Origin of the sequence: Photorhabdus heterorhabditis (assembly GCF_001280945.1) — a bacterium.
In the GTDB taxonomy this organism is placed as follows: Bacteria; Pseudomonadota; Gammaproteobacteria; order Enterobacterales; family Enterobacteriaceae; genus Photorhabdus; species Photorhabdus heterorhabditis.
On record NZ_LJCS01000001.1, the window covers coordinates 115,343 to 230,685 of the forward strand.

Below are 115,343 nucleotides of genomic sequence, written 5' to 3' on the forward strand. Positions count from 1 at the left end.
TAATGCCAGCCATGAGGTAGGACGCCAGTCAAAATTAAAGGCAATATTATTTTCCTGACGCCGCCCCTTTCTTGGTAGTGAACGGAAACTAGAGAAACTCTTTGCTTCATAATCATCATGTGAACCCAAACGCTCCCGTTGCAAGCTGGCTGACAATGTTAAATCCAGATCCGCCGTCAATGCAAAGGCATTAGAAAGGTCAACCCCCCAGCGGTTATTATGCGCATTAGTGGAAGCAGTATCGACTAAACGACCATCTTTATTCGGATCTTTTCTCTGCTGATTCTTATTCCAGACCTCATCCCGATCTCGCGGTTCACGTGGATATCCCCCGGCAGTATTAGTATCGCTAATAGTACGGGTAATCCAGAATTTCATATCAAAATCAACCCATTTGTTCCCCTCAGGCTGCCATTTATAATCCACATTAAACGCTTGCTGATGGACATTAGCCAGAGGCCATTGCGGTACAACATTATTCTCAGCCCGAACCCAACCAAGCCGCGAAGGCATAATTTCACCGTAAGTTGTTCTGGTATCGCGAATACCAAACTCAATAGTCTGTTGATTAGCCAAGTGCCAGGTATTTTTCAGTAACCAAGATTCCATTTCACTGGAGGTATTCGATACTTCATTGCCAGGACGATATATACGTGCCGCAAAAGGCAAATAAGGATCATATGCTCGGGTACCACCATCAAGAATAACTTTATCCTCATCACTGATCGGAGCATCATAACGATGAGCACCTCCCTTACCAGCAAAATAGTTGCCTTTACTGCGATAACTATAAGCCGCCATTAAATCAAAATATTCCTGCCGGGTACCTATCGCCAGACGTATCGCATTATCTTTCAGGCCCAATAATTTATTATCTTTTGAAGTTTTCGGCGTAATTTCTAATGCGGGATCAGCATAATTAAACCCCTGCATAAAATCAGGAATATCACGATAATCTTGTCCCAATTGCAGATTCGGTACACGTTCCTTGACCGAATTACTGCTGGTTTCCAATTTCAAATTAATACCGAAACGCTCATCTATAGGTACCACATCATCAATACCCAAAGTTTTTATCATTACGGCGCCACCTATCGACCCCTTTACCCCACGAGTCAGTGATGGCCCTTTTTCTATTTCAATACTGCTGATCAAATTAGGATCAATATAATTACGGTTATTGGCGCCGTTATAACCACGCCAGGTCGTAATCGCCTGTTCAGTACCATCAATAGTCACAGGTACCCGCCCCTGTCCCTGGATGCCGCGGATATTAGGATCTAATGCGCCACTGTTTCTGGAATCTCCACTGAATACGCCAACTGCACTTTTTAAAACATCCGCCGGGGAAGCGCCTTTATAGCGTTCTACCAAATCCTTACCTAAGTAAATATTGGTAATATCTTTATCGTAGACCGCATCATAACCTGCCTGATCTTTTTCGCTGGTCGCGGAAACATTGATCTTACCTAAGTCAGCCTTATTTTCAGCGGACTGTTTGACTGGCTGAGAAGAAGCCGTTGGTGTTTCTGCATCAACGCGATCAGGTATCATGCCGTAGGTTAACGCCAGCATGAATGTTATTTTGCTATATTTATTATTTAATTTATACATAGTGATTATCTGCCATATTACGGATTTAAATAATCGATTACTTCAATTAACATCAGAAATACTTTTCGAACTTAATTAACACTTCATTCTTGTTATATGAATATAACCAATCGACATTGCTATTATTTTTTCTGTATCGATAAGTGATTACTGGTGTTAAGCCGAAAACCTCAAATTTAGGCATACTGAGAATTGCCGAATAGAGTTGTTCATTGTCTTTACGACGTGCGCCTAACGGCACACTGTAATCACCAAATTGCCGCTGACGTAACGCGGTAAAAGCCACTGCATTAATTCCCGGATACAGTTGAGTGGAAATACCTGCCCGTATTCCTTGCTGTTGATAATCATCCGCTTTTTCAACACTGGTCTTATAAATCCAGTCACCGCCCGCAAAAGTAATTGTTTGATCTGTTAAATAATAAGATAACGTAGCATAAACAGATGCCATATTACCGTCATTATTATTATAAAGTTTATGATAACGGAACTGTTTATATTCACCTTCCAGATTCAGTGCCAGATTTTTGGATAAAATATTCATCCATTCAGTTTTCGCTCCCGTGGTGCGATAACGGAAACGATTACCGACATGATTAAACTCAATAATTGGCCCCATCAGGAAATCATTTTTCAGCGCTTTGTAGTTATACCCCAAATAAGCGGAAGTGGTATTTTCATTTTCATCACTATGATGACGGTAACTTTCTCCATAAGTCATCGAACGCAGAAAGATACCGTGATGGCCACTTAACGGATATACCTTACGCAACGTGGCATCATAACTCATTCCATTCGCCTTCTTCGCCAAAGGCAATTTACGTTCAGTCCTGCAACTACCATTTGCATAATATTCGGTGCAAACAGGAGGCTGATTCGGAGACATATTAGTGTTATCGTTAAAAATATAGCCTACAGAAAAAGATCCACGCCATGAATTACGCAAACTAATGGCATCCTGATAACTGGTTATATTCTTAATGACTGCCGGTGGTAATTTATTTTCGTTATTATGATTATCAGCAGAAATTTCATTAAACAGTAAGCGGGCCTCTTTATTTTTTTGGTTTTCATAATAGACCCTAGCCAGCTCCAATTTAGCACGAGTAAAATCAGGTTGTTTGTGCAAGATAGTTTGATAATGCTGTTCCGCCGTGACTAAATCACCCTGTGAACGTGCAATATTTGCCTGAGCAAAATAGACCAATTGGGTATCATGACCAGGTAGCTTCTGATACATTGACAAAAAGCGCTCGACATCCTTTACTTGTTGATGATTAATGGCTAAATACAATGCCTGACCAATATCATTGACATTATTTTCGACGCTAAAAGTCAGACCATTAAGTACTATCGATAAATTATCGCTATTCTGATTAACTATTTCATCAGTGATGATCTCTTTTTCTTGCTCCTGCAAATTTCTCTGTACGTTATGCCACAATCTTCTACCGGTATCTTCATCTGCCAAAACCCAAGAGGAATAAACAAATAAACAACTAATCAATATAGTAAAACGGATAATGAGGCTATTTAACATTGGGATATCACTGCGTTATAGTCGGACCAATACATAAGCAAAATAAGACAAAGTCCCTATGAACTTTGCCTTATTCAGCTAACACAAATTCATATTATGGGTTTTTAGTTCCACCAAAGGCGGTATCTTTACTGTGATCCGAATTAAATTTAGCCACTCCAGCTAAACTAGCTGCATTATCACCAAAGAAGTGGCCGTTGTTTGTACCGACAACATCTCCGGCTGTTGCCCTGCCCACAAATGAACCATCTGCTCTAATTCTGGAATCAATACCAACGGTCAGCGCACTATTTGCTATTGAACCAGTGAGTCTCTTCTGACCGAAATCAGCAGTAAATGTACCTTGCAGAGCATTGCTGCCACTATATTGGTTGATCCCTTTAACTGTATAAGTTGCTATACCACCGGTAGGCAAATTGGTCGTCACATCTTTACCAGAATAATAGGCAGTATGGGTAGTATCACTGACTTTACCGGTCTGTGACCATTCACCAAAATAGACATCAGCATTAGCCACCTTACTGAAGTTAAATACTCCCATACCTTCATGGCTACTTGATCCAGGCATAGAGATTTTATGAATTCCGTTATTATCCGCTTCGACATAACGAGCAAGACTTGAGAAGCTGGTAATTTGACCTTTAGCAACAGATTGCACCCCAATTCCGGGTTCTCCACCTGGGGTCGGATGACCACTACCACCACCACCACGCGGTTCAGTCACACCGACTCTAATACTTTGACTGTAAGGATCAAAATTTTGGGTTTGCCCAAAACCCGGCGCAGCTATTGCTTGTGTAACTAATCCACATGTACCTAATACTGCAATTAACACTTTAACTTTGTTCATAACATATCCCTTATGTGACTAATTAAATGTTAGATATTGCTTAATTACATAGTTTTAGTACCGTCCGAAGACTGCTGCGCATATTAACGCACTTTTAATAAAAAATGAAATGATAATCATTATCAAAAATTCATTGCATATACTTGTATAAAATGACAATAAATACAGCTAACTATCTAATTATTAAATCAATATTTACCATAACCATAATATACTAATGGAGTTAATCTTAAGTGGAAAAAACTAATAATAAGTGTAAAAAAATCAATACACGCAAATAAATACAATGCATATTATTTCAATAAGAAACTAAAACTATAGTTATTATGCGCAATAAACACTAATATAATTCTTATTATTGGTCTAAAATTAATAAAAATTTATTTAACAATGAAAAACAAAAAACCTAGAAAGATAACTTATTTTATTGATTTAAAAATAAAAAATTATTCTACAAAATTTAAATACAATTATTCAAAAAAATATCACTAATATATAATTAGCCAAAATCACTAAAATAAACATATTACCATAACGCTTTAAATTCAAAAAAACACAACCTAAAAATCATTCGGAATTTAATAACCATAATCTTAAAAAGTAAATTATTATTCACGACGGAATTTTTCTTAAAATAAATTTCCAAATGACAATATCGATATCATTTTCTCTATATGAAAGAATTGAATAAGTTATTTAAATATACCCTTCATCCTTCAAGTTGCTGCTTTGTTGGCTGCGTTCACTTACCCCAGTCACATCGTTATCTATGCTCCTGGGGATGCGTTCTCTTGCCGCCGCGCTGCAATTTGAAATCTATTGGGTATAAATCCAGAAAAATTCCTTGCCTTTCGACAAGGAATTATGTAAAAACTTCAGACATGATCACTTTCAATTCAATATCAGCATCATTCAGGTTCTTTGTATCCTTGCTGTATCAACATAATTTCCCAATGTTCTAATATAGATTTAGATTCTTTATCCCCCATATCAGCCATTTTCCGGAAATATATTTTCGCTTTCTCTAAATCTTGTGGGACATTACTATCGCCATGTAAATAAGTAACAGCGATATTATTATATGCTCTTATAAACCCCAGATTACCTGCTCTTTCGTAAAGTTCTATTGCCTTTTTTACATCTTGTTTATCTCTACCTTCATATTTATAAATTCCACCTAGCCAATATAAAGATAATATATGATTTTTATCTAAACCTAATGCTTTATTGTAATAATACTTAGCCATTTGATAGTCTCTTTCAGATCTTGATAATGCACTATCGCTATATAAACGCCCCAACAAAAAATTAGCATCCGCACTCCCTTTTTCCGCCAATTTTTCTAAGTTACGGAACTCCCCAACGGTTCTGGGTATTTTCAAAGTAATTTCCTTATCCTCATAATTCATTCCTGTAAAAACCGTTTTCGGAACATATTTTTCTACATTTTCCGCATACACATTAGAAGCCAATAAAACCATCATCAAAATAATATACTTCATGATATTGTCCTAAATTATTTACCAAGATATTCTGCGGCTGAATGAGATCATTCTGAAGGTTTTCAATGGCTACATCACTATTTTGTTCTATAAAATCCCCCAAAGGGTTGACTAATTTATCAACTTTATTATCTTGGTAAAAATAATTACTTTCCCCTTGCTTAAACCAGACATCAACAATATCTGTATTTCTACCATCCATCCAATTAACAGATGATGCTAAACCATGATAATTACCTTCAGAGTCAAAATACTCCATTTCTTTATAGTTCAAATTAATAGATTCAATTCCAACTTCTTCCATACTTTTCAATTCACCTTGATCTGTATAAGCATCCCGGTTCTTATCTTGCCATATCTTTAGAGAAGACCACAACAAATCATTAGCATCCAATATCCCATCTTTATTAGAGTCTAAGTCCAATAAAGCTTCAAAGCCATTTTTCGCTTTTTTACCAGAAGAAAGTATGGTTTCCTCTCCAAATAACTCACTTCCATTGTTAATTATGCCATCATTATTCCTATCAAGAACTAAAAAGCCATCATTTTCATTTATCCAACCAGTTTTAGTCTTATCTCCGTTACCCTCAAAATCAAATTTTATACCTGAATCAATAGCAATCGTCTTAACACCATCTCCATTAAGATCTATTACTATAGGTGTTCTATATTTATTAGCAATATGCTCTATGTATTCAGCAACATTATTAGGAGTAGATCCTAGACTCAAATTTATTCCAGCATTTTCAGTCAACTCTTTAATAAAATGAATACAATTAAAAGCTCCAAGATGATAATCTGGAGGGGCTATCTTTCCTTCTTTATAATCTTTAACTGTTTGGTAAAGTCTAATCACATTCTGATGATGTGGATAATTTCCTGAGATAATAGTCAGACTAGATGCCTCTGGATAATTAATACGGTCATTAAAAGAAAGATTATCCTTTGGCGTCCAAATACTATCTCCAATACTTAATCCTATAGTAATTGACCCCAATCTATCAGTATCCTTATCATAACTTGTAACTGTCATAAAAACGTGACCAAATTTCGACGGAGCATCATTAAGTATAGCAGATCCTCTTGGAGCTGCATGGATAGTGACTGAATTAGGATAATATATAGCTTGATTCAGAGAATCTGAGTCTATCTGTGTGGTTATAGACATGTCTTCTATTTTCTTAACAACATAATGTTTAGGGGTATAATTTTTCATTTTTAATATGTCTCTTTAGTCCTTAAGTTATTATTTAATAGAATAATTTCGCAATGAAATTACTATCACCTATTTATAAAATAGCGATTTCTCTCTTCATTATTTGTAACTAAAACTAGATTTTTATGCCAAATTGCCTATGAGCATAAATAATCTCATTAATATTATAAATATAACCCATATATGTCTTATATTTATTTTGAATAACGACTTTACTGCCAACTAATTATTTTCAATGAGATTGAAATTATTTCACAATAAAAAAATAAGAATCCCAAACAATAAACTAGTTAATTTAGCGTAAAAAACCCCTCACTTAAATAAATGTGTATCTGTATGGCTTTTATAACTATTTTACTATATCGTATAATATTATAGTGTAAATCAGGACATTAATTGAGAAACGACCATTCTTTCTCTAAATCTTAATATGATTAATAGTAAAACAGAGTTAACAAAAAGACCTAAAACCAACCCATACCAAAATCCCACAATTCCCATGCTATCGGTTATCCAGTCTGTCAAAGCCAAAATAAACCCTAATGGTAAACCCACTAACCAATAGCCAAATAACGGCGCATAAAATACCGACCGGGTATCATGAAAACCTCGTAGAATACCAGATAAAGCCGCCTGACAAGAGTCAAAGAATTGGAACAAACATAATAGCAAAATTATATTAATCGCGATTAATATGACTCCATGATCGTTAGTATAGAGTGAAACAAATGAACTTGCGAAATAGTAGATTAAAACACCGATAACCGCGGAAATAGATAATATTAAAGCAATTGAGATCTTTATAGTCCCTGTTAATGATGTTTTATCTCTCTTTCCAATATAGGAACCTACCCTTACTGTCACCGCGGCTGCAACTCCCCCAGTTATTGTATAGATAATAGAGGTAATATTAAGCATAATATTATGCGCGGCAATGACTTGAGCACCTAAAGGAGCGGCAGTGATAGCAATCACATCCAGAAAAACCATTTCAACAAAAAGCGCCAACCCACTTGGCATGCTAATATAAAAAGTACTGATTAAATCCTTATATTTTGGCAAACTGAAATCTGGCCTATATCGACGATATTCATTCTTTAGCAAGAAATAGATAACCAAACATATAGCACTCAGGTTATTAATAACCGCAGTTGTAATGCCCGCTCCAATTCCCCCCATTGCTGGAAAACCCAATTTTCCATAAATAAATATATAATTTAATGGTATATTCAACAATAAAGCACCAGTAGACAAATACATGGCGGTTTTCGTGTCTTCCAATCCTTGTAGAAATGAACGAAAAACATTAAATATCATAACACTAGGAACACCACACGCCATTGCAAGAACATAGCCTTGGGTAATTTTTAAAATATTCTCATCTATGCCTATGAACGAAAGTAGCCAGCTAACTAATATTAATAAAAGAATTATTGGTATCGAAAGTATCACCGCCAGAAACAAATAATTTCTAAGACTTGCTTTAATTCCTTCGTCATCATGTTGCGCTTTCTGCTTTGCTACATCTGCTGCCAACATGATAATCATCCCATACCCTAATACAAATATAGGAAACCAAATACTACTTCCTAATGTTACAGCGGCTAAATCAGCCGTAGCATAGTGGCCAGACATCACAATATCGACAAAACTCATTGCCGTACGTGCTATCTGACTAACGATGATAGGTAAAGAGAAAAATAAGAGCTTTTTTAACTCTAGCCGGTTTGAAAACTTAGTCATAAAAATTCCATTAATTTATTGGTTAGTACCAATATTGGTCATACTAACAATAAATTACGACCAAAATCATTTAGAAAAATTTAGCATGATGAGTATACCTCCTATTTTCTCTCAGGCAACAACGAAACAATAAATTAAAGCAATCTAACGAAAACTAACTATTTCACAGAAATTTTTGTGATCTTTCTAAAAGATTGAATATTTATTTGCGTATTTTGTTCTCATTTTTTATTTTAATCGTTAATGTTATTTTGCTGAAATCGTTGAAGTCTTTTTTGATAATATCCACATTATTAAAAAATAAAGACACCAGCATAGCTAAAACAGATAATTAGTCACTTTTTCAAATTATTTCTTTAATTAATAAATGATGAGTGAAAATATAATGTTTACATAGATATATAAATTAAGCTCCTTATACCCAATCGTAAATGGGGCTATGGTTCTAATAAAAACCACTATACCCAATAGATTTCAAGATGTATCGCGACGGCCAGGGAGCGAATCCCCGGGAGCATAGATTACTATGTCATAGAGAACGATGTGACCGGGGTGAGTGAGTGCAGCCAACAAAGAGGCAACTTGAAAGATAACAGGTATACAACTATTCACCCAAAATACATGTCATCTTACCGATATAAAGAAGAGATCAAAAATGAAACCAGAAACTCTTGCTATCCATGGCGGATATTCCCCTGATCCAACAACTAAAGCCGTTGCCGTTCCTATCTATCAAACAACGTCTTATGCATTTGACGATACTCAACACGGCGCCGATCTGTTTGATTTAAAGATCGAGGGAAACATCTATTCCCGTATTATGAACCCAACCAATGATGTACTGGAAAAACGGGTTGCTCTACTTGAAGGAGGGATAGCCGCTTTAGCCGTTGCATCTGGTATGGCTGCCGTCACCTGTGCGATTCAATCCATTGCTAGCATCGGAGATAACATTGTATCTGTCGCTAAGTTATATGGCGGCACGCATAACTTGCTGGCTCACACATTGCCTCGGTTCGGTATTGAGACCCGATTTGCTGAACACGACGATATTGCCACATTAGAGTCACTGATTGATGATCGCACCAAAGCGGTATTTTGTGAATCTATCGGTAACCCAGCAGGTAACATTGTTGATCTGAAAAAATTTGCAGAAGTCGCTCATCGTCATGGCGTTCCCTTAATTGTTGACAATACTGTCGCTACCCCCGCTTTGTGTCGCCCCTTCGAACATGGCGCTGATATTGTTATTCACTCTTTAACTAAGTATATGGGAGGACATGGTACTACTATTGGTGGCATTATTGTTGACTCCGGCAATTTCCCCTGGAAAAAACATCAGCAACGATTTGCTATATTGACTACCCCAGACCCGTCCTACCATAACGTCACCTATACTGAACAATTCGGTAAAGCTGCATTTATCGGACATTGTCGTGTTGTACCGTTACGTAACATGGGAGCAGCATTGTCTCCTTTTAATGCTTTCCTTATTTTGCAAGGATTGGAAACACTGGCATTAAGAATGGAGCGTCATACTGAAAATGCGCTAAAAGCCGCTCACTATCTGCAAGATCACCCTCAAGTTAGCTGGGTGAAATATGCAGGACTGCCAGACCACCCAGAACATGCTCTGGCTCAACATTATATGCACGGGAAACCATCAGCCATTCTCTCTTTTGGTATTAAAGGCGGCCAGCAATCTGCCGCAAAATTTATTGACGCGTTAAAGCTGATTGTGCGCTTAGTTAACATTGGTGATGCTAAATCACTCGCCTGCCACCCAGCGTCAACAACTCACAGACAATTAAATGATGAAGAGTTAATTGAAGCCGGCGTATCACATGATATGATCCGCCTATCAATCGGCATTGAACATATTGATGATATTATTGCCGATCTTGCCCAAGCTTTAGATGCATCGAAGTAATTCAGAATAACTATATACCACCCCGTTTATCAAAACGGGGTGGTATATCATCTGCCACAACTGCGTATTTACTATCTCTATTTCAATTATTTTGCCCCACCAATATTACCAGCTTTCATTATTTATCAATCACATTAACTACACAATTCATGGAATGAGCCTCCAGAACTGACCATTATTACCTGAATAACTAGAACGAAAGTCATAGGGTTAACAGATTAAATCGGTAACCCAAGCACTAATATTCGATAAAGTTATCTATTCCTACCTCAACACAAAAAATGAAATCAGTATCACTTATTTTTTGGGTTCATATAAATACAGGTTAGGAACAAGCGGCTCGAACGTAAATAGGTAAAAATATCTGAGCGGCGACTACTCACATCAAACATACAAGGAAAAATATATGAAGGTTCAGTTAGCCTCTATGTTGTTATTAAGCTCATTACTCAGTGGGTATGCTTCGGCCCAACTTCCCGAGGGATTCAGCAGCACTCCATCATTCGAGGATAATTTCAATGGTACAACGCTCGATACCCAGAAGTGGGATTATCGTGGCCTGGGTGTCAGAAAAAATTGTATTAATACTCAATCAGCCGTTACCGTACAAAACGGTTACTTAACAATAAAAACCTATTCCAATAGTTCTTCTGGCAAGTTACAGAATTATTGCGGAATGATTTCGACCCAAAAAAGTTTCTTGCAATCATATGGCTATTGGGAAGCAGCTGTCAGATTTAATCGTGCAGAAGGTAATCAGGTCGCATTCTGGATACAGTCACCAACAATAGGTAATGATCTCACAAATCCAGAAAAATCAGGCGTCGAAATTGATGTATTTGAACACTTAGCCGAAGCAACGCAGGAGCAATATAATCATGCTATTCACTGGAATGGTTATGGCAGCGCTTATAAGGGATGGTCAAAGAAACTGTCTATGACTCAGCTTGCTGATGGGAAATTCCATAAATTTGCTGTGGCATGGACACCGAATGGTTATACATTTTATGTTGATGATATTCCCCAAAATCTATCGGGTCTGGATCAAATCCCAATCTCAATCGCCAACCAATATATTATTTTAAGTTCTGAAGTACCACGCAGTTTTCCAACTCAGGGTTATGGCCCCATTAATGAAACCACTGCAACATTCGATGTTGATTATGTAAGAGTTTATCCGTATATCAGTAATAAGAAGTAACCCTCTTTTTTGCCGGATTTTATTCCGGCAATACACAAAGAAAAAACAAACAAGTAGTGGCGTCCAATCACTGGACGCCACTTTCTCATTAAAATGTTACATTCATTTTAGCCCACACCGTCCTACCCGGTTCATTCACTGAAGTATTCGCTGAATAACCAAAGGTGCTATTACCCGCAAGGTTAAGATGTTCGCTATATTCTTTATCCAAAATATTGTCAATGCCAGCACTCATTTTGACATTTTTGTTAACCTTGTAAGCAACGTTCGCAGAAAGTACGCCAAAACCTGGACTGCTTTCAAAATCTTTACTAACAACGTTTCCTTGATTCACAGCAATCCGATGCTGGCTGCTCACCAAACGCCATAAACCGGTACTACTCCAATCGCCACGTTCATAAGTCAAGCCGAAACGGGCTTCCAGAGGTGGAATCTGAGGCATCGGCTTATTATCGGTGGTATTTTCACCCCAGGAATAAGCAAGGCTGGCATCCGTTTTCCAATGTTCTGTCAGTTGATAACCAAAGCCCATCTCTCCCCCCATAATATTGGCATTGACATTATCAGCCTGACTGATGCGAGCATTGTGAGGGCTATATCTAAATAAGATGAAATCATTTACCCGCCCTACATAAGCGGATACCCAGCTATTAAAACGTTCACCGGTATATTGAGCACCGATATCAAGCTGAGTGGTTTTCTCGCTTTTCACCCCATCAAAAGCACTAGCACTACCAGCCGGACCATATTTAGGAGAAAAGAGTTCCCAATAATCAGGAAAACGCTCGGTATAGCCAACACCGGCATAAAACATCAGTGGCACATCAGCAAGAGTATGCTCTAAACGCATAAAACCACTTGGCAAGGTATCATTGCGTTCCTTCTCACTATTTCCAGCAAATCTTTTTACCAAAGTGCGATCAAGACGAGCACCCGTTATCAATTCACTCTGTTCTGTGGCATACCAGGTCAATTCGCCAAACAAACCATAATTATGGAATTGAGCATCTTTTTGCCATGCGCCGCCAGCTTTATTACGATGGGTATTGGTTTGCGTATCTGCACCGCTTTCCAGTTTGAAATCTTGCCATATCCAGGTCCCCATAGCTCTTCCGCCCACGACACGGCGATCCAATTGCATCGACATACCGCTGTTCATATTCATGTGCATGCCACACATATGCTTACAGGTCGAAGAAGGCATACTCATGTTCGGAGAACGCAGGGTGATATTGTCCATAATATGGTTGGTGTAGTTGTAATAAACCTGAGCTTCAACTTTATCAAAAACCTCACCAATGTTAGATTTCTCAAAACGCAGACCGAGACTTTCACGTTTGAATTGTGATCCATCCATGCTGCGCCCAGCATAGCGGGCCTCTCCATCCCCCTTCCCTGCAGTTAATTCAAATAATGTATCTTTATCTGGCGTCCACCCTAATGCCAGATCACTATTCCATTTATCCCAGCGAGACGGGACACGATATCCACCACCATCTTTGTAATCATCTGAACGGGACTTATTTCCCATTAAACGTAAATATCCCAATTCACTGCCAATACTGGCATCAACATTGCCATCCCAACGACTATTTGAACCAGCCAATCCACTGGCATTGACCTTTACCCCCGGCGCCTCAAATCGAGGATATTCACGTTCAAACCTTATGGTACCTGCTGAAGCACCCGGCCCCCACAACACGGATTGAGGCCCTTTAATCACCGTCAACAAATCATAGCTTTCCGGTGAAATATAAGATGAAGGTGCATCCATTCTGCCCGGACAAGCACCCAGCATTTCTGCACCATCAGTTAAAATCTTAAGCCTTGAGCCAAACATTCCCCGAAATACCGGGTCACCATTAGTCCCACCATTACGGATTTGTGAAAATCCGGGTATGGTTTTTAAATAGTCAGAACCGTCACTGGCCGGAACGGGCTGACGGGGCGTTTTTGGCGAAGTGACAATCGCCAAAGGCGAATGCAAGGGCGCGGTTACGGTGATGACATCCCCATCATTGATTTTTGGGTTATTCTTATATTCATGTGAATCTGATGTCGTTTCCGCCGCATATCCATTGAAAGCAGCTAGCAGAAAAAGCGGCATTGCCGAACTAATACAACGAGATAGCTTATTTTTTTTATGAGAAGAATTTCTTTCAAACATTTATTTTTCCTTAATACGAACCCACCCCTCGAAAGATCTCTCTCAAAAGTGGAATACGTCACAGAATCCAACCAAATAGTTTTTGGCATAAACAGACTTTTCCTGACTCAACAATTAGCAGGAAAAAGCTTTTCGTTATGTTTAAATCAGTGGGATCAGATCTGTTCAGGCGGAGCGCGAGGTAACGAATCAGAAAAGATGAAATGCGGCAGAAAGGAAGCTACGGTTTGAATCGGTGGTGGCCGTGAAGTCAGCGAAGTTGACCAAAATAACGGTGTATTCGCCAAATCCAGCATAGGTACATGGATCAGAAAAACGCAGTATCCACAGGCAATATCCTCCAACATCGACATACCACCACCGGCATGCATACCCATCTGCATGCCATCATGATGGTTAGTACTGGAAGAAACGTCAGAATGAGACATATTCCGGGGAATATCATCGTTAGATGACATCACCATATGGCAATCGACCACTTTCGATGAATGAGCCTCACCAATGCGCGCATGTTCCAGTGACCGGGAAATCACTGGCGCAATGAACAACATCAGTATCGCGAATATACCGAGCCAAGCTGGCAGGCGGCACCGCGATGGGTAAAATTGGATCAGTGACAAACTAAGCCTATTCTTGTAGAGAACACATTCAGGGACGGGATTGTACGTATTTAACGGCCAAATGTTAAAACACTTTATGCAGGAATGTCGTTTTGACAGCAAAATTTGATGTTTTTCTCAGGTTAGCGAGATGTATTATGTTCATTAACTCGACCAAAAATATCGAAAATCCAGCCTGCCGCAATAGCTGCATTCTTAGCAAGATAAATGTAACGATAAAAGCCAACGGTACCTAACGTGAAACTCATTGCTCGTTCTTCACTATTTAGGAAACCATTGTGAGAAGTTAGCTGCATAATTCCTAAATAAATGACAACAATACCCACAGTCTAAGTGAATTCCAAATGAACACCGAACAAAATCACAGAGATTAACGTCACGAGCAAAGGCATTGCCCCATGCGTAATAAAGGTAGATTTGATTCAGTATGTCTCCACAATTCTGTTTCCATATTGCCCCTTATATATAATCCATAGACCTTCATATTACAGCCGCATTTTTTTATCCTCAACAAAAAATACTCATTATAAAAGCCTTAAGTTATGCAACTTTTTACGGTTGTGAACATCAGAAAAAACGCAGATTGGCGTTTTCTATGGCTGAAATACAACACACGATAAAACGGAATAAGAGAACCGGTCCCCAACCGATATTTTTTGCTCGATTAATTAGGAATAGTCTTAAAAATAAACTCATTGATATTATTTTGTGATTTAGGTAACATTTTTTGACATGAACAGATATTCACCACAAGACGAACAATATCTGATTAATTTTTTATACTTAATTATTTAATTCTGATGGTTTTGTACTGGAAGGGAAAAAATACAAAAAATTTACCTTTATAACCACCAATGAAAACAGAATATTACACTGCATTATTGCTGAAAGACAGTGCAGGTTAAATTATCAGTCTCCGAATGGAGTTAACACGACGAATACGAGTTATCCGTCATGACATCTTTTTTTAGGGGCATATTTGAGGGAAGTTTTGCTAAGAATTTTACTCGCCCCATTACTTAAACTTAAAACACTGGAGAAAATTGTGACTTTACGTACCAAAACAGTTCCCAAAATTTGGGGAATCATTACTAAACAATTAAACATGAGCAACCATACATTCAAAATGTCGGCCTGGAAAAATTATTGCGAATCTGCGTTAAATGATGCTTTAGTTTATGCTCTGCATTCTTGCAGATTCTTACTCCTCTATTTGAGTGTGATTTCCCGAAATATTTTATTGTTCCCAATTCTTCTCTGCGAGTTATTATTGGCAGCTCCATCATTCGCACAAACAGAAATACCGTTAACAACATCAGATATTCGCACTTCTATCGGTCCAGTGGTAAAGGGTGGAGTATACAACTATGCACCTTCCGTGATGTTAGACGGGGTATATCGGATGTGGTGGTGTGGTTCCGATCCCACTCATCCCGGTGACCATATTTTCTATGCCGAATCTCCATCTCTTGATGGCCCTTTCCGTGCTCGTGGGGGTAAAAATGCTTACCAGATTGTTTTTTCTCCCGACAAGGCAGTGAACGCATTCGATAAAGTCCATACTTGCGATCCCTCTGTCATACGAGTTAATGGTACATATTATATGTATTACGGTGGATGGGACAGTATTCGCACTGAAATCGGAGGCATAACAAAAATTGGCCTCGCAACAAGTACTGACGGAATTAACTGGACACGTGCAAACAATGGTAATCCGATAATCTTACCCGCTAACAAGAAGCTAGATGGAAATCCTTACGGAGCAGGCCAACCCTCCGTGTCCTATCTCAATGGTATGTTTTACCTTATGTACACGGATACAACCGGAGCAAATTCCCTGGATAAAATTTACGGCGGCGGTGGACAATATATTTTAAGATCTCCCGATCCAACCTTTCAAAGTGAAGTGGAAGAACTTACTCCGAATGGATTCGTCACAAAAACGGAAGAGAATCACACCGAATACCGTCAAAACTATTGGGTAAGCGTCGATATGCAGTTTTCTGATGCACTCAATGCATGGATCGTAGCTCACAATGATGGCTCCAGACTATCTTTGAGCTTTTATCCGCCAGACTTCTCTACGAAAATTTACAACGATGTCCAATTAAGCACTTCCACTGTAGAAGGTCCCGGTATTGTATCAAGACCAGATAAGCACTCAGTTGTCTCAAGTACCGGACAGTGCAGTACACTGCCAATTGATGTTATCAATGCGACTGCGCGTAATTTCCCTCGTAAGTCGCCTACAAACTTGGCACATATTGGTATCGACATCAGTGCTGGAATGAGCTGTAAAAGTATGCTTCCCAGTCAGGTTGCGAATATCTACGAAGGCTATGGAATTAAAGCAGTCGGTCTACCTTTAACATTTGTTGTATCAGGAACGCGTTTTCAAGCTGATTCCATTCGACCAATTCAGTTCTTAACTAAGAACTTCGTCGAAGTCACACCTGAGATTTTCCATGCCATTCCATATGGAGCTTCATTAAAAATCGGTGCTCCTGCTATTGGCACAGCTGGACAACCAGCCGCATTTCTTCTTAATTCTGCTAAATGGCCGGTGAATGGATTAAAGATAATCAGAGATAATAAATCATCGATTAAGATGGTACCGTCAGCTAAATACGATTCCTATCCAACAAAACATCCACTCTACCTAGTGCAATAACCATTTCACTAACCGAATCAAGCATAACAACATCTTGATATGCTGATTTTTATACTACACCATGGTCGTAGACGCGATATCTGAACGTTCACGACCATGTACTGGCAGGATGAATTTCGGGATGAAATTTTCAAACTATCCGCAAACCAATAACGAAAAATTTAGTCTTAAATCGTTTGGCCCCATAAGCATAGGCAATCCATTTCCACAATCAAACTTATTAAACTTTTCTCTTGGATTAGAGCTACAATCTGTTAGCAAAAAACAACTTCTCGAATAACTTCCAGTGAATCTGGGTTTTCAACCAGAGAAAGATCGCCCGGTTCACGCCCTTCACATATTGCTTGCAAGGTTCGACGCAGCATTTTTCCTGAACGGGTCTTAGGCAACTGAGACACGAAATATACTCGTTCCGGGCGACCCACATTGCCAATTTGTTTATTTACCAAACCCATCAAAACCTTTTCCAAAGAGGCAAAATGCTCAGCATTCTGGATTTCCCTTCCATCCTTAAGAACCGCAAAAGCAACGGCAACTTGCCCCTTGACAGCATCCTTAATGCCAATAACAGCCACTTCAGCAACATCTTCATGGCTGGCAAGACACTCTTCTATCTCCCGCGTTCCCAAGCGGTGTCCCGCAACGTTAATCACATCATCCGAACGCCCCAAAATAAAATAATAGCCGTCACTATCACGGATACCCCAATCGAATGTGGAATAAACCGGATGATCGAAGTGGCACCAATAAGTATTGATAAAACGCGTATCATCACCATAAATAGTTTGAATACAACCCGGCGGCAAAGGCCCCTCAACAACCAGCATACCCTTTTCGTTATCACCGCATTCTTTGCCGGTTAATTCATTAATAAGCTTGACATGAAAACCATACATCGGGAAACCCGTACTACCAAATCGGCTAGGTCTGTCATCCAAGCTGCGTGCAATCGCCATAATCGGCCAGCCTGTCTCAGTCTGCCAGTAATTATCAATAACAGGGACGTTGATAGCCTCAGCTATCCAACGGGCAGTATGTTCATCAAGCGGTTCTCCCGCCAAATACAATGACTTAAGTGATGAAATATCATATTGTTCAATATATTCAACTGGATATTTTTTCAATACACGAATAGCCGTAGGTGCTGAAAACATCCAGGTTACCTGATACTTTTCCACTATTTTCCACCAAATGCCCGCATCCGGCTGTATCGGCAGCCCTTCATACATGATCGTCGCCATTCCCGCGATCAAAGGAGCATAGGCAATATAAGAATGCCCTACAACCCAGCCAATATCTGACGTACAGAAAAACACTTCACCGGCTTTACCACCAAAAATAACATCCATGGATGTCGCTAATGCGACAGCATAACCTCCAACATCACGCTGCACTCCCTTTGGAGTACCCGTCGTGCCAGAGGTATAGAGCACACAGGAAATCTCATTGGATTCAAGCCAAGTCACAGGCACATCAGCATTAAGGTATTGCTGCCGCAATGTCATAAAATCGATATCTCTTTCAGGTACCCAAGACATTTCAGCCAGTCCACGATTAACCATCAGTATATGGCGCGGTTTGTAGTTCGCCAGTTCGATAGCTTCATCTAACAACGGCTTGTAAGGAATGATCTTTCCACCACGAGATCCCCCATCAGCAGACACCACCAGCACAGGTTCGGCATTATCCAACCGTGTGGCAAGACTATGGGAAGCAAAACCACCGAAGACAACAGAGTGAATAGCACCGATACGAGCACAAGCAAGCAAAACAAACAGCGCTTCAGCAATCATCGGCATATAAACCAAAACTCTGTCGCCTTTTTTAACGCCCAAAGAGAGCATCATAGCGGCAGTGCTGCTCACTTCCTGATGTAATTCCCTGAAGGTGAATACTTTCTCACTATTCGTTTCGGTCGAGATCGTGATGAGCGCTTTAGCATCAGGCTGGCTTTCCAACCAGCGATCCAGCGCGTTGTAACACAGGTTGGTCTTCCCTCCACAAAACCAACGGGCAAATGGAGGGGTATTATGATCTAAAACCTGCTCAAAAGGATGTTGCCAGAAAATACGTTGAGCCTGTTCAGCCCAGAAAAAATTTGGTTCATCAATGGATTGCTGATAAAAAGCTTTGAATGACATAATCTCTCCTGATGCTGCATAGATGATAGAGGCAGCGCTCCGGGAGAGCAGCCGCTGATAGCATTTTAGATCATATAACGTACAAATCGAGGTATTCGTTTACAGGCATATTTTCCAGCAATGAACGGTCAAGGGAGACAGATAAAATCCTTCTCTGCTGGGTTTCAGGGAACTGGCGTGCCAGATTGGTTTTGAATTTTTGCAGCAATAATGGCATGCCTTCTTTGCGACGACGAGCATGGCCGATAGGGAATTCAACCGTGACTTCATCAAGCTGGCTACCATCTGCTAACGTCACTGTTAATGCATTGGCAATAGAGCGTTTTTCTGGATCGTGATAATCACAGGTAAAATCAGGGTCTTCAACACACACTATTTTTTCCCGCAGTGCATCAATACGGGGATCTGCCGCAACGCTATCTTCATAATCCGCAGCCGTGAGGCGGCCAAAAATCAAAGGCACTGCAACCATATATTGAATACAGTGGTCTCTGTCAGCAGGATTACTTAATGGGCCTTGTTTATCGATAATCCGAATACAAGCCTCATGGGTTCGAATAGTGATTTTTGCAATGTCATCAATGGCTTTACCGATGTCTTTCAATTGCTGATGCAGACTCATTGCCGCTTCTACAGCAGTTTGTGCATGAAATTCTGCCGGGAAAGCGATCTTGAACAACACATTTTCCATCACATAAGCACCATATGGACGCTGGAATTCAAAAGGCTGACCATTGAACAGGACATCATAAAATCCCCAGGTCTTTGCAGTTAGTACCGAGGGATAGCCCATTTCACCTTTTTGCACCATCAGGGCTAAACGGACCGCACGAGATGTCGCATCACCCGCTGCCCAAGATTTACGTGAACCCGTATTGGGAGCATGACGGTAAGTTCTCAGCGCCTGCCCATCAACCCAAGCAAGCGACACGACACTCAGAAGTTCTTCCCGATTCAACCCCAGCATTTCAGCAACAACGGCGGTTGAAGCCACTTTTACCAGAATAACGTGATCCAGCCCAACTTTATTAAACGCATTCTCCAGTGCAAGGCATCCCTGGATCTCATGTGCTTTGATCATTCCGATCAAAACGTCTTTGATCGTGAGAGGCTTTTCCCCTCCCGCGACGGCATTCCTTGATAACCAGTCAGCCACGGCCAATATACCACCGAGATTGTCGGATGGATGTCCCCATTCCGCCGCAAGCCATGTGTCATTAAAATCTAACCACCGGATCATCGTACCAATGTTAAATGCCGCCTGTACGGGATCAAGCTGAAACTGGGTTCCCGGTACACGTACACCATTAGGCACAACCGTACCCGGCACAATCGGCCCCAGTAGTTTCTTACAGGCCGGATATTCTAGTGCCTCTAGCCCACAGCCTAACGTATCAAGAAAACAGTAATAGGCCGTTTCATGTGCGACGGATGATGTGATGGGGTATTCCATAACATAATCCACAATATCCACAATAACTTGATCATATTCAGGACGGTTATTTGTAACAGAGGTAGACATAATAATTCCTTGTTAAAAAAACAGTAATGCAGGAAATCCCACACCAGAAATAACGTTATCCACGTTCATCAATTGGCATAAATACCCGATTTTCGGGTCCGGTATAGTTGGCCGAAGGCCGAATAATTTTATTATCAATACGCTGCTCAATGATGTGAGCAGCCCATCCCGCTGTACGAGCCATCACAAATAGCGGTGTAAACATCGCAGTTGGCACCCCCATCATGTGATAGGAAACCGCAGAGAACCAATCAAGATTTGGGAACATTTTTTTATTAGCCCACATCACCGATTCCAGTCGGTCCGCAATATCAAACATTTTGGTTGTTCCAGCCTGTTTGGAGAGTTTCAAAGCCAAATCTTTAATCACTTCGTGACGGGGATCTGAGACGGTGTAAACCGGATGACCAAAACCAATAATGACCTCTTTTCTTTCCAAACGCGCCAAGATATCTATCTCTGCTTCGTCAGGATTTTCATAACGCTGTTGAATTTCAAAAGAGACTTCATTTGCTCCACCGTGTTTTGGTCCTCGTAATGCGCCAATCGCCCCGATGATAGCGGAGTAAATATCCGTACCAGTTCCTGCGATAACCCGACTAGTAAATGTTGAGGCATTAAACTCATGTTCTGCATAAAGGATCAGGGAGGTATGCATGGTTTTTTCCCATGCTTCGCTGGGTTTTTTACCATGCAGAAGGTGAAGAAAATGCCCCCCTATCGACTGATCATCGGTTTCTACCTCAATGCGGCGTCCGTTATGGCTATAGTGATACCAGTAGAGCAACATGGAACCAAGAGAGGCCAGCAGTCTGTCAGCAATATCACGCGCACCCGCGAGATTACGGTTGTCTTTCTCAGGTAATGTGCAACCAAGAACGGAAGCTCCAGTACGCATGACATCCATAGGATGAGCAGCAGCAGGCAATGTCTCCAGTGCAGCTTTAACGTTACTCGGCAAGCCTCGCAATGCTTTTAATTTCGTTTTATAAGCGGCCAGTTCAACGCGAGAAGGTAGTTTTTCATGGATCAACAGGTAGGCAACTTCCTCAAATTCACATCGGGTTGCTAGATCAAGAATATCGTAACCGCGGTAGTGCAAATCATTACCCGTCTTTCCAACTGTACAAAGTGCTGTGTTACCCGCACTGATTCCTGAAAGGGCAACAGATTTTTTAGGCTTGAATGTGGTTGACTCAGTCATCGTCTTCTGTTCGCTCATGGGATCACCTCTACTGTTTTATGCCACATAAAGTGATGAAATTGGGTGGAACTGTTTCGTCATTGAGATTTTTTCTGGGAGAAAAGCGCATCCAGTTTTTGTTCAAAATCGTAGTAATTGATGCTTTCGTATAATTCGTTGCGAGTTTGCATCATGCTGATCACATTCTTCTGTGTCCCTTCGCGGCGAAGTGTGGTGTAAACCTGCTCAGCCGCTTTATTCATTGCCCGAAAAGCAGAAAGCGGGTAAAGCGCCATGGAAACATCCACACTTTTCAACTCTTCGGTAGTGAAAAGTGGAGTCGCCCCAAATTCGGTAATGTTAGCCAGCACTGGAACCCTAGTTGTTGACGCAAATGCTTTATACATATGCAATTCAGTAATCGCCTCAGGAAATAGCATATCCGCCCCGGCTTCAATATAGGCTTTAGCCCTGTCAAGCGCTGCTTCTAAGCCTTCAACAGCTAAAGCATCAGTACGAGCCATAATGACGAAATTCTTATCAGTACGAGCATCGACGGCGGCCTTAATGCGATCAACCATTTCCTCTTTAGACACAATCTCTTTATTCGGACGATGGCCGCAGCGCTTCGCGCCGACCTGATCCTCAATATGTAATCCCGCAGCGCCGGCTTTAATCATTGAACGCACTGTGCGGACCACATTAAAGGCAGAAGAGCCAAAACCGATATCGGCATCCACCAGCAATGGCAAATCACACACGTCTGTAATACGACGAATATCTGTCAGCACATCATCCAGCGTTGAAATTCCCAGATCAGGCATACCCAATGATCCCGCCGATACACCGCCACCAGAGAGATAAATAGCTTTATAACCCGTTCGTTTTGCCAACAATGCATGGTTAGCATTGATAGTACCAACAACCTGTAATGGAGATTCAGCTTCTATAGCCTGACGAAATGCCAAACCAGCAGAGTAAAGCGCCATACGCAACCTTTATTGTTATTAAAATGAAATTCATTTGTTACTAAGCAATGTATGTGCCAATTAGAGTATAAAGATGATTAGCAAACTCAAAAACAAAGATGATTTAAGAGTTAATGAATTGTTTTTAAATTAAAAAATAGCATTTAAGACATTTGCTATGCTGTAGGAAAGCATCATTGATACAAAATCGCATTTGTTTCATAATGAATCATTAATGTTTCACAAAACATTAATGAAACAATTCAGAAACATTAAATTATTGTCGTGGGAAAAACGAAAACAGCGCACACTTAGGGGAACAGAATGGCAGAAGCACAATCAGTATCAGTAGGTCGTGATAGCAGTGAAAAACCGGTCATTTGGACAGTCTCTGTTTCCCGTCTTTTCGATCTATTCCGCGATATCACGCCAGAGTTCGACCATCAGGCCGATATCACGCCCATCCAACTTGGTTTTGAAAATGCGGTCCAGCATATTCGTAAGCGTTTAACAACCGAACGTTGTGATGCAGTACTCTGTGCCGGCTCTAATGGCGCCTATTTGAAACGTCGTTTGTCTGTACCTGTTATCATTGCTAAGGCCAGCGGGTTCGATTTTATTCAGGCATTAGCCCGCGCACGACAAATCAGCTCCCGTATTGGCGTTATCACCTATCAAAATACATTGCCAGCACTGGAAGAATTTCAGCAACGCTTCAACTTGCGTATTGAGCAGCGCAGCTACGTAACGGAAGAAGATGCACGGGCACAGATCAATGCATTAAAAGCTATCGGCATTAAGGTAATTGTCGGTGCCGGACTCATTACCGATCTCGCTTATGAGGCTGAACTTGTGGGGGTCTTTGTCTATTCTGCCGATTCTATTCGCCAAGCATTTCATGACGCCTTGGATATCGCCAGAATGACCAAGCTCAACCAAGCTGCCATTTCTGCCTATCCAACAGAGAATACCTTACATATCCGCCACACTCTCAGTGATATCCAGGGAGATTCAACCGTGATGGAGCATGTGCGCAATACCATCATGTTATATGCCCGTTCGCCTGCCACAGTGCTGATACAAGGGGAAAGCGGTACAGGGAAAGAGTTGGTGGCTCAAGCCATTCACCATGAATATACCCTGCGGTATGGTCAAGTTACGGGTAAACATCGGCGTCCGTTTGTTGCCGTTAACTGCGGAGCCATTGCTGAATCCCTGCTGGAAGCTGAATTGTTTGGTTATGAAGAAGGAGCTTTCACTGGCTCCCGACGTGGAGGGCGCGCCGGTCTTTTTGAAGTTGCCCATAGAGGCACGCTATTTCTGGATGAAATTGGTGAAATGCCACTGCCTCTTCAAACACGGCTATTGAGAGTATTGGAAGAAAAATCTGTTGTCAGGGTAGGAGGACACCGTCCAATTACCATTGATGTTCGGATCATTTGTGCCACACATTGCGATTTGGATACCTGGGTGCAAGAAGGGCGTTTTCGAACCGACCTGTTCTATCGTCTGAGTGTATTACGGATCAACATTCCAGCCCTCAGGGAAAGGGGTAATGATATTAGCCTATTAGCACTAGAATATCTGCGGCGAGCATTTGCTGCATTAAATTTGCCAGTCTCACAATCAAGAGTACAAGAACTTTCTGCCTGTCAGGAAGCATTACAAGCCTATCATTGGCCTGGTAATGTCCGAGAACTGCGTAATCTCATGGAGCGGATCGCGTTATACCTCAGTGCCCATCCTGAACATACATTGACACCAAAATTGATATTGGCACTTTCACCGGAGCGCCAACCTACACGCTGGCTGACAGAAAAAAGGGCGAAATCCTTACCTTCTCTGACTGAACCACCTTCATTTGTTACACCGCTTTCCGTTCATGAAACCTTGAAACGATTTTCTGGCAATCACCGGGCAACCGCAGAATATCTGGGAATTAGCCGTACTACGTTGTGGAGACGGCTGAAAAAAGAAATGGCAGGGAATACGGGAATAAAGCAACAAATATTGACGAAAAAGTGATTTAAAACGTCGTCTTGAAATGCTTGCGATAATCCTGCGGCGTACTCCCGAACGCCCGGCAGAAACTACGGCGTAAAGTGTCTTCACAACCGAAACCACAACGGGAAGCTATACACTTGAGCGATAGCGTGGATTCAACCAAAAGATGACGTGCTGCTTCCAGACGGAATCGCTCCACCGCTTTGGCTGGCGTAATTCCTACATGTTGGCCGTAGTGGCGCACGAAGCTACGCTCACTCATATTGGCACGAGCGGCCAAGGCTATCACAGAAAGATCACCTGCCAAATTGTTGGTCATCCAGGCGTGCAGATCTGCAAATTTACTTGTGCTACTTTGTAACGCCAGCGGAGCACTAAACTGTTCCTGCCCACCAGGACGTTTAAGAAACATAACAAGGTTCCGTGCAACATCCAGTGCCATTTTATGACCGAGATCTTCTTCCAGCAGCGCCAGAGCCAGATCGATACCTGCGGTAACACCGGCAGAAGTCCACACCGGACCATCCTGAATAAAGATGGGATCACATTCTACCTGTAATTTACTGTAACGCCGGGCCAGTTCGGCGCAGCTGCTCCAATGAGTGACGACTCGGCGGCCATCAAGCAACCCGCAGGCAGCCAGAACGAATGCCCCACTGCATATAGACACAATACGCCTAGCCAAAGGTGCATGTCCCTTTAACCAATTACGCAATGGCGGATGGCTCGCCGCTGACTCAACGCCGATTCCCCCTACAACGATCAAAGTATCAGCGGGAGAATCCAGCTCAGGCAAGGGTTCTGCCTGTACACTTATTCCGGCCTCTGTCATTACTTGCCCGGGATCACAAGCCACGACTTTTATGGTGTAGGGTTGTCTGTGACCGGACTTCTCTGCCAGATCATTAGCTGTTGTAAAGACCTGCAATGGCCCTGAAAGATCCAGCAGATTTATATTGGGGAAGATCAGCAAATAGAGAGTTTTAATGTTCATAAGGAAATTATGGCACTTGGCGTAAATTGTCGCAATATTGGCATATACGCCAATTAACTAACGGTTACAGTTATCCCATCAATTCACTACCGGGAATATAAACATTCCGCGATCGATAAAGGTAACGGCACACGTATTTCGGTTCGCTTTCAATCTCGATAAGGAAAATTTCGCCATGAAAAATATATCTATTGATAGAAGAAACTTTATTATTAAATCTGCACTGACAATTTCATCAATAGGCATTTTTGCCAATCAGAATGCTTTTGCCAAAGAACGCTCTGTAGCATTACCTTCGGCAATGAAAGCATCATCTGGAGGAAAGCCCACCCTTGCTTTTGTCATTTTTCCGGGCATTACACCCCTTGATATGATTGGTCCCGCGACGATTCTTACAATAGGAGAATGGTTAAATATTGAATATGTTTGGCGCGATTTACTTCCGGTACGTACTGAGCTGGAACATATATCATTCTCACCGAGTATAACATTTGAGCAGTTAGACAAAGTGGATATCTTATGTGTTCCCGGCACCGGAAATCCTTATGCTTTACTTAACGAATTAGACATGCTTGATTGGATACATAAAGTGGGCAGTAAAGCATCCTGGGTAACAAGCGTGTGTACCGGATCTATTCTGCTAGGAGCCGCTGGCTTGCTAAAAGGGTATAAAGCGGCGACTCATTGGTCGATGATGGACAATCTCAGCAAGTTCGGTGCAATACCGGTCAATAAAAGAGTCGTTATCGATAGAAACCGGATCACAGGGGGCGGCGTTACTGCGGGGATTGATTTTGGTTTAACATTGCTCGCGGAAATTAAAGATGAAGAACACGCACAAATAGCTCAATTGGCGCTGCAATATAACCCAAAACCTCCGTTCAATAGCGGCACTCCAGAATTCGCAGGAAAAGAGATAACCAATGCCACACGTCAGGCCATATTTTCCAATGTAGAAAAACAGACGCCTGGTTATAAAGAAATATTGATTAAAAGTGCCAAGAGAATATCAGATATCTACTGAGTTTATTTCCGTATTATGGCTTAATTAATCTGTTTCAGCCTTGCCAACAGCTTAAGCAGATTTATTTCAGCAATTGATCATTTACCAATAACGGAAATACCTTTTATTCTAAGAACAACTCATTCAGAGGTACATATACTCTTCATCTTTCAAGTTGCTGCTTTGTTGGCTACGTTCACTTACTCCAGTCACATAGTTATCTATGCTCTTGGGGATGCGTTCTCTTGCCGCCGCACTGCAAATTTGGGTATAGATTCAAACTTGGTATTCTTAAATTGGAAGGTGAAGGTATAGGGCAACCAATCTGGTTGCCTCTTACAAGAGAAAATTTATCGGATTCCGATGTTTCGAATGTTTTATTTGAGGAGTGTTTTTTAACTATTCAAATACTATTTCAATTAAAAAGCTCAATACCAGACAGAACAAATATGATTTCAAACTTATCCAAATAACATACCGCTTCCATGTAAAGTTTCGTGCACTTATTTACACGAATTTTCATACCAATTAAGGCATCGGTATAAGTCAATCGTCTATTTGTTCAAGCTTACTCTGGATCATCACAATCATTTTAATTATCGTTTCACGGTCGATACCCGTATTTATCATTGCACACACGATTTTCAAAACCGCCAGTTTTCTACCCATCTGTAATCCTTCTTGGTATGCTTTCTGCGTTAGTTTCTGCGCTATTGTCATCAGTACCTCCTCATACTTCGGGGACTGTTCTGCTTCTGCCAGTCGCCGGACAAGCCCCCCTCTTTAACACGAACCCTTAAATACCGATTAAAGCTCTCAGCACGAATCAATGACGTATTTGTTCAAGTTCGCTCTGGCTCAATCCAGTGGTTTTCATTACCGTTTCACGATCGATACCAATGTCCATTAATGCACTGGCAATTCTCAGACTCGCTTTTTTTTCACCTTTTTCTTCACCCCTTTTTTCACCTTTCTGTAATCCTTCTTGCCGTGCTTTGTGTTCCAATTTCTGCGCTATTGTCATCAGTACCTCCTCATACTTCGGGGACTGTTCTGCCAGTCGCCGGATAAAACCTTCTGGATCGGCGGTATCTCCCACCTGTAGTAAGTAGTTTAGCATGCTTTCTAACTGCTCACCTGTATAGTAATAATCATACGCAAACAATATGGCCAGCTCTTGCAGTAGCTCCGCCATATCACGTTGCCGGATATGTTTTTGCACTATTTCCAGTAGCGCGACCCGTTTGTGCGTCAGGATTTCATCGTCGGGGATTACCGTCACATCTACCAGCGGAAACGCGCTGGAATAGAGCGCTTCCGCCAGATCCGAAGCCTCGAAGCAATCGAACCAGTTGGTACTCCACGGATACGGCCGCTTTTTCCCGTGATAGAACAACATCGGAATGACCAGCGGCAATTTTTCATGTCCTTGCTCCAGATGCCATTGCATGGCTGAAATACTATAACGCATCAACCGGAATGCCATCATCTTATCAGGAGAACTCTGGTGTTCAATTACGCAATACACATAACTCTCTCCCTGCGTAGTTTTTAGTGAATACAAAATGTCGGAATAATGTGCCCGCAGATTGTCCTCAATAAACGATCCTGATTCCAACCGCAGTGTATCAAGATCACAAACTGTCCGTAATGAGGCAGGTAAGTGTATCTCTAGAAAATCTCTGGCGGTATCAATATGACTTAAAAACTTTTTAAAAATAGCGTCATGTGGCGTTGGTGTATTTTTTCTTTTCATAATAGAAATAGTAGCATACTTTCTTTTATATTGAAGGAATATTAAACAAAGAATAACAATTTCTTGTCTTATTTTTTTCACCCTATTGTACGATGTTTTCTATTTAGTGAGTCAAAGTCAGATTAATTTCGGAGAAATACCGTTTGCGACTTGAGTGCCGAAACGGTATTTAAGCTAATAATTAATAGATTTCAGTTAAATAATTCAGCAATTAAATATTGTGAAAAATTATACTTATTGAATCCAGTCTAATTAACTATTCCTCTACATATGATTTTACAGCGGATATTAACGCGTTAATATCTGAAGAACAGAGATAGGGTTTTAATGCATTAAATTTCTCTTCTGACCAATCATATATTTTTAACGCTAACAGTTCATTTATGATGTACGGTACAAATCGATATTTAACTAATTTCGCAGGCGAGCCAGCCACAAGACTATATGGCTCAACATCTTTAGTTACGACGCTATTAGCCGCAACTATAGCACCTTCTCCGATAGTGACACCTGGCATAATCATTGAACGAATACCAAGCCACACGCCATCATGAATATGCGTATCACCTTTGCCTATGTATGCGTCTTCAATATATTCCATGAATGGATATAAACAGAACCAATCTGCTCTGTGCGTATTGTTTCCACCCATAAGAATAATGGTTTCAGCACCTATGCAAACATAATCGCCAATATACAATTTATCAATTGACCACTTAGACTCCCATTGAAGACTGATCTTATCACCGTATAAATAACGCACGACAAATTCTTCAAAATCACCACTCCAACAATCACTGTAGTAGCTATGAGTGCCTTTGATAATAATATTTTGATTGGTTACAACTTCATGTAAAAGTTGGGTTTTCGACCAATGTTTTTCTTTCATGGTAAACAGTCTCTATTGATTATTTATTTACCATAGAATGCTTTCTATGGTGATGTATTCGCATTCAAAATACATCACGTCTAGCTGATTCGAGGCTGATTTAATAATGGGATTATTTTCATCTTAAACAATATCTCAGTAATTAACCTGGCTACATCATATAAAAAAATACACTTTTAATGTGAACCACTCGGTATTTTCAGGAAGAGGCAAACTGGAGCGGGTGAAGGGAATCGAACCCTCGTCGTAGGCTTGGGAAGCCTCTGCTCTACCATTGAGCTACACCCGCTTTGGGAATAACATAAATTATTATAGCGATTTCATTGGCACCAGCAAGCCATTATTTATTTAAGCTGTCTATATTTCAATCAGTTGAAAATAAAAACTCCCCTGACCGCTATGCCACAGGGGAATTAAAATTTAAAACTTAATTCTGCCTGTTATTTCTGTGGGCGCATCGCCGGGAACAGAATAACGTCACGGATGGTATGGCTGTTGGTAAACAACATGACCATACGGTCAATACCAATACCCAAACCGGCTGTCGGTGGCATGCCGTGTTCCAAAGCCGTTATATAATCTTCATCATAGAACATCGCTTCATCATCACCTTCATCTTTCTGACGAACCTGTTCTGCAAAACGTTCTGCCTGATCTTCAGCATCATTCAATTCTGAGAAGCCGTTCCCAATTTCACGTCCACCAATAAAGAATTCAAAACGGTCGGTGATAAACGGATTTTCATTATTACGGCGAGCCAACGGAGAAACTTCTGCCGGATATTCAGTGATAAATGTGGGTTGAATCAAGCGGCTTTCAGCTGTTTCTTCGAAAATCTCACACTGAACGCGACCGAGTCCCCAGTTTTTTTCAACTTTAATACCAAGAGATTCAGCAATAGCCACCGCTTTATCCATATCTTCCAGATCTGCCATATTGGTCTCAGGGCGATATTTGCAAATAGCTTCTTTCATGCTCATTTGAGCAAATGGTTTACCGAAATCGAATTCCTGCTCACCATATTTAACCAGTGTATCCCCCAAAACATTCTGAGCTAGGGTACGGAATAACTCTTCGATCAGCACAATCAGATCTTTGTAATCTGCATAAGCCATATAGAGTTCTAACATCGTGAACTCAGGGTTATGGCGCGGAGATACACCTTCATTACGGAAGTTACGGTTAATTTCAAACACACGCTCAAAACCACCAACTACCAAACGTTTCAGGTAAAGTTCCGGCGCAATACGCAGATACATATCAATGTCCAACGCATTGTGGTGAGTAATAAACGGACGTGCCGCCGCACCACCAGGAATCACCTGCATCATCGGTGTTTCTACTTCCATAAAGCCTTTACTGATAATAAAGTTACGCATCACCGACAAAACCTGAGAACGAATCTGGAAAGTCTTACGCGATTCTTCATTAGCAATCAAATCCAGATAGCGCTGACGGTAACGGGTTTCCTGATCAGCCAAACCGTGGAATTTATCCGGCAATGGACGCAGAGCTTTAGTCAACAAACGCAATTCCGTACAATGAACAGAAAGCTCACCGGTCTTGGTTTTAAACAACTTACCCCGGGCGCCCAGAATGTCTCCCAAATCCCATTTTTTAAATTGTTCGTTATAAATACCTTCCGGCAAATCATCGCGAGCAACATATAACTGAATACGACCGCTCGCATCCTGTAGCGTGACAAAAGAAGCCTTACCCATGATGCGACGAGTCATCATACGACCGCCAACTGTCACTTCAATATTCAGTGCTTCCAGCTCTTCTTGGGTTTTGTCGTCATATTTCGCGTGCAGCTCTTCTGAAATGTTTTCACGATGAAAATCATTTGGGAAGGCAATGCCATTTTCACGTAAAGCCGCGAGTTTTTCACGGCGGGTTTTCAGTTCGTTATTTAAATCGGGAGCCTGTTCGGTACCCTGTTGTTGTTGTGACATTTTAGTTCCTCATAAGCCAGCTTTAAGGCTTGCTTCAATGAATTTATCCAGATCGCCATCCAGCACAGATTGAGTATTGCGAGTTTCAACACCGGTGCGCAAGTCTTTGATGCGTGAATCATCCAGAACATAAGAACGGATTTGGCTGCCCCAGCCAATATCAGATTTGTTCTCTTCCATTTCCTGCCTGTTAGCATTCTTCTTCTGCATTTCCAGTTCATACAGCTTCGCTTTCAGCTGTTTCATTGCCTGGTCTTTGTTTTTATGCTGGGAACGGTCATTCTGACACTGAGTCACAATGTTAGTTGGAATATGGGTAATACGCACCGCAGATTCTGTTTTGTTAACGTGCTGTCCACCTGCACCTGATGCGCGATAAACGTCAATACGTAAGTCTGCCGGGTTAATTTCAATATCAATATCATCATCAACTTCAGGATAGATGAACGCAGAGCTGAATGAGGTATGACGACGACCACCAGAATCAAATGGACTCTTGCGGACCAAACGGTGAACACCGGTTTCAGTACGCAACCAACCATAAGCATAATCACCTATGATTCTAATAGTCGCTGATTTCAACCCGGCAACTTCACCATCCGATTCTTCAATGATTTCTGTTTTAAAACCTTTGGATTCAGCCCAGCGCAGATACATACGCATCAGCATACTTGCCCAATCCTGAGCTTCAGTACCGCCAGAACCTGCCTGCAAATCAAGATAACAGTTAGCACTGTCATACTCACCAGAGAACATACGGCGGAATTCTAATTGACCCAATTTGCCTTCAAGCTGCTCCAATTCTGCCACCGCTTCATGGAAAGTCTCTTCATCGTCAGCTTCTACGGCCAATTCCAACAAACCCTGTACATCTTCCAGACCTTGCTCAAGCTGATCAATGGTTTCAACAATCTCTTCCAGTGAGGAGCGTTCTTTACCCAAAGCCTGTGCCCGTTCAGGCTCATTCCAGACATCAGGTTGTTCCAGTTCGGCATTAACTTCTTCTAAGCGTTCTTTTTTGACATCGTAGTCAAAGATACCCCCTCAGAACCGTTGTCCGTTCAGACAGGTCCTGAATGTGGTTTTTTACCGGATTAATTTCAAACATATTTTAGTGTCTTACGTTGTGTAGTCGTAAATAAACGGGATGTTTTTCGAACCGCGCATTGTAGCGGATTTGGCAAAGGGTTTATAGCATTTCAACCGATTTGTCACGTATTCATTGCTGCCAGTTTATGGAAATGCTCATGCATCATCTTGATTCTCGATAATTAAGTAAGTTTCCCGTTGAGCTTGCACAGCACAAAACGGTCTGGCTGGCGATTTTACATCAGGCTAGGTTCTACACTCTCTGATAATTGCAGAGAATCAACTACGCCCAGCTCCCCGATAGATACAGCATGGCTAAAAGCGTCTTATTCACTACCATATTTAATAATTTATCGACGATATTATCCCTTTGTTTATTTTACATTTACCTAATCCGCCATAACCATTTAAAAGCACAAATGCAGGGATAGTAAAATTTTTATATAAAAGACAAAGTTAATTTAACAAATACGTTTTTCAGGAAAATAATTAACTACACTTCATCGAAGCCCATTAATCATTAGTAAAAAGTAAAAAGTAAAAAGTAAAAAGTTATCAGTGTAAAACCGAATGGACTGGTATTTAAACACTTTCTCTCCGCTATTGATGCCTTGTTAAAACAATTCAAAATTACAGTCTCAATAGCGCCAGTAAAAATAAAATCGACGATAATTAACGTTTATTAAACGTAAAGCTATGATATGCCATGATGATTAAACCTGCCCCAAATTAGACATTAAAAATAGTTAAAATCTCACCCCAATTAAAATCGGGGATTAATACCATGGATTTTAAAACTGTCCTATTATATAATTATCAGAAAAAATCAACTCTATTAATGTTTATATCCCTTTTTGTGGAAAATAACAAATAAGAATATCAATTATTTAATCAAAAATGTATTTTCAAAAATGAAATGATTTTATTAATGTTTTCAATTTTAAGTAAACTTTGTCTTAAATCAGTTAAATAATCGTTACAGGAATAAGAAGTACCAGAATATAATCACGAAAATCCTTCTCTTCCAATTACTCCGAGATAAAAATGCAATTTTTCTATCAAAAGATAAAAAAACTCCTTCTCTTGCCATATACAGACATATCATCTTATCACTAGGAAACCGGTGGGGCTTTGTTTTATAAGGAATTAGTCTTTAATTAAAAATATCTTTATAATCTCTTCCTAAGCTATTAATTAAATCTTCAATATTGATCGCCATTATTTATCTAACCTGTTTATTCATATCTAACCTCTAAATCAGGTTCCCCCATGAGTGTTCTAACGGTTGTTTTATCCATTGAGTTTAAAAATGGAGGAGGCATATCGCCGTTATATGAATTATTGTTATCATAAACATTGATTAATACAAATTCCACTGAACGCAGTCTCCTTGAAACATTGTGAAAAGTTAACCTCAGACCGGACTCTGGTTTACAAAAAAACTCATCATCTCCTTCAAAAAATATTCAAACTTATTAGCTGGAATAATCTGTTTTTCAATTAGTTGCTCTGCTGTTTGTCCCAAATTTTTAACTACTTCTACAGCATATATCATTATTTATACCACCCTTGATCTTTATTAAGGCGATGTAGTTCTTCACGTGCCTTGTTCAATACTTGGTTGTGATGAAAAGGATTGGAAAAACCCTTTTCATCATTTACGTTAATAAGGCCAAAGATGCTGGATCAAAAGTTGTACATCACGATTGCCTCTAAACTCATTAACATCCAGTTTATAAGCAAGTTCCACTTCACGGACACTGTTATCCGGCCAGCAAGTTGGATCGATATTGAATGCGATACCATCCAACATCGGTCCACCATTTAATGGTTCTACGATCACTTTTAAATGGCGTTCTCCGACAATGCGCTGTTGATGTAGCTTGAATTTACCGTCAAAAACAGGTTCCGGGAAGGCTTGCCCCCAAGGACCACCATCACGCAACATTTCAGCAATCTCCAGGGTCAGTTCACCAATCGCCAACTCACCATCACTCCAGATAACACCTTCAAGTTGCGAAATATCCAACCAATCTGCCATCAGAGCAGAAAAGTGATGCTGGAATTGTTCAAATTTATCCTGTTCAAGTGACAGACCAGCAGCCATTGCATGACCACCAAATTTAAGTATGAGTCCTGGATTTAAAGTATCAAGCCGCTCAAGGGCATCACGCATATGCAGCCCCAGAACTGAACGGCCAGAACCTTTTAAAATACCGTCACCCGCCGGTGCAAAAGCGATAACAGGCCGGTGAAAACGTTCTTTAATTCGGGAGGCCAGAATTCCCACCACTCCCTGATGCCATTCTGGATGATAGAGCGCCAGTCCATAGGGTAGTTCCGTACTGGTACGTTCAAGTTTGTCACAAATTTGCAGTGCTTCTTGCTGCATTCCCTGTTCTATTTCACGACGGGTATGATTAAGTCCATCCAATTCGCAAGCTATCTGACGCGCTTTTGCCATATCATCAGTTAGCAATAAAGCGACGCCAATAGACATATCATCCAGACGCCCCGCCGCATTCAATCTTGGCCCCAGAAAAAAGCCCAAATCGCTAGCGGTCAGTTTATGAGCTTCACGTTTGGAAACTTCCAGTAATGCACGAATCCCCGCGCAGCAACGCCCGGCACGAATGCGATTCAACCCCTGATAAACCAGAATCCGGTTGTTGGTATCCAAAGGCACAACATCAGCAACGGTTCCCAACGCAACTAAATCCAGCATTTCAGCCAAATTCGGCAGAGCAACGCCCTGTTTTTCAAACCATTGCTCTTTTCTCAGCGCCGCTCTCAAAGCAGACATCAAATAAAATGTGACACCCACTCCCGCTAATGATTTAGACGGAAACGAACAATCAGACAGGTTGGGGTTAATAATGGCATCAGCGGCTGGCAGAATCTCACCCGGTAAGTGATGGTCTGTCACAATGACTTTCATCTGGTGCTGATGAGCAGCCATGACTCCATCATGAGAAGAGATGCCATTATCCACGGTAATAATAAGATCTGCGCCTTTTTTGACGACTTCCTCTACCACCTGTGGACTTAAGCCATAACCATCTTCAAAACGATTTGGCACCAGATAATCCAGATTACGATATCCCATTGCCCGTAATGCTCGGAGCGCCAGCGCCGTACTGGTTGCACCGTCAGCATCGAAATCGCCAACAATAACGATACGCCAATGTTCATGCAACGCTGCCAGTAATAGCGATACCGCCTGTTCCACACCACTCAGATGCTGATAATTGAGCAATCCCTGAACACTGCGATCCAATTCATTAGCTTGCTGGATACCCCGAATGGCATATAAACGACGCAGTAACGGATGAATCTGTGGTGGAAGGTAACTGTCATCCACCGCCGGGCGGCGGCGGAGTTGTGTTTCAATATTCACTAAACTTATTTACCACGCTGATCTAATGCCTTTGCCAAAGCTTCTGGTGGCATGTATCCACCTAACAAATTGCCATCTTTAAGGATAATCGCAGGCGTTCCCTGCACGCCAAACTGGAGACCCAGTTTATAATGGTTAGCGATATCCACCTTACAGCCCTTGATTGGCGAAATATCATTACCTTTAAACGCCGCATCCAGCGATTTCTGTGGCGTTGCACTACACCAGATAGATTGCATCTCTTCAGCAAACTTATTCTGCATGCCCTGACGAGGGAATGCCAAATAGCGAACAGTAATCCCGAGTTTATTGTATTCCTGCATATTTTCATGCAGCTTATGGCAGTAACCACATGTAATATCCGTGAAAACAGTCACAACATGTTTCTCTTCTGGCGCTTTGTAGATAATCATCTGGTCTTTCATTGCTTCCAGCTTTTTCATCAACAATTGATTACTGACATTCACAGGAGAACTACCACTGACGTCGTAAATTGGCCCTTGCAATAAATATTTACCGTCATCAGATAGATAAATGATACCTTGCTCGGTCACTATCGTATTTAAACCAACAATAGGTGATGGTTTGATACTTTCTACCTTAATCCCCAATTTTTGCATCGTTCCATGAACAGCGCCATCATCAGCAAGTACATTTCTGCTAAACAAGGCCAGCAAAAGAGAAAAATATAAGACGCTTTTTTTCATTTTCAGTTCCTTTAAATCCATGCTCACCCACGCGGATGATGTTGTTGATGTAGCAATCTGAGTCGTTCTGTTGCTACATGAGTATATATTTGTGTTGTGGATAGATCGCTATGCCCCAGTAACATCTGCACAACTCGTAAGTCAGCACCATGATTAAGCAAATGCGTTGCAAATGCATGCCGCAAAACATGGGGAGATAACCGTTCAGTATCAATTCCGGCCAGTACGGCATAATGTTTAATCCGGTGCCAGAAAGTCTGTCGGGTCATTTGTTGCCCCCGGTTGCTGGGAAAAATTACATCCAACGTTGCACCATTCAGCAACTCGTTTCTCCCGTATTCCATGTAATTCTCCAGCCAGTAAATTGCCTCTTCTCCTAAAGGCACCAGCCGTTCTTTATTTCCTTTACCAATGACTCTCACCACCCCCTGACGTAGACTGACATCGGACAGTGTCAATCCCACTAATTCAGATACCCGTAAACCACAAGCATAAAGCACCTCAAGCATCGCTTTATCTCTCAGTTCTAAGGGCTGATCTGTCCGAGGCGCATTAAGCAAAGCTTCTACCTGCTTTTCACTTAAATCTTTAGGTAATCGCTTAGGTAATTTCGGTGCAGATAAAAGCGCAGTTGGATCATCGGTCCGCATTTTTTCCCGGTAAAAATACTGGAACAATTGACGCATAGCACTGAGTAAACGCGCTGAGCTACTGGCTTTATATCCTCCATCTACGCGTTCTGCCAGAAAAGATTGCAAATCAATCGATTGGACAGATAATAAATCATGGCCGTAATGAACCAGCCAGTTATCCAATGCTTGTAAATCCAACCGGTAAGAAACAAGTGTATTTTCCGCAAGATCATGTTCCAACCAGATAGCATCAAGAAATTGTTCTATCAATGGATTTATCAACTGAGTCTGCTTTTCTGACACGAAACTCTTTCCTTAAATTTGCAAATCTATGTTGGCTATTATGCCTGAAAAAGCAATTATTCTGTTACAATGCCCGCCCTAATGTTCAAAAACCATAATAATTAACGATGAAAATTGGTCTTTTTTACGGTTCCAGCACCTGTTACACCGAAATGGTAGCAGAGAAAATCCGCGATATACTCGGTGAAGATTTAATTGATCTCCACAATATCAAAGAAACAGTACCTGAATTAATGGAAGAATATTCGGTACTGATCCTCGGCATCCCAACATGGGATTTTGGTGAATTACAGGAAGACTGGCTGGCTATTTGGGATCACATTCCTTCCCTCAATTTACAGGGAAAAATCATTGCCATGTATGGTATGGGTGATCAGATTGATTATGGCGAATGGTTCCTTGATGCTCTCGGGATGCTATATCACCATCTACTCCCTTCAGGTGTGCACTTTATTGGCTTCTGGCCGACAGAAGGTTATGAGTTTACCAGCCCGAAACCATTAACGGATAATGGTTCACAATTTGTCGGGCTGGCTTTGGATGATGTCAACCAGTATGAGCAAACCGATGAGCGTTTATCACAATGGTGTATGCAAATCCTGCAAGAATTGGAGTCCCTACTTTAAATCAGGAAAATTTCAGCTCAATCAAATATCAGGATATTGCAACAACAATTGATTGATATTACGCCATTCATCTTGTGGCATGCTGTCGGATGCTATCCATAAACGGATTTTTTTCTGATTATACAAAGATTGAGCTGTGATCAATATTCCATAGCGACATAGCCACGGCTGCCGGATAATTTGCCACTCATGTTTCTTCCATTGCAGCCTATTATCATTGAGCAGAACTAAAAGCCCCTGTGATTTTCGGATATTTTTCTGGCTACGCCCCCAACTGGCAATAATCAACAATACCAAAGGAAGCCAGAAAATCCAGAAAATAGCGTCATCCGTAGGCCACGGAGCAAGCAATATGATAAATGCTATCGCACCATGGATACAGGTAGAAATCAGCTGGGTATTCCAAGATACCCTGAGATTACATTTCCACAGGACCACGATCTTTATTTCTATTCTGAATAAGTTTAATCATACGGAATAACTCTTCATCTTCCGGACGCCCATGATTCATTAGCCAGTTAAACAGGTCAGGATCAGCGCATTCGAGTAAACGAATAAAAAGCCGTTTATCATCATCACTAAGTGAGTCATATTCATACCTAAAAAACGGCATGATTGAAATATCAAGCTCACGCATTCCACGCCGACATGCCCAATGTATACGTGCTTTATTATCAATATCCATGTTCAAACAATCCCCTTTTTTATTCTCATTATCTGTGTTAAATCCATTAGCCAGTAAGTCGCCCAGCAAACTCATGCATCATGCCAGCTAATAGCAATAATAACTACTTGCATTGTGCTTCAGCTCTTTTACCATTGATACATCATTGGCTCAAATATCTGATTGGCAGGATGTATCATGGCTTATAAAACTCCATTTTCTTCACAATCTCCATTGTCTTCATCAACCCTTCCCCTGACTTTAATCTCTCTGGATGACTGGGGCCTGGTAACAGCAACCGGGCCGGATACAGAAAAATATCTGCAAAGTCAGGTTACAGCAGATATTTTCGCACTGGCAGCGAATCAACACGTGCTTAGTGCACATTGTGATGCAAAAGGTAAAATGTGGAGTAATCTACGCCTCTTTCATCGTGGTGAAAGTCTTGCTTATATTGAGCGTCGCAGCGTGCTGGAAAACCAGCTTACAGAGCTGAAAAAATATGCGGTATTCTCTAAAACTACGCTAGTTCAGGATGAAAATGTAGCGTTGCTAGGTGTTGCAGGTAAAGGCTGCCGTGAGGCACTGAATAATATTTTCCCAACACTACCCGATGCTGATAATGCTGTTGTTGAACATGAAACGACAACTTTGCTCCATTTTGCCCTGCCATCTGAGCGTTTCATGTTGATTACCGACCCAGCAACTGCTGAGCAGTTAACAGAAAAACTCCAGGCTCAGTTTAATAATAGCGAACAGTGGCTGGCGTTGGATATTGCAGCCGGCTTCCCGGTTATTGACGCTGTAAACAGTGCACAGTTTATTCCACAAGCAACTAACCTTCAGGCACTGGAAGGCGGAATATGTTTTAAAAAAGGGTGTTATACCGGTCAAGAAATGGTGGCCCGTGCTAAATACCGTGGAGCAAATAAACGGGCAATGTATTGGTTGGCTGGCAGTGCGGCCAAAATTCCTGTCGCTGGAGATGATCTGGAATGGCAACTGGGAGATAAGTGGCGGAGAACGGGTACCGTTTTAGCTGCCGTGAAGCTGAATGATAATAGTGTCTGGGTACAAGTCATCATGAATAATGATATGGAAAGCAATAGTGTATTCCGTATCCGTGACGATGAAGGACATTCACTCACTATTCAGTCTCTGCCTTATTCTCTCGATGAAGAAAAATAATTAATGAGGTTTATATGTCATTAGCAGTACCTGCCGTTGATTTTGGCCCTTTTACTGATGTAATTGGTTTTTTGATGGAATTGGATAAGCTGAAGAACGTTCAACGGCGGACTAAGTTATTGGATAACCAGCGTCAGGAAAATTCCGCAGAACATAGCTGGCATTTCGCTATTGCTGTAATGAGTTTTGCGCCTTATATGAAAGGGGTAAATACTCAGCGAGTTATCCAGATGGCATTAATTCACGATATTGTAGAAATTGATGCTGGTGATGTGATGGTTTACGATTTAGCTGCCCGTGAAGCCATTCATGAGCAAGAAGTTAAAGCCGCCAACCGTCTTTTTGGTTTATTACCCGAACCTCAGAAAAATCACTTTATGTCGCTGTGGCAGGAGTATGAAACAGGAGAAAGTCAGGATGCCCGTTTTGCTAAAATGCTGGACAGACTGATGCCCGTTCTGATGAATTTGCATAATAAAGGCCAGAGCTGGGTAGAAAATGATATTCGCCTGGAACAGGTGATTAACCGCAATAAATTTATTGCCGATGTTTATCCTGAATTCTGGCAATACTTGTTACCCCAACTGGAAGCAGCTCAAGCTAAAGGCTGGTTAAAATAACTTAAGGGAGCGAATCCCCGGGAGCATAGATAACTCTGTAACCGGGGAGAAATACTTTATAGAGTTAATTATCCCACCAAAATAATAATCTTACAGAAAAGAAAATCAGGAGTAGTCCCATTATCCTTTCAATCCAGTGTCCATAACTGACAAATCTATTTCTTACTGCCATGCTTGAAAATATCAGGCTTACAAACACAAACCATAGTGCATTGACAGCACACATCCAGAAGCCATAAAAAATCTGTATGCTCATAGGTGTTTTTGAGCTGACCACGGTAGTAAATATGGCTAGAAAAAATAATGTCGCCTTTGGGTTTGTTGCATTAGTAACAAAACCCGTTATTAATGAACGAGATAAACTTTTATTAATCAGGACGCCTGAATTATCACCTTGATTTTCCGCAATCACACTGGTGTCGGCCTTTTTTCTCATAAAACAGACACCCAGATAAAACAGGTAAACACCACCAATCAATCTGACGGTATTCAATAACCAAGGCAAAGCGTGCATTATTGTACCAATACCAATCAATGTATAAATAACATGTACAGAAATCCCGGCACCAATACCAATCGCTGTATAGATCCCCGCCTTTCGACCAAAACTCGTACTTTGTCTCACCGTGACCGCAAAATCAGGCCCCGGAACAACAACAGCTAAAAAGTGGATTAAAGCTAGCTCTAAAAACTCATGTAGAAAAATGGACACATTAACTCCAAAATGACAAAGGTTCTGCCATACCCCTATACCCGATAAAACATGACAAACTTAAACGAATGCCACTGCTACCCGGAGAAACCGAATGCATACGACGCGAATTAAACAAAATCAGATCACCCGGTGATGGTCTAATCACAACATCTGGATTACCCAGCAAAGCGGGAGCTATTCCATAACTCTCTCGACGCATTTCATCGAAAGCCTCAGGCGAGATTTCTTTATTCCAAATATACAGTTCACCACCATCTTCAGGCTTTTCTTTGACAAAAACTTTGATCGTGCCTCAGGCACTTAGTTCCCTTCTTAAGCAAACCTCAGGTTAATATAGGCAGCCAGATTAAACAATTGTATCAACGACTCCGAACCACTAACCCTATCCCTAAACAAACGGGAATAACACCTAAGACCCCAATAAAGCTGGGCATTTCATGCAGTAAAACCCCCGCAAGTACCAATCCAAACACCGGGTTCAGAAAATGACAGGCGCTGGCTTTGCTTGCACCGGCAGTACGGATAAGGTGAAACCACAACAGCATAGCACCGATAGAGACAACCAATGCAAGATAGAGAGATACAATCCAGAAACGTCTGTCCAAATTTACCGTTGACAAGTTTTCAAAAAGCAAGGACAACACCAGCATAATGAATCCTGCGATAATCGTTGACCATGTGTTGATCCAAAAAGGAGAAATATCACTGGCATAACGTCGATAAACAATGGTTCCACACGTCATAGAAACTGTACTTAACCCAACCAGCGCAAATCCCAGAAGCTGGAACTGAGTGGAATCGCCTTCAACCAATTGCCCATGAACAATAAGCCATACACCGCAAATACTCAGTATGAGACCTGCCAGTTTTTTCTTGGTTAAAAGCTCCCCGAGCGTAAAGTGTGCCAGTACAGCCGTAATAATGGGGGCTGTACTGATGATAATGACGATAAATCCCGCCGGAAGAATTTGTAACGCATAAAAACTCAGTCCAAGATACAGTACATTGTTCAACATCCCCAATATCAATGCCAGCAGCCACGAACAGGGTTTACGGTCGGGTATTTTGACACTAGGTATAAACCCCATGATCAATATCATGAACAAGCCAGCCAGCAGGAATCGTATGGCTAGTAAAAACAAGGGCGGTGATGACTCAATGCCAAACTTTCCGGCTATAAAGGCTGAACTCCAAAGTACAGAGAATAGAATAGCCATCAGCAATATTTTAAGGTTTTCTTTCATATTCAATGTTGAGTTGTATTTTGTGTTCATGGCTGGCTTATGTTGTTATGTGATTATTTGCCTTTAGTGTACTCGGACGATTTCATCCAGTTATCATCGTAAAATTTCGATAAATATTTGAGTCCAGAATCAGGAACGATAGTCACAATACGCTTGCCCTTCCCTGCATGCTGCTTGTTTTTCCTGGCTCACTTTATCAGGCATGGTAAGAACAGCACGGTAGCCTCTGGCTGCGGCAATCATCGCTACTGCTGCGCCCGTGTTTCCCGATGTATGTTCAACCAGCGTTCCTCCTGGTTTGAGCACACCACGCCGTTCTGCATCATTGATAATGAAAGCCACAATGCGATCTTTTATACTGCCACTGGGGTTAAAATATTCCAGTTTCGCCTGAATTAACGCACTTCCATTCGCTATTCTTCGCAAATCAACCAACGGTGTACACCCAAAAACCGTATCAACAAATTGGGGAGTACGCGATACCTCACTGATACTCACCGACATATTTACCTCCTTATATTTTTAAGATCTTCCCCTATTTCATTGGGGTACTGGCAATAACTGCAACAGTATGGGCCAGTTGCTCACCTTGGTTGAGGTGAGACAGTGCCGCTTCTGCATCAATCGCATACGGTGCTAGCCGTTTTTCTATTTCCTGGGCATTTTTTGCAGCATATTCTGAAGAGATAAATTCGAACGTTTCCCTGACAGCATCGACAGGATAAAAATAGAATGGACCCAATCCCTTTTGCTGATTACAGGCATAACCCGAGATAACATCAAAAGGCTCAGATTGTTCCTTCCAGTTGTAAACAATAATCTCAGGCTCATACCCCTCCGTTCTTGCCATTAAAAGCATTGACTCAAGGGGAACACGTGCGCCTATACACGACACGGCCTTCCCTGTCTCTGTCAACAAAGGTTTCGCCTGTTTCAGAAAAAGGCGATGCAATTCGAGCAAATAATTTTGTTCATTCGTTGACGTTTCAGGCTGTTCCCATATCGCAAAGGTAGAACTGTTTACACCCTCCAGTAAATGAACAGTTTCCGGTAATGGAATATTGGGCAAGTTTTCATAAATTAAATCAAATTTTATGCCCAAAGACATAAGCGGTTCACAGAGATCACCACACACGGCATGGATACTAATGTCATCCTTCGTGATATTGCGATGGAGGTTTCTCTGCGCTAACTTCACTACATCTTCATGAAGATCAGTCACTGTAAGCGTCGATGGCGTTAAAATTTCTGTTGCAACCAGTGCATCTATTCCCGCGCCAGTTCCTATTGCGGCAAAATTTCTCACTTTATGTCCTTGGCGGGAAAGAGCGTTGAATGCAGGTAATGCAGCCGTTACGACCCAGTCGGCCCGTTGATTATCAATTTTAGGCGGATAAGTATTTGGAGTTACAGTGATATTCAAAGGCTCTTTCAGGTTAGTGGGATTCTTTTGTTCACTGGAAATAGAAAAAAAATCGCCCCAACAAAATTTAATATCCTCGCCAATTTCACTGTCATAACCAACATAACTCATTTTATAACTCCTTTGTTATTTTATAATTTAGTGGAATTAAAATATACAAATAACTTTAACAAAATTACAATATGATTATTTATACAGTTCCGCTTATTAACTATATGAAATTTATCAAACATGAAGTATTAAAACAGGAAATGATAGTCAAAGGTTAAAATGACAATCTCATATTTCTCAATAATCAATTTATTAAACTTAATCAATTAGAAAACACCTTCAAAATAGAACATTAGAGACACCGTAGTCCGATAAGTTTCCTCTTGAAACTAAATCGCAACTACGTGTCTCTAATTTGATGACGCTTAAACAACCCGAAGGTTATTCTACTTCGCAATTGCCTTAATTTGCAGTCGATACGTAATCAATGATGCAAGTTCAGCCAGCGGCTTATCACTTAACAACAATTCCAGAGGAATATCCAAACGTAATTGTTTATTGATTTTTTGTACCAACATTAAACCATTCAATGAATCAATACCGTTGTTAGTCAAAGGTAGATCAGGATGGAATACTTCTACTGGCGTCCCAGCAATCTCACCACAAAAAGTCTGTAGCAAGCTAACGACATCGTCCAGATCACTTACTGCAACCGCCGCTTCTATGGGTAAATTCTGAACAACATTTTCTTGCTGAATATCACGCAATAGCGGTAGGTGACGCATCTGGCTGGAAAGTAAATTTGACCAATTCGTCAAGAACGGCACCAGTTGCGGCTCCATCCGAGCAAACAAGCGATCTAAAACCGCTAATCCCTCCTCTGAACCGAATGGCTGTAAGCCACTGTTTTCCAGTATTGGCAGCGTTCGACTATCCCGCAAAGCAATCCCTGCTTCCCATGGCCCCCAATTAAGGCTTAACGCAGGTAAACCTTGCTGACGCCGTAAGCAGGCCAAGCTATCCAACATGGCATTAGCCGCTGCGTAAGATGCCATACCCGGTAAAGCCAATAATGCCCCCAACGAGGAAAACATAACGAAATGATCTAAAGGTGCATCCGACAACGCTTGATGCAATGTCCAGGCAGCTAATGCTTTAGCGGCAAATACTCTATCAAACGCCTCGGGACTGAGTTCACGATATCCCTGATCTTCAACATGCGCAGCACAATGAATCACCCCACGCAGCGGTTGGCTGGTTTGTTGTCGATACTCAGCCAAACAAATGTGGGTTCTTTCTACATCACCAAGATCAATCGGCAAATAATTCGCCTCAATCCCTTGTTGATTCAGCATTTCCAATAACGCTTGATCAGCCGTGTCAAGGACACGACGACGCCCGATCAATAACAAATGTCGAGCACCATGCTGTACCATCCAAGGAATCAATTGACGCCCCATATCACCAAAGGCACCCGTCAGTAAATAGCAGCCATCTGGACGAAAACGCACTGGGGGTAACGCGGGTATTTCAGGTAATGGCACAAGGCGTAGCACATAACGTTGATCATGGCGCAAAGCCAATTGATCCTCGCCATCATCTGTCAACAATGCGTCCCACCATTTGGCTGGAGCCGTGGTGCTGTCAATATCCAGTAATCCGCCCCACAGTGCGGTCGCTTCCTGTTGACCAATAACACGCATCATTCCCCATAATGCTGCGGCAAATGGATCAGGCAGATCCTGCTCAGTGATTTGATGAGCACATTGAGTCACTATCCACAAACGTGGTTTTGTCGACCGTTCGGCCAACGCTGCACACAAATGGATCAACGAAGGATAAGCCATTTGCGGAGCCTGCAACGGCCAGAGGATCAGGATTCTTTCGGTTTCAACAGGAAGAGTATCAATTAATTCTTGGATTTTCTGATCATTGTCGAACTGACCAGAATACAACGAGGCACACCCACCACGGCGTTGCAACTCATCAGCCAACGCTTCTGCCAGCGCGTTTTCACCCCCAAGGATAGCCCATTGCGTCATAGATTCTGTCGATGGCTGAGCAGGGAGTTTACGCCACTGTGGTTGGCCGACAACCAGATTGTGCAGTTTGGTAGACAAGCTGTTTTTTCTATTACCAACAAGCTGAACGCAAAATCCGCTGATCTGGCAAAGCAACATACCGCTATCAGTATAGACATCAATATCACCAAGCCATTGTTGTTTTGTCTGCTGAGTATTTCGGGCATGAGCATGAACCCGACCTGACAATTTACCATTGATACGCAAATGCTGAATACTTACCGGGATACGGAACTCGTTAGCAGGAATTGGCGCGTGAACATCAACAGACTGAATCGCTAACAATGATTGGAAGATGCCATCCAAAGCCGCTGGGTGAAAATCCATTCCCTCCAGTGCAGGTGGTAATTCAATCTCACAGATTGTTTCTTCTTTACCAACAAACGCATGGCGCAGAGTACGAAAAACACCACTATAGCTGAAATGCAGATGTTGAAATGCCTGATACAACATCTCTTGGTTCCATATGCAAGGATAGCGATCATTTGCCACTAATGGAGGAATAGCACAAGTAGTCGCACCCGGTACAACGATGTTCACCTGTGCACTGGCTGCAAGTTGGTAATGTGCACTCTCATCCAGATTACGGGTAATGTATATTTGCACTTCCATTTGCTGGCGATCTAACTGTGTCTTTAACCTGAATTCTATGCCTGGCTCCAGCAGTAAAGCCGATTGCAACACGATATTATCAAGCGCCAATCCAACGCCTGGAAAACAGATACGCGCCGCCGCCAACATGACTTCAATATAGCCCGCAGCCGGAAACATTGCATTTCCCATGACAACATGATCGAGTAACCAAGGCACTTGTTCCACAGCTAACCCAGCTTGCCAACTCTCTCTACCCGGCTGGGCTTCGCCCAATAATACACCGCTCAATATACGTAATCGGCGACGACGGCTAATCTCTGGCTCATACCAATAAGATTGCTGATGCCAAGAGTAAGTGGGGAGATCCATTGGGCAAGCGGTAGGCATTAAAGCCCGCCAATCCGGTTCAATGCCAGCTTCAAACAGTTGTCCTAACAATTGTGACCAATTCTTCCCTGAACGACAAGCAAACACCTTCCCTCGATAAGGCTGGCTCCAATCCTTCAATCCTGCACTCAATAGGGATTTAGGTGAAATTTCCAGAAAATGGTGGAAACCCGCTTTGAGCATATTTTCTACCGCATCGTCAAAACGGAATGGCGAGACGACATTGTCAGCCCAGTGCTCGGGACTCAACTTACCACTAATCAACTCCCCGGTGACTGATGAAAACACTGGCAATAAGGGTTCTGCCGCAGGAACCGTTGCCGCATCCGCAGTCAACCCAGCCCTGATTGACTCTATATAATGGGAATGAGAAGCAATTCTATAATTGAGCCAACTACTGGCAATACGCTGCTGCTTTAAGCGCTCAGCAACAGCTGTTAATCCACTTACAGGTCCGGACAATAAGCAACGGTCAATACTATTACGCCCAGCTATCACCACAGCAGGATCGGCACCGGAGGCAGACAAATGAGGCAATATCTGCTCAACTGTCGCTGCCACGATTAATAATCCGCCGCCTTTATTCAACACACGTCCCAGATAATAATAACGCTGATGTAACAGTGTCAGTGCTTGCGTCAGATCATACATTCCCGCCAGATAACAAGCCGCCGTTTCACCGGAACTATGTCCAAGTAACGCCGCAGGCTTGAACCCCCACTTCTGCAACTGCGCAGCCATTGATATTTGCACGGCAAACTGCATCGGCGGCTCTATCAGTTCATCGGCAGAGATCAATGCCGCATATAAGGAAGGTGCAGAAAATCCCGTCCAAATTGCCTCACAACGCTCGAATTGTTCAGTAAATTCAGGAAATTGCTGAAACCAAGCGATAGAGTCTTGCCAATCTTCACTGCCAATACCAGCAAATACCCAAGCCAGATGATCAACTTTTTTATTATTCTGCTCCGACGACATATTCAGATTAGTCAACCGCTGTCGCAACTGTTCTCGGTTACTGAATGTGATCCCCTTACGTAACGGAAAGCGGTGACGAGTCGTCGCCAAGCTATAACACAAATCATCAAGAGCAATATCCGGCTGCTGTTGCAGCAAATCAGCAATGCTCTGCGCTTGTTGCTTTAGAGAAAACTCAGACTGCGCAGATAATGGCAGCATGAAAGCTTGCCCTTGCGTCGTCCGAAGTTGTACGGAAGACTCTGGGTTATTGCTTAACACCACATGAACATTCGTTCCACCAAAACCAAAGGAATTCACCCCAGCTATCACTTTTCCTTCGGGCAGTGGGGTTAACTGCCGTGGAACTTGCAATCCCAATTCAGTAAAACGAATGTAACGGTTAGGCGGATCGGCATGTAAATTGCCCGGTACCTGTCCCCGTTGTAAACACAATACCGCTTTAATTAATCCAGCAATGCCTGCCGCGGCTTCTGTATGACCAATCACGGATTTACACGCGCCAATCAACAATGGACGGTCTGTCGGATCGGGCCGACACACCAGTCCCAGCGCTTCCGCCTCTATCGGATCGCCTACTGCGGTCCCGGTACCATGCGCCTCAATATAATCAATCTCTTCTGGGGAAACCCCCGCCTGAGCACAGGCCATCCGAATTACTCGTTGTTGTGCCGCACTACTTGGCTGGGTAATCGTGGGCGTGCGACCATCTTGATTGGCCGCTGAACCGTGGATCACCGCCAGAACGGGATCGCCATCCTGTAAAGCCGCATGCAACGGTTTCAGCAAAACAGCGCCTACCCCTTCGCTACGCACATAACCATCAGCGTTAGCGGAAAAACTATGACAGCGGTTAGTGAATGATAGAAAACCGGTACGGCTTTCCACTACCGAAAAATCAGGCATCAGCATTAACTGGCTGCCACCCGCCAGCGCCAGTTGTGATTCTCCGCGCCGCAAACTTTCACAAGCCAAATGGACCGCTAACAGGGACGATGAACAGGCGCTATCAATGGTCAGGGACGGCCCCTGAAAATCAAACGCATGGGATATCCGGTTTGACAACATAGTTCCCATTGCACCGGTTGAGGTATAACCGGTAGTCTGACGCAAATCAGTAAATTGCAGGTGCATATAATCATGAGTGAAGGCACCGATGTAGACACCAACCGCCTGACCCGCCAACGATTTTGGCGATATTCTCGCCCGTTCCAGCGTTTCCCATGTTACTTGTAACATCAGACGATGCTGTGGATCGATAAAAGGCGCTTCTGTATTACTAATATCAAACACCGCTGCATCGAAGCCAGTAACATCAGCGATAAATCCGCCTTCTCGCGCTACCATTCTCCCCGGCAAATTGCGATCTCGGGAACTATAAGCCTGAGTTGACCAGCGTTCTGGGGGAACTGGGGTAATTGCGTCACTTGAACCACACAACAGCTGCCAGAATTCCTCTGGAGAGCTAACCCCTCCCGGGAAACGGCAAGCCATACCGATAATGGCAATCGGCATATTGTCGCTTCTCATCATATTGATATCCATAGTGGTATTCTTTACTCCGATTAGTCGTTTGCTAGATCATCGTGCTTACTTATCAACACCAAGTCGTCGGGCTGGGAATACATTTCGGCGGATGAGGGGGCAATCCCGGCGTCATCAATGACTGATAGCTGATACCCGTATTGAGTAACTGATAGCGCAAACCGCTTGGGCAAGTGGTGGCTCCATCCATTGCCTGAGTGATATCAATTGTCACCCCAAAAGCAACATTAATCGGTTGTAATGTATTATCAGCCGCAGTACGGATGATACGTAATGGTGCTCCGCCACAAACTTGCAGATGGTTATTGCCGACTTCACTCACCCGAATCACAATAAAGTTACAATATCCCCGGTAACTCAGGTCAGTATCTGGCGGTTGATTGGAGATAATCCAATATTGATCATTTTGCTTTTCGATAATTTTGGCATTAGATAACAAGCTGTAACCGTTATCAGTAAATACCTGACGCAACTCTTTTGAAACCGCGCCATTATCTAATGAACTCATCAGCTCAAGCGCCGCACTGAATAAAGGCACACCGGTCAGCTTTTTGCCTGCTTCCTCAAACGGTAAAGCCACTGCGCCATTAGTCAGATTAGCCCCGGTCAATTTAGCTTCCGTGAAAATAGTGCCTTGAATTGAAGCAAAGGCCAGAGATGCTGGTTTAAGACCTTGGGTTGGTTCTAACATTGCCTTGCTGAAGTCAGTATTCACCAGATTAGCATAGGACAAATTCGCACCATATAACCGTGCCTGAGTAAAATTCATCGTCGCTAAGTTAGCATTCGACAAATTGACCTGTTCTAAATTAGCGTTATCGGCTCTGGCGTTACTGCCGTACCAATGAGCGCCGGACATATCAACCGCATACAGATTAGCGCCTGTCAGAATGGCATTAGGCATAAATGTATTGGCAAGAATTGCTGCATTACCACCACTGTCTTGAGCAACGTTTAATTGCCCATCCTGATAGTGAATAAATAACGGTTTACCGTCATGTTCCACCAGCCAGCTCTGACCCGGCTGACGAACCAACACCACTGCCTGACCATTAACTAATACCTTCCCCTGATACAACATTTGACGTAACTGTTCAGGCAATTGCTGATTATCCAGCGCTTGAGCATCGGCTTCATCCAAATGTGTCACTGTGGATAAAGCACCAAATTGAGCGCCAGTTAAATTGACGTTCTCCAGACTCGCATTAGACAAATTCGCACCAACTAAAGAGACATTCCCCAGAACAGTGGCACCAGCCAGATTAGCACCGACCAGAACTGCGCCATTCAGTGACGTAGAATCCAGATTTGCCTTTTTCATCGACGCCATCAGGAATATGACTTGATCCAGATTCTGGCTGCTCAGATTAACGCCATCCATCTGTGCCTGAGTAAAATCCGTTTTAGCGGTAATCGTGGCATCAACCAAGTTCATCTCTGTCAACACCGTCGCTAATAAGGTACTGTCGCTGAGGTTAAGCTGACTATAACCGGTAGTTAACGATAATCGGGCGTTGGTCAGATTAGCGCTACTGAAATTAACATGATTGATATTCGCCCCGGTAAAATCAGTCCCTACTAACGTTGCTTGACTAAAATTCGAGGTCTGCAAAGTGGTATTTTGCAAATTCACCAACGTCATGATCGCCCCGGTAAAGTTGCAGGAAGCCAGACTGGCGCCGCTGAGATCAACATTAACCAGATTCGCCTGAGATAAATCAGCATTCTCCATGATCACCGAAGGTAACAACGCGCCAGAGAAATCCGCACCGGGCGCTTTTAGACGATTCAATACCGGTTGACCACCACTGCTCTTACAGCCACGGAAAATGGCGTTTGGTAGCTCAGCGTCAGGCATATTGGTATCACTACCGACGAGACACTTTTCAAAAAGCGCATTTTTACCATGAATATGCGTTAGATCAGTCTTACTTAAGTCACAACCACCAAAATTACAATCATCAACTTTGACATTCGTTAAATCCGCGTCAAGCAATGTCGAACCGCGCAAGTCGGCATTAGACAAATCGACAGCCATCATCACCATTTCATTCAAATTCTCTTCGGCGAGATAAGCAAAACGCAGATCGGCTCCCATGGCTCCCCATTCTTTGAGAAATTCCAGGTCCTTTGTCACGATAGTACGAGTAAATTGGGCTGACAGGGGCGGACTGCTAGTGACTGCCTGCCAAGTCAGCCCAGATTGTTGCGCCACCAAATAGCGGTCACCACTACTACTGATACGACGCAGGCGAAATCCAGATCCTCCTACTTCTTCCAACCGGATCTCCGCAACCGTACCAGTGCGCGGTTGATTAGCTTGAGGAGTATTGCCGCTCGCAGCTAAGTATTGACCATTGCCAGCCTGTAACCAAAAGTTAGTCATGCCATAAGCATTAATCATTTGATTTATCGCCCCGGATTGCTTGGCTGACAGGTTAAGCGTACCATCCGCCTGAACAGTAATCAGTTGGCCAGAAGGCGCTGCAAATTGCCATTTGCCAGCAAAAGATCTGGATTCACTCATGTCATTATCCTCGCAGCAATTGATTTACAGAAACCTTTCCAACTCTCCCAGCCTGACCACCGCTGGCGCTAATACCGCCAATAGCATATTCTCCATCGGCTGCATGTGAACCATCACCATTTACCCCACCGCGCCCAGCTATCCCCCCAGCACCACCGGGCTGCCCGAATCCTCCATTCCCGCCATTAGAGGCAGCAGATACCGGTTTTGGTAAGCTAGTCTGGATATATCTGACCCAAACATGCCCTCCATCTCCGCCATTACCTCCATTGCCGCCATTTCCACCATTGCCACCGTTACCACCGACACCACCCGGCTTGCCTGACGATGATGAATTACCACGGCCACCATTGCCGCCATCCCCCCCATTGCCACCGTAACCCGCTATGCCACCATCACCACCATTACCGCCATTATTGCTAATACGTACTACACTCTGTACGTCAAAATGCGTACAACGCAGGGCAAACCACCAGCCAGAACCTGATTGACCATCCAGTCCACTCTGACCAGATTGACCATCACCACCAGGGCTACCGGCAGTGGCTGGCTCACGACGAGAAGCATTCTGACCATCAGCCCCCCGTTGGCCATCAGCACCATTGGCCCCATCAGGGCCATTCACGCCGTTAGTACCCCAAATTTGAATATCTGCGACCATAACTCCCCCTTGCGGTTATTGTTTTTTGCCGTTGATATAAATTGCACCGATAGAACCTGCTTTTCCGGCAGCGCCTGTAGTCCCCGATGAACCACCCTTACCTGGGCTACCCCCGCTACTACCTTTACCACCAGAACCACCGGCGCCACCAGCGCCCCCAGAACCACCGTTGCCGCCTTTACCACCGTTACCGCCAACCGCCCTAGCTTGGAACGTCGCACTTCCTCCTTCCTGGTAAGTAAAATAGATGTTGCCGCCGTCACCCGCATTACCGCCGTTACCACTTCTACCCCCGTTGCCGCCATTTCCCCCATTACCACCATTTCCAGCATTACAGTTGTCGGTAGAACCGCCGCCATTCCCGCCTTTTCCACCGCTGCCGCCATTCCCACCGTTACCACCGTTACCGCCATTACCACCTTGCGTCAGCATATTCACAAAGCCACTAAGGGTACCTGTTTTAAAATTAACATCATTCGCATTCCCACCTTTCTCGCCATCACTTCCGCCAGCCCCGTCAGTACCACTGCCACCAGCGGTACCATTGGTAGCCGACGTTGCACAGGAATTTTTATTATCTTTACCAGCGCTACCATTGCTGCCGTCTCTTCCACTGGCGCCATTGTTTCCGCCCCCACCATCACCTCCGTTACTGCCAATATTTTCGATGTTCGGGCCATCATTATCACCCGGGGATGGATATGGGTTTGGGGAATTAATTACGACGACTTCGTTCGCTTCAACCGTGCCGTTGGTCAAATAAATAATCTTACCGCCAGGTTCAATCGTTATCTTATTAAACACCAAGTTAACAGGTTCACCGTGACTCTCTTTACTTCCTACAATCAATGGGTTACTTGCAGTGACAACGATATCTTCACCACTGTATAACGCGACTTTCATCGGAAAACGTTTAGCATTCAGAATATCTTCATAATCCTTGACTAAAGGAGAATAACCGTAGATATAAGCGCTGAAAGCTTTGCATATATCAGCATGATTACCGGTGACATTCGCCAACCGTTCAGCTGAATAGGGTTCAGGTAGCGGATGATGCGGTTCCATTCCGCCTGGTCCATACTCGCTGTCAGGCACCCCGCCAAGTTCCTTCATCTCTTGGATGGTTTGTACAGTAAAAAACGCGGGTGGCACCGTGGCTATTTTCGGGTCGTTAGAAAATATTACCGGCCCGTCAAGGTCCGAAGTTTTCAATTGTTTTGGCTGCCGCTCGGTACCGGTCAAATGATAATGCTCACGCAACATAGCCAAAGTTTCGTTAACTGTTTTCAGTTTATTCATGGGTATTCTCCTGAGTTTGGATATAAGTTTGTACGTTTAGGATCACATTAGCGTCACATATCAGTTGCCCACCCGGTTCAATCACCAGAGTGTCTACTGCTACCACGATCGGCAGTGAATTTGGGCTGCTAATTTCCAAAATCTCACCATTAGCAATCACCAATTCTCCAATCGCAAAAACATCAATGGCTGCCGGAAATGCTATCGGTGCCTCAACCGGGGGGATGCCAGAAATAGCCAACAGTTCCGTTGCCGACGGCACGTTTGACTGGTAAGAAGGAGCCAACGACTGTGGGTCGTTAGGCCGTAAAGAGCCTTGCGACGAAGATGGAATAACAACTTTCTCCGTTACATCACTCTCCGAGAGACCTAATAACTGCAAGACCGCTTTAAATCCTGAACTATAATTTCTTGATGTCATATTTATCTCCGAGAAACTGTAGACAGAAATAATCTGCAAATTATCGCTATCTACTGTGCAAATGACCGGGTAACGGGTATTAACATCTGTAATGATGAAATAACCATTGTTATTGATAGTTTCGATAGTTGCCTGATGACTAAGAGGGTGTTTGTTCTCCGCAAAAACTGCGTGGATTTTATCCATATCGTGTTGCTGGAATATCGGTAATTGATCGATACCCAGATCGAATATCGGTGTAGTCGGCGTCCATTGGCTGATTTGTGGCTGGGTCCGTTGATTTTCCCCTAGGATCTTGCCGTAATTCATTGCCACCAAGGTACGGAATGAATCTATCGCCAGATGCGCGGCAACAATATGCTGACGTTTAGTCGGATCAGGTACCAGTGTCGAATCAGGGACAGTGACTAGGAACTTACCGCTAGGCTCATAGATATCGAGGATATAATCCGTTGGATCGCGCCCTTCATTACGGTATGACAGAATGTAAATATATCCCTTAGATTCAACCGCAACATCCAGATAAGTTATTCCCGCTGGCTTATTCAGTGGCATATAAGCCAAATAATCAGCCACTGTAATTTCAACAGGATTCGTTGCATCAAGGGTTAACAGCCAGGAACGGGCGCCGGCAAGATCATCAATTTGCCATTTAACACCTTGACCGATAGCGATAACCCGCACATTACTCAAATCGTTATAGACGGATACTGTTTGTCCCTGAGCAGTTAGCGTGTAAGTTGCGGGTTTTTGCGGGTCATATACCAACCAGCTCTGCCCTTGCTGTATCACGTCAACCGTTGTGCTGCCAACTGGGTCAATATTACCGTCTGTGGTCTGGTTATAACTCAGATAGATCCCATCTTGCGCAAAGGTGGCAATAATCTGCTCATCCAGTACGCCAGTATTGAGTGAATGTATAAAGCTCGGATCACTGTTACTAAACAGGAATGTCAGCCCTTGTTCACGGAATGCTTGTTGTAATGCTGGAGAGAACACCTGAGCATCCAGTGTTGCCTGATACTCAGCAGTAGCCAGTTTAAACAGTGTTGCCCCTGGAAAACTTGGAAATGGGTTGCCTTTAGTATCAAACGCCTGAACACGGGTATTGATTGTTTCCAGTAATAAGATGCGACCATCTGGCGTGACAGTCAGGGCAATTGGCCCATGCATTAGCCCTTGTCGAATCCCTTCGCCAGAGACAATCTGGGCTGCTGGCGCCTGAGCATCCGGGTAACCCTGATCTCCCAACGGCAGAATCTGCATCTTGCTGTATTGCCAACTGACCGCAATAACATAACCACTCGGATGAACCACCATTGCATCCAGATGAGGAATCGTGAAAGTTCCCCAAGACAGCGGATTATCCGTTAAACCAAAATCATGTCTGCCGTCACGCAGATCGACCCGACGCAAGTGATATTCGCCAAATCGTGAATCAATAATAAAGTTGTAAGGCGTGATAGTTTTGTTGTCCGGTCCTTCGCCAAAGCTGTTATAGCTGATCAGGGGTTGTACTTTGAAACCCACCTCGGATAATTTCAGACGCTCATTCAGCGTGTCGTTGCTCAAAGTGGAAATGTTTTGTAGCACATACATCTGGCCGCTATTGGGTGGACTTAATGGATCTTCCAGTGGAATATCCTGACCGGAAGCCTGATAGCAATAACCAACCTGATAATCTGAATTCAGGATTGTCATATTGACCAGCTTGCAGATGTTATTACCTACATTGCTACAATTGGTTGAAGACTGGGTTTCCAACGGCACGCTGCCTTCAATCCACTGATACTCTTTTTTATCGCTATCGTAAGACAACTGTTCCCAATATTCGTATTGAGTCACCTGAGTCAGAGGCACTAACATCTCTTTTATAATGCCACTGACGCGCATAATGCCTTCATTGGGGTCGCCTGGTTGTGCATTTAGCAGCTCACTGGCGTAGCTCCCCGCTAACCAGCCAGTAGCCGAATAAACATTCGCCTTGATTTTCAGGGTTCCACCCCAGCCAACCGAATGGAAATTAAAGGATAGCGGGGTATTGGAACCGGTGGTAGGTAATGGAATCGTCTGGGTGTAATAGGTGCCGTTGGTATATTCGACCGTTACCTGACACTGTACTCCCACCGGCGGCCAAATCGCGGTTTCCGGGCGCCCCACTTCACCATGAGCAGGATCGGGATGCAGGGTAAAAGCCAACGTCATCTGACGCTTGATATCCACTTCCAAGGTAGCTGGTGTGGAAAGCAATTCCCCCGTCGTCACTGCAATCTGCGCAACATCCAGCGCAATTGAAGCAAGCCGGAATGCCCAACCCACCACCGGAACCGCTTGAGCGGCTGCACTAGCGGCTATCTTGGCGGTAACATAAGCGGCTAATGCTTCCATCCCTTTTTTAGCCAGAATACCAATGGCAATACTGGCTAAACTGGTGAGCACTTTTTTAGTATTAAATAACGCTGAACCAACCGCGGCACCACCACCAATCAACGGGAAAGCAATGCCTGCCAGTATGGCAACGTTATCCTTATTAGAAATAAAATCTTTATACCACTGACTATTGGTCACTGCGGCGCCAGCCAACATCATCAGGGCTGGAATACCGTACTGGAACATGCCAGTTAAAATCACACCCGGCCAGACAATCGGATTTTCCCAGCGGGAAGTTCCCAAGCCACCAAACAAGAATTTAGCCGCCTGAGCTTCAGCCGGCCAAGGCAAGCCAAATTTAGTGGGATCAGTGGGCATCGGAATCCCCATGATCGTATTGACATTAGCCAACACACCAAGAGCTTTTTGTGATGGCGTTTCAAATAATGCCGCCAGCTCTTTAGGGAAATAAAACGGCCAATCACCATCAACCGTTGGATTATCGATCGGCTGTTCCATTTGAGTGTCTTTAAAGAATTGAATATAAACACCAAGCTGACGTAAATATTTATTCTTAAAGTCAATGGAAAAATAATTTTGGCCGGGATCGTAACGGATGCTGTCGGCGTATACATCCATCCCGTGATTGGGAGTACGGTTAGTGGCGGTCCAAATTTGATTAGTATCTCGCTTAACAGCTAATGCGGAAGTTTGATCTTTGAACTCGGTAATATCGATAGATGCACTTTGGCTGACACTCCAGTTATGATTTTGCAGTCGATCATCATTATGCGAAGTTTTCAGTGCATTAGATGCTGGCGAGCCTGAATAATTCCCCGTTTCATCCGATAGGTTATATTGCATCACCGGATCACCTTCGGCGAAAATCACCTGTCCGTCTTGACCCACCCAGTCAAACTCATAGAACATTGCGCTGCCATCAGGGGCAACCAATTGACCATAAGTGGCAAAACCGCCTATCTCTGTCGCGGGTCCCTGACTCGATATTGATATAGCCAGTTCATAAACTCGGTTATATTGCTGTGGGTCTATTGCCTCCGGTGGGGCAATATGTGCATTCATAACAATTGATGCCGAATAAGCCTGACTGTTAGACAATTCCGGATGGGAAAACACAACAGAGCAGGCAACATCCCACGGAGTTTTCATTTCATTAGTCGCAACCAACAAATCGCCGCAATCAATAGAATTTCGCGCTAAATGTTGGCTTTTAACACCGAGAGCACTAAGTTTACCCGGCAAAGCCATCTCTATATTATTTACGGCCAGTTTTTCTATGTTACGTTTGGCATAACGATGTAAATGAGCATTGGGAATATGATAAGAAAGATGATAAAGAACCGGTAATGAAGAGCGATAAGGCCCAGATTTATCACCAACCACTTTAATTAGCGTAACGTGATGAGGTAAAAAATAGTGTTCGGGTACTTCCGCAAAGTGGCTAATATTGTGTGAACCGTAGCGCAGAACCATATCTATTGCCGGATTCTCGCCAGCCGCCTTAGCTAAACTTGACTCATCATGTTCTTGCAACAGTATATTATATTCACCCACCCAGAGACTCAATTGACTGGATTGGGTACGTAAATGACCTTGAGCTAAATCAAAATGTAAAGTATGTGTCTTCATTTGAATTTTATCTCTATAAGTAATTATTTTCGGTATCACAAGAAACTCTTAATAACCGTATAAATCATTTGATCACAAAATTTAAATAAATAATCCCCATGAAAATTAATATATCTCTTCAAAAGCCTATTTATTAACCAAAAATACCTAGAATTAATTAAATGCCACATTTATCCACTCTATGTAAAATGATCAAATGTGGCATTTAAATTCCATCAATAAAATAGTAATGTTATTCTCAATTTTTTCCATCAAATAAAGAAGATATTTCTGTGATACATTACAATTTTTTAATGTATACCAATTCATTATCCCAACTTAAAACCTATAGAATTAGATAATATCACCATGGTAAAATAAATCTGCCACGTGGAATAGTGCATTTTCAATCAAATAACAACCTGATACAAACAGAACGCGATTATTTCATAATGAAATTATAAATATAAATCAAGAAAAAACCGTAAGTTAAATCGATGTTATACATTATATATCCTATATTCTTAGAATAAACTCTCACCTTAAACCAACAAATAAAACATTTAAATACATTTACCAAACTTGAACTTATTATTATTTTATAAATATAAAGAAAACCATGAAATGAAATATTTATTTTACTATTACCCGCATGTCATCACAGGCGGGTAATATCTCCCTTATTATCCATAATATAAGAACTATCGTGACTATTATCTCTTTGTTTAACCGTTAATATGTGAGTGCAACAAATCTGAATGTCCACTCACATAATTTCTCTATGAGAGCGTCTCGGGTCATTACTGACGTTCTCCATTAATATACACATAACCCTTAACACCAGTTGCTCCGGCAAGCCCATCGTTACCCGATGCACCAATTTTGCCATTGCTACCACTAGGAGAACCGCTACCACCATAGCCTCCGCCTCCACCGTAACCAGCATAACCCCCTTCCCCCCTCATCCCACCCGCAGACTTAGCATTAAAGACAGGGCTACCACTCTCATAGGTAACATAAATATTACCCCCATCTCCCCCTTTGCCTCCATTGCCCCCGTTATTCCCTTTACCTCCATTACCGCCACTCCCTCCTCTTCCAGCACTACAGTAAGAAGTGGAGCCACCTCCGTTACCCCCATTTCCTCCTCTTCCACCCTTACCACCAGTACCGCCATTACCACCATTACCGCCTGTCGATTCTAAGTTTACCGTGCCGGTGAGGTAAGCAATCTTTAGAACAATATCATTTGCGCCGCCGCCATTTTCGCCATTGCTTCCAGCACTACCATCTGTACCATAAGCCCCGTTAGTACCCGACGTTGCGGCCTTTGCACAGGAGCTTTTGTTATCCTGTCCAGCATTACCATGACCACCGGTCTTTCCATCAGTTCCATTCGCCCCATTGCCGCCATGATTTCCATCACTGCCCCGATTAATAATATTGGTCGGATCACTATCTGAACCCAAAGAGCTAACCATCGTCATGGTATTCGCTTGAACAGCCCCATTGGTGCGATAAATAATTTTTCCGCCAGGTTCAACCGTTATCTGCTCATAAACTAATACAATAGGTTCACCGTGATTATCTCGACTTTGAATGATCAATGGCTTGTCCGCAGAAATAATTATGCTATCACCACCATATAGTGCAACTTTCAGCGGGAAACGCTTAGCGTTAAGAATATCTTCATAATCTTTGACCAAAGCAGAATCACCATAGATATAAGCACTAAAGGCTTTACATAAATCGGCATGATTACCCGTGACATTCGCCAGCCGTTCAGCAGAATAAGGTTCAGGCAATGGATGATGCGGCTCCATTCCTCCAGGGCCATAATCACTATCAGGCACACCACCTAATCTTTTCAGTTCTTGTATCGTTTGTACGGTAAAAAATGCGGGTGGAACAGTAGCTATTTTCGGATCGTCGGAAAATATGACCGATCCACCGAAATCCGCTGTCTTCAATTGTTTTGGTTGCCGTTCTATACCCGTCAGACGATAATGTTCACGCAATTCCGCCAAAGTTTCAGCAATAACTTTTACTTTATTCATAAGAAATCTCCTGAGTTTAAGTGGGTATATAACGATAAAAAAAGAGTTATTTATGAACACACCTTCGTTGTCGCAAGTAAACCTTGCCACAAATGATACGGAAAATATGAACCCATTTCCCTTATTTATAGTCTTCAAGCCAGTCTAAAGCCTGATTATTGCTATGCTGCCGTTCATTATTGTTAACATATACCTTGCCAGAAATACCGTCACTACCGGATTCTCCATCAGCACCAGCTTCACCAGATACTCCGGGATGACCACTAGTATCTAATCCTCCATTACCAGCACCACCTATCCCACCTACTCCGCCTATTCCTCCCTTACCACCGACCCCTCCATTACCGCCATCACCTCTATATGACAAAGCATTAATTACTGGCTGACCCTGAGTGAAATTAATATATATGTTACCACTGTCCCCACCTTTACCCCCATTCCCTCCATTACCTCCATTTCCGCCATTACCTCCCCTTCCTCCACATCCAGCATTACATTTGCTTGTTGAATATCCCCCATTTCCACCATTCCCTCCGTTACCGCCATTACCGCCATATCCACCCCTTCCACCCTTACCACCTATCGATGCCGCATTGACTACCCCAGTAAAAATGTCAACATTAATAACTACGTCATTTGCACTTCCAGCCCTTTTGCCATCCATCCCTTGTGCTCCTGAAGAACCGCCAGTTGCATCAGTACCCGGTGTGGATGCAACAGCGCAACCGTGTTTATTATCTGAACCCATCTCACCATTGCTGCCATTCACCCCATTACTTCCCTGTTCACCTTCCAAACCATCGTTTCCATCAGAGCCTTTACTGATAATGCTCTGCTTTTTATCATTACTGCCATTCCCTACAACAGTATTAGCTTCGATCTTACCATTAGTGCGGTAAATAATTTGACCTCCTGGTTCAATGATTATCTGGTCATATATCAAGACAACGGGTTCGCCATAATCATCTTCATCTTCAACAACCAATGGTGCATCTGCGGTAACAGTGATTCTTTCACCAACGTATAACGCAACCTTCATCGGGAAACGCTTAGCATTAAGCATGTCCTCATAATCTTTGACTAAAGCAGAATCACTATAGATATAGGCCCTAAAAGCTTTGCATAAATCAATATGATAACCCGTGACATTTGCCAGTCGTTCAGCAGAAAACGGTTCCGGTAACGGATGATGGGCTTCCATTTTGCCAGGGCCGTACTCACTGTCAGGTACACCTCCAAGTACCTTCAACTCTTGTATGGTTTTTACCGTAAAAAACGCAGGTGGCACAGTCGCGGTCTTCGGATCGTTAGAGAATATTACCTTGCCGTCAAAATCCGAGGTCTTAAGTTGCTTTGGCTGCCGTTCTATACCAACCAGATGGTGATGCTGATGTAATACTGCCAAAGTTTCAGCAACAGTTCTTATTTTATCCACGGGAATTCTCCTGAATTTAAGTTTATATCCTTCATCTTTCAAGCTGCTGCTTTGTTGGCTGCGTTTACTTACCCCAGTCACATAGTTATCTATGCTCCTGGGGATGCGTTCACTTGCCGCCGCACTGCAACTTGAAATCTATTGGGTATATACGTTTAAGATAACTTCATATATCAGCTGCCCATTTGGTCAAGTTCCAAAATCTCTACTGCTATCACGACCGATTGCGGTACTAAATTACTAATAGCCAGAATATTGCCATTGGCTAATCACGAGATTAACCATAGTGAAAACATCGATTTTTTCTGGCAAAGGATATAAGTATTTCAACAACGGGTATGCCAGAAAAATAATTCCTATGATAATCAATTAGGCAAGCATTTATTCACGTTGCAAAAAGCGATTGAATGCGATATTTAAATGACACAATTTAAAATATTAATGCAATTCCCTTCTTTTTTCATTAATTAAAGAGAATATTTCTGTGATACATCACGACCTTTTAATACGAGCCAATTAAATAATTCAATTTTATATTTGTCTCATTAGGTATTATTAAAAAATACAAATAAAAGATAACAAACACGATGATATTTTTCAAAAATCACCACAAGATAGAAACCTATATACCCAATGGATTTCAAGATGGATCGCGACGGCAAGGGAGCGAATCCCCGGGAGCATAGAGAACTATGTCATAGATAACTCTGTGACCGGGTGAGTGCAGCCAACAAAGAGGCAACTTGAAAGATAACAGGTATAGATATTATTTAATAGGTCATAAGCAGGCATCCGTTGAGCAACGGGCACTATTGCCACGCCGATAACAATCGCCATTAATTATCCGGGAACCAATGCGAAACTGGCTTCATATCCAGAACATTTGTAAAACCTGAGTGGCAAAAACGAAGCCAAGCAAGCAAGGGCAGACCCAATAAGTATTCAGTAATTAATAATGTAAACCACTTGAACATAAGCAAAACCAAGATCTGACCCCATTTCCCCGCATTTATAGTCGTTCAGACCCGTCTGATTGCTACACCGCTAACGATTAAGTTTCCGATCAGATTCCCGTTCATGACCGTTGACATGTATTTTGCCGGTGTTACCGTCATCTCCAAATTCTCCTTTAAGACCATCTTTACCATAGTCTCCCTGCAAACCATGTACACCGAATATTCTGGTACTATTTCCAGGATCACCCCCCACTCCTCCCCAACCGGCCTTCCCACCTTCCCCACCAAGACCATTAATTGACATAACCTGAAGTACTGGACTACCGTCAGAGTAATTAATATATATGTTACCACTGTCCCCACCTTTACCCCCCCTGCCTCCATTCCCTCCATCTCCTCCATTGCCCCCATTTCCTGCATCCCCAGCAGAACACCACTTGATTGTTTCATTGCCCCAATTACCTCCATTACCCCCATAACCCCCATGCCCCCCAAGACCGCCTCTTCCACCATTACCACCGTTACCACCTATCGTTGCCGCATTTATTGTTCCAGTAAGAGATTGACTAGTAATAGTCAGGTCATTCGCATTTCCAGCCGCTGCACCATCCCCTCCTAATCCTCCGACAGAACCGTTGGCTCCATCATTACCTGATGTGGCGTTAATTAAGCAGCCATTTTTACTATCTTTACCATCTTTACCATTGCTGCCATCAGCCCCTGTATTTCCTGATGCACCATCAAGACCATCGGCACCATTACTACCTCTATTGACAACATTCTCCTTTCCCGTATTTTCATTCCCTACAATCGTGTTAGCTTCGATTCGACCATTAGTGCGGTAAATAATTTGACCTCCAGGTTCAATGATTATCTGGTCATACACCAAGACAACCGGCTCACCATAATCATCTTTATCTTCAACAACCAATGGATTATCGGAGAAGATAGTCATTTTCTCGCCACTGTATAACGCCACCTCCATCGGGAAGCGCTTAGCATTAAGCATTTCTTCATAATCTTTGACTAAAGCAGAATCACTATAGATATAGGCCCTAAAAGCTTTGCACAGATCAATATGATTACCCGAGACATTTGCCAGTCGTTCAGCAGAAAACGGTTCCGGTAACGGATGATGGGGTTTCATTTTGCCAGGGCCATACTCACTGTCAGGTACACCGCCGAGTGCCTTAAGCTCCTGTATGGTTTGTACCGTAAAAAATGCCGGTGGCACAGTCGCGGTCTTCGGATCGTTAGAGAATATTACCTTGCCGTCAAAATCCGAGGTCTTAAGTTGCTTTGGCTGCCGTTCTATACCAACCAGATGGTGATGCTGATGTAATACTGCCAAAGTTTCAGCAACAGTTCTTATTTTATGCACGGGAATTCTCCTGAGTTTAAGTTTATACCTGTTATCTTTCAAGTTGCCTCTTTGTTGGCTGCACTCACTCACCCCAGTCACAGTGTTATCTATGACATAGTTATCTATGCTCCCGGGGATTCGCTCCCTGGCCGTCGCGATGCATCTTGAAATCTATTGGGTATATACGTTTAAGATAACTTCATATATCAGCTGCCCATTTAGTCAAATTCCAAAGTATCTACTGCTATCACGACCGATTGCGGTACTAAATTACTAATAGCCAGAATATTACCCCTAGCTAATTATCAGATTAGCCATAACGGAGACATCAATTTTTTCTGGCAAAAAATGTAAACACTTCAGCAACAGGTATGCCAGAAAAATAATTCCTATGAAACTTAATTAGGCAAGTATTTATTCACTTTACAGCAAGCAATCGGATGCAACATTTAAATGACACAATTTAAGATATTAATGCAATTCTCCATTTTTTCATTAATTAAAAAGAATATTTCCATGATGCATCACTACCTTTTAATAGGTATTATCAAAAACCTCCATTCTATATTTACCCCAATGATTATTATAAAATACAAATAAAAACAATAAGCATGATTGTATTTTTCAAAAATCACCACAAGATAGAAACCTATCGATATTATTAAACAATAAAATTATGAATAGGATTTAAATTAAAAAACCCGAACTTACTCGTTTCCAAACAGTGTGTATTTAGGAGACGGAATGTTAACGCAATTTGCCGTTGATATATATCTGCCCCTTCTTTCCTGGCTCCCCAGACTCCCCTAACTTTCCATCAATACCCTTTATACCCGGCTTTCCACAACAACTTAAGTTTTTAGTTCTATCATCAATATTACACCACGAGTCACCACCATCACCGCCTTTTCCCCCCCTTCCCGCTCTACCGCTAGCCCCCGCCGAACTAGGTTCTGCCGAATAACTAATTTGTGGATAACCCGCAGAATAGTTAAATTCTATGCTACCCCCATCTCCACTATTCCCCCCATTACCGCCATTACCGCCATCCCCTCCATCTGCTCCATTCCCTCCATACCCAGAATTACACAGTATGCTAGTAGCAATACGACGACGACCACTATACATACTACCATAACCCCCATCACCACCATCTCCCCCATAGCCCCCATCACCACCATGACCACCATCACCCCCATCCCCTCCTTCAGACTGCAAACAAATCACCCCACGTGCCTCAGCACATGTGATAATTAGTTTATCCGCCCCTTGACCGGGTTGGCCATCCGATCCATTCATTCCCGGAGAACCGTGAGTTCCATCAGTACCTGATGTAGGCTGAGTTATACAGCGATTTTTATTCTCATAACCAGATTGACCTCTAACACCACTAACGCCATTGACACCACCTGTACCAACAATACCATTTGCTCCATCTCGCCCTTTATTGACAAAGTTCTGTGGGCCAAATCCAACCCCCTGGATGACATTCGCTTCAACCCTACCATTGGTGTAGCAAATAACTTTGCCTTCCGATTCAATGGTTATCTGGTTGTACACCAAAACAACCGGTTCACCACAATATTCTTTATCTTCAATAATCAATGGATTATCTGCGGTAATCGTGAGCTCCTCACCACTATATAACGCCACTTTCATCGGAAAACGCTTAACATTAAGCATTTCTTCATAATCTTTAACCAAAGCAGAATCACCATAGATATAGGCGCTAAAAGCTTTACGCAAATCAATATGATTACCCGAGACGTTTGCCAGTCGTTCAGCAGAAAACGGTTCAGGTAACGGATGATAAGATTCCATTTTTTCAGGGCCATATCGACTGTCAGGTACACCACCGAATGCCTTCAACTCTTGTATCGTTTGCACTGTAAAAAATGCAGGCGGCACAGTCGCTGTCTTCGGATCGTTAGAGAATATTACCTTTCCGTCAAAGTCGGAGGTCTTAAGTTGCTTTGGCTGCCGTTCTACACCAATTAGATGATGATTCTGATGTAATATTGCCAAAGTTTCAGCAACCGTTCTTATTTTTTCCATGAAAATTCTCCTGAGTTCACATTTATGTATTTAGAATAACTTCATATCTCAATTATCCATCTAACCAAGTTCCAAAGTCTCTATTGCTATCACTACCGGTAAGGATATAGTCACTTCAACAATAGGTATGCCAGAAAAATAATTCCTATGAGAATTAATTAGGTAAATATTTACTCACTTTACAGCAAGCAATTGGGTGCAACATTTAAATGACACAATTTAAAACATTAATGTAATCCTCCATTTTTTCATTAATTAAAGAGAATATTTCCATGATGCATCACTACCTTTTAATAGGTATTAATCAAAATTTCAATTCTATATTTACCTCATCAATCATTATAAAATACAAATAAAAACAATAAGCATGATTGTATTTTTCAAAAATCACCACAAGATAGAAACCTATCGATATTATTAAACAATAAAATTATAAATAGGATTTAAATTAAAAAACCCGAACTTACTCGTTTCCAAACAGTGTGTATTTAGGAGACGGAACGTTAACGCAATTTGCCGTTGATATATATCTGCCCCTTCTTTCCTGGCTCCCCAGGCTCCCCTAACTTTCCATCAATACCCTTTATACCTGGCTTTCCGCAACAACTTAAGTTTTTAGTTTTATCCGCAACATTACACCACGAGACACCACCATCACCGCCTTTCCCTCCCCTTCCCTCTCTACCGCCAGCCCCTGCCGAACCGGGTTCTGACGAATAACTAATTTGTGGATAACCCGCAGAATAGTTAAACTCTATGCCACCCCCACCGCCACTATTCCCCCCATTACCGCCATTACCGCCATACCCTCCATCTGCTCCATTCCCTCCATACCCAGAATTACACAGTGTGCTAGTAGCAATACGACGACTATCACTATAAATACTACCATAACCCCCATCACCACCATCTCCCCCATAGCCCCCATCACCACCATAACCACCATCACCCCCATCCCCTCCTTCAGACTGCAAATAGATCACCCCTCGTGCCTCAGCACATGTGACAGTGAGTTTCTCAGCCTCTTGACCGAGTTCGCCATCCGATCCATTCATTCCCGGAGAACCGAGAGTTCCATCAATACCTGATGTAGGCTGAGTTATACAGCGATTTTTATTCTCGTAACCAGATTGACCTCTAACGCCACTAACACCATTGACACCACCTGTACCAGCAATACCATTTGCTCCATCTCGCCCTTTATTGACAAAGTGCTGTGGACCGAGTCCAACCCCCTGGATGACATTCGCTTCAACCCTACCATTGGTGTAGCAAATAACTTTGCCTTCCGATTCAATGGTTATCTGGTTGTACACCAAAACAACCGGTTCACCACAATACTCTTTATCTTCAATAATCAATGGATTATCTGCGGTAATCGTGAGCTCCTCGCCACTATATAACGCCACTTTCATCGGAAAACGCTTAACATTAAGCATTTCTTCATAATCTTTAACCAAAGTAGAATCACCATAAATATAGGCGCTAAAAGCTTTACGCAAATCAATATGATTACCCGAGACGTTTGCCAGTCGTTCAGCAGAAAACGGTTCAGGTAACGGATGATAAGATTCCATTTTTCCAGGGCCATATCGACTGTCAGGTACACCACCGAATGCCTTCAACTCTTGTATCGTTTGCACTGTAAAAAATGCAGGCGGCACAGTCGCCGTTTCCAGATCGTTAGAAAATATTACCGGCCCGTCAAAGTCGGAGGTCTTAAGTTGCTTTGGCTGTCGTTCCAGACCACACGGATGATAATCTTGATGTAATATTGCCAAAGTCTCAGCAACTGTTCTTATTTTTCCCATGAAAATTCTCCTGAGTTTAAATTTATACATTTAAAATAACTTCATATCTCAATTACCCATCTAACCAAGTTCCAGAGAAAACACCGATTTTTTCTGGCAAATAATATAGTCACTTCAACAATGGATGTACCAAAAAAAATAATTCCGACGAGAATTAATTAGGTAAATATTTATTCACTTTACAGAAAGAAATTAGATACGACATTGAAATGACGCAATGATAAAATATTAATGTAAATTCCCATTTTTTCCATTAATTATGGAAAATATTTCTGTGATACATCACTACCTTTTAATAGATACCAATTAAAAATTTCAATTTTATACTTATCTCATGAGGTATTATTATAAAATACAGATAAAAACAATAAGCATTATTGTATTTTTAAAAAATCACAACAAAATAGAAACCTATAGATATTATTAAACAATAAAATTATGAATGTGATTTAAATTAAGAATAGAAAATAATTCTTCTTTATAATAAGAGGATTTTTTACAAATAAGAGTTTGAATAACCGAATCAATCATTATCCTGATACAGTGCAGCCATTGGAAATAGCTGCACATCTTGTAGTTCAACACAGACAAATAATTCAACACGGGCAAATCGGCAATTTGGCATAGTGACGACTCCCCGGCCCTGTCGAAAGAAGCTTCCAACTTCATGGGCTATCTGACCCACTGCCGATTCATATCGATATTTCTTACTCCGATTAATCATTTGTCAAATTATTATACTTACCCATCGACACCAAATCGTCAGCTCAATTATAGTCGTTCAAACCAATCTGATTATTGTGCCCCCAGAGATTAACTCTGTACATTACCGTTAATATATATCTTGCCCGCTACACCTGCCCCTCCCGATTTGCCATCAATACCATCTCGACCAGATACGCCTGATTGACTACTGTTACCAACTCCACCTTTTCCACCGTCTCCACCTTTTCCGCCTTTCCCTCCATTTCCACCATTACCTCTATATGACTGAGTATTAATCACTGGCTGACCACCAAGGAAATTAATATATACGTTACCACTGTCTCCACCTTTCCCTCCATTACCCGCGTCTCCTCCATCTCCACCATTACCCCCATTTCCCGCACGTCCTGCACTAGATTTGCCTGTCTTATTACCTCCATTGCCCCCTATTCCACCATTCCCTCCATCACCCCCATCACCTCCATTTCCACCCTTGCCACCTATTGATTCCACATTTACTGACCCAGTAACAAGTTGAACATGAATAACTATGTCATTTGCATTTCCACCCTCTCCGCCCCCTACTCCCAATCCTCCTGAAGAGCCGCCAGTTGCATCAGAACCTGCTGTGGACTCAACAGCACAGCCGTATTTATTTTCTATACCCGCAACACCATCTCCGCCATTAGACCCATCACATCCTGTTTCACCATCAAAACCATCACCTCCATCATCACTTTTACTGATAATGTTCGGTTTCTGATCACTTCCATTACCTACAATCGTGCTGGCTTCGATCCGACCATTAGTGCGGTAGATAATTTGACCTCCCGGTTCAATGATTATCTGGTCATACACCAAAACAACCGGTTCGCCATAATCATCTTTATCTTCAACAACCAATGGATTATCGGAGGCAACAGTCATTTTCTCGCCACTGTATAACGCCACCTTCATCGGGAATCGCTTAGCATTAAGAATTTCTTCATAATCTTTGACTAAAGCAGAATCACTATAGATATAGGCTCTAAAAGCTTTGCACAAATCAATATGATTACCCGAGACATTTGCCAGTCGTTCAGCAGAAAACGGTTCCGGTAACGGATGATGGGGTTCCATTTTGCCAGGGCCATACTCACTGTCAGGTACACCGCCGAGTGCCTTAAGCTCCTGTATGGTTTGTACCGTAAAAAATGCCGGTGGCACAGTCGCGGTCTTCGGATCGTTAGAAAATATGACCTTGTCGTCAAAATCCAAAGTCTTAAGTTGCTTTGGCTGCCGTTCTATACCAGCTAGGTGGTGATACTGATGTAATACTGCCAAAGTTTCAGCAACAGTTCTTATTTTATGCACGGGAATTCTCCTGAGTTTAAGTTTATACCTGTTATCTTTCAAGTTGCCTCTTTGTTGGCTGCACTCACTCACCCCGGTCACATAGTTAGCTATGCTCCCGGGGATTCGCTCCCTTGCCGTCGCGATCCATCTTGAAATCTATTGGGTATATACGTTTAAGATAACTTCATATATCAACTGTCCATTTGGTCAAATTCCAAAGTATCAACTGCTATCACTACCGATTGTGACACTAAATTGCGAATAGCCAGAATATTGCCATTAGCTAATTACCAGATTAGCCATAACGGAGACATCGATTTTTTCTGGCAAAAGATATAAGCGATTCAGCAACGGATATGCCAGAAAAATAATTCCTATGAGAATCAATTAGGTAAGAATTAATTCACTTTATAGAAAGCGATTTGATGCAACATTTAAATCATACAATTTAAAATATTAATGTAATTTCCCACTTTTTTCATTAATTAAAGAGAATATTCCTGTGATACATCACGACCTTTTAATGTATGCTGATTAAATACTTCAACTTTATATTTATCTCATTAAGTATTATTAGAAATAAGAATAAAAAACAATAATTATGATTGTATTTTTCAAAAACAACGACCAGACAGGAACCTATAGATATTATTTAACAATAAAATTATGCATCCAATTTAAATAAAAGGCGGGAAATAATTCTTATCTATAAGAAGATCTTTTTGCGCACAATCTTCAATTTCTAAAAAATTAATTCTACAAATAAATTCTTAAATAACCGACAAAAAGTAAATATACCCAATAGATTTCAAATTGCAGCGCGGCGGCAAGTGAATACATCCCCAGGAGCATAGATAACGATGTGACTAGGGTAAGTGAACGCAGCCAACAAAGCAGCAACTTGAAAGATGAAGGGTATAAAATAGTCTTAATGAAGTCACCCAGTAAATCAAAATAGCGGAGAAATAACAATACAGATTCATAATCTGCATAACACGGTGCAGCCGTTGCCAACGGCTGCACATAAGACTATCAATATATAGGACCTATAGGACCTATAGGACCTATCAATATTCAAGCACTTGAGCTTTCTGAGGGGCTTTCAGCAAACGCCAGGCGAGCAATACCACGCCTGCGGTCAATACCGCTGTCATCCAACTCATCATATGAATAGCACTGGTGAATGATTCTGCCGCTGCCGCTATCAGTTGCTGCCCTTCCACCTCAGCTAATGAACTCGCGACGACGTAAGCACCGGCCAGAGTCTCTAACGCTAATCTACTATGTTCCTGAGAGATCCCATCCGGCAATTGCAGAGTGACACGATAGAAGGCTGTTACCAATCCACCTATGATAGTCGTGCCAAGTACAACACCAACTTCATAAGCGGTTTCACTTATGGCTGATGCAGCTCCTGCTTTAGATGATGGCACTGCCGAAAGCACCAGATCGTTGGACACAGAAGCAATTGCGCCCACACCAATATTTAATAATGCGAAAGCAATAATCAGAGTGGTTAAATCGCTACCAATACTGGCGACCAGCAGAAATGCCGCTCCCGCAAAACTCAGTAAAAGCGGCACTAGGTAGTAAGCAGGCATCCGTTGAGCAACGGGCACTATCGCCATACCAATAACAATCGCCATTATTTGTCCTGGAACCAGTGCCAGACTAGCTGAAATCGGTTTCATTCCCAGTACGATTTGTAAAACCTGAGTGGCAAAAAAGACAAAGCCAACCAGCAAGGCCAAACTCAATAAGTTGACCATAATCGAACCGGTAAACACACCATTGCGGAACAGAGAAAGATCCATCAGCGGGACAGACAAACTCCGCTGCCGGCGAACAAACAACACGCCAGCCACGAGACCAACAGACAGTTCCAGTACCACACTTATTTCAAACCCGTCACTGGCAAGATGTTTAATCGCGTAAACAATACCAACCAGAGCAATGATCGATAACAGAACGCTATACGCATCAATAATGCCAGTCTGCTTTTTATCGGACTCTGGCAACAACATAGGTCCGAAGATCAGCAGTGGCACTAATACCGGTACCGCCAACAGAAAAATTGAATTCCAATCGAAGAATTGTAATAGAACACCACCAACGACAGGGCCTAATGCCGAACCGATAGTTAATGTTGTCGCCCAAATAGCGACAGCTAACCGGCGCTGTTCTCGATCCTCAAAAAGAGTGCTGATTAAAGCCAAAGTTGAAGGCATCAGCATAGCACCAAAAAATCCTAGTACCGCTCGCCCTCCAATCAACTGTACGGGTGAAGTTGACAGTGCTGTTAACACTGAAACAACGGTAAATCCCAAAGATCCAAATAACAGCAATGAACGATGGCCGACACGATCACCAATACTCCCCATTGATACCAGCAACCCCGCCAATACCAATGAATAAGCATCAATTATCCATAATTGCTGACTTGCACTAGGTCCCAGCGCTTCAGCAATTTTTGGCAAAGCAAAGCTTAAGATCGTATTGTCCACAGTCACCAATAATACTGGCAACATCAATATCAGTAATCCCAACCAACTTCTGAGTCCTGCCCGCCCGTTAGCCTCAGCAACTCTATTTAATGACATCCCCTCAACTCCTTTTCTATATCATTCAAGCGTTGAAAAAATATGCTGGCAATCAGCAGCACTAATATTGAGCTGTTCCCCCAGTTGTTGTGCAATGTGTCTGAGGTTATCGCCAAATTCAGTTTGATCACCAGCCTGCACTATTGCATCTAACTGTTGTATAGCATGCAGTAACTCTTGACGAGGTTCGGCAGCCATCGGATTTTCATATTGAACGTCCCAGTACACTTCCATTGGATTGCATAAGATCCTTGATAATAACGCCAGCATTGTACGCATAGGTGGCGGCGCAATAGTCGCCAAGGTACGAATATCTAACGGGCTTTTTGCCAGCACCATGCCAAAAATCAGTATCGCGGCATGGGGCAAAGCCTGACAAAACGCCATAACTCTATCGTGTTCCTCCGGCGTCATTCTGCTAATGCGCATGTCAGCCTGCATCAATACCCGCTCAATCCAATGCTCATTAACATGACAGTTATTAAGAACGACTGCAACTGGCCTTTTTTGCTCCGGTAAGGATGGCGAGAACATCGGGTTAACACCAATGAAAGGCTGCCCTGGGGCAGCAGCTCTCAATGCAAAATAGAATGGGGCCTGAACTGAACACGTTGATACCATCTGTACATCATCATCAACCACCGACAATACCCAAGGCAAAGCCTGTATTGCAACGGCTTCCGGTAAGGCAAAGACGACTGCCTTTGCCTGATTAAAAACTTCGCCAGAATCCGCAGCCGGATTTAAGATATCAACCTGATAGCAATTAGAACGCACTCCCTGCGTTCGTTTATCAACACTGTATACTACACAACCGAAGTGAGTAAAAAGACGCCCTAATAAAGAACCAATAGCGCCTTGCCCGCCAAGAATAACGACTTTGTGGTTACTCACACACTTCCTCCGCCATATGACTAAAACTGAAATAGGGCACACTGGCCTTTACCAATGTTTCTTCAAATTCACCATAAGGATCGGAGTGAGCAACAATTGCACCTCCTATGCCGAATTCAGCGCATTCTTGATGTAACACAGCCGTACGTATCACAATGCTCAATTCCACTTCACCACTGAAGGATAACCAGCCAAGTGCACCGGAGTAGACGCCGCGCGCCGATGATTCCAAAACGTCAATAATTTCCATCGTGCGCTTCTTCGGCGCGCCAGTCATTGATCCCCCCGGGAAACATGCCCGGATAGCCTCCATTGATGAGGTTTCGTCACATAATTCACCGCGGATCGTCGACACCAATTGATGTACAGAAGAGAAGCTCTCAACTTTAAACAACTCAGGGACATGCACACTACCGGGGCGACACACCTGATTAAGGTCATGGCGCACTAAGTCAACAATCATCAGATTTTCAGCTCTATCCTTAGCTGATTGACTCAATTCCAGCTGAAGATGTTGATCTTCTGCCTCTGTTTTTCCTCGTGGCCGAGTGCCCTTAATTGGTCTGGATTCAACACCTCGGGTTTCATCAATGCGTAAGAACGTTTCCGGCGATGCACTGAGCACAGAAAACTCTCCACATGCCAAATATGCGCCATAAGGTACAGGGCTGGCATGACGCATCCGTCGATAAGCGTCCAATGGTTGCCCGGAATAAGCCATCTTTGCCCTATTGGTCAGACAGATTTCATAAGACTCGCCATCTGTGATGTATTGAAGTGATTTATAGATTCCATTTATATACTTCTGAGCATCATATTCCAGACAAATCTTATTCTGATCGACAGCACCAGGAATAAAGTTGGGTATGGTTTTACCGGTGTTTTTTGCCACTGCCACCAACAGCTCCGGTGGCCAATTTTGTGGTTGCCCTACCGGTGTGATAAGACACTCATAAAGCTTATTCTGCTGGTGATCGAACACAAAGAAATGCGGAGTAAATATTAAACTGGCATCAGGCTGTTCTGAATGATATTTGCTGCTACCAATTGTTAACGCCTTTAATTCATACCCCAAATAACCGACAAAGCCACCTTTAAAGACAAATGGCATTGGTTTTGCTGTTGAAATTTCCACAAAACCCAGCAGTTCAGACATCAGTGAGAAAAAATCACCCTGGACAATCTTCTCTCCATCAGGCCCGACCAGACGCAAATTCTCAGTTTGTACACTATATTCAAGCCGGATAGCGTCCTGTTCATTACCGCTTCCCATGATTGAGAAACGCGCATTAGGTCTGTCAGAGTTTTCACTGTCAAGCCAGAAAGCATGCGTATCATTGCCGTAACGATCAATGAACAGCGTTTCAGGATCAACGATGCCCTGACATTCACGATAATTCAGGTTGAGATGCTCACTTCCTCCTACCGCAAGATAAGCTTCATTGACAGAGAGGCGCTTATTCTGGGTGATGGCTTCCTGCTCGTTATTCTCTTTATATGTCTTAGCAATGTGCGCAAAATTACTGAGTAATTCACGCCCGTATTCAGAATCAATCGACTCAGGATGAAATTGAACCCCCCAAATAGGTTTTTGGGTATGCTCAATGGCCATGATTAAACCATCGTCAGTCCAGGCAGTGCACTTAAGATTATCAGGAAGCCGAGTACACACCAGTGAGTGATACCTGACCACTTCAAACTGTTCAGGCAAACCACGGAACAACCCTTCTCCTGTATTCTTGATGCGACTACGATAACCATGTACCGGATTGGGTGCATGTTCTACAAAGCCCCCAAATGCCAGACTGATTCCCTGATGTCCGAGACAAATACCCAACAGTGGAATTTTGGCCCGTGCAATAACTTCAGCACAAACACCAAAATCGCTGTTTTCAGCCGGATGCCCAGGTCCTGGGGAAAGGACTACCGCATCATAATCATCTATGGCTAACTCTTCATAGGTCAAGGAGTTAGTGACGACAACCGGTACATTACCAGTAACTTCATACAGATATTGAGCAATGTTTTGCGTAAAGGAGTCATAATTATCAATGAGCAATATTTTCATTATTATTTTTTTTCTCGCGTAATAACTGATCAATCAGCTCTTCTTCTTGACGGCAGGTTTCTTCGATAACCAATCGAAATACTAATTCAGTATATTCAGGCCGTAACCCAAAATCTGTTGACTTATCCCTTAATATATCCAACAACGAGGTAATACGTTGTGGCTGCATCATCGGAATATCCTGCTCCGCTTTTATTTCAGCGATTTTCATACAGATCTTCATCCGTTCAGAAAGCAGAGTCAGAATCTGCATATTAATAACATCCAGAGATTCCCTGTGAGGTTGCAATATGTCCTGCTTATTTATCATTGATAGAGTCATATATTCGCTCTTCGTCACGAGTTTATTGCGATCATCTTTTTTATCGATAAATTTGTGTCACTTATACCTGTGGAACGACAGCTTGTGGCTCAACCCAATTTAACCCTTTCTCCCGTATTTCGAGCAAAATATTTGCTAAGTGCCTAATCTCGCCGACCCTATGTTCACTGGAGAAGGCAAAACGCAACATTGCATTACCATCCGGGACAAGTGGATAAAATACAGGGAACAATAAGATACCGTTGTCACGCAGCAAACGAGCCGCTTCAAGCCCTTCTGCTTCATTTTCAAATAAAGCGCCACGAACAGGGGATTGCACACCAGCATTCATCAAACTGTTATTCATCAAAGAATCAAACAGATTAATGTTTTTCCATAGCTGCTCCTGCCGTATTTCTATTTCCAGACTAAGATGAAGTTTTGCTGAGGCAACGTTAGCTGCCAACATCGGCACCATAATCGAATGACCAAAAACCAAAGGATTGGCTAAGGTACTAATAACTTCAACATCATCGGCACCCGCAACCACCACAAAACCGCCAGCACCACCAAATGCTTTGGATAACGAACCTGCAAGTATGAGATTGGATGGCAAAATATGGTCAAGTGCTGCAAAGGCGTAACCCGCACCATGACGCCCCACAATGGAAATACCATGGGCATCGTCTACATAGACATAGCCTCCAGCAGCAGCCAATTTTCGGGTTAATTCTGCAACAGGGATTAAACCATTCATTGAACCAATGCCATCAATCAGCAGAATAGGTGTACGCTGGCTCTCCTCACAGTTCTGCAAAGCTTGCTGTATTGACTGCTCATCAGCACTATCAACCCGTGATACCGGTCCAAATTGTTCAAGAATACCGCGTAATACCTGCATAGATGCATGAGCAGTTTTATCCATTAACCAATGGGCAGGTCGAGTAAGTGGATAATTAGGGAGAGAACCACTCCCCAATAACGGTAATACACCAAGGTGAACGTTACTGGTGGAAGTAAACACCGCAACGGAACCACCCAGATAAATTTCTTCCAGCAGTTTCTCCAATTGCCCCAAATATTGCGGGCGCATAGCACCACGGGATGATGACAAATGTATCCCTGTCTTAGCCATTGCCTGATTTGCTGCTTCGACTAAAGCAGGATGATGTTCCAACCCCAGATAAGAGCAAGAAACAAATTCAGTAAAAACTTTTCTTTCATCTGTAGTAATTTGTTTACCTTGACGTTCTACTACAGTGAAATTGGTTAAACCTTCTTCGATAGCTTGCGCTAAGGCACCAGTTGTCCGTGACCGGCGAATTGTCATCCAGTCCTGCTTGTGTTTTACATTCATTCTCCAGACCTCAACTGTCTAATTTCAAATGAGCTTACAACCTACAGTGATGACCGAACTGCCTGTTGTGTCAGAAATATCTTCATCGATAATTGTTCGTATCAAGTAAAAGCCTGCGTCTGAAAATAATGCTCTGACCATCTCCTCTTGACTTTCGCCATGTTCGATGACCAACCAACCATTTGATTGCAGTAGCTGGTTGGCTTGTTTGATAATCAATCGCGTTAGATCAAGCCCATCATCCCCTGAATACACCGAAGTATAAGGATGATGTTCCTCCCACTCCGGTAATATTGTCTGCTGTTCTGGAACATAAGGTGGATTTGCAACAATTAACTCTACCGACTCGTCAAATTGAGAAAATGCCTGCCAATCCCGTAAATCTGCTTTTAATGCATCGACTTTAATCGCCCAGCTAGCCAATCGATTGATATTGCGTGTCAGGTATTGGAAAGCGACATCGTCATATTCAACACAAGTGATCTTTAAATCCGGGCGGCGTTTAGCAATGGCTAAACCGATAGCACCACTACCGGAACATAAATCCAAAACCGTCGCCCCTTGAGGCACTTGATATTCATTCTCCAGCCATTTATGAATAATCTGGCTATGAGGACGCGGAATAAAGACCCCCGAACCAACTATCAGAGGTAATTCATCAAAATCCACAGTACCGACAATATGTCCTAGTGGGATACGGTTACAGCGCTCATGAACCGCGAGCATGAACTCATCACGGGCACGATCCTTACAGCGCCTTTCCAAATAACGGTCAACCAAGCACTCAAGATCGGTTTCCACATCCCAAACACCGGCTTCTGACAGTAATTCCCGGGCCTTATCAACAGCCGCCTGATCTTTCAGCGAAGAATTCATGACCATGCCTCATAGTAACTACGTAACCGCTCACGCATCGATTCATAAATATAGGAGAAGGCAACCAGTTCTGGCGGTGGAGTGAACTGCGGATGAAGAGATGCAATCAAATCCTGGTAGTTACGCGTCATACCTTCATTCAGCAGTGGCAACCAATAAGGTTTGATATCCCAGCGATATTCGTAACCTGTCGCAAGCATTTGCTGGACAGTCTCTTTAGCCATCACTTCACGGGAGAAACCTACGAGTGGAGGACGAACAGGATTGAAGGAATCAAGGTTAATTAGCGTATTTTCAACGCCAGTTAAAGCATTGGCGATATAATCTGCCAATAATGGCGATTGGTGTAAGCCGTCGCGGTAAGTACCGGTAGCCAGCCAAAGACCATTCACACCACATTCACCAATCAACGGGAACCCATCAGCAGGAATTGGCCGGTTACCAACCTGGATTGAAAGAATCTCTGCATCATGTAAGTTAATATCCAACTGATCTAACGCACAATCTAATAAGAACTGCACATCAGAAATCAGTGCCTGACTGCGTGGTTTTTCAGCCAGAATATTAGTCGCACCAAGATACAGCACACCATCACCACGTGGTACACAATGCAGACCACAGGCAAATGCTCGGTTAGGGGTACGGATGACCGACGTCGGTAATTCCCTGCCTTTTGGCATCCTGACCAGAATTGACACCCCATAACCGGCAAATATTGGCGGGATCTGGCGAACAACAGAAGGGATATTTGATAACAGGTCTAACGAATGCGCACCGGCAGCAACAACGACTTTATCCGCCATTAAACGCTCACCACTTAGCAATTCGACACCAGTAGCGACACCGTCTTCAATCAGCACACACTTAACATTCTCGTCTTTAAGGACACCACCTTCAGCAACAAATGCAGCATCCAGCTTCTCCAGTAATAAATGCGAGTCTAAAGCATGTTCATCAGGGATATACAAGGCACGAAGCGGACGTACCAAGTCGTTGGGCTTTAACCACTGAATTTCACGCGGATCGACGATTTCATGAGGAGCATCGTAATCGATCAGGGTTTGTTCGATAGCCTCATAATTGATCGTATCAACTTCTTCCATCCCGGCAGTGTTGAGTATCACATGAGTACCTTTAGCCGTGAACAGTGAGCTTGTATCACCGGAAGATTCAGCTAATCGTTGTGCCCAAGCAGGCCAAAGTTCCTTAGCGATACAATCCATATTCAGCTTTAACTTACCGTGTTCACTCGCTAATAAACCACTGGTAATTTCGCCAAAACAACCATTCATTGCACCGGCAGCTTTAGAGGCAGCATTGGTTCTATCAGTTTCGCCAACTCGACAAACGGAAAAATTTCTGCTTGCCAGCTCATAGGCGATTGAACCTGCAATTGCCCCTGAACCAACGACAATAAAGTCGTATTTCACTTATTTACTCCTGTATGGCCTATAGCCAGTTTATTTAAAATATTTTGCCAACGACGACGGACAAATAATTACTCCCCTCTTGAATTGGGGATATTTTTACAGCTTTACATTAATGACAAAAAAATAACCTTGTGTTCATCAGCAATTAAAATGACGAATCACACATAGATTTATGCTGAATTTAAAAACAAGCATGCAATAAAAAATTGTCACATTAGAAACAGTTTCAATTTATTATCAAATAAATATAATCACCCATAAAAATTAATTTAATCAAAGTTAAAACACAAAAAAAAACAAGTAAAAAAACAATCAGTTAAATTATTTCACAAAAATATTATTTATATTTAATGGTAATAATAACAAAATAATACTATTAGGTTGGAAATAAAATTTGTAAATCAGGAGAGAACAATAGTCATCAAATACAAAACTGTCAAATAAATTTATCCTTATATTATAAATAAAAAAATCATATAAATGTTTTCAATATAAAATAAAAACAAATTATATTTAAATTGTTACGGGGAACAATATTCTAAATGTCTTTTATTCTTCAATAAAAGAACAAAAATTCTCAAAATAAGTGATTTTTCAAATTTATATTTGCCATCAATTCTCACCAATATATACAAAATAAAACACATGTTATTATATCAATAATGACTATTATATTGGTGATTATTGATATCGCTAAAAGGAAAAAACCCGTCCCTCTTGCTCAGAACGAAATTATCTCTGCCGGATTAAACGTGCTTATCACTCCCAGAGCACCCTTAACTAACGGAATGACGACCGGAGAGAGATAGGAACCCAGCGGGATACTCACGTGGTCAATGCAGGTAAGCATGGTAAAGTCGTCGTTGCGTCTGGTAAGCTCGTCGCTGATAGCTTTGCCAATGCGCACCGTCTGCGCCAGTCCATGACCGTTCCAGCCATGTACCATATACACGGGTACACTGTCGCCGCTCTTACGGGCATCAGTTGCACCGTTCAGGGTCAGATCGCTGATCCCACCCCAAGAATATTCTAGTTCAATTCTTTCCAGCTGCGGGAACACGGTTCTGATACGCTCAAGCAGATAGTTGTTTACATCACGCGGTGACCAAGAGTTGCCAGTACCCTGTCCACCGAACAGCAGGCGGTTGTTACGCACTGCACGATAGTAGTCAACCTGTAACTGTGTATCGTAGACCGGCATATCTGACGGGATCAGCTCCTTGACATCCACTGGCAACGGCGGCGTTACCGACACATAGGTGAAAAAAGGCACCGTAGTGGAAGGGCCGGAGATAAACTCACCCGTGGAGCTATGCACACCCAGCACCACGGCTTTACTCGCCCTGATAATCCCCCACTCAGTTTCTACCACTGTGCTACCAGCCTCCTGCCTGACACCCTTCACTTTCGTGCTGTCATAGATTCGCCCACCCAGTCTGGCAAAACCGTAAACCAAGCCACGCAACAGTGCCAGAGACTGGACCTGCCCGCTGATACTGTCGATATTTGCTCCATGGTAGATACCCGACCGCACATACTCTTCCTGTAGTTCGTGCGATCCAATAACCTTCACCGCCGTATCGCCCAGCTGGCGCCGGGCATCGGCATTAGCCACCAGTGTCCCCATATGGCCAGCGTGCACCGCAACAGTGATATGACCATATTTGCGGTCACATTCGAAATTGTAACGCTCACGGAGTTCATCCACCAGATTCATCGCTTCAACAGACGCAAAACGCCATAAGCGTTTAGCCTCATCGAATGAAAGTTTTTCCAGCATGGTTTCAGCTTCCCAGCGAGCGAGTCCGGGAGTCATCTGTCCTCCGTTGCGGCCAGAAGCGCCTGAACCAATGTTATCCTTTTCAACCAAAATCACGTCCACGCCCGCTTCTGCAAGATGCAATGCAGTGGAAGCCCCCAGCAATCCACCGCCGATGACCACAACCTCGCAGTTCTGGTCTCCGGGCAGACGTCCAAAAGCGGGCCAGTCAGCCAGAGAAGCTTCATAGTAGTTGGCTGGCATGACGTCAGCAGCAGCGTCTTTATGCCAGTTCCAGATACGCGGGTCCAACCTCAACCGGCTGGCTCTGTGCTGCGCATCCTCCAACAGTATCGGCCGGAGCTTATCAACATTGACGGCAGAAACATCGGCCTCAGTTAAAGCCCGGGCGAGTAGGGAGAAGGAAGGAAGTACGGATGAAAGCACTCCTGCCCCCGCGAACGTCACGGCGGTAGAGATAAAGTCTCTCCTGTTCATTGTCATTTCAGCACTCCTGTCGTGATCTAAAAATCACCCGCAGTCCTAGTCCGGGGCGTTTCCCTGTAAGTGAATCCGACTCTCTGAGCTGTATTTATTGCTGCCAGAACTCCCTTTCAGACCTGCGAGGATCAGCAGGATAACGGTGCCGATAAACGGAATGAGATGCAGCAGTAACCACCAAGCGCTACAGTTGATGTCATGCAGGCGGCGAGCATTCACTGCTAGCGCGGGCAAAAACGTGAGCAGCAGATAGACGGCGCTGAACCAGCCCATATAAACTTCAGGATTGGCAACAGCAAAGTAGTTTTCAAGGAAAGAGATAATAAATACAGCCAGAATCTGGAACAGAACGAAATACCAAAACTCTTTACGCCTGGCTCGCCCCCTGAAACATGCATAGTTCTTTAATACATTTAAATACCTGTGCATTGTTGTCCTCTCTTGTGAAGCAGCAGGTGCTACCCTGCCGCCCTGCGCATTACCAACCCGCAAGGTCTGCATCCATTCAGTCAGCCACGCGCAAACTCCCAGTCATTACGCCCCCACCCTCTTTACGGCTCAGCCAGATCGAGCAGTACAGACTCCAGAATGTTGAGTGCTTCGTCAAAAACATTATTTTGTATGGTCAGCGGCGGAAGGAAACGTATCACATTGCCGTGTACACCACACATCAGCAGGATCAGACCACGCTCCAACGCTTTCTGACGTACTGCGTTGGTAAAACTGGCATCAGGTTCCTGACTGTCCGCACGGTTAAACTCTACCGCAATCATCAGCCCGAGCCCACGCACGTCGGCGATCTGCGGGACACGCGGTCGCAGTTCATGTAGACGCTGTTTTAACTGGTTTCCCAGCTGCGTCGCCCGCTCATTCAGCTTCTCTTCTTCGATCACATCCAGCACCGCATGGGCAGCCGCAATTGCTACCGGGTTACCACCATAGGTTCCCCCCAGACCACCAAGCACTACAGCGTCCATCAACTCTGCACGTCCCGTCACTGCCGCCAGCGGCAAACCACCCGCCAGACCTTTCGCCATTGTGGTCAGATCGGCAGCCACCTCATGATGCTCCATGGCAAACAGTTTACCCGTACGCGCGAAACCGGTCTGGATCTCATCGGCGATAAGTACAATACCGTGGCAATCGGCGATCTCACGCAGGGCTTTGAGCAGCTCGGTAGGCGCAGGATAGAAACCACCTTCGCCCTGTACCGGTTCGATGATGATGGCAGCGACGCGAGTGGGATCAATGTCGGCTTTAAAGAGATTATCCAGCGCATTCAGCGTCTGTTCCACACTAATGCCATGCAGCCCGACCGGAAACGGAACACGATAAATGTCGCTAACCAGCGGGCCGAACCCCATTTTGTACGGTGCAACTTTGCCGGTTAATGACATACCGAGGAAGGTACGGCCATGGAAAGCACCGCTGAAAGCTACCACGCCACTGCGCCCGGTAGCAGCACGCGCGATCTTCACAGCATTTTCCACCGCCTCAGCCCCGGTAGTGACAAAGACGGTCTTCTTCGCAAAATTACCAGGCACCAGGCGGTTCAGACGTTCGGCCAGCGCCACATAATTTTCGTAGGGCACTACCTGATGACAGGTATGGGTAAACTGTTCCAGTTGTTCTCTGGCTGCCGCGATGACGCGCGGATGGCGGTGGCCGGTATTTACCACGGCGATACCGGCGGCAAAATCAACATAACGTTGCCCATGAACATCCCAAATTTCAGCGTTTTCCGCCCGCTCCGCATAGACTTGAGTGGTCACGCCTACGCCTTTCGCAATAGCCGCGCTGTGTCTTTTGGCTAACATAGATTCAGTCATAAATGAAAATTCCTCTGCAATCTGAATAAGTGGGCTTCAGCAGGCAGACTCCCAATGTAATGATGGTAGGATCACCAAACGCAGTGAAGATACTTCACCATCGGCTGACTGATTAACGTCCTGACACTTCCATAGTGAACCGGAACGCACTCCCGGCACTGTCGAGGTCACGACCCGCGCATCGTCATTAATAACCAATACTGGCTTACCAATGGCTCCCAGAGCGGGTAGAAGTAACCGATCCAGAGTTGAAACCAGCATATCCGCCGCCGCAACGCCGACAAAATCCTCACCGATGAGTACCGGGTGAGCTATTGTAATCGTGTAAGCTCCGTTGCAGACATAATCCACATAGGGACCGTCGATAAAGGGAAGATGGCAACTTGCCGGCTGCCGGAACCAGTCAAACAACCGAAAGTCCAAACGCCTGCACTGCTCTTGATTGTGTTCCAGTTGTGCCTGTTGAATGGTGCTCCCTTCCTGACGCCACCACTCCAACGTCCAGTAGCCTCCCTCTTCCTCAGCCGTCTTCGTTGACACATAACTGGCGAACCCCGCCCCGTTACACCAAGCGTTATCGTGCAGTACATCGTGGATATGTTTTTGCAATGCAGCGCGCTGCTCCCGCGTTAAGCGGGCACCTTCCATATAATGTAAAGGCATTTCCGATAAAATACGCGCCGTCGCATCTGCCAAGGCGGCGGTAGCCCTCTGTGCCGAGGTCAGGATATCGTCTAGGATGTTCCTAGCCCGTTCTGCATGTATGTTGTTGTACATATGCCACTTCCTTTCCTGGGATGAATCCAGCCGCGTTACTCGCGGGCGGGTTTCTGCAAGAACGGCGCATCGGTATCCATGCGCAATTTGCATTCAAGTAGGTGGTCGGTAATTCGGGCAATCATCCTCTGCGCCAGCTGATAACAGGCGAAGTCGTCAGCCTTATGTAGAACATCCAAGAGTGAACGCCAGGCGGTGACAACTTCGCTGTGTACAGCAGCCTCCCGGTACAGAAGCGCCACCAAAGGCGTCCATTCGGCCTGAATCTCCAGCTCTTGGTTAGCAAGCCTCGCCGACTGCGCCTGGGATGCCAAGGTTAACAAGCAGCGCATATCTGCCTGTATACGAGCATCTGGTTGCGTCGCGGCTGCAAAACTGTCGATCAACTGCCCAAGCATCTCCAGTTCACCCGGCGTTGAGCGTTGCGCCGCAAGCCTCGCGCTGTGGCCGATCACCGCACAGTGAAATTCGCTGAAATCCGCTAACTCGCCTGAAGCCATCAACCGCAATGGATGATATTTCCGCATTATCTCAACGGGAACCTGACATACGAAACTACCGCCATGACGTCCTCGCCGAGTATCGATCAGCTGCCTGGTGCGCAGCGTATTCAGAGCATCACGTACCGTTACTGGCGACACACCCAACAGACGCGACAACTCGTTTTCATTAGGCAACTGCTCATCGGCCTGTAATACCCCAGAGATGATCGCGTTACTTAAACGTTCCACAACCTGTTCGGTCCGGGTGGCCTGATCAAGCGGTGCGTAGACGATGGAATATGCCATCATTCTTTAATTCCTGATTGAAAAAACATGGATTTCGACATGTTTGCAAACGACATTAAAAAATACCGTGGCGATGCAGCGCTTGCGCATCCTCCGGGACCGGGGTGATAGCATCCCAAAGCTCAGCCACTTTACCGTTCTCAATGCGCCATAGCTCGAAATAGCTGTGACGCGCTCCGGCAATACTCCCCTCCGAATGGGTCAGAACAAATTGCCCATCGGCTACCATACGGTGAATTTTAGTGTAATGCAGGCCCTGCCCTTCATCCCTAAGTTGTTTAAGAAACGAGATGACTGCCGCCGTACCATCGGGAATATCAGGGCTGTGCTGGCGAAACAATTCACCATTGGTGTAGTTCCCAAACTCTTCGTAGTAACCCTCTATCAGGGTACGTGTAAAAAAGTTGACCACCAGTTCGCGATTCTTCTCCCGGTTATGGCTATGACCTGTTTCAGTCGGGCCATCTAACTGAGTCCGGCCACTGGCGTTGGGTGCGGCCTGTGGTACCAGACCATCCCAATGCTCCACGATTAAGCCGTCGGCAACCCGGTACAGATCGAAACCGACCAACGGACGGTCGTCTAACCCCATAAAACGACCGTGGATAGCGACCAGATCACCATCCTGCAATACACGATACGTTTCGTGGTGCAGTTTAGGATGTGTGCAGACCCGCTCACGTAGCCCAGCAAGCCCCTCTTTGACCAACGGGGAGTGTTCGATGAAATGCGGCGAAAAACAACGCTCAAGCGCCCCTACATCACGGTCAGTAAACAGCTCGTGGTGCGCACGCGACACCAAATCGCGTGGAGATCTATTCTGAGTCATTACGGATGTCCTATGTCAGTCGTTGGAACTCATCACATGTTTGATACGCGTATATTCATCGAAGCCATAAACCGACAGATCTTTACCATATCCAGAGCTCTTAAAACCACCGTGCGGCGCCTCTGCCGTAAGAGGAATATGGGTGTTAATCCAGACAGTCCCGAAATCGAGTTCACGTGACAAGCGCAACGCGCGGCCATGGTCACGGGTCCAGACACTGGCGGCCAATCCGTATTTCACATCGTTAGCTTTCTCTATGGCATCCTGTTCATCGCGGAACTTCTGCACCGTGATAACCGGGCCGAAAATCTCGGTCTGGATTGCTTCGTCGTGCTGTTCCAAGCCGGTAATTACCGTAGGTTCAAAGTAATAACCTAAACGTTCGGCCTGACGGCCTCCTGTTTCGATACGGGCATAAGAGGGCAGACATGCAATGAACCTTTTGACCTGCTCCAGCTGACGAATATTATTGAGCGGTCCATACAGCGCCTCTTCATCTTCCGGATCACCAAAGCGGGTGACTTTAGCTGCCGCCACCAGTTTGGCGACGAAGGTATCGTAAACAGATTCATGCACCAGCACACGCGAGGCTGCTGTACAATCCTGACCAGCGTTAAAGTACCCCGCAGTAACAATGGTCTCCACTGCTTTATCCATATCTGCATCGGCGAAAACAACCACTGGCGCTTTGCCCCCTAGCTCCAAATGTGTTCTGGTGAGATTAGTCGCCGCCGAAGAGGCAACCTGCACGCCTGCACGCACAGAACCCGTGATGGAAACCATAGCTGGCGTTTTGTGTGAAACGACCAAGGCACCTGCTTTGGCATTACCCAACACCACGTTGAATGCACCGGTAGGAAAGAACGGATTGGCCAGTTCAGCCAGCAACAAAGTACTTTCCGGCGTGGTATCGCTCGGTTTGAGTACCACAGTATTGCCCGCAGCCAGCGCAGGCGCTATCTTCCATACGGCCATCATCAGTGGGTAATTCCACGGCGTAACTTGACCCACCACGCCTAGTGGTTCGCGCCGGATGCTGGTCGTCATATTAGGAAGATATTCAGCAGTAGCTTTGCCTTCCAGAAAACGGGCGGCGCCAGCGAAGAAACGGATATGATCCACTGACGTCGCAACTTCCTCAGAGGCAATCATATGCTTGAGCTGCCCCGTATTGCGGCTTTGCACTTCGATCAGACGTTCAGCGCTTTTTTCCACTGCATCGGCTAATGCCAGCAATGCCTGCTGACGGGCTGACGGGGTGCTGCCCCCCCAGATCTTGAACGCCTTTTTAGCTGATGCATACGCTTCATCAACATCCTCCGCAGTCGCGTTAGGGGAACGCGCATAAGCTTCACCAGTGACCGGGCTTACCAGATCAAAATATTCGGAACTTTTAGATTCAACATACTGACCATTAATGAAATGCCTGAGCATTGGCACCGCCATGGTTACCTCCTGATGGATTGGATAACATAAAATATAACCTATAATTTAATATATTAAACGGTTGCATCACTGTCAAATTTGTAACAAAAAAGTAAAAACAAAAGACAATCAGATACATAAATGTAACTTTCGGCACTCCTGCTTAGAAAAATATGCCGATCTATGAACAGGATCGAAGATTTCAGATTTTACGGACAGCAATATAGACAAACCAACGGGTTCAGTCTCTATTACAAAAAACGGCAAATAAAATAGCCCTAATGGGGTAGGTTCTTAATCAATTTCATTTTGAAAAACGTTTATTTATTAAAATAAGCTCGTTATGTGATTTTAGATTTTCACTTAATCCCATTCACCCATGTCTATTTAAATGATGGGTAGATTCACATAATAAGTACAGCATCTTACATAACATATAACTCTATTTATAACAATTGGTTAAAGAAAACGACGTATAGCGGAATGATGAAACCTTATTTACTTTTTCGCCATCATTTTACAAAATAAATCATCAAAATAATGCAATAAAAAAATTAGTAAAACGGGTTAATTAAGCAAAACTTAAATCCTGAGAAAAGGTTGATTATCTGAAAAAACATAAAAGGATATCTTTACATTATCAGGTTATTTACCAGGGCGGGATTCTACTTTGCGTAAAAATTATACATTTCGCAGATATTGATAATTTCTCACATTCAATACGATTTTATTGATAGGTTTTGATATCTGGCATGAACATTTATTGAGCTAGTAGAGGGTTGTTTTTATCCACAATAACCATATAGAAAATGTGAGATCCCGCCCTGGGTTATTTACTGACCAGTGTGGAATCTTACTTTTTATGAACCTCTGCATCATTAAAATGCTCTAATCATCCTATTTCATAAAAAGTGATTTTGACGATGACCATTTTTAATTATATCAATGATATCCCTGACCCGTGCGATGACATCAATAAAAAACATGAATTAATGGATGCGATTTTTCTGGTCTTTGCAGCTGTTCTGAGTGGTGCTTCGGCTGAAAATCCATTCAGAAATTTGGTGAGTGACAATTAAAATGGCTTAAACAGCATGCCGCTTTTACTCACGGCATTCCCCGCCGACACTGTATTACGAATATTATCAAGGCCATTGATAATGATGAACTCATTGGATTACCGAAAAAGATCAGGGATACAGTCGTATAGAACAACGCACTGTGATGCAAATCAGCTCCGAGCTCCCTGAGACATTTCAATGCCGCTGGCCATCGATACACAGTTTGATAGAAATGGCCTTCGAAAGAAGAGTAAAAGGAGAAACCTATTGTGATTCACGCGAGTATGTGAATCCATTACCGTTGGATACTGAAGCAGCAGCAAAAGCAATTAGGCATCAAAACGCCAGAGAGCAGAGTGGTCAGGAGAATTTCGCAGTGAACTTATTTTTGGTTGAATTATGAGCAAAATGGAATCTCGCTCTGAGTACTTGCTGGGCCTATATGTGGAACCGGTACATGGGTTTTAGAAAAACGGCGCTATAGATTTCTCAAATAACTAATAACCACTGGTTTAGCTGCCAGTAGATTTCATACAAGAACTGTTGTCGATAATAATGCCCTAGATGCAACCGTTGGTTCAAACTTTAGATTTTGGTTAAGTAAAGCATCGGACTACGACACGACCTGAAAAACCAATATTGCTAAAGATATAGCTGATGGAAATCTGATCTTACTTATAGCTATGTTCATTGCTGAGAGTTTTATGCTAGTTTTTCTTAATTTTTGATGTAGCATATCAATGAAAAGTGTATAATATGGATCTTTTTTATGTATTATTTTTTTTAATTTTTATCTATAGATGATGCTCCTTAATCCAACAGCTTTAAAGTGACGTTGCATATCGTCTAACACTCAGATTCATCATCATATAAGTACAATATGGCAATTAGATGACACAACAAGATAATAGTAACCAATATAAACCAGTTTTTAGTAAGGCTAACATGCCGTTAACTATGCAATATCTTGGTGGAAAATCGAGAATAGTTGATAATATCTTTGATTCTATTAAACAAAGTTTCCCTGAAGTCAATACATTTGTTGACCTATTTTCGGGTTCAGGGGTTGTTGCTTATCAAGCTTCTCATCTTGGTTATCGAGTAATTGCGAATGACATTCAACCATATTCAGCTTGCATTCTACGTTCTATTCTAAAAAAAACATCAGATAATATGCAGCCTTTAATTTTTCGTTTAGAAGAAATTACTAATAGTGAATTATTTTCTAAGAATAGAGAGGAATATTTACAAGATTTCCTAGTTGAAGATGATTTTTTTAACAAGGCGTTTGAAGAAAATCTTAACTGGAAAGAGTATGAGTATTTTTGCAATAATACGGTACTTATCGATGGTACTAGAGCTGAAGCTGATCGTTTGAGCAAAGAAAAACCATGGACATTATTTCTAGCATATTACCGCAATACTTATTTTGGTGTTAGGCAGTGTGCTGAACTGGATTTTTTAAAAGAATTAAGTTTTGAGTTATCCGAAAATATTAGAGATCAACTTGATGCTTGTATTATTTCAGTGATGACAGATTGTGTATCAAGCACAACTCACTTAGCTCAATATTTAAAACCATCATCAGAAAAATCAGCATATAATTTATTAAAAAAGAGAAAAAAAAGTTTAATTAATGAAACAATAAAGCGCTTAAATTCAATTTCTTCTAAGCCTTTCATTCAAGATGCTGATGTATATAATTTGGATTTTAGGCAAGCTCTTAAAATATTACCTCAATATAAAGATATGATTATATATGCAGATCCCCCATATTTTAAAGAGCATTATTCTCGTTATTATCATGTTCTTGATACGTATATTATTTATGATTATCCGGAATTAACTTTTAATAAAGTTTTAGGAAAAACAACTGTTGGACGATATCGTGAGGGGCGCTTGGTTTCTCCATTTGGAAAGCGTTCAACCGCAAAAAGTGCATTTGAGGTTCTTTTGAAGCAATCAATATCTAAACGAGCAAAATTGGTGATTAGCTATGCCTGTTCTTCTATAGTCGATTTATCCTTTTTTAAAGAATTATCTGAAACATACAAAATACCATTAATTATTGATGAATTTAATCTTGTACATACAGGGCAAGGGCAATCTAGGCATAAATCTGTAACTGAATATTTATTGAAGTTTGATATCAAATGAAACTCGCAGATATTTTAGAGGATATTCAACCTCAACATGACTATCCGGCAGGACTAATACATCCATATTGGGCTCGGAAGCCAATAAATGTTATTGAGCTACTTATTGAACAGTTCAGCAATGAGGGGGATTTAATTCTTGATCCTTTCATGGGCTCTGGTACTTCTGTATTTGGAGCATTAAAACGAAGACGTCGTATAATAGGTTCTGATCTTAACCCATTGGCTTGTTTACTTGTTAACGCTATTCTAGGTTCTGCAAAGAATATAACGGAACGCAAAGAAGAATTTCTATCTGCGTATAATGTGTTAGCGGAGTATGCAATAGCACTTTATAATATCGGGAACAATGAATGTGTTGAACGTGAAACTTATGAAGTCAAAGGGCAGTACTCGAATGGTGAGTTTGAGCTAAAATTGTTCTCTCATAAGATTAAGCCTATAAATAATAGGTCCCTGAAAGGTAAGTCTAGAGAGTGTCGTAGTGCACATTATTATTATTCCCCCTCTGCATCTTCAGTATCAGAACCATTAGATTTCTCAAATATAGAATTTACTGAAAATACAAGAATTGCCGTTCATTCTGGTGTTAATGCATCGCATTTTTTTACTCGCCGCAATATTGATTTTATCAATTATGCTTTGAGATATATTCAACAACCTTCTATTTCATCAGACACTAAAGAATTATTAACGATTTTTTTATCTTCATTGCTACCAATGTTGCGCTTAAGTGATAAAAAGGCTAGTTCTCAGTGGCCTTATTGGCGGCCAAAACAAACATTGACTTCTCGTAATCCTATTGTTGCTTTACATAGAAGAAAACGTGCATTCTTAGATATGTTTGAATGGGTTAGTCAAGAAATACATAAACCCGAGGATGCATCTATTTTTCAGTTGCCAGCAAGTGTTGTTAATTCAATGATTACGCAGCCTGTAGATCTCATTCTTACAGATCCACCTTATGCAGATCATGCGCCATATTTGGAGTATTCTGAACTTTTTTGGAGTATTGTATCTGGTAAGACAACACGCTCATTGTGGAAGCATGAAATTGTAAAAACTAATGCTGTTGGAAGAGGCTCTGATTCTGAGCAATATGAAGACAGAATGAGAGAAACATTGATATCTACATTAGAGAGCTTGAAGAATGGTGGTTACTTTATTTTCTTTTATGTTGATAAGAATCTTAATCATTGGAATACAATTAAGTCAGCAATAAAAGCAGCATCATGTGTAGTTGAGGAAGTTGTTCCAATTTGCAAACAAAGACGCTCGATGAAAACCGTTACGAGTCCAGGTAGAACACTTGATGGCGATCTTATTATTGTATGTAAAAAGAAGCTGAATGATGGTATAGAATTGCCATTATTAACGATGCAAGATATATTGGACACCTTACCGAAGGATGTTTCTTATTTTAATAAATTTTCAAATTTCATGAAAATGTATCTACAAAGCAATATTGTGGATCTTGACTGTTGGAATATTAAAGACATTTCAAGGATTATCTAATATGTATTGGCTATTAAGCGAAGAAAAACAAAAAAAAGTTAGGGAATTAGTTGATCAAGTCGTGTTAGCTCTTTCTGATATACCTCATAAGCCGCCTCATACAGATCAAATATTTCCATTTCAGGGACGTAAAGCAATTAATCATGCAAAAACTGTTATCAATATACTCACAGATGTTGATGCTGTTGTATGTGACCCCTTTGTTGGATCTGGAAGTTTTGGGTATGCATCTGTTCTATTAGGTCGTCATACACTTGTGAACGAGTATGAGCCTTATACATATAGAATGATGTCTGCACCATATGATTTACCCGAACGTTACGAACTTGAAGTAGCGTTTAAACAAGTCATTCCATTGCTCCAGTCTATTACTGATTACTATTATCGAACTATTTGTACTTGTGGACATTCAATAGTTTCTGACTCTTATTTCTATGATCGTGAACCAAAAAGATATTTAAATATTACACATCATGAACGTCTTGGCCCTAATGGCCAGAATGTAACATTTAGAGGAGCTTATCGTTGTAAGAATTGTGGGAACGAAACTAAATTTTTTAACGATTTTGATAAATTAGTATTGGATAAGTTAGAGGAGGAGAATAATGATTTTTTTAATATTAAACTCATTGAAAACTCAAGGATTAATTTAAGTAAAGAATTTGTTTTATATGGATCATTATTCCCTAAACGTAGCAGGATTGTTTCCTTTAAAATGTGGAATGCTCTTGTTTCAAGTAATATTCCAATGAAAAGTAAAGTATTCTTGGAAAATGTGTTTTTATCGATAATCCCATCTTTAAAATACAAGGATTATCGTAGTAAAAGTCAAGATTTGCATTGTCCAAAAATTATGTTAAGGGAAAATAATCCTTTTAATCTTTTTGTAAAACAGTATAAAAAAAGAAGGGATACACTTTATAAATATAATGAATCTTTCTCTGGAACTATTAATCTAAGTTGTAAAGATTTTAGAGTATTTATGAAAGAGCAAGCAGAAGAATCCGTTAATATTGTTATTACAGATCCTCCTTGGCATGATGGAAGTGCTTATTTTGAAAGAGCACAATTATACCATCCTTGGATTGGTTTTAATCTAAAGAATGATGAAGAGAGATTAGCAAATGAAGTTATAGTTAGTGATTCTCCTGAACGCCCAGATAAAAAGAATTATGATAGATGGTGGAATGATATAGACGATTTATTCAGACAAAGCTATCGTATCTTAAAAGCGGAATCCTTTTTGGTGCTCTATTTTCGACCTGTTCCTGCAACTAAATGGATTAGCAATTTCAATAGATTGAAATTGTTAGCTAGGAAAAACGGTTTTGAGCCTTTATTGACAATTGATTTGTCAAATAATGACCCATCAATGAGAATACAACAAAGTGCACATTATGCTTTCAGTAGCGACTTAATTTTGACTTTTTTACGGCTATCTCCCGATGAAAAGCGATATTATGTTAATGATCTAGATTTAGATGAGTTAGGATTTAGAGCAGCAGTTATATTGCAGGATCGTTTAGTTCGTTCATTTACTAAACATGAATGGTGGAATGAAATATTTGAGTCTTTAAGAAAAGAAGGGTTGGTAGAGTTACATTTACCAAAAAACCGCTATGTTATTGAGCGCATTTTCTCTAGAGTCTGTGAAAAGAGGAATGATGGCACATATTTACCAAAAGCAACTACACCATATTCTGACGAAATATTTAATGTGCCATATATTGAACGTGTTTCATTGTATGTCCCATATGTTATTGAGGAATTATTAAATAAAAGTGATAAGTTTACTTTTGATCAATTCTTATTGAAGATTGCTGAGTTTGTTGAAAATGGTACTCGTGCAATCATTGAAGATATTTTAGGTGATGGAGAGGATAACATTGCAAGCCTATTGGAACTTTATGCAGAGCCAATAGATGGTGGCAAGTATTTTACAAAACGCCCTGTACCTAAAATCCCAGAGAATATTGCTAATTTACTTGAACTCAATCCAATTGAGTTTGAAAATCTTGTTGCAAAACTGCTTGAGTTAGAAGGTTATAAAAATGTTGCAGTATCCGGACGATCAGGAGATCGTGGTGTTGACATTCGTTGTCATGATGAAGAAGGTAATTTGGTCATAGTCCAGTGCAAAAGATATACGAAAAGTAAAATTGGTTCGACACCTATACAACGTCTTCATAGTTTTGGGGTTACTAGAGGCGCATCAAAAATGATTTGTATTACAACGACTGATTATACACCTGATGGATATGATGAGGCTAGATTGACTAATGTTGAATTAATTGAGAGAACTAAATTAGAATCCCTCGTTTATAAACATAATCTTTTTAATAATAATTAGACTCTAAGGATTATGTTGAATATTCATTATTATAATGAGAAAGAAATGAGTTAATTATGATATATTAGTTTTAAACTCATAGATGAATTTGTGGGTTTAAAACTGTTTTGTGTCAACAATCAAAAAACATTTTTATAAAATCTTTAATAACCTTTGTACAAATTTTCCCTATCAGTCCATCATACTATGTGACTACGTATTTTGGCGATGAGTGTAGTGGTATAAGAATCCCAGACATCTCAAAAGCCCGTTAATCTAACAGCAGTCAAAGAAGGTACAACCACATCAAATAACACGGTGCCATTTTTCTCCGACATTCAGGCGGGAAGCGGTAGAGCACGCCATTAAATAGCACCAAAAGCCTAAATATGACAAAAATAACAACACCGGTAATTATACCGGTGTTGATTATTATACTGCGGTTATTGATAATCGCTGACAGGTGCACAGGAGCAGTGCAGATTACGGTCACCGTAAACATCATCAAGGCGTTTAACGGCAGGCCAATATTTATTGGCTTTGGTTTCTGCGGTCGGGAATACTGCTATTTCACGGCTGTAACTATGGTTCCAGTCAGAAGCCAGCTCAGTTTGTACGTGGGGCGCATTGACCAACGGGTTATCTTCCAATGACCATTCACCTTTCGCTACTTTGCTAATTTCAGCACGGATTGCCAGCATAGCATCCACAAAGCGATCAATTTCTACTTTGCTTTCTGATTCCGTGGGTTCCACCATTAACGTGCCAGCAACTGGGAATGACATGGTTGGTGCATGGAAACCATAATCAATCAAACGCTTGGCAATATCCATCTCGCTGATACCAAACTTCTCTTTCAGTGGCCGAATGTCCAGAATACATTCATGCGCCACATAACCGTTATGGCCCGTATACAGCACGTCATAATCATTCTTCAGGCGAGCAGCAATATAGTTAGCATTCAAAATCGCCGTCTGACTTGCCTGTTTCAGCCCTTGTGAACCCATCATACGAATATACATCCAGCTAATAGGCAGAATGGAAGCACTACCAAATGGCGCCGCCGAGACGGCGCGTTGTTCAGTGATGCCATCCATTTGAACTACAGAGTGCCCTGGTAAAAACGGTGCTAAATGGGCTTTTACGCCAATCGGCCCCATGCCTGGACCACCACCACCATGTGGAATACAGAATGTTTTATGAAGGTTAAGGTGCGAAACATCAGCGCCAATAAAGCCTGGAGCGGTGATACCTACCTGTGCGTTCATATTCGCACCATCAAGGTAAACCTGACCACCATACTGATGGATGATTTCACATACCTGACGGATAGTTTCTTCATATACGCCATGGGTTGATGGATAAGTCACCATGATACAAGAAAGTTCATCACCTGATTTCTCCGCTTTTTCACGCAGGTCTGTCAGATCAATGTTGCCCTCTTTATCACAACCAACCACAATAACTGTCATGCCTGCCATATGGGCAGAAGCTGGATTGGTACCATGAGCAGAACTAGGAATCAAACAGATATGACGATGTCCTTCTCCACGGCTTTCGTGGTAACGGCGAATAGCAAGCAGACCGGCATATTCACCTTGCGCACCGGAATTGGGCTGCATACAAACAGCATCATAACCTGTTAGTTGCACCAACCAGTGAGATAACTGGCTTATCATCTGCTGATAACCCTGCGCCTGTTCTGGCGGACAGAATGGATGCAGTTCATTAAATTCAGGCCAGGAGATAGGTAACATTTCTGCCGCAGCATTGAGTTTCATGGTACAAGAACCCAACGGAATCATTGCCTGGTTCAGTGCCAGATCTCTGCGCTCAAGGCGGTGCATATAACGCATCATATCCGTTTCGCTGTGATAGCGGTTGAAATTCGGATGCTGGAGAATTTCATCGTTGCGCAGCATAGATGCAGGGATAGAGTGGCTTTCCGCTATTACATTCTCATCCAATGCCTCAACATCCAGCCGCTCCTCTGTACCCGTCAGCACAGAGAATAATTTAACCAAGTCATCACGGTTGGTAGTTTCATTCAATGTAACACCCACTGCACCGTGAATATCGGTACGCAAGTTGATTTCTGCCTTGTCTGCTCGTGCCAGCACTGCGGCTTTATCGGCAACCTCAACGGTCAGCGTATCAAACCAAGTTTTGTAACGCAGAGTCAATCCCGCTTTCTGTAACCCAGAGGCTAGAATGTCAGTCAGACGATGAATGCGGCCTGCAATGCGTTTCAGTCCTTTTGAACCATGATATACCGCATACATACCCGCAATATTTGCCAGTAGAACTTGAGAAGTACAGATATTGGAATTCGCTTTCTCACGACGGATATGCTGCTCACGGGTCTGCATTGCCATGCGCAGAGCGGTATTACCTGCCGCATCACGGGAAACGCCAATAATACGTCCCGGCATAGAACGCTTGAACTCATCACGACAAGCAAAAAATGCCGCATGGGGGCCGCCATAACCCATAGGTACACCAAAGCGCTGAGCAGAACCAAACACCACATCTGCCCCCTGTTTGCCCGGAGCAGTCAGAAGCACCAACGCCATTAAATCAGCGGCAACGCTAATAATGATTTTGCGTTGTTTCAATTGTGCGATCAGGTCAGTGTAATCATGGATTTCACCTTTGGTACCAACCTGTTGCAGCAACACACCAAATATGCCATCCAACTCCAGAACTTTTTCTGCTTTATCTACAACCACATCAAAACCAAACGTTTCAGCTCGGGTACGGACAACATCCAACGTTTGAGGATGTACATCATCAGCAACAAAGAAACGATCAGCATTTTTCAGTTTGCTAGCACGTTTTGCCATTGCCATCGCTTCAGCCGCAGCGGTTGCTTCATCCAACAGAGAAGCAGAAGCAAGATCTAACCCCGTCAGGTCGATAGTCACTTGCTGGAAGTTCAGCAATGATTCAAGGCGTCCTTGAGAAACTTCCGGTTGATAAGGTGTATAAGCGGTATACCAGCCAGGATTTTCTAATAAATTGCGTAAAATAACCGGAGGGAGCACAGAAGGCACATATCCCATACCAATATAGGATTGGTAACGCTTATTTTGGCTGGCAATGGCTTTCAGTTCAGCCAATGCTTGTTGTTCAGTTGCACCACCGCCTACATCAGGTGGCGCTGGTAACGCAATATCACGGGGAACAATTTTCTGGGTTAACTCACTAAGAGAATTTGCCCCTACTATCGCCAGCATTTCTTTTTGCTGTTCGGCAGAAGAGCCAATATGACGGCGGATAAACTCGCCCCGGTTTTCAAGTTGGCTTAATGTCTGAGTCATTTGGTACTAATTCCTGAAACTGGCCAGAAATGGCATACAAATAAAAACGCCCCGATCACGATGTGAAACGGGGCGACAGTGGGCATCTTATTCTTCTTCGGCCAGAAGTGCCTGATATTTTTCGGCATCCAGCAAATTCGAAAGTTCACTCTCATCAGAAGCTTTAATACGGAACAACCAGCCTTCATCATAAGGCCCGCTGTTAACTAATTCAGGTGCATCACTCAGCGTTTCATTAACAGCAATAACTTCACCACTCAGTGGCGCATAAATATCAGAAGCCGCTTTTACCGATTCAACAACAGCACACTCATCACCAAAGTTGATTTCATCACCAACCTCTGGCAAATCAACAAAAACCATGTCGCCTAACAGCTCCTGCGCATGCTCGGTAATACCTACAGTATATTCACCATTGCCTTCTGCGCGAATCCACTCATGTGATTTAGCATATTTTAATTCTGCGGGTACATTACTCATTACCATCGTCTCCTTCAATCTTAGAACCTCGCTCATTTAGTCATTTTGGTTTCTTGCACCAATCATGCTTACTGAGATAGGTTGCTATTTACTCATCACGTTATTAGATAAAAATGACTATACCTGTTATCTTTCAAGTTGCCTCTTTGTTGGCTTCACTCACCCCGGTCACAGAGTTAGCTATGCTCCCGGGGATTCGCTCCCTTGCCGTCACGAAGCATCTTGAAATCTATTGGGTATATACGAGGGGCTTACCCGCCCGTACAAAAATAGGTTTGACTACCTGAACCGGCATTTCACGATTACGGATTTGTACAATCGCCTGTTCACCAATCCCTTGCGGCACGCGAGCAAAGGCAATACTGAATCCTAATGTTGGGGAGAACGTACCACTGGTAATAACACCAGAATGTAAGGCGCCCGCCTCATCAGTGAAGCTAAGGGTTAAACCACCACGCAACACACCTTTTTCTCTCATTACTAAACCAACCAACTGTTCAGTGCCATCTTCACGCTGTTTTTCTAACGCTTCACGGCCTATAAACTGGCGATCTTCTGGCTTCCAAGCGATTGTCCAGCCCATATTGGCTGCTAATGGAGAAATAGTTTCATCCATATCCTGACCATAGAGATTCATACCTGCTTCAAGCCGCAAAGTATCACGGGCCCCTAATCCTGCGGGTTTAACGCCAGCATTAAGTAATTTTTGCCAGAAATCTGTTGCTTGCTCTTTCGGCATTGCGACTTCATAACCCGCTTCACCGGTATAACCCGTCGTTGCAATAAACAGATTATCAGCCTGAACACCAAAGAATGGCTTCATACCAGCAATAGCCTGTTTTTGTTCATCATTCAGCAGAGATTGTACTTTTGCCGGAGCTTCAGGCCCCTGAATAGCGATCAATGCCAGATCATCTCGAACTTGAATATCGACAGGGTAATGAGCTGCATGTTCACTAATCCAGGCCAAATCTTTCTCACGAGTTGCAGAATTAACCACCATCCGATAAAAATCATGGCTAAAATAATAAACAATCAAGTCATCAATAACACCACCGGAAGCATTAAGCATCCCGGTGTATAAGGCTTTACCCTTTTCTGTAAGTTTAGCAATGTCATTTGCCAGTAAATAACGCAGGAAATCACGGCAGCCAGTACCATGCAAATCCACAATCGTCATATGGGAAACATCAAACATACCCGCATCAGTGCGGACAGTATGATGTTCATCCACTTGTGAACCATAGTGCAAAGGCATCATCCAGCCATGAAAATCGACTATGCGCGCACCACAGGCCAGATGCTGGTCATACAATGGAGTTTGTTTTGCCATTATTTCCCTCTTTTCATTTCCTACATGAAAACATGCCGCGTATTAACCGACAGATACTGTAAATCATGAACAAAAAGCGGCTAAAAAACACGACGCAAACGATATCTTAAAATGAAAGTTATCACTGAAAACCAAAATGAACCATAAGTAAAAATAGGGTCCAACTCAGCAACAACCAAAAAACACGCGGTGAGTATGCAGAATTTTTAACTATTAAAATGAGCCATAATACTCAAAATTAACAATTAAATTTAGAAAACACTCATATTTCATTAATAGCTCACTGAAATATGAATAAAACCACTTATCCATATTCCAGCAAGACATGAGAAAAACTAATCGGTATGCAGAGGCTAAATTAGATTTTTTCAGCCGAAGAGGACTGAGAAGAGAGCCAATCTGGTAAGTCATTCAATCCCATTGCTTGACGAAGCAATTGAGGTTTAATTCCGGGTAAATTATCTGCCAAAGATAACCCGATATCCCGCAAAAGTTTTTTCACTGGATTATTGCCGTCGAATAACTGACGAAAACCCTGCATTCCGGCTAGCATCACAGCCGCACTATGTTTACGACGGCGTTCATATCGACGTAAATAGAAATGCTGACCAATATCTTTTCCCTGGCAATGCAGGCGACGCAATTCACCTATCAGTTCCGCGACGTCCATAAAGCCTAAATTCACCCCCTGACCTGCCAGTGGATGAATGGTATGAGCGGCATCACCCACTAAAACCAAACGGTGAGCGGCAAAGTTACGAGCATAACGACCAGTCAATGGAATTGTCTGGCGTTCACTGATCAGCTCACACTGACCAAGGCGCATATCAAAATCCACCGCCAATTGTTGATTAAAAAGCGTATTATCAAGCTGTTTGAACTGATCTGCTGATTCACCCGGCAGTGACCAAACAATAGAACACAAATGCGGATCAGCAAGAGGCAAGAACGCCAGAATACCATCACCATAAAAAATCTGACGGGCAACACGGCCATGAGGTTCTTCAGTACGGATAGTCGCCACCAGCGCATGATGCTCATAATCCCAGAACGTCAGGGGGATATCAGCGTGCTGCCGCAACCATGAATGAGCGCCATCAGCACCAACAACTAAACGGGCAGTTAACATGCGCCCATCGGATAAAGTCATAAAAGCTTCATTCTCACCCCAGGCAACCTGCTTCAAAGCCGCAGGAGATAAGATAGTCACATCAGACAGGCTTTCTGTTTTTTTCCATAATGTTTCACGGATGACCCAGTTTTCAATGATATGACCAAGGTATTCCACACCATAGTCAGCCGCACTGAAACGAATACGGCCAAAGCTATCTCGCTCCCAAACCTCCATTCCCTGATAAGGGCTGGTGCGCATAGCCAGAATCGGTTGCCACACACCAAGGTGCCGTAACAGGCACTCACTGGCAGCATTAATCGCAGAAACCCGCAAAGCATACTCTTTTCCCGCTGTAACAGGCTGTGAGGGCGGATAATTTTCTACCACGGCCACTCGCAAGCCACTGCCTTGTAAGCCACAGGCAAGCGCCAAACCAACCATACCGCCACCAACGATAACCACATCAAATGATTGCATAATATAACGTCCTCTTATTTTGCGGTTATCCCCGGGTAACCAAGCCCAAAGTCTGACGGGCCAGCATATCCCGCACAGGAGAGAATTTTTCCATTGCCATCAGGCCAAGATTACGCCCAACTATCAATGGAAAATAATGATTAGCAAATATCCGTATCAATCCATCAGTCATACCAATGGTATTTTCCCGATCTGAAACCCGTTGCTGCTGATAGTTGACCAGAACCGAATAAGTACCAATATCCTGACCCGCTGCAAAAGCTTGAGAAACAATCTGAGCCAGTGTCATCACATCTCTCATACCAAGATTAAAACCCTGACCAGCAATCGGATGTAATGTTTGTGCGGCATTTCCCACCAGCGCCAATCGGTGGCTAACTTGTTGATTTGAAATGGATAGTGTTAGTGGATAACTATGACGCTGACCGGCTTCCAATATTTTGCCCAATCTCCAACCAAATGCACACTGTAACTGCCTCAGAAATTGTTCATTATTCCAGCCAACGATCTCCTTTTGTTGCTCCAATCGATGACACCATACCAGTGAGCTTCGACCTCCAGACATCGGCAACAGCGCAAGCGGGCCATATTCTGTGAAACGTTCAAATGCTCTACCTTGCGGATGCTCTGAAGTTAATACATTCGTAATCACTGCAACCTGTTCATAACAGTGCTGTTGCCGTTGAATGTGACAAGCGTGACCAATAGCAGAATGGCTACCATCCGCTGCCACTAACAATTCACCCTGGAGTTGTTCACCATTATCCAGTGTCACTACCACCGATGATGTCGTTCTCTCAACAGCCAGAACCTTGGATGGACAATACAGCGTAACACCAGGCGCATTTTTCAGTAATCCGAACAAACACAGCCCAGCATCATACAATTCGATAACATTTCCCAGAGCTGGAATGTTATAGTCTTTAGCGCTAAGGTTGACAAACCCCGCATGACCACGGTCACTAACATGAACGTGAGTTATTGGTATCACATAATCTTCCAAAGCAGACCAAACCCCGATCTGTTGTAAACGCTGACAAGTACCGTAAGCCAACGCTATCGCTCTGGCATCAAAGCCGGGGTGTTTCTGCTCCGGCTCTGCTGCTTCAATCAGGGAAACATGAATCTGCCCCTTACTCAGGGAAGATATCGCCAACGCCAGCGTCGCGCCGGTCATGCCACCACCAACTATAATCACGTTCATACTTTAACTTAACCCTGTTTTGCTTTCGCCATCAGAGCTTCAATCTCATCAGCGCCTTTAACAACACAGGCCGTCAGGTTTTCGTTGCCTGTTTCAGTAATCACAATGTCATCTTCAATACGAATACCAATACCACGATATTCCAGTGGCACATCTGCATCCGGTGCAATATAAAGCCCCGGTTCAACCGTCAACACCATTCCCGGCTCCAGAATACGATCGCGCTCTACGCCATAGTGCCCGACATCATGCACATCCAATCCTAACCAATGGCTAAGACCATGCATAAAGAACTGACGATATGCTTTGGTTTCGATCAAATGTTCAACTTCACCGTGCATAATGCCCAATTTCACCAACTCTTCTACCATAATCCGCACAACATGTTCTGTTACTTTGCTGATACTGGTACCGGGCTTGTACAGCTCAAGTGAAACATTCAGTGTTTTCAATACGATATCGTAAATTTCACGCTGCGCACGGGTAAATTTGCCATTTATAGGGAAAGTACGGGTGATATCTCCGGCATAACCCAGATATTCACAACCTGCGTCAATCAGCACCAAATCACCCTCTTTCATCCTGCTTTCATTCTCGGTATAGTGCAAAATGCAGCTATTTTCACCACTTCCTACAATCGTGTTATAAGCAGGATAACGAGCACCTTGATAGGTGAATTCATGATGAATTTCGGCTTCTAGTTGATATTCAAACATTCCCGGGAGACAAACTCTCATCGCGCGCGTATGTGCCTGTGCGCTGATTTCACCAGCCCGACGCATAATTTCAATCTCGGCCTTAGATTTTAACAATCGCATTTCATGTAACCACGGACGCCAGTCAGTCATGGTTAAAGGGGCGGAAAGGTTGCGACGACCACCCTTTCTTAATGTGTCCAGCGCATGAAAAACAATTTCGTCTGCATAGGCAAATTCGCCTTGTGCGTGGTAAACCACATCCAACCCATTCAATAATTGATAAAGCTGTTCATTGATATCATCAAAAGGCAACGCCCGGTCAACACCCAATTTTTTAGGGGCGGCTTCTTGTCCAAGACGACGGCCAAACCAAATTTCCGCCGTCAAATCACGCGCTCGATTAAAAAGAACACTATGATTATGCGTATCATCACTCTTAATTAATATCAGCACAGCTTCCGGTTCATTAAACCCAGTCAAATAAAGGAAATCACTATGCTGACGATAGGGATATTCATTATCGGAATTTCGTGGCGCAGGCGGAACAGAAAAAATAATCGCTGCGCTGGCCGGAGCCATTTTTGCCAGTAAAGCCTGACGGCGGGATAAATATTCTTGTTTGGTCATATCCTCTCCTGCGACGTAGTTAATTATTTTGAGTTCAATATACCTGTTATCTTTCAAGTTGCCTCTTTGTTGGCTGCACTCACTCACCCCAGTCACAGAGTTAGCTATGCTCCCGGGGATTCGCTCCCTGGCCGTCGCGATGCATCTTGAAATCTATTGGGTATAAACACTAATTAATGCAATGTTGGCTTATCATTCTTTAGGATTGATACGGTCTTAGCCTCAGTAAACGCGATATAACAAAGCTGGGCGGCAACCCGCACATATTCAAGGACCTCTTCCAGTGCCTGAGCTAATTCTTCCTGATCATCACTTTCTTCATAACCAAGCAGGCCGATATTGCGCAGGTCACCAACAATCTCACTAACTTCTTTCTTATCTGTCAGCTTTGGTTGAGTGACGCCAAGCCCCAGCAAAAAATGATTCACCCAACCAGCCAATGCATCAGCTCGTTCAAACACATTACCTTCTTCATCAGGCAACAATAAATGGAATGTAAAATTACTGTCATCTAATGATTCAAATGTGATTTCACGTAATTCACGCAATTGCTGAGCCAACGGATGGGGAAAAGCCAAACCATCATTGGCTAAATCATGAACTAAAGCCTGCCAGCTACTACTATCGCGATTACCACCGCACAGCAGGCCACTAATCAATCCATGCATCTCTGCAGCTGTCAGTGCTACTGACTGCTGATGCAATATTTCGTCAAAAGATTGATAATCTGGTAATGAATTATGTATAGACATGTGTATTGGTCATCGTTGACGGTGGAAGTTCATGCTATGCTACCACCAAGGGGAGTCGCTATACTAGACAACAGCCGTAGCTAATCGTTAGTTATCTGTCGGTATCGCGTTGTAATGATTGGCGTCTGCTTTATCCTATTCATCAGGAAGTAAAGCCAAGACGCAGTAATAAGTCAGGAAGGGGTCATGTCTGCACAACCAGTAGATATCCAGATTTTTGGGCGATCATTACGTGTCAATTGTCCATTAGAACAGAAAGAAGCACTGCTAGCTGCCGCTGTGGAACTTGAGCAACGTTTAGAAAATTTAAAAGAACGCACCAGAGTAACCAATACTGAACAACTGGTTTTCATTGTAGCACTGAATATCTGTCATGAGCTGGCACAAGAAAAAGTGAAAACTCGTGACTATGCCTACAATATGGAACAAAAAATAAAGATGCTTCAACAGACTATAGAACAGGCATTAGTGGAACAAGGTCGCACCACTGAGCGTACTATTGCATCAAATGAATGAATTTTATTGATAAATCATACATTAGTGAATGAATCGTTCCATAATTAAGTTGATTTCTGTGTTTAGTTTCATACAATAGGTCCTACAAAAGTTGCTTAGTAAGTACTGAATAAATTTCTCTGAGATGTTCGTGAACGGGGAAAGTCCCCTGAGCCGATATTTCATACATTATAGAATGTAGTGCTCCGTAGCCGGTGTGCATGCTCGGTCCGTCCGAGAAGCCTTAAGGATACGACGCTACGTTCACCTTGAACCAAGGGTTCAAGGGTTACTACCTGTAACGGCATCTTGGAGAACCTCATCTTTTATCGTTTCTGCTATTAACAGATAGGTTCCATGCAATCAGATCCCCTGTTATCACTGAGACAGAACCTCAGAAAGGCAATACGCCAAAAGCGCCGAGAGCTGTCCCCTGAACAGCAATCCCTTTTTGCAAAACAAGCAGCTGAGCACGCTATTAATCATCCAAAAATTCGCCAGGCTAATAAAATCGCGTTGTTTCTTTCATTCGACGGTGAAATCAATACGCGTCCACTAATTAACCTAATCTGGCAACAAAATAAGCAGATCTATCTGCCAGTATTGCACCCTTTCAGCCGTCACCATCTGTTATTTTTACACTATCAACCGAATACTAAACTTGTCAGAAATCGTTTCAATATAGAAGAGCCACCACTGAATGTTCAGCAGGTTTTACCCTTATCTGAACTGGATATCATGATGGTTCCGCTGGTTGCTTTTGACCGAACAGGGCAACGGCTTGGCATGGGAGGCGGCTTTTACGATCGTACACTAAGCCAATGGCAACAAAAAAACTTCTACCCAATTGGGCTGGCTCATAACTGCCAATTAGTCGATTCACTACCATCAGCTGATTGGGATATCCCACTACCTGAAATCATCACTCCTGAAAAAATCTGGCATTGGCAGTAAAAAAATGGGCACATCACGCAATGTGCCCATTTACCCCATATCAAAATAATCAGTAAAGCAGACGAGAACGGATAGTACCCGGTAGTGCTTTCAGTTTTTGAAGTACCATTTCAGCCTGAGCGGGAGTCTCAGTCACAATATCAATAACCACATAACCCATATCCCCACTGGTACGCAGGTACTGAGCTGCGATATTGATATCCTGTTCAGCAAATACCTGGTTAATACTATTCAGTATACCTGGACGATTTTCGTGAATATGTAAAAACCGGTTAGTATCATCAGCATGCGCTGGGAGAGAAACTTCCGGGAAATTTACTGCCGATAAGGTAGAGCCATTATCAGAATACTTCGCCAGCTTTCCTGCTACTTCATAACCAATGTTCTCTTGTGCTTCCTGAGTAGAACCACCGATATGTGGAGTCAGCAACACGTTATCAAATTTAAGCAAAGGTGATTCAAACGGATCATTATTAGTCGCCGGTTCAACCGGGAATACATCCACCGCCGCACCGGACAGGTGTTCACTTTCCAGTGCATCACACAATGCCGGGATATCCACTACCGTTCCACGTGAAGCATTGATCAGGATAGAACCCGGTTTCATCAATGCAAGTTCCGTTGTCCCCATTATATTTTTAGTTGATGGCGTTTCTGGTACATGCAAACTGACCACATCACTCATATTCAGTAATTCTGATAAATGACGTACCTGATGAGCGTTACCTAATGGCAATTTATTTTCAATATCGTAGAAGTAGACATCCATACCGATACTTTCAGCCAGAATACCAAGCTGAGTACCAATATGACCGTAACCGATAATACCCAATTTTTTACCGCGAACTTCATAGCAGCCCTTAGCCTGTTTATCCCACACGCCACGATGGGCTTTTGCATTCGCTAAAGGAATACGCCGCAGCAGCAACAGCAACTCACCAAGCACCATCTCAGCAACAGAGCGGGTATTAGAAAACGGTGCATTAAAGACAGGAATACCACGTTTGGCTGCGGCTTTCAGATCAACCTGGTTTGTACCGATACAGAAACACCCCACAGCAACCAGTTTTTCCGCTGCCTGAAAAATATCTTCTGTTAGTTGTGTGCGAGAACGGATACCAACAAAATGAGCATCACGAATCGCTTCTTTTAGCTCTTGGGAATCCAACGCCCCTTTATGATATTCGATATTGCTATAGCCCGCTCCTCGCAGGTTTTCCACTGTACTTTGATGGACACCTTCTAATAGCAAAAATTTAATCTTATCTTTTTCCAGAGATACCTTAACCATTTACCCTGCCTATTATGACGTCAATTTTCGTTACATTTAAGATTCATTCTCTCAACATAACAAAAAAAACAGACACAGCAATATAAACGATTGCTACCCCTATCCAGTCAATCTCAGTAAAAGCGTTATTATGCGGAATAAAATGATGCGGAAAAGAATAATGTCAGAATTTAGACTATCTATTCATTATAGACATAAGATATATCACTAAATTTTTACTTATCATTCCGCGTGAAAAAATTTTAAGGGCGAAATGTTACGCCCTCATAAACAATATTATTAAATGATGGTTTTCACTCCATCTAATGCCCCCATCAATACAACATCCGCGCCACGGTTAGCAAACAGACCGACAGTCACCACACCTGCAATACTATTAATTTTATTCTCTAGCTCAATAGGATCGAGAATTGATAAATTATGTACGTCAAGGATTACGTTACCGTTATCAGTCACAACATTTTGGCGATATTCGGGTACACCACCCAATTTAACTAATTCACGGGCAACATATGAACGAGCCATTGGAATCACTTCAACAGGCAGAGGGAATTTACCTAACACATCAACTTGCTTAGAAACATCAACGATACAAATGAATTTCTTCGCTATTGCAGCAATAATTTTTTCACGGGTCAGTGCAGCACCACCGCCTTTAATCATTTGCATATTGCTATTGATTTCATCCGCACCATCAACATAGATATCAAGGGAATCCACTTCATTACAATCGAATACAGGAATCCCCAAACTTTTTAACTTCTCAGTAGAAGCCTCAGAACTAGATACTGCCCCTTCAATCTGGTCTTTAATTGAACCAAGAGCATCAATAAAATGTGAAGCCGTTGAACCCGTCCCCACACCGACAATCGTTCCTGGAGTGACAAATTCAAGCGCCGCCCAACCTACTGCTTTTTTCAGTTCATCCTGAGTCATATCAATTCATTGCCTATATCAATTATTAAGGAAAACCTGTCGGCTAGTATAAACAATAATTTGCCTCATCCACTGAAAAAATATGGCATAGTGCTATGTAAAAAAATAAATGGAGAATCTTTCTGTAATGAAACGCCCTGATTACCGAACACTGCAAGCCTTGGATGCTGTTATCCGTGAGCGTGGTTTCGAACGCGCTGCACAGAAACTCTGTATCACTCAGTCTGCGGTCTCTCAACGTATCAAACAGTTGGAGAATCTATTCGGTCAGCCTCTGCTGGTACGCACCATTCCTCCGCGTCCTACCGAACAGGGGCAAAAGCTGCTGGCGCTATGGCATCAGGTAGAATTACTGGAAGAACAATGGCTGGGTGATGAATATGGTACAGATACTCCGCTACTGCTTTCACTGGCAGTCAACGCCGATAGTCTTGCCACCTGGTTGCTACCGGCATTACACCCAGTACTCGCTGATTTACCTATCCGACTGAATATTCAAGTTGAAGATGAAACCCGTACTCAGGAACAACTAAGAAGAGGTGAAGTTGTTGGCGCGGTCAGTATTCAACCTCAACCATTACCTAGTTGTCTGGTCGATACACTAGGGGCGCTAGATTATCTATTCGTTGCTTCACCAGAATTTGCTACCCGCTATTTTCCAAATGGAGTTACCCGTTCTGCTTTACTGAAAGCACCAGCGGTAGCATTCGACCACCTAGATGATATGCATCAGGCATTTCTACAACAGAACTTCGATTTATCACCGGGTAGTGTTCCATGCCATATCGTCAACTCATCTGAAGCGTTTGTACAATTAGCAAAACAGGGTTCTACTTGTTGTATGATCCCTCATTTGCAGATTGATAAAGAGTTAGAAAATGGTGAATTGATCGACCTGACACCCGGTTTATGTCAGCGCCGAATGCTCTATTGGCATCGTTTCACACCGGAGAGTAGGACGATGAAAAAAGTGACTGACGCCCTGCTGAAACTTGGGCGTCAGATGTTAAGACAAGATGACACTGATTAATGCTTTAGTTCAAACACAACATCAACCTGATCGCTGAAGTTGATGCTCTCCTGCTGGTAAGTTTCACCCACACCAGCAGCACCTCCCGCCATAAGCACATCACTATTTTGATATCTCATGTGACCAACCGCTTCTGGTGCTCGATAGTTGATACTATATATCGAACCCAGTCTGCTATTAAAGCCTGTTGCCAGTGCACCAGCCTGCTCAATGGCATTCTTGATTGCTTTCTGACGAGCTTCATCACGATATTTTTGTGGATTGTCCACACCAAACTCAATCGACGTGATTTCGTTCAAACCCGCTTTTAATGCACCATCAAGCAGAGGATTAAGCTGATCCAACTTATGAACCTTCACCTCCACCGAACGGATTGCACGATAACCTTTTAGCGTAGACTTGCCAGACACCCCATCATACTCATAATCAGGCTGAGTACGCAGATTAGCTGCATTAATATCTTTCTTTTCAATACCGTTCTTTTTCAGAAAATCAAAATATTTAGCAACAAGCTCATCAACCTGTTTTTTAGCACCAGAAGCATCTTTAGCAGAAATATTGACGTTAATCATCAAAGTTACCATATTCGGTTCTGCTTTAACTATCGCATTACCGGAAGTAACAATATGCGGAACTGCGGGTAAATCAACCGCCTGTGCAGCAAGTGGCAAACTTCCTGCACTTAGCATTGCAGCTAAACCCAATGATTTTAATTTCACACAACCTCCGTAGAAAATCTGTTACAAAAAATTTATCCCCCGGAAAGACCGAAATAGATACGGGATAAATAAAACACTAACACACACGCTGTAAGCAAAGAAGTACCCAAGTTAACCAGAAATTATCAATCCCTGTTTAGCAAGTTGCCAGGCTATATACCACATCACAATACAGATAAACCCATTAATAATCCGTTGAGAACGTGGTTTACTCAGTACAGATGAAAACGATGCAGCCAAAAATGCCAGAGCAAAAAACCAACTGATGGAAGCACTTGCAGCGCCAAAAGTAAACCAAAGCCTAAGTTCTGGGGATAGCTGGCTACCAATACTTCCCAGAATGACAATAGTATCCAGATAAACATGCGGATTTAACCAAGTGACAGCAAAGATGATCATAATGACTCGCCAGCGATCTTTTGCGGCATTGCTATCGTCAGATTGTTCCTGTTCCAATTCAACATTCGCATGTAGAACCGCACGAAAAGCTCCCCAACCGTACCACAATAAAAATACGACGCCCCCCCAAGTGACACATTGTAGTAATAACGTTGATTGTCCAAGTAACGCACTACCACCAAACACACCGACACCAATCAAGAAACCATCGCTGATAGCGCACAAAGTTGCACTCATCAAATGAAATTGTCTCCTGCTGCCTTGCTGCATAACAAAAGCGTTCTGTGGACCGAGAGGTAAAATCATTGCTGCGCTAAGAAAAAACCCCTGCACAAACGTTGTTAACATAAAAAAAACTCCTCAATAATTATTCACTTTGCTATTTCAATATTCTAAATATTAAGAAGAATAGCTCATTAGAGGAAATAAATGCTTCTAATCGATCATTAGAAATTCTAATCACCTAATAAAAGGAAAATTTTTATAGAAAAACCATCGGGTTAATTCAAAGTAAATCAAGATAATACAGACTAAAAGCATTAATAAATCTGTTAATTTTGTGAACATAAGAGGAAGAGATTATTTTGAAAAAAATTATTGGCTTCATGCTGTTAGTAATCATTATTATTACTGTATTCACTATCAGAAATTACTATTTGCTTCGAAGTGATGTTGAAGAAATATTAAACCAATCTGAAATAATTAAATATTATATTGGTACAGCAAATATTACCGATGTAAAGCTCAGTAACTATCAGCCTTTCTCATGCAAAAAAGGCTGTGAACGTTTTATCCTTAAAGTGCAAGGTGAAAATGGTGATGGAACAATCACTGCCGATATTAATTTCCACGATTCTGATGTCTCATCGGCTATACTTTGCTTACCTGATAACAAGAAAATAGTGCTGACAAAAGACATCGGTGATGATTTTATTAAAAACAATCTTGGCACTTTATGTCAATAAAACAAGTCAGATAAACAGATTGCCCGCGCCATTTACGGCGCGGTGCTGGTTTATTCGCAAAAAGCTTACAACATCTTTTTCATCAAGTGATTAAAGCTCACCGCTTTGATTAATCACTGACTTTATTCTGATGCAAATACACATCCATTTGTGGATAAGGAATACTGATATTGTGCTTATCCAATGCGCATTTAAAGTTCTCCATTAAATCCCAATAAACATCCCAAGCGTCACCATTGGTAGTCCATACACGCACAACAAAATTCAGCGAGGATGGTGCCATTTCATGTAAGCGGACCGTCACACCTCTATCATGCTGAATACGGCTGTCTGCCGCAATGACCTCGCCCAACACTTTTTTAACTTCATCAATATCTGCATTATATGCAACTCCAACCATTATCTGAGTTCGACGGTTTGGTTCTCGACTGGTATTAATGACATTATCTGCAATAATTTTCCCATTCGGAATAACAATGATTTTGTCATCGACTGTACGCAATGTGGTAGCGAAAATCTGCACCTGAATCACAGTACCTTCAACTGATCCCAAAATAACATATTCACCCGCACGGATTGGACGGAAAGCGACTAATAACACACCTGCTGCAAAGTTGGATAGAGAACCTTGTAAAGCCAAACCAACGGCCAAACCAGCAGCACCGATAACCGCAATCACAGAAGCGGTTTGAACACCTAATTTGCCCAAGACCGCAATAACTGTGAACGCAATAATCAAATAACGGACGACAGCAGCCAAGAAATCTGACACAGTCACATCAATGCCGCGCAACGACATAACTCTTTTAATGCCCTTACTGATCAATCTTGCCGCCATCAACCCCAGAACAAGAATCAACACAGCCGCGACCATATTGACCAGATACTGGATGATTAAATCCTGATGATTGATAAACCAATTTGTAGCCTCATTAAAACCACCAGACAAACTGATATCTTCCATTAAAACCACCTTGATTATTTAATTATTCAACTATAATGAAATAAACAAAACTACCTGATGACTATTAATCATAGCAAGCATTTATTGCAAGAAAAAAACTATCATGTCAGAAAATTATTTCTGTCTATACACAAATTCTTATCAATAGTTTTTTTGCAAAATAAAATCCCGATAATTGGACAACATATCCATAAAATCCTTGGTTCCGCAAAAGGCCAGACTCTCATTATCGTAATAACTCATGCCCTCCTCCATCGAATCAGTTTCAAACTCAAGCTGATTGGCACGAATCATAACCTCTTCGTCATCCATCAGTAGCGTATATTCATGGCCCACGAGTTGCCATTGACGTTCACTTCCCTGAATTTCAACCAGCGCTGAAGTAATCTTATCCAGCACAGTCAAATCACCTTTAACTTCTTCATTCAACCACTGACCAATAGCTTCGTGATCCATTGAAAACCGGGTAGTCACCTGTCCAGTAACATCCCGCAAAAATTCATAGTCCATCATTTACCTCCAGTGCGTTTTTTTTCATTCTAATACTTTCCAGCAACTCCAACCCAGAATCAGCCCACAAGCTGGTTAGAAGTAGGAGATAAAAGCCTCTATAACTGACACAACTGCATGATTCTGCACCTGGATGACCGACATTTTCCCCTAGTATTACCAGGGCTTATATCCACTATGGATAAATGGCACCATGCTAATAATATCTCAGGGAAACAAAAACAGCAAAATTGAACGTATAACCGCTGACTGATGAGATACATTAGAAATATTGCAATACAACCATTTATTTTCTATCTTGTCTGGAAAACAGAGACACTTTTCAAGAGTCATTATGATACGTCATATTCTTTTATTAAAATTCACATCCGAGATAAAAGAGCAACAATTAACGACGATAAGAGATACTGCTATTTCCATGTAGCATAAAATTAACGGTATTTCTTCTGTTGAGTGGGGTGGTAATATAAGTAGTGAAAACAAAAATAAAGGTTTTACACATGCTATCACCATGACATTTGATGATCATAAAGCTATTTCAAACTATTTATACCCTTCATCTTTCAAGCTACTACTTTGTTGGCTGCACTCGCTCACCCCGGTCACAGAGTTATCTATGCTCCCGGGGATTCACTCCCTTGCCGTCGCGAAGCATCTTGAAATCCATAGGATATATACCACCCAGCGCATGACAAATTAAAAGATTTCCTTATCGATTCTGTCGACGATATCATAGTATTTGACTATGAAGCATAAAGTATGAATGGATAACCTTAAAATCAATTTAAATATTTAACCAATAGTAAGATACAGATAAATTTTCAATTTTGCCTTTTCATTTATATATTTTCCGTAGAATTAGCACTGTAAAAAACAACCAGATAATAAAATGGGAGGTCTTTTTCCTCCCATTATTTATGTTGCAATCTACAAATATAAAGTTACACCACAGTTTGGAAAATCACATCATCTGCTTTTTCAGTGTATTGGTTCAGTTGATCAAAATTAAGATAACGGTAAGTATCTTCCGCAGTCTCATCAACTTTATTCATAAATTGTTGATACTCCTCCGATGTAGGCAAGCGCCCTAACAGAGAAGCTATAGCAGCCAGCTCAGCCGATGCCAAGTAAACATTCGCCCCCGTCCCCAAACGGTTCGGAAAGTTACGAGTTGACGTGGAAACAACCGTTACACCATCAGCAACACGTGCCTGGTTACCCATGCACAGGGAACAACCCGGAATTTCAACCCGCGCCCCACTCTTACCAAAGATGCTGTAATAACCTTCCTCTGTGAGTTGAGCTGCATCCATTTTCGTTGGCGGAGCAACCCATAGGCGAGTTGGCAATTGGCCTTTATGTTGATCCAATAACTTACCTGCTGCACGGAAATGACCAATGTTAGTCATACAAGAGCCGATAAAAACTTCATCAATTTTACTGTTAGCTACATCAGACAGTAAACGGGCATCATCCGGATCATTTGGTGCACATAAAATTGGCTCTTTAATTTCAGCCAGATCGATTTCGATAACCGCTGCGTATTCCGCATCAGCATCGGCCTCCAGCAGTTGAGGATCTTTCAGCCAGTTTTCCATACCTGTTACACGGCGTTCCAATGTACGGCGGTCACCATAACCCTCAGCAATCATCCATTTCAGCAATACAATATTGGATTGCAAGTATTCGATAATCGGCGCTTTATCCAGTTTAATGGTACAACCCGCAGCAGAACGTTCCGCAGACGCATCCGCCAGTTCAAACGCTTGCTCAACTTTCAGATCTGGCAAACCTTCGATTTCGAGGATACGACCAGAGAAGATGTTTTTCTTGCCTTTCTTCTCAACCGTTAGAAGACCTTGCTGAATCGCATAGTAAGGAATCGCATGCACCAAATCACGCAGAGTAATACCAGGTTGCATCTGTCCTTTAAAACGAACCAGAACAGATTCAGGCATATCCAAAGGCATTACACCCGTCGCAGCCGCAAACGCCACCAGACCAGAACCTGCCGGGAAGGAAATACCAATCGGGAAGCGGGTATGAGAGTCACCACCAGTGCCTACGGTATCAGGCAGCAACATACGGTTTAGCCATGAGTGAATAATGCCATCACCTGGACGTAGAGAAACACCGCCACGGTTCATGATAAAGTCAGGCAGAGTATGGTGAGTAGTGACGTCAACTGGCTTAGGATAAGCAGCTGTGTGGCAGAATGACTGCATTACCAGATCCGCAGAGAAGCCCAGACATGCCAAATCTTTTAGCTCATCACGAGTCATTGGACCAGTGGTATCCTGAGA

The 115,343-nt window shown here is 42.7% G+C and carries 89 protein-coding genes, 1 tRNA gene, 1 other RNA gene and 1 pseudogene (2 of these 92 running past the window's edge); 19 read left to right on the top strand and 73 right to left on the bottom strand.

The features are described 5' to 3' along the window. From AM629_RS00520 to AM629_RS00545, 6 genes are all read right to left on the bottom strand, one after another. A protein-coding gene (locus AM629_RS00520) for a TonB-dependent receptor domain-containing protein (RefSeq protein ID WP_054475147.1) crosses the window boundary here: on the bottom strand, positions 1 to 1,614 show its 5' portion. Its footprint begins 1,383 nt before the window's first position; 1,614 of the gene's 2,997 nt are visible here — the first part of the coding sequence; the start codon lies at positions 1,612 to 1,614; its stop codon lies beyond the left edge, outside the window. A 52-nt stretch (positions 1,615 to 1,666) separates the two neighbouring features. Then, positions 1,667 to 3,154: a surface lipoprotein assembly modifier gene (locus tag AM629_RS00525; RefSeq protein WP_054475151.1), complete on the bottom strand. Its 1,488-nt coding sequence runs from the start codon at positions 3,152 to 3,154 to the stop codon at positions 1,667 to 1,669. Between the two features lie 94 nt (positions 3,155 to 3,248). Next, complete coding sequence (locus AM629_RS00530; RefSeq protein WP_054475153.1) at positions 3,249 to 4,004, bottom strand: Slam-dependent surface lipoprotein; 756 nt, start codon at positions 4,002 to 4,004, stop codon at positions 3,249 to 3,251. 908 nt (positions 4,005 to 4,912) lie between these two features. After that, positions 4,913 to 5,506 (bottom strand): tetratricopeptide repeat protein, encoded by a 594-nt coding sequence (locus tag AM629_RS00535; RefSeq protein ID WP_054475155.1) that lies wholly within the window; start codon positions 5,504 to 5,506, stop codon positions 4,913 to 4,915. After that, positions 5,466 to 6,722 carry an SPM autocatalytic domain-containing protein gene (locus AM629_RS00540; RefSeq protein ID WP_054475156.1) on the bottom strand — a complete coding sequence of 419 codons (1,257 nt, stop codon included), beginning with the start codon at positions 6,720 to 6,722 and terminating at the stop codon, positions 5,466 to 5,468. The genes AM629_RS00535 and AM629_RS00540 overlap by 41 nt, the downstream gene beginning before the upstream one ends. Before the next feature lie 384 nt (positions 6,723 to 7,106). Next, complete coding sequence (locus tag AM629_RS00545) at positions 7,107 to 8,465, bottom strand: MATE family efflux transporter (RefSeq protein ID WP_054475158.1); 1,359 nt, start codon at positions 8,463 to 8,465, stop codon at positions 7,107 to 7,109. A gap of 655 nt (positions 8,466 to 9,120) precedes the next feature. On the opposite strand from AM629_RS00545, the gene AM629_RS00550 reads away from it, so the two are divergent. Together AM629_RS00550 and AM629_RS00555 are read left to right on the top strand one after the other, a co-directional pair. After that, entirely contained in the window at positions 9,121 to 10,395 is a 1,275-nt protein-coding gene (locus AM629_RS00550) for a bifunctional O-acetylhomoserine aminocarboxypropyltransferase/cysteine synthase (protein ID WP_054475160.1), read from the top strand. A 406-nt stretch (positions 10,396 to 10,801) separates the two neighbouring features. Further along, a complete protein-coding gene (locus AM629_RS00555; RefSeq protein WP_054475163.1) occupies positions 10,802 to 11,596 on the top strand; it encodes a glycoside hydrolase family 16 protein in 795 nt (264 codons plus the stop codon). Between the two features lie 88 nt (positions 11,597 to 11,684). On the opposite strand, the gene AM629_RS00560 is transcribed toward AM629_RS00555, so the two are convergent. The 3 genes from AM629_RS00560 to AM629_RS23825 form a co-directional block, all read right to left on the bottom strand. Next, the gene (locus AM629_RS00560; protein WP_054475165.1) at positions 11,685 to 13,763 is read right to left on the bottom strand and encodes a TonB-dependent copper receptor; all 2,079 of its coding nucleotides are present in this window, start codon (positions 13,761 to 13,763) and stop codon (positions 11,685 to 11,687) included. A gap of 155 nt (positions 13,764 to 13,918) precedes the next feature. Further along, on the bottom strand, positions 13,919 to 14,383 hold the full coding sequence (locus AM629_RS00565) for a DUF2946 domain-containing protein (RefSeq protein ID WP_054475166.1): 465 nt from the start codon (positions 14,381 to 14,383) through the stop codon (positions 13,919 to 13,921). Positions 14,384 to 14,505: 122 nt separating this feature from the next. After that, positions 14,506 to 14,679: a hypothetical protein gene (locus AM629_RS23825; protein WP_161804194.1), complete on the bottom strand. Its 174-nt coding sequence runs from the start codon at positions 14,677 to 14,679 to the stop codon at positions 14,506 to 14,508. A gap of 749 nt (positions 14,680 to 15,428) precedes the next feature. On the opposite strand from AM629_RS23825, the gene AM629_RS00575 reads away from it, so the two are divergent. Further along, positions 15,429 to 17,054, top strand: a complete 1,626-nt coding sequence (locus AM629_RS00575; protein ID WP_054475171.1) for a glycoside hydrolase family protein — start codon at positions 15,429 to 15,431, stop codon at positions 17,052 to 17,054. Between the two features lie 254 nt (positions 17,055 to 17,308). Here AM629_RS00575 and AM629_RS00580 read toward each other — a convergent pair whose 3' ends face one another. From AM629_RS00580 to prpB, 4 genes are read right to left on the bottom strand one after another with little or no spacing between them, the layout of a single operon-like run. Beyond that, a complete protein-coding gene (locus AM629_RS00580; RefSeq protein WP_268794952.1) occupies positions 17,309 to 19,219 on the bottom strand; it encodes a propionate--CoA ligase in 1,911 nt (636 codons plus the stop codon). A gap of 46 nt (positions 19,220 to 19,265) precedes the next feature. Beyond that, a complete protein-coding gene (locus AM629_RS00585) occupies positions 19,266 to 20,717 on the bottom strand; it encodes a bifunctional 2-methylcitrate dehydratase/aconitate hydratase (protein WP_054475175.1) in 1,452 nt (483 codons plus the stop codon). 55 nt (positions 20,718 to 20,772) lie between these two features. Beyond that, complete coding sequence (gene prpC, locus AM629_RS00590) at positions 20,773 to 21,939, bottom strand: bifunctional 2-methylcitrate synthase/citrate synthase (RefSeq protein ID WP_054475176.1); 1,167 nt, start codon at positions 21,937 to 21,939, stop codon at positions 20,773 to 20,775. A 59-nt stretch (positions 21,940 to 21,998) separates the two neighbouring features. Beyond that, a complete protein-coding gene (gene prpB / locus AM629_RS00595; protein WP_054475177.1) occupies positions 21,999 to 22,889 on the bottom strand; it encodes a methylisocitrate lyase in 891 nt (296 codons plus the stop codon). A gap of 303 nt (positions 22,890 to 23,192) precedes the next feature. Here prpB and prpR point away from each other — a divergent pair, with 303 nt between their 5' ends. Then, positions 23,193 to 24,893: a propionate catabolism operon regulatory protein PrpR gene (gene prpR, locus AM629_RS00600; RefSeq protein ID WP_054475179.1), complete on the top strand. Its 1,701-nt coding sequence runs from the start codon at positions 23,193 to 23,195 to the stop codon at positions 24,891 to 24,893. Position 24,894: 1 nt separating this feature from the next. Here prpR and AM629_RS00605 read toward each other — a convergent pair whose 3' ends face one another. Further along, on the bottom strand, positions 24,895 to 25,866 hold the full coding sequence (locus AM629_RS00605) for a GlxA family transcriptional regulator (RefSeq protein ID WP_054475181.1): 972 nt from the start codon (positions 25,864 to 25,866) through the stop codon (positions 24,895 to 24,897). Positions 25,867 to 26,041: 175 nt separating this feature from the next. Between AM629_RS00605 and AM629_RS00610 the strand changes: the two genes are divergently transcribed. After that, positions 26,042 to 26,890 (top strand): DJ-1/PfpI family protein, encoded by an 849-nt coding sequence (locus AM629_RS00610; RefSeq protein ID WP_054475183.1) that lies wholly within the window; start codon positions 26,042 to 26,044, stop codon positions 26,888 to 26,890. Positions 26,891 to 27,415: 525 nt separating this feature from the next. Here the strand turns inward: AM629_RS00610 and AM629_RS23830 are convergent. From AM629_RS23830 to xerD, 11 genes are all read right to left on the bottom strand, one after another. Continuing rightward, positions 27,416 to 27,589 carry a hypothetical protein gene (locus tag AM629_RS23830; protein ID WP_161804195.1) on the bottom strand — a complete coding sequence of 58 codons (174 nt, stop codon included), beginning with the start codon at positions 27,587 to 27,589 and terminating at the stop codon, positions 27,416 to 27,418. A 106-nt stretch (positions 27,590 to 27,695) separates the two neighbouring features. After that, entirely contained in the window at positions 27,696 to 28,625 is a 930-nt protein-coding gene (locus AM629_RS00615; RefSeq protein ID WP_054475185.1) for an Rpn family recombination-promoting nuclease/putative transposase, read from the bottom strand. A gap of 256 nt (positions 28,626 to 28,881) precedes the next feature. Further along, positions 28,882 to 29,514 (bottom strand): CatB-related O-acetyltransferase, encoded by a 633-nt coding sequence (locus AM629_RS00620; protein ID WP_054475187.1) that lies wholly within the window; start codon positions 29,512 to 29,514, stop codon positions 28,882 to 28,884. A 215-nt stretch (positions 29,515 to 29,729) separates the two neighbouring features. Beyond that, positions 29,730 to 29,803: transfer RNA gene (locus tag AM629_RS00625), tRNA-Gly, on the bottom strand. 151 nt (positions 29,804 to 29,954) lie between these two features. Then, positions 29,955 to 31,469 (bottom strand): lysine--tRNA ligase, encoded by a 1,515-nt coding sequence (gene lysS / locus AM629_RS00630; RefSeq protein ID WP_054475188.1) that lies wholly within the window; start codon positions 31,467 to 31,469, stop codon positions 29,955 to 29,957. A 9-nt stretch (positions 31,470 to 31,478) separates the two neighbouring features. Next, positions 31,479 to 32,577, bottom strand: a protein-coding gene (gene prfB, locus AM629_RS00635; RefSeq protein WP_110882716.1) for a peptide chain release factor 2 whose coding sequence is annotated in 2 segments (ribosomal slippage) — positions 31,479 to 32,501 and positions 32,503 to 32,577 — 1,098 coding nt in all. Because the reading frame shifts where the segments join, the coding sequence is not laid out codon by codon here. 957 nt (positions 32,578 to 33,534) lie between these two features. Then, positions 33,535 to 33,705: a DUF6392 family protein gene (locus AM629_RS24935; RefSeq protein ID WP_268794953.1), complete on the bottom strand. Its 171-nt coding sequence runs from the start codon at positions 33,703 to 33,705 to the stop codon at positions 33,535 to 33,537. An 88-nt stretch (positions 33,706 to 33,793) separates the two neighbouring features. Then, positions 33,794 to 33,934: a hypothetical protein gene (locus tag AM629_RS23835; protein ID WP_161804196.1), complete on the bottom strand. Its 141-nt coding sequence runs from the start codon at positions 33,932 to 33,934 to the stop codon at positions 33,794 to 33,796. A gap of 287 nt (positions 33,935 to 34,221) precedes the next feature. Further along, positions 34,222 to 35,955 (bottom strand): single-stranded-DNA-specific exonuclease RecJ, encoded by a 1,734-nt coding sequence (gene recJ, locus AM629_RS00640; RefSeq protein WP_054475190.1) that lies wholly within the window; start codon positions 35,953 to 35,955, stop codon positions 34,222 to 34,224. Positions 35,956 to 35,960: 5 nt separating this feature from the next. Beyond that, positions 35,961 to 36,662: a bifunctional protein-disulfide isomerase/oxidoreductase DsbC gene (gene dsbC / locus AM629_RS00645; RefSeq protein ID WP_054475287.1), complete on the bottom strand. Its 702-nt coding sequence runs from the start codon at positions 36,660 to 36,662 to the stop codon at positions 35,961 to 35,963. 23 nt (positions 36,663 to 36,685) lie between these two features. Continuing rightward, positions 36,686 to 37,597, bottom strand: coding sequence for a site-specific tyrosine recombinase XerD (gene xerD, locus AM629_RS00650; RefSeq protein ID WP_054475192.1), 912 nt, complete (start codon positions 37,595 to 37,597; stop codon positions 36,686 to 36,688). Positions 37,598 to 37,704: 107 nt separating this feature from the next. Between xerD and fldB the strand changes: the two genes are divergently transcribed. Beyond that, positions 37,705 to 38,223 carry a flavodoxin FldB gene (gene fldB, locus AM629_RS00655; protein WP_054475194.1) on the top strand — a complete coding sequence of 173 codons (519 nt, stop codon included), beginning with the start codon at positions 37,705 to 37,707 and terminating at the stop codon, positions 38,221 to 38,223. 21 nt (positions 38,224 to 38,244) lie between these two features. Here the strand turns inward: fldB and AM629_RS00660 are convergent, their stop codons facing one another. Together AM629_RS00660 and sdhE are read right to left on the bottom strand one after the other, a co-directional pair. Beyond that, positions 38,245 to 38,661 carry a protein YgfX gene (locus AM629_RS00660; protein WP_054475196.1) on the bottom strand — a complete coding sequence of 139 codons (417 nt, stop codon included), beginning with the start codon at positions 38,659 to 38,661 and terminating at the stop codon, positions 38,245 to 38,247. Beyond that, positions 38,642 to 38,908 (bottom strand): FAD assembly factor SdhE, encoded by a 267-nt coding sequence (sdhE, locus tag AM629_RS00665; protein ID WP_054475288.1) that lies wholly within the window; start codon positions 38,906 to 38,908, stop codon positions 38,642 to 38,644. The genes AM629_RS00660 and sdhE overlap by 20 nt, the downstream gene beginning before the upstream one ends. 177 nt (positions 38,909 to 39,085) lie before the next feature. Between sdhE and ygfZ the strand changes: the two genes are divergently transcribed. Beyond that, positions 39,086 to 40,075 carry a tRNA-modifying protein YgfZ gene (gene ygfZ, locus AM629_RS00670; RefSeq protein WP_054475198.1) on the top strand — a complete coding sequence of 330 codons (990 nt, stop codon included), beginning with the start codon at positions 39,086 to 39,088 and terminating at the stop codon, positions 40,073 to 40,075. A 14-nt stretch (positions 40,076 to 40,089) separates the two neighbouring features. Further along, positions 40,090 to 40,695, top strand: coding sequence for an HD domain-containing protein (locus AM629_RS00675; RefSeq protein ID WP_054475200.1), 606 nt, complete (start codon positions 40,090 to 40,092; stop codon positions 40,693 to 40,695). Positions 40,696 to 40,759: 64 nt separating this feature from the next. Here the strand turns inward: AM629_RS00675 and AM629_RS00680 are convergent, their stop codons facing one another. The 32 genes from AM629_RS00680 to AM629_RS00830 form a co-directional block, all read right to left on the bottom strand. Beyond that, positions 40,760 to 41,407: a LysE family translocator gene (locus AM629_RS00680; RefSeq protein ID WP_054475201.1), complete on the bottom strand. Its 648-nt coding sequence runs from the start codon at positions 41,405 to 41,407 to the stop codon at positions 40,760 to 40,762. 1 nt (position 41,408) lies between these two features. Continuing rightward, positions 41,409 to 41,696 carry a 2OG-Fe(II) oxygenase gene (locus AM629_RS00685; RefSeq protein ID WP_083451845.1) on the bottom strand — a complete coding sequence of 96 codons (288 nt, stop codon included), beginning with the start codon at positions 41,694 to 41,696 and terminating at the stop codon, positions 41,409 to 41,411. Between the two features lie 73 nt (positions 41,697 to 41,769). Further along, positions 41,770 to 42,684: a DMT family transporter gene (locus AM629_RS00690; protein WP_054475206.1), complete on the bottom strand. Its 915-nt coding sequence runs from the start codon at positions 42,682 to 42,684 to the stop codon at positions 41,770 to 41,772. A gap of 99 nt (positions 42,685 to 42,783) precedes the next feature. Then, positions 42,784 to 43,158: a pyridoxal-phosphate dependent enzyme gene (locus AM629_RS00695; protein WP_054475209.1), complete on the bottom strand. Its 375-nt coding sequence runs from the start codon at positions 43,156 to 43,158 to the stop codon at positions 42,784 to 42,786. Between the two features lie 31 nt (positions 43,159 to 43,189). Further along, a complete protein-coding gene (locus AM629_RS00700) occupies positions 43,190 to 44,188 on the bottom strand; it encodes a class I SAM-dependent methyltransferase (protein WP_054475211.1) in 999 nt (332 codons plus the stop codon). 326 nt (positions 44,189 to 44,514) lie between these two features. Continuing rightward, positions 44,515 to 49,641 (bottom strand): type I polyketide synthase, encoded by a 5,127-nt coding sequence (locus AM629_RS00705; RefSeq protein WP_161804197.1) that lies wholly within the window; start codon positions 49,639 to 49,641, stop codon positions 44,515 to 44,517. A 64-nt stretch (positions 49,642 to 49,705) separates the two neighbouring features. Then, complete coding sequence (locus AM629_RS00710) at positions 49,706 to 52,180, bottom strand: pentapeptide repeat-containing protein (protein ID WP_054475215.1); 2,475 nt, start codon at positions 52,178 to 52,180, stop codon at positions 49,706 to 49,708. Positions 52,181 to 52,184: 4 nt separating this feature from the next. Continuing rightward, positions 52,185 to 52,841, bottom strand: coding sequence for a hypothetical protein (locus AM629_RS00715; protein ID WP_054475216.1), 657 nt, complete (start codon positions 52,839 to 52,841; stop codon positions 52,185 to 52,187). A 15-nt stretch (positions 52,842 to 52,856) separates the two neighbouring features. Further along, complete coding sequence (locus AM629_RS00720; RefSeq protein ID WP_054475218.1) at positions 52,857 to 54,140, bottom strand: hypothetical protein; 1,284 nt, start codon at positions 54,138 to 54,140, stop codon at positions 52,857 to 52,859. Beyond that, positions 54,133 to 58,581 carry a C-type lectin-like domain-containing protein gene (locus AM629_RS00725; RefSeq protein ID WP_054475219.1) on the bottom strand — a complete coding sequence of 1,483 codons (4,449 nt, stop codon included), beginning with the start codon at positions 58,579 to 58,581 and terminating at the stop codon, positions 54,133 to 54,135. Before AM629_RS00725 ends, AM629_RS00720 begins: the two co-directional genes overlap by 8 nt. Before the next feature lie 779 nt (positions 58,582 to 59,360). Next, positions 59,361 to 60,617, bottom strand: a complete 1,257-nt coding sequence (locus AM629_RS00730; RefSeq protein WP_054475220.1) for a hypothetical protein — start codon at positions 60,615 to 60,617, stop codon at positions 59,361 to 59,363. A gap of 121 nt (positions 60,618 to 60,738) precedes the next feature. Continuing rightward, positions 60,739 to 62,052, bottom strand: coding sequence for a hypothetical protein (locus AM629_RS00735; protein WP_054475290.1), 1,314 nt, complete (start codon positions 62,050 to 62,052; stop codon positions 60,739 to 60,741). 690 nt (positions 62,053 to 62,742) lie between these two features. Then, on the bottom strand, positions 62,743 to 62,889 hold the full coding sequence (locus AM629_RS23840) for a hypothetical protein (RefSeq protein WP_161804198.1): 147 nt from the start codon (positions 62,887 to 62,889) through the stop codon (positions 62,743 to 62,745). Positions 62,890 to 63,096: 207 nt separating this feature from the next. Then, positions 63,097 to 64,389 carry a hypothetical protein gene (locus tag AM629_RS00740; protein ID WP_054475221.1) on the bottom strand — a complete coding sequence of 431 codons (1,293 nt, stop codon included), beginning with the start codon at positions 64,387 to 64,389 and terminating at the stop codon, positions 63,097 to 63,099. A 729-nt stretch (positions 64,390 to 65,118) separates the two neighbouring features. Beyond that, the gene (locus tag AM629_RS00745) at positions 65,119 to 66,426 is read right to left on the bottom strand and encodes a hypothetical protein (RefSeq protein ID WP_054475222.1); all 1,308 of its coding nucleotides are present in this window, start codon (positions 66,424 to 66,426) and stop codon (positions 65,119 to 65,121) included. 503 nt (positions 66,427 to 66,929) lie between these two features. Further along, positions 66,930 to 68,237, bottom strand: a complete 1,308-nt coding sequence (locus tag AM629_RS00750) for a hypothetical protein (protein ID WP_054475223.1) — start codon at positions 68,235 to 68,237, stop codon at positions 66,930 to 66,932. A gap of 523 nt (positions 68,238 to 68,760) precedes the next feature. After that, on the bottom strand, positions 68,761 to 68,922 hold the full coding sequence (locus AM629_RS23845) for a hypothetical protein (RefSeq protein WP_161804199.1): 162 nt from the start codon (positions 68,920 to 68,922) through the stop codon (positions 68,761 to 68,763). A 128-nt stretch (positions 68,923 to 69,050) separates the two neighbouring features. Beyond that, positions 69,051 to 70,295, bottom strand: a complete 1,245-nt coding sequence (locus AM629_RS00755) for a hypothetical protein (RefSeq protein ID WP_054475224.1) — start codon at positions 70,293 to 70,295, stop codon at positions 69,051 to 69,053. 1,049 nt (positions 70,296 to 71,344) lie between these two features. Beyond that, positions 71,345 to 72,877, bottom strand: coding sequence for an MFS transporter (locus tag AM629_RS00765; protein ID WP_054475226.1), 1,533 nt, complete (start codon positions 72,875 to 72,877; stop codon positions 71,345 to 71,347). Between the two features lie 21 nt (positions 72,878 to 72,898). Next, on the bottom strand, positions 72,899 to 73,771 hold the full coding sequence (locus tag AM629_RS00770; RefSeq protein ID WP_054475228.1) for a prephenate dehydrogenase dimerization domain-containing protein: 873 nt from the start codon (positions 73,769 to 73,771) through the stop codon (positions 72,899 to 72,901). Next, on the bottom strand, positions 73,764 to 75,839 hold the full coding sequence (pabB, locus tag AM629_RS00775) for an aminodeoxychorismate synthase component I (protein ID WP_054475229.1): 2,076 nt from the start codon (positions 75,837 to 75,839) through the stop codon (positions 73,764 to 73,766). The genes AM629_RS00770 and pabB overlap by 8 nt, the downstream gene beginning before the upstream one ends. After that, positions 75,820 to 76,161 (bottom strand): chorismate mutase, encoded by a 342-nt coding sequence (locus AM629_RS00780; RefSeq protein WP_217276946.1) that lies wholly within the window; start codon positions 76,159 to 76,161, stop codon positions 75,820 to 75,822. Before AM629_RS00780 ends, pabB begins: the two co-directional genes overlap by 20 nt. A 61-nt stretch (positions 76,162 to 76,222) precedes the next feature. Beyond that, the gene (locus tag AM629_RS00785; RefSeq protein WP_054475233.1) at positions 76,223 to 77,497 is read right to left on the bottom strand and encodes an 8-amino-7-oxononanoate synthase family protein; all 1,275 of its coding nucleotides are present in this window, start codon (positions 77,495 to 77,497) and stop codon (positions 76,223 to 76,225) included. 24 nt (positions 77,498 to 77,521) lie between these two features. After that, complete coding sequence (locus AM629_RS00790; protein WP_054475235.1) at positions 77,522 to 78,373, bottom strand: HemK/PrmC family methyltransferase; 852 nt, start codon at positions 78,371 to 78,373, stop codon at positions 77,522 to 77,524. Next, positions 78,370 to 79,803 (bottom strand): NAD(P)/FAD-dependent oxidoreductase, encoded by a 1,434-nt coding sequence (locus AM629_RS00795; protein ID WP_054475237.1) that lies wholly within the window; start codon positions 79,801 to 79,803, stop codon positions 78,370 to 78,372. Before AM629_RS00795 ends, AM629_RS00790 begins: the two co-directional genes overlap by 4 nt. A 721-nt stretch (positions 79,804 to 80,524) precedes the next feature. Next, positions 80,525 to 82,066: an NAD(P)/FAD-dependent oxidoreductase gene (locus tag AM629_RS00800; protein WP_054475239.1), complete on the bottom strand. Its 1,542-nt coding sequence runs from the start codon at positions 82,064 to 82,066 to the stop codon at positions 80,525 to 80,527. Between the two features lie 39 nt (positions 82,067 to 82,105). After that, positions 82,106 to 82,492 carry a DUF805 domain-containing protein gene (locus AM629_RS00805; protein ID WP_054475292.1) on the bottom strand — a complete coding sequence of 129 codons (387 nt, stop codon included), beginning with the start codon at positions 82,490 to 82,492 and terminating at the stop codon, positions 82,106 to 82,108. 122 nt (positions 82,493 to 82,614) lie between these two features. Next, a complete protein-coding gene (locus AM629_RS00810) occupies positions 82,615 to 83,892 on the bottom strand; it encodes a 4-aminobutyrate--2-oxoglutarate transaminase (RefSeq protein WP_054475240.1) in 1,278 nt (425 codons plus the stop codon). Between the two features lie 36 nt (positions 83,893 to 83,928). After that, complete coding sequence (locus tag AM629_RS00815; RefSeq protein ID WP_054475241.1) at positions 83,929 to 84,669, bottom strand: cache domain-containing protein; 741 nt, start codon at positions 84,667 to 84,669, stop codon at positions 83,929 to 83,931. A 35-nt stretch (positions 84,670 to 84,704) separates the two neighbouring features. Next, the gene (locus AM629_RS00820) at positions 84,705 to 85,460 is read right to left on the bottom strand and encodes a FadR/GntR family transcriptional regulator (protein WP_054475242.1); all 756 of its coding nucleotides are present in this window, start codon (positions 85,458 to 85,460) and stop codon (positions 84,705 to 84,707) included. Positions 85,461 to 85,512: 52 nt separating this feature from the next. Then, positions 85,513 to 86,286 carry a nuclear transport factor 2 family protein gene (locus tag AM629_RS00825; RefSeq protein WP_054475243.1) on the bottom strand — a complete coding sequence of 258 codons (774 nt, stop codon included), beginning with the start codon at positions 86,284 to 86,286 and terminating at the stop codon, positions 85,513 to 85,515. A 15-nt stretch (positions 86,287 to 86,301) separates the two neighbouring features. Next, complete coding sequence (locus AM629_RS00830) at positions 86,302 to 87,732, bottom strand: gamma-aminobutyraldehyde dehydrogenase (protein WP_054475245.1); 1,431 nt, start codon at positions 87,730 to 87,732, stop codon at positions 86,302 to 86,304. 902 nt (positions 87,733 to 88,634) lie between these two features. Between AM629_RS00830 and AM629_RS25375 the strand changes: the two are divergent. The 5 genes and pseudogenes from AM629_RS25375 to AM629_RS00850 form a co-directional block, all read left to right on the top strand. Beyond that, positions 88,635 to 88,885, top strand: a pseudogene (locus AM629_RS25375) (transposase family protein); the annotation flags it as partial. Positions 88,886 to 89,004: 119 nt separating this feature from the next. Further along, the gene (locus AM629_RS25380; protein WP_476704000.1) at positions 89,005 to 89,175 is read left to right on the top strand and encodes a hypothetical protein; all 171 of its coding nucleotides are present in this window, start codon (positions 89,005 to 89,007) and stop codon (positions 89,173 to 89,175) included. 488 nt (positions 89,176 to 89,663) lie between these two features. After that, positions 89,664 to 90,929: a DNA adenine methylase gene (locus AM629_RS00840; protein WP_054475250.1), complete on the top strand. Its 1,266-nt coding sequence runs from the start codon at positions 89,664 to 89,666 to the stop codon at positions 90,927 to 90,929. Continuing rightward, positions 90,926 to 92,443 (top strand): DNA methyltransferase, encoded by a 1,518-nt coding sequence (locus tag AM629_RS00845; protein WP_054475251.1) that lies wholly within the window; start codon positions 90,926 to 90,928, stop codon positions 92,441 to 92,443. Before AM629_RS00840 ends, AM629_RS00845 begins: the two co-directional genes overlap by 4 nt. A 1-nt stretch (position 92,444) precedes the next feature. Next, the gene (locus AM629_RS00850; RefSeq protein WP_054475256.1) at positions 92,445 to 94,793 is read left to right on the top strand and encodes a restriction endonuclease; all 2,349 of its coding nucleotides are present in this window, start codon (positions 92,445 to 92,447) and stop codon (positions 94,791 to 94,793) included. A 422-nt stretch (positions 94,794 to 95,215) separates the two neighbouring features. Here the strand turns inward: AM629_RS00850 and gcvP are convergent, their stop codons facing one another. The 7 genes from gcvP to AM629_RS00885 all read right to left on the bottom strand — a co-directional run bounded on the left by gcvP (position 95,216) and on the right by AM629_RS00885 (position 104,777). Beyond that, positions 95,216 to 98,092: an aminomethyl-transferring glycine dehydrogenase gene (gene gcvP / locus AM629_RS00855; protein ID WP_054475258.1), complete on the bottom strand. Its 2,877-nt coding sequence runs from the start codon at positions 98,090 to 98,092 to the stop codon at positions 95,216 to 95,218. An 87-nt stretch (positions 98,093 to 98,179) separates the two neighbouring features. Next, positions 98,180 to 98,572, bottom strand: a complete 393-nt coding sequence (gene gcvH, locus AM629_RS00860; RefSeq protein ID WP_054475259.1) for a glycine cleavage system protein GcvH — start codon at positions 98,570 to 98,572, stop codon at positions 98,180 to 98,182. A 229-nt stretch (positions 98,573 to 98,801) separates the two neighbouring features. Beyond that, positions 98,802 to 99,905: a glycine cleavage system aminomethyltransferase GcvT gene (gene gcvT / locus AM629_RS00865; protein ID WP_054475260.1), complete on the bottom strand. Its 1,104-nt coding sequence runs from the start codon at positions 99,903 to 99,905 to the stop codon at positions 98,802 to 98,804. A 358-nt stretch (positions 99,906 to 100,263) separates the two neighbouring features. Then, positions 100,264 to 101,496: an FAD-dependent 2-octaprenylphenol hydroxylase gene (gene ubiI / locus AM629_RS00870; protein WP_054475262.1), complete on the bottom strand. Its 1,233-nt coding sequence runs from the start codon at positions 101,494 to 101,496 to the stop codon at positions 100,264 to 100,266. Between the two features lie 25 nt (positions 101,497 to 101,521). Continuing rightward, on the bottom strand, positions 101,522 to 102,700 hold the full coding sequence (gene ubiH, locus AM629_RS00875; RefSeq protein WP_054475264.1) for a 2-octaprenyl-6-methoxyphenyl hydroxylase: 1,179 nt from the start codon (positions 102,698 to 102,700) through the stop codon (positions 101,522 to 101,524). Between the two features lie 8 nt (positions 102,701 to 102,708). Next, entirely contained in the window at positions 102,709 to 104,025 is a 1,317-nt protein-coding gene (gene pepP, locus AM629_RS00880) for a Xaa-Pro aminopeptidase (protein ID WP_054475266.1), read from the bottom strand. A gap of 173 nt (positions 104,026 to 104,198) precedes the next feature. Further along, positions 104,199 to 104,777, bottom strand: a complete 579-nt coding sequence (locus AM629_RS00885; RefSeq protein WP_054475267.1) for a YecA/YgfB family protein — start codon at positions 104,775 to 104,777, stop codon at positions 104,199 to 104,201. A gap of 186 nt (positions 104,778 to 104,963) precedes the next feature. On the opposite strand from AM629_RS00885, the gene zapA reads away from it, so the two are divergent. The 3 genes from zapA to AM629_RS00895 all read left to right on the top strand — a co-directional run bounded on the left by zapA (position 104,964) and on the right by AM629_RS00895 (position 106,226). Further along, positions 104,964 to 105,293: a cell division protein ZapA gene (zapA, locus tag AM629_RS00890; RefSeq protein WP_054475269.1), complete on the top strand. Its 330-nt coding sequence runs from the start codon at positions 104,964 to 104,966 to the stop codon at positions 105,291 to 105,293. 113 nt (positions 105,294 to 105,406) lie between these two features. Next, positions 105,407 to 105,592, top strand: a non-coding RNA gene (ssrS, locus tag AM629_RS21665) — 6S RNA. Positions 105,593 to 105,629: 37 nt separating this feature from the next. Then, positions 105,630 to 106,226 carry a 5-formyltetrahydrofolate cyclo-ligase gene (locus AM629_RS00895; protein ID WP_054475270.1) on the top strand — a complete coding sequence of 199 codons (597 nt, stop codon included), beginning with the start codon at positions 105,630 to 105,632 and terminating at the stop codon, positions 106,224 to 106,226. 49 nt (positions 106,227 to 106,275) lie between these two features. Here AM629_RS00895 and serA read toward each other — a convergent pair whose 3' ends face one another. Then, positions 106,276 to 107,517, bottom strand: coding sequence for a phosphoglycerate dehydrogenase (gene serA, locus AM629_RS00900; RefSeq protein WP_054475271.1), 1,242 nt, complete (start codon positions 107,515 to 107,517; stop codon positions 106,276 to 106,278). A gap of 279 nt (positions 107,518 to 107,796) precedes the next feature. Continuing rightward, entirely contained in the window at positions 107,797 to 108,453 is a 657-nt protein-coding gene (gene rpiA, locus AM629_RS00905) for a ribose-5-phosphate isomerase RpiA (protein ID WP_054475272.1), read from the bottom strand. Between the two features lie 127 nt (positions 108,454 to 108,580). Between rpiA and AM629_RS00910 the strand changes: the two genes are divergently transcribed. After that, positions 108,581 to 109,483 carry a LysR family transcriptional regulator ArgP gene (locus tag AM629_RS00910; protein WP_054475274.1) on the top strand — a complete coding sequence of 301 codons (903 nt, stop codon included), beginning with the start codon at positions 108,581 to 108,583 and terminating at the stop codon, positions 109,481 to 109,483. Here AM629_RS00910 and AM629_RS00915 read toward each other — a convergent pair. Further along, positions 109,480 to 110,202 (bottom strand): oxidative stress defense protein, encoded by a 723-nt coding sequence (locus AM629_RS00915; RefSeq protein WP_054475275.1) that lies wholly within the window; start codon positions 110,200 to 110,202, stop codon positions 109,480 to 109,482. The genes AM629_RS00910 and AM629_RS00915 overlap by 4 nt on opposite strands. A 111-nt stretch (positions 110,203 to 110,313) precedes the next feature. Next, complete coding sequence (gene argO, locus AM629_RS00920; RefSeq protein WP_054475276.1) at positions 110,314 to 110,949, bottom strand: arginine exporter ArgO; 636 nt, start codon at positions 110,947 to 110,949, stop codon at positions 110,314 to 110,316. 236 nt (positions 110,950 to 111,185) lie between these two features. Here argO and AM629_RS00925 point away from each other — a divergent pair, with 236 nt between their 5' ends. Next, positions 111,186 to 111,566, top strand: coding sequence for a hypothetical protein (locus AM629_RS00925; RefSeq protein ID WP_054475277.1), 381 nt, complete (start codon positions 111,186 to 111,188; stop codon positions 111,564 to 111,566). 109 nt (positions 111,567 to 111,675) lie between these two features. Here AM629_RS00925 and mscS read toward each other — a convergent pair whose 3' ends face one another. Both mscS and AM629_RS00935 read right to left on the bottom strand, forming a co-directional pair. Next, on the bottom strand, positions 111,676 to 112,530 hold the full coding sequence (gene mscS / locus AM629_RS00930) for a small-conductance mechanosensitive channel MscS (protein ID WP_054475279.1): 855 nt from the start codon (positions 112,528 to 112,530) through the stop codon (positions 111,676 to 111,678). Positions 112,531 to 112,671: 141 nt separating this feature from the next. Then, positions 112,672 to 113,040 (bottom strand): YacL family protein, encoded by a 369-nt coding sequence (locus AM629_RS00935; protein WP_054475280.1) that lies wholly within the window; start codon positions 113,038 to 113,040, stop codon positions 112,672 to 112,674. Positions 113,041 to 113,479: 439 nt separating this feature from the next. Between AM629_RS00935 and AM629_RS25160 the strand changes: the two genes are divergently transcribed. After that, positions 113,480 to 113,740 carry an antibiotic biosynthesis monooxygenase family protein gene (locus tag AM629_RS25160; protein ID WP_072161772.1) on the top strand — a complete coding sequence of 87 codons (261 nt, stop codon included), beginning with the start codon at positions 113,480 to 113,482 and terminating at the stop codon, positions 113,738 to 113,740. 241 nt (positions 113,741 to 113,981) lie between these two features. On the opposite strand, the gene acnB is transcribed toward AM629_RS25160, so the two are convergent. Continuing rightward, positions 113,982 to 115,343, bottom strand: partial view of a bifunctional aconitate hydratase 2/2-methylisocitrate dehydratase gene (gene acnB / locus AM629_RS00940; protein ID WP_054475281.1) — the 3' portion only. The gene runs 1,236 nt beyond the window's last position; 1,362 of the gene's 2,598 nt are visible here — the last part of the coding sequence; the start codon falls outside the window, past its right edge; its stop codon occupies positions 113,982 to 113,984.

Bases quoted from the DNA above. Each gene is read 5' to 3' on its own strand.
- AM629_RS00525 (WP_054475151.1), bottom strand. From the start codon at position 3,154: ATGTTAAATAGCCTCATTATCCGTTTTACTATATTGATTAGTTGTTTA.
- AM629_RS00530 (WP_054475153.1), bottom strand. From the start codon at position 4,004: ATGAACAAAGTTAAAGTGTTAATTGCAGTATTAGGTACATGTGGATTA.
- AM629_RS00535 (WP_054475155.1), bottom strand. From the start codon at position 5,506: ATGAAGTATATTATTTTGATGATGGTTTTATTGGCTTCTAATGTGTAT.
- AM629_RS00540 (WP_054475156.1), bottom strand. From the start codon at position 6,722: ATGAAAAATTATACCCCTAAACATTATGTTGTTAAGAAAATAGAAGAC.
- AM629_RS00545 (WP_054475158.1), bottom strand. From the start codon at position 8,465: ATGACTAAGTTTTCAAACCGGCTAGAGTTAAAAAAGCTCTTATTTTTC.
- AM629_RS00550 (WP_054475160.1), top strand. From the start codon at position 9,121: ATGAAACCAGAAACTCTTGCTATCCATGGCGGATATTCCCCTGATCCA.
- AM629_RS00555 (WP_054475163.1), top strand. From the start codon at position 10,802: ATGAAGGTTCAGTTAGCCTCTATGTTGTTATTAAGCTCATTACTCAGT.
- AM629_RS00560 (WP_054475165.1), bottom strand. From the start codon at position 13,763: ATGTTTGAAAGAAATTCTTCTCATAAAAAAAATAAGCTATCTCGTTGT.
- AM629_RS23825 (WP_161804194.1), bottom strand. From the start codon at position 14,679: ATGCAGCTAACTTCTCACAATGGTTTCCTAAATAGTGAAGAACGAGCA.
- AM629_RS00585 (WP_054475175.1), bottom strand. From the start codon at position 20,717: ATGTCTACCTCTGTTACAAATAACCGTCCTGAATATGATCAAGTTATT.
- prpC (WP_054475176.1), bottom strand. From the start codon at position 21,939: ATGAGCGAACAGAAGACGATGACTGAGTCAACCACATTCAAGCCTAAA.
- prpB (WP_054475177.1), bottom strand. From the start codon at position 22,889: ATGGCGCTTTACTCTGCTGGTTTGGCATTTCGTCAGGCTATAGAAGCT.
- prpR (WP_054475179.1), top strand. From the start codon at position 23,193: ATGGCAGAAGCACAATCAGTATCAGTAGGTCGTGATAGCAGTGAAAAA.
- AM629_RS00605 (WP_054475181.1), bottom strand. From the start codon at position 25,866: ATGAACATTAAAACTCTCTATTTGCTGATCTTCCCCAATATAAATCTG.
- AM629_RS00610 (WP_054475183.1), top strand. From the start codon at position 26,042: ATGAAAAATATATCTATTGATAGAAGAAACTTTATTATTAAATCTGCA.
- AM629_RS23830 (WP_161804195.1), bottom strand. From the start codon at position 27,589: ATGACAATAGCGCAGAAACTAACGCAGAAAGCATACCAAGAAGGATTA.
- AM629_RS00615 (WP_054475185.1), bottom strand. From the start codon at position 28,625: ATGAAAAGAAAAAATACACCAACGCCACATGACGCTATTTTTAAAAAG.
- AM629_RS00620 (WP_054475187.1), bottom strand. From the start codon at position 29,514: ATGAAAGAAAAACATTGGTCGAAAACCCAACTTTTACATGAAGTTGTA.
- lysS (WP_054475188.1), bottom strand. From the start codon at position 31,469: ATGTCACAACAACAACAGGGTACCGAACAGGCTCCCGATTTAAATAAC.
- dsbC (WP_054475287.1), bottom strand. From the start codon at position 36,662: ATGAAAAAAAGCGTCTTATATTTTTCTCTTTTGCTGGCCTTGTTTAGC.
- fldB (WP_054475194.1), top strand. From the start codon at position 37,705: ATGAAAATTGGTCTTTTTTACGGTTCCAGCACCTGTTACACCGAAATG.
- sdhE (WP_054475288.1), bottom strand. From the start codon at position 38,908: ATGGATATTGATAATAAAGCACGTATACATTGGGCATGTCGGCGTGGA.
- ygfZ (WP_054475198.1), top strand. From the start codon at position 39,086: ATGGCTTATAAAACTCCATTTTCTTCACAATCTCCATTGTCTTCATCA.
- AM629_RS00675 (WP_054475200.1), top strand. From the start codon at position 40,090: ATGTCATTAGCAGTACCTGCCGTTGATTTTGGCCCTTTTACTGATGTA.
- AM629_RS00690 (WP_054475206.1), bottom strand. From the start codon at position 42,684: ATGAACACAAAATACAACTCAACATTGAATATGAAAGAAAACCTTAAA.
- AM629_RS00695 (WP_054475209.1), bottom strand. From the start codon at position 43,158: ATGTCGGTGAGTATCAGTGAGGTATCGCGTACTCCCCAATTTGTTGAT.
- AM629_RS00700 (WP_054475211.1), bottom strand. From the start codon at position 44,188: ATGAGTTATGTTGGTTATGACAGTGAAATTGGCGAGGATATTAAATTT.
- AM629_RS00705 (WP_161804197.1), bottom strand. From the start codon at position 49,641: ATGATGAGAAGCGACAATATGCCGATTGCCATTATCGGTATGGCTTGC.
- AM629_RS00710 (WP_054475215.1), bottom strand. From the start codon at position 52,180: ATGAGTGAATCCAGATCTTTTGCTGGCAAATGGCAATTTGCAGCGCCT.
- AM629_RS00715 (WP_054475216.1), bottom strand. From the start codon at position 52,841: ATGGTCGCAGATATTCAAATTTGGGGTACTAACGGCGTGAATGGCCCT.
- AM629_RS00720 (WP_054475218.1), bottom strand. From the start codon at position 54,140: ATGAATAAACTGAAAACAGTTAACGAAACTTTGGCTATGTTGCGTGAG.
- AM629_RS00725 (WP_054475219.1), bottom strand. From the start codon at position 58,581: ATGAAGACACATACTTTACATTTTGATTTAGCTCAAGGTCATTTACGT.
- AM629_RS00730 (WP_054475220.1), bottom strand. From the start codon at position 60,617: ATGAATAAAGTAAAAGTTATTGCTGAAACTTTGGCGGAATTGCGTGAA.
- AM629_RS23840 (WP_161804198.1), bottom strand. From the start codon at position 62,889: ATGGCGATTGTTATCGGCGTGGCAATAGTGCCCGTTGCTCAACGGATG.
- AM629_RS00745 (WP_054475222.1), bottom strand. From the start codon at position 66,426: ATGGAAAAAATAAGAACGGTTGCTGAAACTTTGGCAATATTACATCAG.
- AM629_RS00750 (WP_054475223.1), bottom strand. From the start codon at position 68,237: ATGGGAAAAATAAGAACAGTTGCTGAGACTTTGGCAATATTACATCAA.
- AM629_RS00765 (WP_054475226.1), bottom strand. From the start codon at position 72,877: ATGTCATTAAATAGAGTTGCTGAGGCTAACGGGCGGGCAGGACTCAGA.
- pabB (WP_054475229.1), bottom strand. From the start codon at position 75,839: ATGAAAATATTGCTCATTGATAATTATGACTCCTTTACGCAAAACATT.
- AM629_RS00780 (WP_217276946.1), bottom strand. From the start codon at position 76,161: ATGACTCTATCAATGATAAATAAGCAGGACATATTGCAACCTCACAGG.
- AM629_RS00785 (WP_054475233.1), bottom strand. From the start codon at position 77,497: ATGAATGTAAAACACAAGCAGGACTGGATGACAATTCGCCGGTCACGG.
- AM629_RS00790 (WP_054475235.1), bottom strand. From the start codon at position 78,373: ATGAATTCTTCGCTGAAAGATCAGGCGGCTGTTGATAAGGCCCGGGAA.
- AM629_RS00800 (WP_054475239.1), bottom strand. From the start codon at position 82,066: ATGACAATGAACAGGAGAGACTTTATCTCTACCGCCGTGACGTTCGCG.
- AM629_RS00805 (WP_054475292.1), bottom strand. From the start codon at position 82,492: ATGCACAGGTATTTAAATGTATTAAAGAACTATGCATGTTTCAGGGGG.
- AM629_RS00810 (WP_054475240.1), bottom strand. From the start codon at position 83,892: ATGACTGAATCTATGTTAGCCAAAAGACACAGCGCGGCTATTGCGAAA.
- AM629_RS00815 (WP_054475241.1), bottom strand. From the start codon at position 84,669: ATGTACAACAACATACATGCAGAACGGGCTAGGAACATCCTAGACGAT.
- AM629_RS00820 (WP_054475242.1), bottom strand. From the start codon at position 85,460: ATGATGGCATATTCCATCGTCTACGCACCGCTTGATCAGGCCACCCGG.
- AM629_RS00825 (WP_054475243.1), bottom strand. From the start codon at position 86,286: ATGACTCAGAATAGATCTCCACGCGATTTGGTGTCGCGTGCGCACCAC.
- AM629_RS00830 (WP_054475245.1), bottom strand. From the start codon at position 87,732: ATGGCGGTGCCAATGCTCAGGCATTTCATTAATGGTCAGTATGTTGAA.
- AM629_RS25380 (WP_476704000.1), top strand. From the start codon at position 89,005: ATGGCCTTCGAAAGAAGAGTAAAAGGAGAAACCTATTGTGATTCACGC.
- AM629_RS00840 (WP_054475250.1), top strand. From the start codon at position 89,664: ATGACACAACAAGATAATAGTAACCAATATAAACCAGTTTTTAGTAAG.
- AM629_RS00845 (WP_054475251.1), top strand. From the start codon at position 90,926: ATGAAACTCGCAGATATTTTAGAGGATATTCAACCTCAACATGACTAT.
- AM629_RS00850 (WP_054475256.1), top strand. From the start codon at position 92,445: ATGTATTGGCTATTAAGCGAAGAAAAACAAAAAAAAGTTAGGGAATTA.
- gcvP (WP_054475258.1), bottom strand. From the start codon at position 98,092: ATGACTCAGACATTAAGCCAACTTGAAAACCGGGGCGAGTTTATCCGC.
- gcvH (WP_054475259.1), bottom strand. From the start codon at position 98,572: ATGAGTAATGTACCCGCAGAATTAAAATATGCTAAATCACATGAGTGG.
- gcvT (WP_054475260.1), bottom strand. From the start codon at position 99,905: ATGGCAAAACAAACTCCATTGTATGACCAGCATCTGGCCTGTGGTGCG.
- ubiI (WP_054475262.1), bottom strand. From the start codon at position 101,496: ATGCAATCATTTGATGTGGTTATCGTTGGTGGCGGTATGGTTGGTTTG.
- ubiH (WP_054475264.1), bottom strand. From the start codon at position 102,700: ATGAACGTGATTATAGTTGGTGGTGGCATGACCGGCGCGACGCTGGCG.
- pepP (WP_054475266.1), bottom strand. From the start codon at position 104,025: ATGACCAAACAAGAATATTTATCCCGCCGTCAGGCTTTACTGGCAAAA.
- AM629_RS00885 (WP_054475267.1), bottom strand. From the start codon at position 104,777: ATGTCTATACATAATTCATTACCAGATTATCAATCTTTTGACGAAATA.
- zapA (WP_054475269.1), top strand. From the start codon at position 104,964: ATGTCTGCACAACCAGTAGATATCCAGATTTTTGGGCGATCATTACGT.
- AM629_RS00895 (WP_054475270.1), top strand. From the start codon at position 105,630: ATGCAATCAGATCCCCTGTTATCACTGAGACAGAACCTCAGAAAGGCA.
- serA (WP_054475271.1), bottom strand. From the start codon at position 107,517: ATGGTTAAGGTATCTCTGGAAAAAGATAAGATTAAATTTTTGCTATTA.
- rpiA (WP_054475272.1), bottom strand. From the start codon at position 108,453: ATGACTCAGGATGAACTGAAAAAAGCAGTAGGTTGGGCGGCGCTTGAA.
- AM629_RS00910 (WP_054475274.1), top strand. From the start codon at position 108,581: ATGAAACGCCCTGATTACCGAACACTGCAAGCCTTGGATGCTGTTATC.
- argO (WP_054475276.1), bottom strand. From the start codon at position 110,949: ATGTTAACAACGTTTGTGCAGGGGTTTTTTCTTAGCGCAGCAATGATT.
- mscS (WP_054475279.1), bottom strand. From the start codon at position 112,530: ATGGAAGATATCAGTTTGTCTGGTGGTTTTAATGAGGCTACAAATTGG.
- AM629_RS00935 (WP_054475280.1), bottom strand. From the start codon at position 113,040: ATGGACTATGAATTTTTGCGGGATGTTACTGGACAGGTGACTACCCGG.